Here is a 115343-nt window from a genome sequence, read left to right as displayed (position 1 = left end):
GCTGGCGAGCGCCCTCTGCACGACCACCCGCCCACCCCTGACGGGCCCGCCCCGAACCCACGCGGCGGCCTGCCACCACCCGGCGGTCCCCCTGCGGGCGCCGGAACAACGGGGCGGGGAACGGGTCCGGTGAGGTGCCCCACGACCACCCCTGGGGGCTCCGCCCCCGGCCCCCGGCTCCTCAATCGCCGGAGCGGCTCCCCGGGGGCACCGTCTTCGGCTTACCCACCGTCGTGGTCGCTCGCGCAGTTCCCCGCGCCCCTCACAGGGGCTCCGCCCCCACAGCCCGCAGGTGGAACGTGCCCCGACAGGGGCGCGGGGAACTGCGCGACCGGCCACCGCGGCGCCGCAGACGAAAGACGACCGGAGGCGGGGGTCGGGGGCGGCAGCCCCGGGGCCGTCCGCCGAGGCTTCGGGAAGGGGCGGGGTCGGGGAAGAAGACGGACGACCACGGAGGCCCGCACGTGAACGACCACCCACTCGTACAGCTGAAGAACACCCACGTACACCACCGATCCCGCACCGGAGGACTCCTCTCGCGCGACCGCGTCCACGCCCTCACCGCCGCCGACCTGGCCATCGCCCCCGGCGAGACCCTCGGCGTCGTCGGCGAGTCCGGCTGCGGCAAGAGCACCCTCGCGAAGGTCCTGGTCGGCGTGCAGCAGCCCACCACCGGCACCGTCGAGTTCGGCGGCAGGAACCTCTGGACGATGCCCCCGGCCGAGCGCCGCGCAGCGGTCGGCACCGGCGCCGGAATGATCTTCCAGGACCCGTCGACCGCCCTGAACCGCCGCCTCACCGTACGCCGCATCCTGCGCGATCCCCTGGACGTCCACCGCCGCGGCACCCCCGCCGAACGGGAGGAGCGCGTACGGGAGTTGATGTCCCTGGTCGGCCTGCCCGAGGTGCTCGCGGACGGGCTGCCCGGCCAGCTCTCCGGCGGCCAGCGGCAACGCGTCGCGATCGCCCGCGCCCTCGCCCTGAACCCCCGCCTCGTCGTCGCCGACGAACCCACCAGCGCCCTGGACGTCTCCGTACGCGCCCAGATCCTCAACCTCCTCCTCGACCTGAAGGAACGCCTCGGCCTGGCCCTGGTCTTCGTGTCGCACGACATCCAGACGGTGCGGCGGATGAGCGACCGCGTGATCACCATGTACCTGGGCCGGATCGTCGAGGAGTCCCCCGCCGCCGAGGTCCTCACCCGCTCCCGGCACCCGTACACCCGCGCCCTGTTCTCCGCGACGCCCGGCCTGCTCGACCCGATCGACCCGATTCCGCTGGTCGGCCCGGTGCCGTCGGCGACGCGCCCGCCGAGCGGCTGTCCGTTCCGCACCCGCTGCTGGAAGGCGGACGCGGTGTGCGCGGAGCGCATGCCGGAGTTCGAGGAGTCCGGCGCGGCCGGGGGCGGCCACCGCTTCCGCTGCCACCACCCCGTGGACGACGGCCAGTCGACCCACGAACTCGTCGCCCAGGCCGCCGCCACGGCCGCACCCCTGGAGGGTTCATGACCGCAGCCCCACTGACCGGTGTCGTCCCTCCCGTCTGCACCCCGCTGACCCCGGACCGCGAGGTCGACACCGGCTCCCTGGTCCGGCTCGTGGACCACCTGGTGGGCGCCGGGGTCGACGGCCTGTTCGTCCTCGGCTCGACGTCCGAGGCCGCGTACCTGCCGGACCGGCAGCGGCGCACGGTCGTCGACACGGTGGTCGCCCATGTGGCCGGGCAACTCCCCGTCCTCGCCGGGGCGATCGACATGACGACGCCGCGGGTACGCGACCACGTGGCGGCCGTGACGGCGGCGGGCGCGGACGCCGTGGTCGTGACGGCGCCCTTCTACACCCGCACCCACCCGGCCGAGATCGCCACCCACTTCCGCACCCTGGCCGCGGCCTCCCCGGCCCCGGTGTTCGCGTACGACCTGCCGGTCTCGGTGCACACGAAACTCCCCGGCGAGCTGCTGCTCGACCTGGCGGCCGACGGCGTGCTCGCGGGCGTGAAGGACTCCAGCGGCGACGAGGCCGCCTTCCGCGCACTGCTCCTGGCCGCCCGGGCGCGCACCGACGTGACCGGGTTCAGCGTGCTCACCGGCGCGGAACTCACCGTCGACGCGGCGCTCGCGGCGGGCGCGGACGGCGTAGTCCCCGGCCTCGGCAACGTCGACCCGCACGGGTACGTCCGCCTCCACCGGGCCTGCCGCGCGGGCGACTTCGAGCGGGCGCGGGTCGAGCAGGAGCGGCTGTGCGCGCTGTTCCGGATGACGGGCGTCGGCGACCCGGCCCGCATGGGCGGCTCGTCGTCGGCGCTCGGCGCGTTCAAGGCGGCGCTGCATCTGCGGGGCGTGATCGACTGCCCGGCCACGGCGGTCCCGCAGGTGCCGCTGTCCCCGGCGGAGATCGCCGAGGTCGGCAAGCACCTGGCGACGGCGGGACTGCTGTAGCGCCTCACCCGAAGCAGGGGTTACGGCGCCCCCAGCTCCCCCACCCCGTACCGCCGGAACTCGATCCGCTCGTACGTCCCCGTGTCCCCCGTCTCGTACAGCAGCCCCATCGTCCGGCCGTCGACCTGGACCAGGTCCGAGTAGGCGGCGCGGAGTTCGGAGACGGTCAGGACCTTCCGGAAGGTCCGCCCGGCGTCGTCGCTGCGCCACACGGCCATCGCCTGCCGGGCGGTCGGCACGGACGGCCCGGAGAACAGCAACCCGTCGTCGGCGCCGCGGAGTTGCAGCACGCTCGCCTGCACGATCGGCACGTCGTTCAGGGTGGGCTGGACCTGGTACGGCCGGTCCAGGGACTCCCCGCCGTCCGAGGAGTACGAGTCGAGGCGGTTGCCCGCGCTCGGCCCGTGCTGGTCCCGTGCGCTGAAGTACAGCCGCCCGTCCGGGAGTTCGGCGGCGAGGGACTCGTTCGCGTTGTCCACGCCCTCGTACGCGTCCTCGACGAAGCCGAGCTGCCAGCTGCGCCCGCCGTCGTCGCTGTAGATCGCGTGCGCGCCGTAGTACTTGGGCTCCTGCCCGGTGTCCGCGGAGCCGGCGGGCGGCGCCGACGAGTGGTTGGACGGCACGACGAGTCGCCCCGCGTGCGGCCCGCGCGTCAGGGCGACGGCGTGCCCGGGCCCGGTCGCGTACCAGCGCCAGTGGTCCGGCTTCACCGACTCCGTGATGTCCCGGGGCCGCGAGAACGTCCGCCCGTCGTCCCGGCTGGTCTGCACGAACACCCGCCGGCTCTGCTCCGCCGTGGCCTCCCCGCGCATGATCTGCGCCTCGGTGACCTGCCCGCTGTTGTACGAGGTGACGAGCACGATCCGGCCCGTGCGCGGGTCGACGACGGGCGCCGGGTTGCCGCGCGTGTCCCCGTCCCCCGCCGCGACCACCCGCAGCGGGCCCCACGTGCAGCCCCCGTCCGTGGACCGCTTCACGACGACGTCGATGTTGCCGGTGTCCCCGGCGCCCCCGACCCGCCCCTCGGCGAACGCGAGCACGGCCCCACCCGGCGTCCGCAGCGCGGCCGGAATCCGGAACGTGTCGTACCCGTCCTCACCCGCCCGGTACGGCACGGAACCCGCACAGGCACGGGAGGGCGCGGCGGCCGCGGGTGCGCCGGTCGAGGCGGCCGCGGCGAGGGCGAGAGCGAGCACGAGCAATCGACTGGCACGCAATCCGGCCATGAGCACTCCCGGCACTGAAGGCCCCGCGAGGGACATAGGACGTAGGACGTCTCACGCCCGGTGAAGCTACAGCGCAGCCGGAGGGAGGGCAATACCCAAGTACGGGGAGGGAGTTGGGGGCGGCCGCCGTTCGCTACGACGGCGTACGAGCCGACTCGAGGACCCGGGCCACCTCGTCCGGGCAGATCGTCAGGGCGTTGCCGACCGCCACCAGGACCTCCCGCTCCGCGGGGGTGTACGGGCCGTCGGCGAGGGCGATGCGGGCCGCCTGGAGGAGGATGGACTCGCGGCCGGCGGGGGCGAGGTGCGGGGCGAGCGGGTCGAGGGACTCGTGGAGCTCTATGGCGAGTGTGACGCCCGCGTCGTCCACGGGACTGTCGCCGGTCGTGACGCGTCCGGTGTCCGCGGCGAGAGCGTCGACCAGGGTGCTCAACTGGTCGCCGGTGCAGTCGACGTACCCGGCGGAGCGGACCGCGCCGACAGCGATGTCGAGCGCCGTGCGGGAGGCCGTGCCGCCCGCGGTGAGGACGGCGAGGGCGACGGTGTGCACGGCGTCGCGAAGCATGGCCGAGAAGCGCACGGTCGTCGGATGGTCGAGGCAGTCCGTGCCGAAGTGCCGGGCGCAGGCGGCGCATTCGACGACGGGCCCGGCGACGCCGCGGGCGAGCAGCGGGAGGCCGAGGACGGTGAAGCGCCGACGGCCGGTGCGGCGCCGGTAGTTGCGGTCGCCGCCGCAGCCGGGGCAGAAGAACTCCCCGTCGCCGACGGTCGTCCACGCGGTGCGGATCCCCCAGACACGCGGTTCTCCGCGACCTCGACCCAGGCCTGGCAGCACGCCGCACCTCCGTAACACCTCGGCAACGTTGCCGTATCGACGTGATGTTAGCCACACCGGCGAAGCGCCGTCAGCACCTTGTGCAGCACATGGCCAAGACCAGTCGGAGGCGAACACGCACGGAACGGAAAAGACCCCGCTCATCGGACAGATGAGCGGGGTCCGAGCGGCCGAACCCCGTCAGGGGGCGGCGCTCAACTCCTTCAGCGGGCCGCGCGGTTGACCGCGGAGACGACCGCCTTCAGCGAGGCACGCGTGGTGTTGGCGTCGATGCCGATGCCCCACATGACCTTGTCGTCGATGGCGCACTCGATGTACGAGGCGGCCTGCGCGGAGGCGCCCTCGCTCATCGTGTGCTCCTGGTAGTCGAGCAGGCGTACGTCGATGCCGATGCCCTGCAGGGCGTCGAAGAACGCGGAGATCGGACCGTTGCCGCTGCCCTTCAGGGAGGTCTCCTGGCCGTCCACGACCGCGTCGACGGCCAGGGTGTCCACGCCGTCCGTGTCGGTGGTGGTCTGGCCGGAGCGCAGCTGGATGCGGCCCCACGGGTTGGCCTCGGTGGGCAGGTACTCGTCCTGGAAGACGGCCCAGATCGCGCTCGGCGTGACCTCGCCGCCCTCGGCGTCGGTCTTGGCCTGGATGACCTTGGAGAACTCGACCTGCATGCGGCGCGGCAGGTCCAGCTTGTGGTCGTTCTTCAGGACGTACGCGATTCCGCCCTTGCCGGACTGGGAGTTGACGCGGATGACCGCCTCGTAGGACCGGCCGACGTCCTTCGGGTCGATCGGCAGGTACGGCACGGCCCACTCGATGTCGTCGACGGTGACGCCCTTGGTCCTGGCGTCGGCGTCCATGGCGTCGAAGCCCTTCTTGATGGCGTCCTGGTGGGAGCCGGAGAAGGACGTGTAGACCAGGTCGCCCACGTACGGGTGGCGCGGGTGGACCTCCATCTGGTTGCAGTACTCCCACGTGCGACGGATCTCGTCGATGTCGGAGAAGTCGATCTGCGGGTCGACGCCCTGCGAGAACAGGTTCATGCCCAGGGTGACCAGGTCGACGTTGCCGGTGCGCTCGCCCTGGCCGAACAGGCAGCCCTCGACGCGGTCGGCGCCGGCCATCACGGCCAGCTCGGCGGCGGCGACGGCGGTGCCGCGGTCGTTGTGCGGGTGGACCGACAGGACGACGTGCTCGCGGCGGGACAGGTTGCGGTGCATCCACTCGAAGCGGTCGGCGTGCGTCGAGGGGGTCGAACGCTCCACCGTGGCGGGCAGGTTGAGGATGATCTCGCGGCCCGGGCCCGGCTGGTAGACGTCCATGACGGCCTCGCAGACCTCCAGGGCGAAGTCCAGCTCGGTGTCGGTGAAGATCTCGGGACTGTACTGGTACCCGAACTCGGTCTCCGGGCCCAGCAGCTTCTCCGCGTACTCCATGACCAGCCGCGTGCCGTCGACGGCGATCTGCTTGATCTGCTCCTTGGAGCCGCGGAAGACGACGCGGCGGAAGACCGGCGCGGTCGCGTTGTACAGGTGGACCGTGGCGCGCTTGGCGCCCTTCAGGGACTCCACGGTCCGCTCGATCAGGTCCTCGCGGGCCTGGGTCAGCACGGAGATGGTGACGTCGTCCGGGATGGCGCCCGGCTCCTCGATGATCGACCGTACGAAGTCGAAGTCGGTCTGGCCCGACGCGGGGAAGCCGACCTCGATCTCCTTGTAGCCCATCTTGACCAGCTGGTCGAACATCCGGCGCTTGCGCTCGGGCGACATCGGGTCGATCAGGGCCTGGTTGCCGTCGCGCAGGTCGGTGGAGAGCCAGCGGGGGGCCTTGGTGATCCGCTTCTCCGGCCAGGTGCGGTCCGGGATGTCCACGGCGTCGTACCCGCGGTACTTGTGGATCGGCATGGCGGAGGGCTGCTGGAAGTTCGGCATTGCGTAGGGCTCCTCGAGGGGTCCGCGGGGGACGGCCGACGGTCGTTCGTGCACCACTCGACTCCGCGGGGAGGGGGTCGGCCTACGACTACAGGCCCTCGCCGCGGCAGCTAAGAAGAAGCAGCCCGAAACGCATGATGAGAGGGAGCGTAGCCGAGACCGTCCGGTGTGCGTCGACCCGTATCAGTATGCGGGACCGCCCTGAGGTAACGGCTCGAACGTGACAATTACCTCGAATTCGCCAATCCTGCTAGCGGGTAGTGACACCACGATCACGCAATGCCACGGTGTTGGGTATGGACATCACGCGATCGGGCTACGAGCCCGTCTACTGCACCATCGTCCCGCCCCACCTCCTCGACCGGCTCTCGCAGGCCGAGAACCCGGCGATCGCCGGGGCCGCACGCCGCACCCTCGTCCAGGACGAGGCGAACCGCTCCCGGCGCCTGACCACGGCCGCCGCCACCGCCCGCCCCACCATCACCGGGGCGGCCGAAGCGACCCCCAACCGCACGATCCACGACGCGCAGAACGGCACGGAACTGCCCGGCACGAAGGTCCGCTCGGAGGGCGAGGAGCCCGGCCAGGACGCCACCGTGAACCGCGCCTACGCGGGCCTCGGCGCCACCTTCGACCTGTTCCTGAAGGGCTTCGAGCGCAACTCCATCGACGGCAACGGCCTCCCGCTGATCGCGACCGTGCACTACGACGAGAAGTACGGAAACGCCTTCTGGGACGGCAAGCAGATGGTGTTCGGGGACGGCGACGGCGAGATCTTCCTCGACTTCACGATCCCGGTCGACGTCATGGCGCACGAGCTGACCCACGGCGTCACGCAGTACACCGCGAACCTCGCGTACCAGGGCCAGTCCGGCGCCCTGAACGAGTCGGTCTCCGACGTCTTCGGCGCGCTGGTCAAGCAGTACACCCTCGGCCAGACCGCCGACCAGGCCGACTGGCTGATCGGCGAGGGCCTGCTCGCCCCGGACGTCCAGGGCACGGCCCTGCGCTCCATGAAGGAACCCGGCACGGCGTACGACGACGACGTCCTCGGCAAGGACCCGCAGCCCGGTCACATGGACGACTACGTCGACACCGACCAGGACAACGGCGGCGTGCACATCAACTCCGGCATCCCCAACCGCGCCTTCTACCTCCTCGCCACCCGCCTCGGCGGCAAGGCCTGGGAGCGCGCCGGGCAGATCTGGTACGACGTGCTGACCGGCGGCGAGATCACGACGGACTGCACCTTCACCGACTTCGCCAAGGCCACGGTCGGCAAGGCGGCCGAGCGGTACGGCGAGGGCGACGAGCACGAGGCGGTCCTCAAGGCCTGGTCCCAGGTCGGCGTGCCCACCGCGTAGGACTCCGGTTTCCGGACCGGGGGTGAGGGAGTAGACAGGAAGCATGCGTATCCACGTCAAACGCACGGGCGGATTCGGCGGCTTCGAGCGGAACGCCGCGATCGACACGGCCGGCCTCTCCGACGCCGAGGAGTGGCGGAGCCTGGCCGAGCAGGCGCTGGCCGAGGGCAGAGGCGAGCCTCCGGTCGGCGTGCCGGACGGCTTCTGCTACCAGCTGACCGTCGACGACCGCACCGTGTACTGCTCCGACCCCCGGCTCACGGACCCCCAGCGGAAGCTGATCTCCAGGGTCCTGAAGGAAGGCGCGTAAGGCGCGCGAGGCCGGTTCCGGGCCCCTCACGGGAGGCGGCCGGGAGACTACCGGAAGGCCGCCGGGATACTGCCGGAAGGCGGGCGGGAAGTCCAACAACCCGCCCGCCTCTACCCGTTGACACCGTACTCGCGGGTACGCATGATCCCGCGCATGGCAGTCAGCGCGAGCACCGGCACGAGCAGCACCGCCCTCCCCCGCTTCCCCGGGGACTTCCTCTGGGGCGTCTCCACCTCGGCCCACCAGATCGAGGGCGCCGCCGAGCTGCGCGGCCGCTCCGTGTGGGACGCCTTCGCGACCATGCCGGGACGCGTCAAGGACGGGTCGACGGCCGACGTGGCCTGCGACCACTACCACCGGTACCGCGAGGACGTCGCCCTGATCCGCGACCTCGGCGTCGGCGCGTACCGCTTCTCCGTGTCCTGGCCGCGGGTGCAGCCCACCGGCGCGGGCCAGGTCAGCGAACGGGGCCTGGACTTCTACGACCGGCTCGTCGACGAGCTGTGCGCCGCGGGCGTACGCCCCGTGCCGACGCTGTTCCACTGGGACACCCCGCTCGTCCTCGAGGAGACGGGCGGCTGGCGGCGCCGGGACACCGCCGAACGGTTCGCGCAGTACGCGGCCGTCGTCGCGGAGCGGATCGGGGACCGCGTGCCCACCTGGATCACCCTCAACGAACCCGCCGAGCACACCCTGCTCGGACACGCACTCGGCGAGCACGCGCCCGGACACCGACTGCTCTTCGACGCGCTGCCCGTCGCCCACCACCAGCTGCTCGGCCACGGCCTCGCCGTGCAGGCGCTGCGCGCCGCGGGCGCCGGCCACATCGGCATCGCCAACTCGCACGGACCGACCTGGGCCGCCTCCGACGAGCCCGCCGACCGCGAGGCCGCCGACTTCTACGACCTGCTCCTCAACCGGCTCTTCGCCGACCCGCTGCTCCTCGGCCGCTACCCCGACGGCATCGCCGAGATCCTCGACACCCCGGGCCTCGACGCCGACCTGAAGCTGATCTCCGCGCCCCTCGACTGGTACGGGATCAACTACTACCAGCCGACCCTGGTGGGCGCCCCCGGCGCGGGACCCGAGGAGTTCTCCGGCGTGCACATCCCGCCCGAACTCCCCTTCGCGCCGAGGGAGATCGAGGGCCGGCCGCGCACCGACTTCGGCTGGCCCGTGGTCCCCGAGGCCTTCACCGAACTCCTCCTGGACTTCCGCGACCGCTACGCCGACCGCCTCCCGCCCCTGATCGTCACCGAGAACGGCTGCTCGTACGAGGGCATCGACGACCAGCGGCGGATCGCCTTCCTCGACGGCCATCTGCGGTCCCTGCACCGGGCGTTGGCGGCGGGCGTCGACGTACGCGGCTACTTCGTCTGGTCGCTGCTCGACAACTTCGAGTGGGCGGAGGGCTACCGGCAGCGCTTCGGCCTCGTGCACGTCGACTACGCCACTCTGGAGCGCACCCCGAAGGCCTCGTACGCGTGGCTGCGCGAGGCGCTGCGGGCGCAGAGGTGACGGACCTCGCCGAACCCGTCGTCCGGGTCCGGCCCGCCTGGACGTCGGCGCTCTGCCTCGCCAACGGGGCGATCTGGGCGGGCTGGTACGGGCCGCTGCAGATCCTGCTCGCGCTGCAGGCCGCCGAGCTCGCCCCGGCCGGCACGTCCAAGGAGACGGTCCTCGCCTGGGTCACCGGCGCCGGGGCGGTCGTCTCGCTCGCCGCGAACCCGCTCTTCGGCGCGGCCTCGGACCGTACGACGGGACGCTTCGGGCGGCGGGCGCCGTGGATCGTGGCCGGTGCGGCGGGCGGGGCGGCCTCTTTGCTGCTGACCGCCGCCGCGGGGTCGGTGCTGTCCCTGGCCCTCGGCTGGTGCCTGGTCCAGCTCACCCTGAACGCCGCGTTCGCCGCGGTCACGGCGGCCGTCCCGGACCGGGTGCCGCGGCTCCAACGCGGCTCCGTGGGCGGCTGGTTGGGCGCCACGCAACTCCTCGGCGTGGTCCTCGGCACGGCCCTCGCGACGGCACTCGGCGGCATCGGCCCCGGCTACGCGGCCTGCGCCCTCTTCACCCTCCTCGGGGTCCTGCCGTACGTCCTGCTGCAGCGCGAGCCGCGCTTCGTGCCGGAGCGGCGGGCGGCGTTCGCGTGGGGGCCGTTCCTGCGCGGCTTCTGGATCAGCCCGCGCCGCCACCCCGATGTGGCCTGGGCGTGGCTGACCCGGTTCCTGATCAACCTCGGCAACACGCTCGTGCTGCTCTATCTCCTGTACTACCTGCGGGACCGGCTGCGGCACCCGGAGCCGGAGGAGGGCGTGCTGCTGCTGACGGCGGTCAACGGGGCGACGATGCTCGCCACGGTCGTGGCCGGCGGCGCCTGGTCGGACCGGATCGGCCGCCGCAAGCCGTTCGTGGTCTGGTCGGGCCTGCTGATGGCCGCCGCCACGGCGCTGCTCGCGGTCTGGCAGACCTGGCCGGGCGCGATCGTCGCGGCGGTACTGCTCGGCCTGGCCTTCGGGGTGTTCACGTCGGTCGACTTCGCCCTGATGACGGACGTGCTGCCGCGCGCCGCCGACCGCGGCAAGGACCTCGGCGTCATCAACGTCGCCAACTCCCTGCCCCAGGTCGCCGCCCCGGCCCTCGCCGCGACCCTGGTCGCCCTCGGCGGCTACCGGGTGCTGTACCTGGCCGCCGCGGCCATCGGGCTGGCGGGGGCGGTGCTGGTGGGGCGGATACGGGGTGTTGACTGAGGCCGGCTCGGGGGCATATCCAGCCCGTCCGGCGTTTGAGGACGAGCCCGGAGGGCGATCGAGCGCGCCCCGGCGCCGGGTGCCGGTGCCGGGTGCGGTGCCGGTGCCGGTGCCGGTGCCGGGTGCCGGGTCGGCCGACCTGAGCCTAGAACCCCAGCTTCCGCAGCTGCTTCGGGTCGCGCTGCCAGTCCTTCGCGACCTTGACGTGCAGGTCGAGGAAGACCGGCGTGCCGAGGAGCGCCTCGATGTGCTTGCGGGACTTCATCCCGACCTCCTTCAGGCGCTTGCCCTTGGGGCCGATGATGATGCCCTTCTGGCTGGGCCGCTCGATGTAGACGAACGCGTGGATGTCGAGCAGCGGCTTGTCCGCCGGACGGTCCTCGCGCGGCAGCATCTCCTCGACGACCACGGCGATGGAGTGCGGCAGCTCGTCCCGTACGCCCTCCAGCGCGGCCTCGCGGATCAGCTCGGCGACCATGACCTGCTCCGGCTCGTCCGTGAGGTCGCCCTCCGGGTAGAGCGGCGGGCTCTTCGGCAGCAGCGGCGTGATCAGCTCGGCGAGCAGGTCCACCTGCTGGTCGCCGACGGCGGAGACCGGCACGATCTCCTGCCACTCGAAGCCGAGCTCCTTGCCGAGCTGGTCGATCGCGATGAGCTGCTCGGCGAGCTGCTTGGAGTCGACCAGGTCGGTCTTGGTGACGATGGCGATCTTCGGCGTCTTCTTGATGGACGCGAGTTCCTTGGCGATGAACCGGTCGCCCGGGCCCAGCTTCTCGTTGGCCGGCAGGCAGAAGCCGATCACGTCGACCTCGGCCCAGGTCGTGCGTACGACGTCGTTGAGCCGCTCGCCGAGGAGCGTGCGCGGCTTGTGCAGGCCCGGGGTGTCGACCAGGACCAGCTGGGCGTTCGGGCGGTGCACGATGCCGCGGACCGTGTGCCGGGTGGTCTGCGGGCGGTTGGAGGTGATGGCGACCTTCGTACCGACGAGGGCGTTGGTCAGGGTCGACTTGCCCGCGTTCGGCCGTCCGACGAAGCAGGCGAAGCCTGCGCGGTGGTCGGTGGCCTGGGGCTCGGACTCGGCCGGGGAAGGTGCGCTCATGGCGACCATTGTCCCCGATGCCGCGGCGGGCGCCGACCGGGCCCGGCGGCTGCGCCGCGACCCGGCCGGCCGGCCTGCTCGTGCCCGGCGTCGGTCAGTCGAAGACGAACGGCCCGGGGGCCAGGGACTGGGTGGAGTTGCAGGTCACGGTGATGCCCGAGACGACCAGCTTGAGGGAGCCCGGGTGGTCGAGGGAGTCACCGGAGGCGACGGTGCCGGTGAGCGGGCCGGAGTTCACGCCTCCGCCGGCCTCCATCGCCGGGTTGCTCTTGCCGGTGAAGGTGGCGGTCGAGCCGTCGGCCTTCGTCATGGTGAGGGTCGACTGGACGGTGTTCGCCTCGACGGCCACCGGCGTGGTGATCTCCGACGAGGTGACGGTGATGGTGCCGGTGGTGCCGCTCTGGGTCGCGGTGAGGGTGACCCCGCCGCTGCCGTAGATGCCGCAGTTGGCCTGGGTCGTGGCCTCGCCCGGGGCGACCGCGGCGGCGCCGGGCGCCAGGACGACCCCGGCGAGGGCGAGGGAGCCCGTGGCGAGTGCGGCGCCGAGGGCGACCCTTCTGGTGCTGACCGTGTTGCTGCGCTTCATCGGTTCACCTTCCCGTTCGTGGGGAGAGCTCGGAGTCTCGTGGAGGCTCGTGGGGGTGAGCTGGTCAGGTGCGGTGCGCGCGCATAGGCCATTGAGACGTGGGTGGCGTGTGATGGCAAGGCCAAGTCCCGTGATTCTTAAGCGACTTGGGAAGACTGTTCAGCTTTGGCGAAAACGCGGCGGAGGGCGGCCGGAAACCGGCCGCCCTCCGAGTCGGTGGGTGTTCAGCCCGCGCTGACGGTGGCGACGACCTCGCCGTCGAGCCCCGCGAGCAGGACCGGGGTTCCGGCGCCGCCCAGGTCGCGCACGGCCGCGCGGTCCTCGTCGGAGACCGCCTGTGCCTCGCTGACGACGGCGGCGGCTTCGAGCGACTTGGCGCCGCTGGCGACGGCCATCGCCACGGCGGTGCGGAGGGCGCTGAGCTTCAGCGAGTCCAGGTCGACGCTGCCGGCGACGTAGGTACGCCCCGTCTCGTCCCGTACGGCCGCCCCTTCCGGGACGCCGTTGCGGGCCCGCGCGGAGCGGGCGAGAGTCACGATCTTGCGGTCCTCGGGGTCAAGGGCGTTTTCGCTCATGCCCCGAGCATACGAACCCCGACGTTTTTCCCCCTCCCCGCCCCGTCCCGAAGGCCTCCGGCGGTGTTCGACCGGCTGCGGCTCTCGTCGTGGCTGATCGCGCAGTTCCCCGCGCCCCTATCGGGGCACGTCCCCACCTGTCCGCTGTGGGTGGGTGGGGGTCGGGGTGGGGTCCCACCGGCGGGACAGCCGAAGGCGGGGGGCAGGGGCGGAGCCCCTGATAAGGGGCGCGGGGAACTGCGCGAGCAACCACGACGGCGGGAAAGCCGAACGACGACCCCCGATAAGCCCCTCCGGCGATTGAGGAGCGGGGGGGGCCGGGGGCGGAGCCCCGGAACTGGGAGGGGCAGAGCCCCTAGTCCCGGTCCAGGCGGAGGCGTTGGGCCCGCGGGAGACCCGCGACGACCAGGTCGTACGAGTCCTCCACCAGCTCCCGTACCTGCCGGGCCGGCAACTCGCCGACGGTCACCGTGTTCCAGTGACGCTTGTTCAGGTGGTAGCCGGGCACGATCACCCCGGGATGCTCCTCACGCTGCCGCAGCGCGATCTCCGGTTCCGCCTTGAGGGCGACCTTCAGCGGGCTCTCCTCCAGCGCGCTGATCGCGAAGATCTTGCCGAGCACCTTGAACGTGGACAGCCCGGGCGCGCTCGGGAACGGGAACTCCTCCACCGCCGCGTTGAACGACAGGCAGAACTCCCGGAGTTGAGCGGGGTTCACTCCTGCTCCCCCACCGGCTCCACGGGCTCCGGCGGAGCCACCGGCTCCACGAGGACCGTCGCGATGCGGTTGCGCCGCCCCGCGGCCGCCTCCGCGGTGAGCCGCAGCCGACGCCCGTCGGGCAGCTCCACGACCGTCGAGGCCCCGGCGATCGGCACTCGGCCGAGCGCCTTCGCGAGCAGCCCGCCGACCGTCTCCACGTCCTCGTCGTCGAACTCCTCCAGGCCGTACAGCTCGCCGAGGTCGCCGATGTCGAGCCGGGCCGTGACCCGGTACGTGTCCTCGCCGAGGTCCTCGACGGGCGGGAGCTCCCGGTCGTACTCGTCGGTGATCTCGCCGACGATCTCCTCCAGGATGTCCTCGATGGTGACGATGCCGGCCGTGCCGCCGTACTCGTCGATGACGACGGCGACGTGGTTGCGCTCCTGCTGCATCTCGCGCAGCAGATCACCGGCGTTCTTCGTGTCCGGCACGAACGACGCGGGCCGCATCGCCGTCGACACCAGCTCCGACTCGGCGTCCCGGCTGATGTGCGTCTTGCGGGCCAGGTCCTTGAGGTAGACCATCCCCACCACGTCGTCCTCGCTCTCCCCGGTGACGGGGATGCGGGAGAAGCCGGAGCGCAGGGCGAGCGTGAGGGCCTGCCGGATCGTCTTGTACCGCTCGATCACGATCAGGTCGGTGCGCGGCACCATCACCTCGCGTACGAGGGTGTCGCCGAGCTCGAAGACGGAGTGCACCATGCGGCGCTCCTCGTCCTCGATGAGGGACTCCTTCTCGGCCAGGTCGACCATCGCGCGCAGCTCCGCCTCGGAGGCGAACGGCCCGCGCCGGAAGCCCTTGCCGGGCGTGAGGGCGTTGCCGAGGAGGATGAGGAGCGGCGGGATCGGGCCCATGATGCGGGCGAGCGGCAGCAGCACGTACGCCGCGGCCGTCGCCGTGTTCAGCGGGTGCTGGCGGCCGATCGTGCGCGGCGAGACGCCCACCGCCACGTACGACACGAGGACCATCACGCCGATCGCGACGGCCAGCGCCTCCCACGTCTTCGGGAACTCCTGCAGGCACGCGTACGTGACGAGGGCGGCGGCGGCCATCTCGCAGCCGACGCGGACCAGCAGCGCCAGGTTCAGATACCGCGTCGGGTCCGCCGCGACCTGGGCGAGCTTCGCGCTGCCGCGGCGCCCCGAGCGCACCGCCTCCTCCGCGCGGAAGCTGGACACACGAGCGAGGCCCGCCTCCGCACAGGAGGCGAGCCACGCGACGACGACCAGCAGGACCGCGCCGACGACCAGGGAGGCGCTCACGACACGGTGGGCGCCGGGGAGGGACCGGTGAGGCCCTTCTCCGCCCGCCAGCCGTCGACGATCGCGGACTGCAGGCCGAACATCTCGGCCTTCTCGTCCGGCTCCTCGTGGTCGTACCCGAGGAGGTGGAGCACGCCGTGGACGGTGAGGAGCTGCAGTTCCTCGTCCATGGAGTGCCCCGTCTCGGCCTCCTCGCCCTGCTTCTTGGCGACCTCGGGGCAGAGCACGATGTCACCGAGGAGGCCCTGCGGGGGCTCGGCGTCGTCGTCCCGGCCCGGCGGGCGCAGCTCGTCCATCGGGAAGGACATGACGTCCGTCGGCCCCGGCAGGTCCATCCACTGGATGTGCAACTGCTCCATCGCCTCGGTGTCCACGACGATCACCGAGAGCTCGGAGAGCGGGTGGATGCGCATCCGCGCGAGCGCGTAGCGGGCGATGTCGAGGATCGCCTGCTCGTCGACCTCGGTACCGGACTCGTTGTTGACGTCGATCGACATGTGCGCTTTCTCGCTACTTCCCGTGACGGTGACGGGCCGGCTTGTTCGTCCCGTTCTCCGTGCCGTTCTCGCTGTCGTACTTCTCGTACGCGTCGACGATACGGCCCACGAGCTTGTGCCGGACGACGTCGTGCGACGTGAGGCGGGAGAAGTGGACGTCCTCGACGCCGTCCAGGATGTCCTGGACCTGGCGCAGACCGGACTTGGTGCCGCCGGGGAGGTCGACCTGCGTGATGTCACCGGTGATGACGATCTTCGAGTCGAAGCCGAGGCGCGTCAGGAACATCTTCATCTGCTCGGGGCTGGTGTTCTGCGCCTCGTCGAGAATGATGAACGCGTCGTTGAGCGTGCGTCCGCGCATGTACGCGAGCGGGGCGACCTCGATCGTCCCGGCCGCCATGAGCCGCGGGATCGAGTCCGGGTCCAGCATGTCGTGCAGCGCGTCGTAGAGCGGGCGCAGATACGGGTCGATCTTCTCGTAGAGCGTGCCGGGCAGGAAGCCGAGGCGCTCGCCCGCCTCGACCGCGGGGCGGGTCAGGATGATGCGGTTGACCTGCTTCGACTGCAGCGCCTGCACGGCCTTGGCCATCGCGAGGTACGTCTTGCCGGTGCCGGCGGGGCCGATGCCGAACACGATCGTGTGCTTGTCGATCGCGTCGACGTACCGCTTCTGGTTGAGGGTCTTGGGGCGGATCGTGCGGCCGCGGGACGAGAGGATGTTCTGCGTGAGCACCTCGGCCGGGGTCTCCTCCGGGCCCTCGCCGTTCTCGCCCGCCCTGAGCATGGCGATCGAGCGTTCCACTGCGTCCTCCGTCATCGGCTGTCCGGTGCGGAGCACCAGCATCATCTCGTCGAACAGGCGCTGGATCAGGGCGACTTCGGCGCTGTCGCCCACGGCGCTGATCTCGTTGCCCCGGACATGGATGTCGGCCGCCGGGAAGGCCTTCTCGATCACACGCAGGAGGGCGTCTCCCGAGCCCAGAACGGTCACCATCGGGTGCTTCGCCGGTACGGAGAAGTGGGCTCGTGCCTGCCCCTGCGCAGGGGTCTGAGCTGTCGGTGTGTGAGTCATGGGCCGGCTCTGTGGCCTGCTCGTCCTCCTCGATGCGGGGCTGACGCCGCGCGACTGCTTCTGGTGGTACCAGGGTACGTCGGTGCACCGACAACACCGAGAAGTTTTTCGACCGCCCGCTCCCTGGGGAAGGGCCGCGAACGCCCGCTAGCGCGCCCCGAACCCGATCGTCGGGACCGCCCGCCGCAGCGGCCACGGCCGGACCACCTCGGGCAGCATCGCGTCGAGGAACGCGTACCGCCGCAGGGCCGCCGGATCCTGGTCGTCGTACGACTGCACGTGCCGCCACCAGGCGGAGACCTCGACCCAGCCGGGCGCCGACAGGGAGCCGCCGAACTCCTGGACCGACAGGGCCGCCGTGAGGCCGGCGAAGGCGAGCCGGTCGGCGAGCGGCCAGCCGGCCAGGGTGCCGGTGACGAAACCGGCCACGAACACGTCGCCCGCGCCGGTCGGGTCGAGCGCCTCCACCTCGATCGCGGGCACCTCGGCGGTCTCGCCGGTGCGCCCGTCCACCGCGTACGCGCCCTCCGCGCCGAGCGTGACGACGGCGAGCGGAACGTGGTCGGTGAGGGCGTGGGCGGCGGCGCGCGGGCAGCTGGTGCCGGTGTAGCGCATGGCCTCCTCGGCGTTCGGCAGGAACGCCTCGCAGTGCCGCAGGTCGGGCAGGGCGGCGAGGTCCCAGCGGCCGGAGTCGTCCCAGCCGACGTCCGCGAAGACCCGGGTGCCGCGCGCCGCAGCGGCCGCGACCCAGTCCTCGCCGGCGCCGGGCGTGAGGGAGGCGACGGCGGCACGCGCGCGTGGTGGCGTTTCCGGCGCGGGCTCCTCCGGGGGCGGGGCCTCGTGGCCGTGCGAGATCATCGTCCGCTCGCCCTCGTACGCGAGGGAGACGGTGACCGGGGAGTGCCAGCCGCGCACGGTGCGCGACGGGCCGAGGTCGATGCCCTCGCCCTTCTCCAGGGCGTCCCAGCAGTACTCGCCGTAGTGGTCGTCGCCGAAGGCCGCGGCGAGCGAGGTGTGCAGGCCGAGGCGGGACAGGGCGGTGGCCATGTTGGCGACGCCGCCGGGGCTGGAGCCCATGCCCCGGGCCCAGGACTCGGTGCCGCGCACGGGGGCAGAGTCGAGGCCGGTGAAGATGATGTCGAGGAAGACGGTGCCGGTGAGGAACACGTCGCACGCCGGGTCGTCCGGGGCGCGCACGTCCGCGAGCGGGTCCAGGCAGGTCGTGTGGTCGAAGCGGGCCTGTGGGGGGCAGCCGCCGATCGCCCTCTGTTCGTCGAAACTCACCGTGCGCTCCCCGTACATGGTGCGTGCAGGCCAGATCCATGGTGCGTGCAGGTCAGGTCAGTGTGCCTCATGGCCGGTGGGCGCCGACGGAACGCGGACGGAACGCGGACGGGCTCACCGGGACTCCGTGAGGTCGCCCGGGTGCATGGGGTAGCTTCCGCGGCATGAGGCTGACGATTCTCGGCGGTGGCGGTTTCCGGGTGCCGCTCGTGTACGGCGCCCTGGCGGGCAGCGAGATCACGGAACTCACCCTGTACGACACGGATCCGGTGCGGCTCGGCGTGATCCGCTCGGTCCTCGCGGGCCTGCCGCCCGGCCCTCGGGTCCGGGTCGCGGACGGCCTCGACGACGCGCTGCGCGGCGCGGACTTCGTGTTCTCCGCGATCCGCGTCGGCGGCACCGCGGGCCGCGTACGGGACGAGCGGGTGCCGCTCGCGGAGGGCGTGCTCGGGCAGGAGACGGTCGGCGCGGGCGGTGTCCTGTACGGGCTGCGCACGGTGCCCGTCGCCCTGCACATCGCGGAGCGGGTGGCGGCGGTGGCGCCGGACGCGTGGGTCATCAACTTCACGAACCCGGCGGGCACGGTGACGGAGGCGATGGCGTCGGTGCTCGGCGACCGGGTCATCGGCATCTGCGACTCCCCGGTCGGCCTGGTGCGCCGCGCGGCGCGGGCGGCCGGCGCGGACCCGGACACGGTCGGTTACGACTACGTGGGCCTCAACCACCTCGGCTGGCTGCGGTCGTTGACGACGCCGGACGGCCGCGACCTGCTGCCCGGCCTGCTCGCGGACTCCGCCGCGCTCGGCTCGTTCGAGGAGGGCAAGCTGTTCGGCACGGAGTGGCTGCGCGCGCTCGGCTCGCTGCCCAACGAGTACCTGCACTACTACTACTTCCGCCGCGAGACCCTCGCCGCGGTGCGCTCCGCCGGGGAGACGCGCGGGGAGTTCCTCGACCACCAGCAGGGCGAGTTCTTCGCCCGCGCGGCCGAACACCCGGACCGCGCCCAGGAGTTGTGGGAGGCGACACGGCTGGAGCGCGAGGAGACGTACATGGCGGACAGCCGCGCCGCGACGGGCGGCTGGCAGCGGGACTCCTGCGACCTGGACGGCGGAGGGTACGACCGGGTCGCCCTCGCCCTGATGCGTGCGATCGCCTCCGGCGGTTTTGGGGGTACGCGGCTGATCCTGAACGTCCGCAACGCCGGTACGGTGCCTGCGCTGCCGGACGACGCGATCGTCGAGACCGTCTGCGAGGTGGACTCGCGCGGCGCCCGCCCCCTGCGGGGCGCTCCGTTGGGGGAGGCCGAGCTGGGGCTGATGCTTCAGCTGAAGGCGGTGGAGCGGGCGACGATCGAGGCGGCGGTGTTCAAGGACCGCGAGGCCGCACTCAGGGCCCTGGCCCTGCACCCCCTGGTGGACTCACCTGCGGTGGCGGCCCGGATCCTGGACGCGGCGTCGGCCGAGGCTTGATTTTCCCCTCCCCGCCCCTTCCCGAACTGGGGCTCCGCCCCAGACCCCGTGCCCCTTCAGGGGCGCGGGGAACTGCGCGAGCGGCCACGACGGCGCGGCAGCCGAACGAACAGCGCCGCAGGCTTTCGGGAAGGGGCGGGGTGGGGGAAGAATCAGTCGAACTCGTACGCCGCGACTTCCGCCAAGTACCGCTCCCGCTGGGCCTCGTCGTCCTCCAGGAAGGAGGCGAGGAAGGAGTTCCTCGCGAGCTCCCGCAGCCGGTCGTGGTCGAGGCCGAGCGCCTCGTGGACGGCGTGGAACGTGTCCCCCACGTACCCCCCGAAGTACGACGGGTCGTCGGAGTTGACCGTGCACAGCAGGCCCGCGGCCATCATCTGCGGGAGCGGGTGGTCCTCCAGGACGTCGACCGCCCGCAGCCGCACATTGGACAGCGGGCACAGGGTCAGCGGGATCCGGTCCCGCACCAGCCGCTCGACGAGCGCCGCGTCCTCCATGCACCGCAGCCCGTGGTCGATCCGCTCGACGCCGAGGACGTCCAGGGCCTCCGTGATGTACGCCGCCGGCCCTTCCTCGCCCGCGTGCGCGACCCGGCGCAGGCCGAGCGCGGCAGCCGCCTCGTACACCTCGCGGAACTTCGCGGGCGGGTGGCCGACCTCCGCCGAGTCGAGGCCGACGCCGGTGATCCGGTGCAGATACGGCTTGGCCGACTCCAGCGTGGCGAGGGCCGACTCGGCGGACTCGTCGCGCAGGAAGCACATGATGAGGCGGGTGGAGATGCCGTACCGCTCCTCGCTGCGGTCCAACGCGCGGCCGAGGCCCTCGATCACCGTGCCGATGGCGACGCCGCGCGCGGTGTGCGCCTGCGGGTCGAAGAAGATCTCCGCGTGCCGTACGCCCTGTTCGGCGGCGCGCGCCAGGTAGGCGTCGGCGAGCTGCTCGAAGTCGGCCTCGGTGTGCAGCACCGCCATCAGGCCGTAGTACAGGTCGAGGAACGACTGCAGGTCCTCGAAGAGGTATGCGCGGCGCAGCTCCTCGGTGTCGGCGTAGGGCAGTTCGACGTTGTTGCGGGCGGCGAGCTCGAAGGCCAGCTCGGGTTCGAGGGTGCCTTCGATGTGCAGGTGGAGTTCGGCCTTGGGAAGGGGCATGTCCGTACTTTCGACAGGTGGTTCAGGTGTGGCGCTTGGGCACGGGGACGGTCGACAGGTCGGCCGCCACGGTCAGTTCCCCCGTGAACCCGGCGGCGCGCGCCTGCCGGGCGAACTCCCGCGGGTCGGCGTACCGCTGGGAGAAGTGCGTGAGGACGAGGTGCCGCACTCCGGCGTCGCGGGCGACCGCCCCCGCCTGGCCGGACGTCAAGTGGCCGTGGTCGCGGGCGAGTTGCTCGTCCTCGTCGAGGAAGGTCGACTCGATGACGAGCAGGTCGCAGCCCTCGGCGAGGGCGTGCACTCCGGCGCAGAGCCGGGTGTCCATGACGAACGCGAACCGCTGCCCGCGCCGCACCGCGCTGACGTCCTCGAGGCGTACGCCGCGCAGCTCCCCCTCGCGCTGCAGCCGCCCCACGTCCGGCCCCTTGATGCCGTGCTCGGCGAGGAGTTCGGGGACCATGCGGCGCCCGTCGGGCTCGACGAGCCGGTAGCCGAACGACTCGACGGGATGCGAGAGGCGGCGGGCCTCGAGCGTGTACGCGGGCGTGGCGGCGAGCACGCCGTCGGCGGCGACCGGGGCCTCGGTGAGCTTGACGGTCTCGCGGTAGGCGGTGGCGTACCGCAGCCGGTCGAAGAAGTGCTGCCCGGAGCGCGGGTAGTGGGCGGTGACCTCGTGCGGGACGCGGTCGAGGTTGATGCGCTGGATCACGCCGGCGAGGCCGAGGGAGTGGTCGCCGTGGAAGTGCGTGACGCAGATCCGGTCGATGTCGTGCGCGGCGACCCCGGCGCGCAGCATCTGCCGCTGGGTGCCCTCGCCGGGGTCGAAGAGGATGCCCTGGCCGTCCCAGCGCAGCAGGTAGCCGTTGTGGTTGCGGTGTCGCGTCGGCACCTGGCTGGCGGTGCCGAGGACGACGAATTCACGTACGGACAAGGTGAGTTACCGGATTTTCGCTAGCTGTGGCTGGTCCGGGGGCTATCCGGGGGGCCACTGCATGCCGCGGCCGCCGAGGATGTGGGCGTGCGCGTGGAACACGGTCTGGCCGGCGCCGCTGCCGGTGTTGAACACCAGCCGGTAGCTCTCCAGCTTCTCCTCGGCGGCGACCTCGCCGGCCTCGCGCAGCACGTCGGCGGTGATCTGCGGTTCGGCGGCGGCGAGGGTCGCGGCGTCCGGGTAGTGGACCTTGGGGATCACCAGGATGTGCGTCGGCGCCTGGGGGTTGATGTCGCGGAAGGCGTACGTGGTGTCCGTCTCGCGTACGACGGTCGCGGGCACCTCACCCGCGATGATCTTGCAGAACAGGCAGTCCGCTTGCGCCTCACCGGCCATGGGGGTGGGCCTCCTCGGTCCTCAGCGATCGTGTGCGTACGGCCGATGGTATCGGTCGGGCCGGCCCCGGAAGGGGCGCGGGGAACTGCGCGACCAGCCACGACGGTGGGACAGGTACGCACGGACGGGAAGGGGCAGGGAAGGGAAGCCCCTCCGGCGTTTGAGGAGCCGGGGGGCCGGGGGCGGAGCCCCCTGGGGGTCACAACTCGGGCAGTTCCGGGGGCCGCTTCGCCGGGTTCTCGGCAAGCGCCGCCAACGCCATCCGGACCGCCTCGTCCAGCTGGGGGTCGCGTCCGGCCGCGTAGTCCTGCGGTGTCGTGACGACCTCGACGTCCGGGTCGACGCCGTGGTTCTCGACGTCCCACCCCTGTCCCTCCAGCCAGATCGCGTACTTGGGCTGGGTGACGAGGGTGCCGTCCACGAGGCGGTACCGGCTGTCGATGCCGACGACGCCGCCCCAGGTCCGCGTACCCACCACGGGCCCGATGCCGAGGGCCTTGATCGCCGCGTTGACGATGTCCCCGTCGGAGCCGGAGTACTCGTTGGCGACGGCGACGACCGGGCCGCGCGGCGCGTCCAGCGGGTAGCTCGTGGCGGCCTCCCCGCGCGGCAGGTCCCAGCCGACGACACGGCGGGCGAGCTTCTCCACGACGAGCTGCGAGGTGTGCCCGCCGCGGTTCTCCCGCACGTCGACGATCAGGCCCTCCTTGGCGACCTCCACCCGCAGGTCGCGGTGGATCTGGGCCCAGCCGGGCGCCTGCATGTCGGGTACGTGGAGGTAGCCGAGGCGGCCGTCGGAGAGGGCGTGGACGTGGGCCCGCCGGTCGGCGACCCACGCGTGGTAGCGCAGCGGCTCCTCGTCGTCGATCGGCACCACCACGGCGTACCGCGGATCGCCGCCGCCGGCCGGTGAGACCGTCAGCTCGACGGGCCGGCCCGCGGCGCCCACGAGCAGCGGCCCGGGGCCGGTCACCGGGTCGACGGGCCGCCCGTCGACGGCGAGCAGCGCGTCGCCCGCGCGCACCGCGACCCCGGGTGCGGCGAGCGGCGAGCGGGCGTGCGGGTCGGACGTCTCGGAGGGCAGGACCCGGTCGATGCGCCAACTGCCGTCCTCGTGGCGGGAGATGTCCGCGCCGAGGAGTCCCTGCCGGGTGTCGGAGCCGCCGTACCCGCCGGGTCCGCTGACGTAGGCGTGGGACGTGCCGAGCTCGCCGTGGAGTTCGTAGAGCAGGTCGACGAGGTCGTCGTGGGTGGCGAGGCGGTCGACGACGGGGCGGTACTTGGCCTGGACGGCGTCCCAGTCGACGCCGCCCAGGTCGGCGCGCCAGAAGTTGTCGCGCATGAGGCGGCCGGTCTCGTCGAACATCTGCCGCCACTCGGCGACGGGGTCGACGGTCTGCCGGATCCGGCCGAGGTCGACGGTGATGTGGCTGTCGCCGTCGTCGTCGGAGGGGGCGCGGCGGTCGCTGAGGACGAGCTTCAGCTGGTCGTTGCTGTGCAGCAGGACCCGCTTGCCGTCGCCGCTGACGGTGAAGTGGTCGGTGTCGGAGTGCAGTTCCTCGATCCGGCGCTGGGCGAGGTCGTACCGCTCCAGGGTCGTGCTCGGCCCCGAGTCGTCGGGGTGGGCGCGGTTGGCGCCGAGGACGCCGCGCAGCGGGTGGCGCAGCCAGAGCAGGCCGTCCTTGGCGGCGCGCAGCGTGGAGTAGCGGGCGGCCTCGACGGGGAAGGGCACGATCCGGTCGGCGAGCCCGTCGAGGTCGATGCGGGTGGTCGGGGCGTCGTCGCCGCCCTGGACCTCGCCGGACTTCTCGGCGCTCTCGAAGGGCCGGCCGTGCCGCTGCGGCCCGAACGGCGAGGGTGTCGTCGCGGACAGGGTGATCAGGTGCGGGCGGCAGGCGCCGACGAAGGCGAGGTCGAAGACGTGCGCGTCGTAGACCGGGTCGAAGGAGCGCTCGGAGAGGAACGCGAGGTGCCGGCCGTCGAGGGTGAACGCGGGCGCGGTGTCGCGGAACCGCAGCGGGGTCGCCTCGGACACGGTGAGGTCGGCGGTGCTGGCGAGCTTGAGCTGACGCAGCGGGGAGGGGCCGGGGTGGGACCAGGCGAGCCAGCCGGAGTCGGGCGAGAAGACAAGCCCGGACGCTTCGCCGTGCTCGCTGCGGTCGACCTCCCTGACCTCGCCCGAGGCCCGTTCGACGAGCAGGATCCGGCCGTCGTGCGAGGCGACGGCGGCGCGGCTGCCGTCGGGCGCCATGGCGAGCGACAGCACCCGCCCCAACTGCCCCGCGCCGACGCGTCGTACGGACGCCCCGGGCGCGACTCCGGTGGCCGGGGAGAACTCCAGCGCGTCGTCGCCTTCCGCGTCCGTCACCCACACCACGTGTTCCTCGCCCTCCACACGGAAGGTGCGGGGCAGCCGGGCGCGCACGCCGGGCTCGGCGGTGAGGGTGCGGGCGGGGCCGTCGCGGTGCGTGACCCAGTGCACGGCGCCGCGCACGGAGACCGCGCTGCCCCGTCCGGTGTGGTCGGGCGCGGCGGCGCCGAGGTGCCGCTCGGGCCGTACGGGGTGCGGCTGCAGGTCGGTGCGCTGCCCGCCGAGGCTGATGTCGAGACGGCGGGGCTCGGCGTCCACCAGGTCGTCGAGGAGGTGGAGTTCACCGGCGGAGGTGTAGACGACGCGCTGCCCGTCGGTGGCGGCGTGCCGCGCGTAGAAGCCGCCGAGCGGGGTGTGCCGCCGCAGGTCGGTCCCGTCGACGAGGGAGGAGTAGACGGCTCCGGTCCCCTCGTGGTCGGACAGGAAGGCGACCCGCTCTCCCACCCACATCGGATACTCGATGTTCCCGTCGAGCTCCTCGTGCAGCCGGACGAACTCCCCGTCCCCGGTCCGGTCGATCCACAGCTTCCCGGCCGCGCCGCCCCGGTACCGCTTCCAGTACGCGGCCTCCCGGCCCATCGTCACGCTCTGCAGCAGCACTTCGCCATCGGGCCCGAACGCGAGGCCGCGGGCCGGGCCGTACGGCAGCACGGGCGCGGGTCCGCCGTCGAGCGGGACGGCACGCGCCCAGCTGCGGCGCATCGAGGCCTGGCCCTCGGTGGTGACGGCGAGGACCTGCCCGTCCCGGGTCCAGCCGCGCACGGAGGTCTGCCAACTCCCCCAGTGCGTCAGCCGCTTGGCGGGCCCGCCCGCGACCGGGGCGAGGTGCACCTCGGGGGCGCCGTCCCGGGTGGAGGTCCAGGCGACCCAGGTGCCGGCGGGCGAGATCCGCGGGTGGTCGACCGGCATGTTGTCGGCACTGACCCGCCACGCGCGCCCGCCGTCGAGCGGCGCGACCCAGACGTCGTCCTCAGCGGTGAAGGCGACCAAGTCGCCCTGAACATGCGGAAACCGAAGATAGGAAGGCTGCGTCACCCCTGCAGCCTATGCAGGCCAGGAGGGACAGGTGGCCGCTTTGGATCACTTGGCCGGACGGTGCCGCTCCGTCCGAATTCCCGCTGCGCGCCGCCCCCTTGCCCGCCTACGGTGAACCGATGCGCCCCAACCACCACCTGCGCCGCCTGGTCACCGAGGACTCGGTCCACCTGTGGACGGTCCGCCACCGCCACTCCCGCACGGGCCCGTGCGCGGAGGTCCTCAGCCTGTACGAGGAGGGCTCGAAGGTCCCGCTGCGCCTGGTGTTCCGGGCGGGCGAGGGCCGCTACGTGGCCGACGGCTGGTGGTACGCGGGCTGCGTGACGACGGGCGACGGCAGACTCCTGAACCTGCGGGAGCCGGGCACGGTACGGAAGTTGATCGAAGCGGCCCAGGCAACCGGCCTGCTCCCGGGCACGGGAGAGACGGACGGCTGGCCACTCTTCGACACTGTCACGGCGGCGCCCCGCTAGGGGCGCGGGGAACTGCGCGACCAGCCACGACGTCGCCGCAGACGAACGCACAGCGCCGCAGGCTTACGGGAAGGGGCGGGGAGGGGCAAGGGAAGGAGCCTGTCCGGCGCTTGAGGACGCGAAGCCCGCAGGGCGATGCAGGGGCCGGGCCCAAGACACCCTCAGCCCCACCGCCCGCTGCGCCCCAGCAGCAACGCCGCAGCCGCCGTACCCGCAGTGGACGTACGAAGCACCGAGGGCCCCAGCCGGTACGGCGCAGCCCCGGACGCCGCGAACACGTCCAACTCCTCCGGGGACACGCCCCCTTCGGGCCCGACGACCAGCACCACGTCACCCGTGCCCGGCAACTCCGCCGAGGCCAGCGCCGTACTGCCCTCCTCGTGCAGGACCGCCGCGAACGCCGCACCGGAGAGCAGCGCGGCGACGTCCTTCGTCGAGGCGAGCTCGGCCACCTCGGGGAACCGCAGCCGACGCGCCTGCTTGCCCGCCTCCCGCGCCGTCGCCCGCCACTTGGCGAGGGACTTGAGCCCCCGCTCGCCGCGCCACTGCGTGATGCACCGGGACGCCGCCCACGGCACGATCGCGTCGACACCGGTCTCCGTCATCGTCTCGACGGCCAGCTCGCCCCGGTCGCCCTTGGGCAGCGCCTGCACGACGGTGATCCGCGGGGCCGGCTCGGGGTCCGTGAGCGACCCGGTCAGCTCGACCGTCAGCCGGTCCTTGCCCTCCGCCGCGAGCACCACACCACAAGCTCCGCGTCCGAGCCCGTCCGTGAGGACGATCTGCTCGCCCGCGCGCAGCCGCCGTACCGACACGGCGTGCCGCCCCTCGGGCCCGTCGAGCACGAACTCGCCGCCGCCGGAAGGGACTTCGTCCACCACGAAGACCGGCGCCGTCATCGCGCGCCGCCCCGCTGCGCGAGCGCACGCTTCGCCGCGTCCAGCTCGGCCGCGAGCACCTCGACCAGCTGACCGGCCGGCAGCTCCCGGCTGAGCCGGTGCCCCTGGCCCGCCCACAGGCTCATCGCCTGCGGGTCCCCGGCCTGCGCCGCGGCCTTGCGGATGCCGCCGGTGAGGTAGTGGACCTGCGGGTACGCGGCGGGCGCGTACGGCCCGTGCTCCCGCATGAAGCGGTTGACGAGCCCACGCGCCGGGCGCCCGGAGAACGCGCGGGTGAGTTCCGTGCGTACGAACAGGGGGTTGGTCATGGCCTGCTTGTGCAGGGGGTTCGCGCCGGACTCGGGGCAGACCAGGAAGGCCGTGCCGAGCTGCGCCGCGTCCGCACCCGCCGCCAGCACCGCCGCGATCTGGCTGCCGCGCATCAGTCCGCCGGCCGCGACGATCGGCAGCTGCACGGTCTCCCGCACCTGTGCGATCAGCGCGAGCAGTCCGACGCCGCTGCCGTCCCGCTCGGGGTCGTCGCGGTGCGTGCCCTGGTGTCCGCCGGCCTCGACGCCCTGCACGCACACCGCGTCCGCGCCCGCCCACTGCGCGGTCTGCGCCTCCTCGGCGCTGGTGACGGTGACGACGGTGGTGGTTCCGGCCCGCGAGAACGCTTCGAGCACGTCCCGCGAGGGGCAGCCGAAGGTGAAGGAGACCAGCGGCACGGGGTCGTCGAAGAGGACCGCGAGCTTCGCCTCGTAGCCGTCGTCCCGCCCGGAGTCCGGGTCGCCGAGCGGGGCGTCGTACCAGGTGGACTCGCCGGTGAGCTGGTGCGCGTACACGGCGACCGCGCTCGGGTCGGCGTAGTCCGGCTGCGGCATGAACAGGTTGACGCCGAAGGGCCGGTCGGTGAGCCCGCGCAGCTGCTTGATCTCCTGGTACATGCCGTCGGCGGTCTTGTACCCGGCGGCCAGGAAGCCGAGGCCGCCGGCTTCGGACACGGCCGCGGCGAGGGCGGGGCAGGAGGCGCCACCGGCCATCGGGGCCTGCACGATCGGGTACGGGCTGAGATCGGTCACTGCGGTGGACATGAGCGCATGCTTTCACGTCCACCGCAGACCGCTAAATCCAGCCTCACCCGGGGCGCTCACCGCTCTCCCCGGGCCCCCGGCCAAGGCGGCTACCGCCCGTTGAACGCGTCCTTCAACCGGTGGAACAGCCCCTGCTGCCCGGGCTGGAACTGGCCCGTGGGCCGTTCCTCGCCGCGCGCCTTGGCCAGCTCGCGCAGCAGCCGCTCCTGCTCCGGGTCCAGCTTGGTCGGCGTGGTGACCTCGACGTGCACGATGAGGTCGCCGCGGCCGCCGCCGCGCAGGTGCGTGATGCCGCGCCCGTGCAGCGGGATCGACTGGCCGGACTGCGTGCCGGGCCGGATGTCGACCTCCTCCATGCCGTCGAGCGTCTCCAGCGGCACCTTCGTGCCGAGCGCCGCCGCCGTCATGGGGATGGTGACCGTGCAGTGCAGGTCGTCGCCGCGCCGCTGGAAGACGGGGTGCGGCAGTTCGTGGATCTCGACGTACAGGTCGCCGGCGGGGCCGCCGCCGGGGCCGACCTCGCCCTCGCCCGCGAGCTGGATCCGGGTGCCGTTGTCGACACCGGCCGGGATCTTCACCGTGAGCGTGCGCCGGGAGCGGATCCGGCCGTCGCCCGCGCACTCGGGGCACGGCGTCGGGACGACGGTGCCGAAGCCCTGGCACTGCGGGCACGGCCGCGACGTCATGACCTGGCCGAGGAAGGACCGCGTGACCTGCGAGACCTCACCGCGGCCGCGGCACATGTCACAGGTCTGCGCCGAGGTGCCGGGGGCGGCGCCCTCGCCGGAGCAGGTCGTGCAGACGACGGCCGTGTCGACCTGGATGTCCTTCGTCGTGCCGAACGCGGCCTCGTCCAGCTCGACTTCGAGCCGGATCATCGCGTCCTGGCCGCGGCGGGTGCGCGAACGGGGTCCGCGCTGGGACGCCGTCCCGAAGAACGCGTCCATGATGTCCGAGAAGTTCCCGAACCCGCCCTGCCCGAAGCCGCCGGCGCCGCCGCCTCCGCCGCTCTGCGACAGGGGGTCGCCGCCGAGGTCGTAGACCTGCTTCTTCTGCGGGTCCGACAACACCTCGTACGCGGCGTTGATCTCCTTGAAGCGCTCCTGCGTCTTCGGATCGGGGTTCACATCCGGGTGGAGCTCACGCGCCAGCCTCCGGAAGGCCTTCTTGATCTCGTCCTGGGAAGCGTCGCGGCGCACGCCGAGTACGGCGTAGTAGTCCGTGGCCACTTACGACTCCGCCAGGATCTGTCCGACGTAACGTGCCACTGCGCGTACTGCTCCCATCGTTCCGGGGTAGTCCATGCGGGTCGGTCCGACCACGCCGAGTTTGGCGACTGCTTCGCCGCCCGAACCGTAGCCGACCGAGACGACGGACGTGGAGTTGAGTCCCTCGTGGGCGTTCTCGTGCCCGATGCGTACGGTCATGCCCGGATCCTTGGCCTCGCCGAGCAGCTTGAGAAGCACGACCTGCTCCTCCAGCGCTTCGAGCACCGGGCGGATCACGAGCGGGAAATCGTGCCCGAAACGGGTGAGATTGGCGGTGCCGCCGATCATCAGCCGCTCCTCGGTCTCCTCCACGAGGGTTTCCAGGAGGGTCGCGAGGACGGTCGAGACGGTGCCGCGGTCGTCCGTCTCGAAGGACTCGGGCAGGTCCTGCACCAGCTGCGGGACGTCCGAGAAACGGCGCCCCGCGACGCGGCTGTTGAGCCGGGCCCGCAGGTCGGCGAGCGCGGTCTCCCCGAACGGCGCCGGGCAGTCCACGTGCCGCTGCTCGACCCGGCCGGTGTCGGTGATGACGACGAGCATCAGCCGCGCGGGCGCGAGCGAGAGCAGCTCGACGTGCCGCACCGTGGACCGGGTCAGCGACGGGTACTGCACGACGGCGACCTGCCGGGTCAGCTGCGCGAGCAGCCGCACCGTACGCCCCACGACGTCGTCGAGGTCGACGGCGCCGTCGAGGAAGTTCTGGATGGCGCGGCGCTCGGCGCCGGAGAGCGGCTTGACGCCCGCGAGCTTGTCGACGAAGAGGCGGTACCCCTTGTCGGTGGGGATGCGCCCGGCGCTGGTGTGCGGCTGGGCGATGAAGCCCTCTTCCTCCAGGGCCGCCATGTCGTTGCGCACGGTGGCCGGGGAGACGCCGAGGCGGTGCCGCTCGGTGAGCGCCTTGGAGCCGACGGGCTCCTCGGTGCCGACATAGTCCTGGACGATGGCGCGCAGCACCTCAAGTCTGCGTTCGCTCAGCATGCGCGCACACCTCCCTGCCACGGCACGGCATTCGGCTTCGTCGGCTTCCTCGACTTCGTCTGGCACTCAACACAGCAGAGTGCCAGCATTTCACCGGCCCAGTGTACGGCCGGTGGGTACGCCCGCGGCAAGGGTGGGGGCGGCCGGGCCGCGCGGCCCCTCGCGGCCGGGGTTAGCGTCTCCCCATGCGGTTGACTTGGGAAGAGCCGTACGCGTCCGACTGGGAGCGGTTGTCGCCCTGCGCGGCGCGGCGCCGGCTGCCCGGCTGGGACTGCACGGTCGGCCTGGTCGCGGGCGAGCGGGGCGCGCTGCTCGTCGACGCCGGTTCCTCGCTGCGGGAGGGCGCCGAGCTGCGCCGGCAGGCGGAGGCGCTGCTCGGCGGCCGGCGTGTGACACATCTCGCGCTCACGCATCCGCACTTCGACCACGTCCTGGGCGCTGCCGCGTTCTCCGGGGTCGAGGTGTTCGGCGCGGTCGGCGTGGACGGAGTCCTGGAGCGCGGCCGCGACGAGCTGGCGGCGGACGCGGTACGGCACGGTCTCGACGCGCGGGCGGCGGGCGAGGCGGCGGAGCTCCTGGTCCGCCCGCACCACCTGGTGAGCGGCGAGTGGACCCTCGACCTGGGCGGGGTGCGGGCGCTGCTCGCGAACGTGGGGCCCGGCCACACGGGCCACGACCTGGTGGTTCTCGTGCCCGGCACGGACGGCGGCCCGGAGGTCGTGTTCTGCGGCGACCTGGTCGAGGAGTCCGGCGAACCGCAGGCGGGCCCGGACGCGATCCCCGCCCGCTGGCCGCACGCCCTGGACCGGCTGCTCGACCTGGGCGGCGCGGACGCGGTGTACGTACCGGGGCACGGTTCGGTGGTGAACGCGGCGTTTGTCCGTGAGCAACGCGCCACGCTGGCCGCGCAGTTCGGCGTGTCGTAGTCGTCCTCGCGCGGCTTCTCTTATCGTCTGCCGGATGCGCAGCTACAGCCCCGATCTCACCCCGCCGTGGAAGAAGCGGAAGCCGGTTCCCGAAGTGGCCGCGGAACGCGACCTGGTCGTGGAGGAGGTCACCACCGGGTTCTGCGGTGCGGTGATCCGCTGCGAGGCGGGCACGGTCACGCTGGAGGACCGCTTCGGCAAGCACCGCGTCTTCCCTCTCGAACCCCGCGGCTTCCTCCTGGAGGGCCGCGTCGTCACCCTGGTCCGCCCGTCGGCGGCGGCTCCGGCACGCCCCACGCGTACGGCGTCCGGTTCGGTGGCCGTGCCCGGGGCGCGGGCCCGGGTCGCGCGGGCGGGGCGGATCTATGTGGAGGGGCGGCACGACGCGGAGCTGGTCGAGAAGGTGTGGGGCGACGACCTGCGCATCGAGGGCGTCGTCGTGGAGTACCTGGAGGGCGTGGACGATCTGCCCGCGGTGGTCGCCGAGTTCGCCCCCGACGCGGACGCGCGGCTCGGGGTCCTGGTCGACCATCTGGTGCCCGGCTCGAAGGAGTCCCGGATCGCGGCGGAGGTGAGCAGCGCGCACGCGCTGGTGGTGGGCCACCCGTACATCGACATCTGGGAGGCGGTGAAGCCGTCCGCGCTCGGCATCGCGGCCTGGCCGCGCGTCCCCCGCGGCCAGGACTGGAAGACGGGCGTCTGCGAGGCCCTGGGCTGGCCGTCGGCCAACACGGGCGCGGTGTGGCAGGCGATCCTGGAACGGGTCACGTCGTACAAGGACCTGGAACCGGAACTCCTGGGCCGCGTCGAGGAGCTGATCGACTTCGTGACGGCGCCCCCCGAGTAGGGGCGGCGCCCCAAAGGGGCGCGGGGAACTGCGCGGGCAACCACGACGGCGGGTCAGCCAGACGACGGCGCCGCAGGCTTACGGGAAGGGGCGGGTAGGGGCGGGTAGGGGACTGATTCAGCCTCAGTCGACCAGATCCCGCACAACCCCATCCGCCAACAACCGCCCCCGCAGGGTCAGCACGGCCCGCCCCGCCTCGTACGGACCACGCTCCAGCAACCCGTCCCCCAACGCCCGGCGCGCAGCCGCCAGCCCGTCGCGGCGGAGCAGCGACAACGGCACCCCCTCCCGCAGCCGAAGCTCCAGCAGGATCCGCTCGACCCGCCGGTCCTCCTCGGACAGCAGCTCCCGCCCGGCCCCGGGCGAACCCCCCGCCAGCAGCGCCTGCGCGTACGCCCCCGGGTGCTTGACGTTCCACCACCGCACGCCGCCCACGTGGGAGTGCGCTCCGGGGCCCGCGCCCCACCAGTCGGCGCCGCGCCAGTACAGCTCGTTGTGCAGGCAGCGGCCGGCGTCGGTGGTGGCCCAGTTGGACACCTCGTACCAGGAGAAGCCCGCTGCGGCGAGGAGCTCGTCGGCGATCAGATAGCGGTCGGCGTGCACGTCGTCGTCGGTCATGGGGACCTCGCCGCGGCGGATGCGGCGGGCCAGCTGGGTGCCCTCCTCGACGATCAGGGCGTACGCCGAGACGTGGTCGGGGCCCGCGCCGATCGCCGCTTCGAGGGAGGCCCGCCAGTCGTCGTCGGACTCGCCGGGGGTGCCGTAGATCAGGTCGAGGTTGACGTGCTCGAAGCCGGCCGCGCGGGCCTCGGCGACGCAGGCCTCGGGGCGGCCGGGCGTATGCGTGCGGTCGAGGATCTTCAGGACGTGCTGCCGGGCGCTCTGCATGCCGAACGAGATCCGGTTGAACCCGCCCTCGCGCAGCTCCGTGAGGTACGCCGGACCGACGGACTCCGGGTTGGCCTCCGTCGTGACCTCCGCGTCCGGCGCGAGCCCGAACTCCGCGCGCAGCGCGCCGAGGACCCGGACCAGGTCGGCGGCGGGCAGCAGCGTGGGCGTGCCGCCGCCGACGAAGACGGTGCGCACGGGGCGCAGGTCGTCCCCGAGGACCTTGCGGGCGAGGCGGATCTCCTCGATCAGGTGGTCCGCGTAGTTGTCCCGCGAGGCCAGGGCGCCCTCGGGGCCGCGCAGCTCGCTCGCGGTGTACGTGTTGAAGTCGCAGTACCCGCAGCGGGTCGCGCAGTACGGGACGTGCAGATAGAACCCGAGGGGGCGGGCGGCCGCGTCGGCCAGGGCGTGCGCGGGCAGCGACCCGTCGGAGGGCACGGGCTCGCCATCGGGGAGTACGGAGGGCATGAGGTCCATTGTCCCGTACCGCCGCCGGAAGCCGGGCTGCCTGTGGATAACTCCCGACCGGGCCTCACGTACGGGTCCTCACTGCGCCTGGAGCACGAGCAGCGCCAGGTCGTCGTCCGGGGGCTCGGCGGAGAACTCGTGCACGAGGTGCCGGATCCGCTCGGCGACGTGCAGGGCGCTGAGCCCGGTGCAGCCGGCGAGGGCGGCCGCGAGTCCGTCGCCGTCGTCGAACTGCCGCGGCCCGTCCCGGCGTTCGGTCACCCCGTCGGTGACGAGCAGCAGCGTCTCGCCGCGCCGGAGCAGGAAGGTCTCGGCGGAGTACGTCGCGTCGTCCAGGACGCCGAGGATCACCTGCGGCTCGGCCGCGGCCCGTACGCCGCCCTCCGGGTCGAGGATCAGCGGCAGCGGGTGCCCGGCGCAGGCGACGGTGCAGCGTACGCCGTCGTCGGTGGGGACGAGCTCGCCGTACAGGACGGAGAGGAACCGGGAGGGCGAGGCCGTGTCGGGGCTTCCGGTGTGCGGCAGGGCGGTGTGCGGCGAGCCGTGCGCCGACGCGTGCGCCCCGGCGTACGGCCCGCCCGTGCGCGGCAGCGCGTCCGGTATGCCGGGCAGGCCCGCGGCGGCGACGGCGCGGGCGGCGGCCTCGGCGGCCTCCATCGCGTCGTCGAGCAGGGCCTGGTTGAGGCGGGTGAGGACGTCCCCGACGCTGTACCCCTCGCGGGCGAGGAGGCGCAGCCAGGGGCGGGCGAGGCCGGTGACGACGGCCGCCTCCGGGCCGTTGCCGCAGACGTCGCCGAGGGCGAAGCACCAGCGGCCGCCGCCCGCGGGGAACACGTCGTAGAAGTCGCCGCCCGCGAGGCCCTTGTCGCGGGGCTCGTAGACGAGGGCGGACTGCAGTCCGGGGACCTCGGCGACGGAGCTGGGCAGCAGCCCGCGCTGCAGGACGCGGCTGATGGTGGCCTGCCGCGTGTACTGCCGGGCGGCGCCGACGGCGAGGGCGACGCGGCGGCTGAAGTCCTGGAGCAGCCCGGTCACGTCGTCCGTGAACCGCTCAAGCCCGGCGCGGCCGACGAGCAGCGTGCCGAGCGAGCGGCCGCCGGCGACCAGGCGGTGCGCGAGGGCCGTGCCGCTGCTCTCGGCGAGCCCCTCGGCGGGCCAGGGCACGGTGACGGGTCCGGAGTGCAGGGCGCCGGGCAGGTTCGGCGGCTCCTTCTCCAGGACGCGCTGCAGCTCCTCGATCCGGTTCTCGCTGCGGTGCCAGACGCGGGCGAGCCGCGGTACGGACGCGGGGCCGGCGCTGCGCCGGTCGCCCTCGTCGTCCAGCCAGACCGCGCACCAGTCGGCGAGGTGCGGGACCAGCAACTGTCCGGCGAGGGCGGCGACCAGGTCCTCGTCGAGCTGCCCGGCGAGCAGGTCGGAGGCCTCCGCGAGGAAGGTGACGGCGTCCCGGTGCCCCCAGGAGCCGGGGTCCCGGATGTCGAGCGGGCCGCCGGACTCGTGCGCGCGGTCCCGCTCGTGCGCGTGGGCCTGCGCGGAGGCGTGGTCGGGGGCGGAGGCGTGGTCCCGGTCGGGGGCGAGGCGTTCGGCGGCGCGGAGCCCCCGCTCGGCGGCCTGCTCCCCCGCGTACACCTCCAACTCCCGTGCCACGTCCACCCCGTCCACCGGCAGCCGCGCCCAGACGGTCTTGCTGCCGGTGCGGTACGTGATGCCCCAGGACTCGGCGAGCGAGGCGACGAGGTGCAGGCCGCGGCCGTACTCCGCCCCGTCCGAGGTGCGGTCGGCGCTCGCCCCGTGCACGGGCCGGGCGGGGTGGTGGTCGGTGACCTCGACGAGGAGCGAGGCGCCCTCCCCGTCGTCGCTCTCCTCGGCCAGCTCCAGACGGCAGAGCAGCTCGACGTCCGTACCGGCGTGCACCACGGCGTTGGTGACGAGCTCGCTGACCAGGACGACGGCGTCGTCGGCGAGGCGTTCCGTGATGCCGTCGACGGCGGGCGGAGCCGGATGCTCGGCCGGGTCGGCCCGTACGGCGGGCTCCGCCCAGTCGGCGAGGGCGGAGCGGACGAAGCGGCGGGCGGCCGCGGGGGCGAGGGAGGTGCCGGGCAGGGTGGTGCGCGCGCAGGGGTGGGCGTCCCGCGGGACGTGCGGAAGCGACGGGCGGGACTCCGGCGCATGCGAGTCGGTCTCCCGCTGCATTGGAATGGACCCCACGTGCAGCTCCTGAGCGGTTCGGACGGTGTGCTGCCTCAGGCGGCCACGCCAGAGTGACAGACAGACCCCGCTCATAAGCACCGAGTTACCGAAGTGGGCCGCGAAGAGCGCAAACCGTGCTATGCCCGCGCTCGGTTCCGGTCAGTTCCGCACAAGAAATTTCGGTCGGTTCCGCTCCCGAGAACAGCGGTTCCACTCCCGAAATCCCGGTTCCGCTCCCGAGAACACGGAAGCGGCCCCCGGAACGTTCCCGTCCGGGGGCCGCCTCGACCGTTCGGCGCTCAGCGCCGCCGGCTCACTTCTCGACCGTGCCCGCGTACATCTCGTCGATCAGCGCCTTGTACTCGCGCTCCACGACCGGCCGCTTCAGCTTGAGGCTGGGCGTCAACTCGCCGTGCTCGACGTCGAGATCGCGCGGCAGCAGCCGGAACTTCTTGATGGTCTGCCACTTCTGCAGGCCCTGGTTGAGCTCCTGCACATAGCCGTCGATCAGCGCGACGGTCCGCTGGTCCGCGACCACGTCCTCGTACGGCTTGCCGCCGAGCCCCTGCTCCTCGGCCCAGCCCAGGATCGACGCCTCGTCGAGGGCGATCAGGGCGGTGCAGAAGTTCCGGTCGGCGCCGTGCACCAGGATGTTGGAGACGTACGGGCAGACCGCCTTGAACTGGCCCTCGACCTCGGCGGGCGCGATGTACTTGCCGCCGGACGTCTTGATCAGGTCCTTCTTGCGGTCGGTGATCCGCAGGTAGCCGTCGGCCGACAGCTCGCCGATGTCGCCGGTGTGGAACCAGCCGTCGGACTCCAGGACTTCGTCGGTCTTCTCGGGCAGCCCGTGGTAGCCCTGCATGATGCCGGGGCCGCGAAGGAGGATCTCGCCGTCGTCCGCGATCCGCACCTCGGTGCCGGGCAGCGGCTTGCCGACGGTGCCGGTGCGGTACGCCTCGCCGGGGTTCACGAAGGAGGCGGCGCTGGACTCGGTGAGCCCGTACCCCTCCAGGATGTGGATGCCGGCGCCGGAGAAGAAGTAGCCGATCTCCGGGGCGAGGGCCGCCGAGCCGGAGACACAGGCGCGCAGCCGGCCGCCGAAGGCCTCGCGCAGCTTGCCGTAGACCAGCTTGTCGGCGACGGCGTGCTTGGCCGAGAGCGGGAACGGCGCCGAGGCGTTGCCGGTCCTGCGGAAGTTGTCCTGCGTGACCTTGGCGTACTCGCGGGCCACACCGGCCGCCCACTGGAAGATCTTGTACTTGGCGCCGCCGCCCGCGCGGGCCTTCGCGGCGACCCCGTTGTAGACCTTCTCGAAGATCCGCGGCACGGCGGCCATGTAGGTCGGCTGCACGACCGGCAGATTCTCGATGATCTTGTCGACGCGGCCGTCGACCGCGGTGACGTGCCCGACCTCGATCTGACCGCTGGTCAGCACCTTGCCGAAGACGTGCGCGAGCGGCAGCCACAGGTACTGCACGTCGTCCGGCCCGACCAGGCCCGTCGCCGCGATGGCCTTCGCCATGTACGACCAGTTGTCGTGCGGCAGGCGCACACCCTTGGGCCGTCCGGTGGTGCCGGAGGTGTAGATCAGCGTGGCCAGCTGGTCCTTGGTGATGTTCCCGATCCGCTCCTTGACGGCCTCGGGGTGCTTCTCCAGGTACGCGGCGCCGCGCGCCTCCAGGTCGGCGAGCGAGAGCACCCAGCCGTCCTCGGCGTCGTCGGTCGCGAGGCCGTGGTCGCCGTCGATGAGCACGACGTGCTTGAGGTCCGGCAGCTCGGAGCGCCGCGCCTGCGCCTTCGCCAGCTGCTCCTCGTTCTCGGCGATCAGCACCTTGCTGCCCGAGTCGGACAGGATGTACGCCGATTCGTCGGCGTTCGTCGAGGAGTAGACCGTGGTCGTGGCCGCGCCCGCGCACAGGATGGCGAGGTCGGCGAGGATCCACTCGACGCGGGTGTCGGAGGCCAGCGCCACGCGCTCCTCGGGCTCGACGCCGAGGTCGATCAGACCGGCCGCGATCGCGAACACCCGCTCGGCGGCCTGGCCCCAGCTGAGGGACTTCCAGTCGTCGGGCCCGCTGCCGGCGGCCGGCGGCACCGGATAGCGGTAGGCCTCGGCGTCCGGCGTGGCCGCAACGCGCTCCAGGAAGAGGCTCGCCACGGAGGGCGGACGGTTCTCGATCAGTGTCTGTGTGTCGCTCACGACATCCTCCGGGCCCGCGACAGGACGTACGTCTGCTGGGGGGCGGTTGTTTAACTAGCGAGTAACCTTCGAGCGAGATCAGAGTAGAGCGCCCGCGCCCGCCACGTAAGGGGCTGCGACCTGTCACTTTCAACAGAACGCGGAAGGGCTCACGGAAGTGACGGTCTCGGCGCTCACCGGCATGACAAAGGCCCGCCGCGCGTGCCGCACGACGGGCCTCCGACGGAATCCGCAGGGATTCGGATACTTCTTGCGACAGCTTGCCGCTGCTTCTTGCTGCTGCTTCTTGCCGCTACTTCCTGCTGCGTCTTCTCGCTACTTCTTCTTCGACTGTCCCTCGTCGCTGGACAGCACCGCGATGAAGGCCTCCTGCGGCACCTCGACGGAGCCGACCATCTTCATCCGCTTCTTGCCTTCCTTCTGCTTCTCAAGCAGCTTCCGCTTACGGGAGATGTCACCGCCGTAGCACTTGGCGAGGACGTCCTTGCGGATGGCGCGGATGGTCTCGCGGGCGATGACCCGCGAGCCGATGGCGGCCTGCACGGGCACCTCGAACGCCTGCCGCGGGATCAGCTCCCGCAGCTTGGCGACGAGCCGCACGCCGTACGCATAGGCCTGGTCCTTGTGCGTCACGGCGGAGAAGGCGTCGACCTTGTCGCCGTGCAGCAGGATGTCGACCTTGACGAGCTGCGCGGACTGCTCGCCGGTGGGCTCGTAGTCCAGGGACGCGTAGCCGCGGGTCTTGGACTTCAGCTGGTCGAAGAAGTCGAAGACGATCTCCGCGAGCGGCAGCGTGTACCGGATCTCGACGCGGTCCTCGGAGAGGTAGTCCATGCCGAGCAGCACACCGCGCCGGTTCTGGCACAGCTCCATGATCGAGCCGATGAACTCGGACGGCGCCAGGATCGTGGCGCGTACGACCGGCTCGAAGACCTCGCCGATCTTGCCCTCGGGGAACTCGCTCGGGTTGGTGACCTGGTGCTCGGTGCCGTCCTCCATGATCACGCGGTAGACCACGTTGGGGGCGGTGGCGATCAGGTCGAGCCCGAACTCGCGCTCCAGGCGCTCCCGGATCACGTCCAGGTGCAGCAGGCCGAGGAAGCCGACGCGGAAACCGAAGCCGAGCGCCGCCGACGTCTCCGGCTCGTAGACAAGCGCGGCGTCGTTGAGCTGCAGCTTGTCCAGGGCCTCGCGCAGGTCCGGGTACTCCGAGCCGTCCAGCGGGTAGAGCCCGGAGAACACCATCGGCTTCGGGTCCTTGTAACCGCCGAGCGGCTCTTCGGCGCCCTTGTTCTGCTGGGTGATCGTGTCACCCACCTTGGACTGGCGGACGTCCTTCACACCCGTGATCAGGTAACCGACCTCGCCGACGCCGAGCCCGTCCGCGGACAGCATCTCCGGCGAGTTGGTGCCGATCTCCAGCAGCTCGTGCGTCGCGCCCGTGGACATCATCCGGATCCGCTCACGCTTGTTCAGCTGCCCGTCGACGACCCTGACGTACGTGACCACGCCGCGGTACGAGTCGTAGACCGAGTCGAAGATCATCGCGCGGGCGGGGGCGTCCGCGACGCCGACGGGTGCCGGGATGTCCCTGACGACTCGGTCGAGCAGCGCCTCCACGCCCATGCCGGTCTTGGCGGAGACCTTGAGGACGTCCTCGGGCTCACAGCCGACGAGGTTGGCGAGCTCCTCGGAGAACTTCTCCGGCTGGGCGGCCGGCAGATCGATCTTGTTGAGCACGGGGATGATCTTGAGGTCGTTCTCCATCGCCAGGTAGAGGTTGGCGAGCGTCTGCGCCTCGATGCCCTGGGCGGCGTCGACGAGCAGGATCGTCCCCTCACAGGCGGCGAGCGAACGCGAGACCTCGTACGTGAAGTCCACGTGGCCCGGGGTGTCGATCATGTTGAGGATGTGGGTCTTGTCCTGACCCTCGCCCTCGGTGGGCGCCCAGGGCAGGCGGACCGCCTGGGACTTGATGGTGATGCCGCGCTCGCGCTCGATGTCCATCCGGTCGAGGTACTGAGCGCGCATCTGCCGCTGCTCGACCACACCGGTCAGCTGGAGCATCCGGTCGGCGAGCGTGGACTTGCCGTGGTCGATGTGCGCGATGATGCAGAAATTGCGGATCAGCGCCGGGTCGGTACGGCTCGGCTGAGGCACATTCGTAGGGGTCGCGGGCACGCAGGGTCCTGATTCTTGAGACGTCTGCAGCTCTCTGCAGCCACGGGTCGGATCGTTACGTAGCCTCCATCGTCCCATGAGCGGCGACCAAGGCTCGGTTTGGGCCGCCAGGAGGGGCGCTGGTAGCCTGGACAGCTGTGTCTCGCGTGCCCTCTCAGCGTACGAGGCACTGTCGAAAAAGATCATCGAACCTGAAAAGGCTCTTTCGTGGCGAACATCAAGTCCCAGATCAAGCGGAACAAGACCAACGAGAAGGCGCGCCTGCGCAACAAGGCCGTCAAGTCGTCGCTCAAGACCGCGATCCGCAAGACCCGTGAGGCTGCCGCCGCGGGTGACGTCGAGAAGGCCACCGCGGCCCTGCGCGACGCCAACCGCAAGCTGGACAAGGCCGTCTCGAAGGGCGTCCTCCACAAGAACAACGCCGCCAACAAGAAGTCGGCGCTTGCTTCCCAGGTGGCCGCCCTCAAGGGCTGACACTTGATTTGATCGCCGGGACGGACCCCGAGCGGGCCCTCTCATCCGCTCCCGCCCGGCACCCCGGATCCGCACGCGGCCTGCGTTCGCCACGCGGGTGTGGATCCAAGGCTTGAACGGTGGGTAGCCAGCTCTGGCTGCTCGCCAAACCGAAGACCCCGTTGGCCGCCCTTCCCCAGGGCGGGTGGCGGGGTTTTTGGGTTGGTGGGTTCGGCACCGCAGCCCGTCCGGCGTTTGGGGACGAGCCCGGAGGACGATCCGGCGGGGGTCTGGGGGCGGAGCCCTCAGTTTCGGGAAGGGGCGGGGCTGGGGAAAACGGCGGGTGCGAGGGGCCGCACTGCGGGGGCGAGGGCCGCATGGGGGCGAGGAGCGTTACGCGGCGTCGAGGTGCGGGGAGCTGCACGCCGCGTCGAGGTGGGGAACTGCACGCCGCTTCAAGGTGCGGGGAGCGGACGCTGCGGCGAGGAGCGCGAGGAGCGTTACGCCGGGCGGGCGCGGACCCGCATACGCGCCGGCTCAGCGCATGGCCCCCCGAGACCGAGCCGCCCGAGCGATCGCGACGACCGCCTTCTCCAACGCGTACTCCGGATCGTCCCCACCGCCCTTCACCCCCGCGTCCGCCTCCGCGACGGCCTGCAGCGCGACCGCCACTCCGTCCGGCGTCCAGCCGCGCATCTGCTGCCGCACCCGGTCGATCTTCCACGGCGGCATGCCCAGCTCCCGGGCCAGGTCGGCGGGCCGGCCCCCACGAGCGGACGACAACTTGCCGATGGCGCGCACCCCTTGGGCCAGCGCGCTGGTGATCATCACGGGCGCGACCCCGGTGGCGAGGGACCAGCGCAACGCTTCGAGCGCCTCGGCCGCCCGCCCTTCCACGGCCCGGTCGGCGACGGTGAAGCTGGAGGCCTCGGCCCGGCCCGTGTAGTACCGGCCGACCACCGCTTCGTCGATCGTCCCCTCGACGTCCGCCGTCAGCTGCGTCACCGCCGAGGCCAGCTCACGCAGATCGCTGCCGATCGCGTCGACCAGGGCCTGGCACGCCTCCGGGGTCGCCGACCGCCCCAGCGTGCGGAACTCGGCCCGTACGAACGCCAGTCGGTCCGCCGGCTTCGTCATCTTCGGGCAGGCCACCTCGCGCGCGCCCGCCTTCCGCGCGGCGTCGAGCAGGCCCTTGCCCTTCGCCCCGCCCGCGTGCAGCAGGACGAGGGTGATCTCCTCGACCGGCGCCCCGAAGTACGCCTTCACGTCCTTGATCGTGTCCGCCGACAGATCCTGCGCATTGCGTACGACCACGACCTTGCGCTCGGCGAACAGCGACGGGCTCGTCAACTCGGCGAGCGTGCCCGGCTGCAACTGGTCCGGCGTGAGGTCGCGCACGTCCGTGTCGGCGTCGGCGGCACGTGCCGCCGCCACCACCTGCTGCACAGCGCGGTCGAGCAGCAGATCCTCCTGGCCCACGGCGAGCGTCACGGGGGCGAGCGGATTGTCGTTTGCGGGTTTCCTGGCCATCGCGGTCAAGGATCCCACGCTCCACTGACAATCCGGCTCGGGGCGGGGAAGGGGAACGGGCGGGCCGGAGGGGGCAGAGGTCAGGACTGGCAGGTGCGGGCCGGGCGGTCCGGCCGCCGGGCTGTCGATCGTTCGGGCGGGCGGTCGGGCGGTCGGGCAGCGGAGGGGGCGTTTTTACGGCTCCTCCCGCCAGCCCTCCCACTCCGCCGCGAACTCGTCCAACTCCGCCGGGTCCAGGCGGTCCTGCGCGTCCTCGAGGACCAGCAGCCACTGCGCGTCCTCGGCGTCGTCCTCACCGGCCAGCGCGTCCCGTACGAGCTGGGGCTCCTCGGTCACCGCGAAGCGCTCGGCCAGCGCCTCGGCCGCTTCCTCGGCGGCGTCTCGGTCGGGCAGGACCAGCACATGTCTCACATCGCTCACGAGAACATTGTCCCGGCCCCGCCTCCGGCCCTGTTCCCCGGCTCAGCCCTTGGGGACGATCTGAACGTCGAGCTCGATCTTGATGCTCGGGCCCACGACCGCGATGCCCTTGGCGAGCATGGTCTGCCAGCTCACCGTGAAGTCGTCGCGGTGCAGCTCGGTCGTCGCCCGGCAGGCGGCGCGCGTCTCGCCCTCCATGCCGGTGCCGGTGCCCAGATACTCCGTGTCGAGCGTCACCGTACGGGTCACACCGTGCAGGGACAGCGCGCCCGTCACCGCCCAACGGCTGCCGCCGCGGTGCACGAAACGGTCGCTGTAGAACTCCAGCGTCGGGAACTGCGCCACGTCGAGGAAGTCCGCCGACCGCAGGTGGTCGTCGCGCATCCTCACGTTGGTGTCGATCGAGGCCGCGTCGATCACGACGTGCATGGCCGACTGCTCCATGCGCTCGGCTATCCGTATCGCGCCCGCGAAGTTGTTGAACCGGCCGTGAATACGCGCCAGCCCGATGTGCCGCGCCGTGAACGCGATGGAGGAGTGCATGGGCTCCATCTCCCAGTCCCCCGGCTCCGGCAGCGTCGGCGGCGCCGCCACCTGCAGCGTCAGGTCACCGAGTGCGGCGTGCCCGCCCTCGTCGACCGTCGCACCACCGTGGTACGGCGTGTATCCCTCCGCCATCACCGCCATGCGGTACTCCCCCGCCGGCACGCTCGCCACGAACGAACCGAACGGGTCCGCCCCGCCCGACATCACTTTCCGGCCACGCGAATCCGTGAGCGTGAACTCCGCGTGCCGCAACGGCTCGCCGATCGGGTCGCTCACCCGGCAGCTGACCATTCCCCCGCTCTGTGGCACCGGGGGCAGCGGGGCGGAGGATCCACCGCCGCCTGCCCGATTCCTACGGTTTCCCAGCAAGCGGCCGAACATGAGAAGCACCCCTGATTGCGCTATGAAACTGCGGTGCGGAGCGGACGCACCCGTTTCCGTGTGACGTGGAACGTGTGATCGGTGAGACGCCCGGTGGGTCCGCAGACCCGTGGTGTCCGGTGATCGGTGATCGCGTGTGACCGTGTGGGGCGGACGAGCCCGCGATCCTTCCGTATGGCTGAAAATCTCCCTCGATCGAGGGGCCATTCGACCATCACTGCGGCAATAAGGGCAACACGGTCTCACTCCTCAAACACGCCCCCACCTCTCCCCTGAGGCGGCACCTCCCCTCTCTCCGTCACGACCCGCAGGCCGGGACCGGGTCCGGGGCCGACGCCACGGGCGGGGGCGGGGCCGGGTTCGGTCCAGTGCGGCTCGGTGGCGGGCCCCTTTTCGGGGCCCGTGCCCGTGATCGCCACCGAGCCGTGCTGGTCCGTGCGCACGACCAGCGCGCCCCGCGATCTCAGCGCGGCGAGCGTGGCGGGCGCCGGGTGCCCGTACTCGTTGTCCTCGCCCGCCGAGATCAGGGCAAGGCGGGGGCTGAGCCGCTGGAGCATCTCGGGGTCCTGGTAGGCCGAGCCGTGATGGGCGACCTTGAGCACGTCCACCTGCGGCAGCCCCGGCTCCCTCCTCAACAGGGCCTGCTGCGCGGGCGGTTCGAGGTCCCCGGGCAACAGCACTCTCAGGCCTGCCACCTCCGCGAGCAGCGTCACGCTCGCGTCGTTGGGCCCCTCCGGCTCGACCTCGGGGTACCCGCCCGGCCCCGGCCCGGCGGGCGGCCACACCACCCGCCAGCTCAGCGGCCCCGCCCGCCGCCGCTCCCCTGCCGCCGCCCGCACCACCGGCACGTCGTACGCCGCGGCCTGCTCCCGCACGAACTCCGCCCGCTCCTGCGGCACTTCCAGCCCGGTCGTCTGGATCTGCCCCACCTCGCGCCCTCGCAGCACCCCCGGCAGGCCGGTCACATGGTCGGCGTGGAAGTGGGTCAGGAGCACCAACGGGATGCGTGCGACGCCGAGTTCGCTCAGGCACCGGTCGACGAGCACCGGGTCCGGGCCGACATCGACCACCACCGCCTCTCCTTCCCCCGTCGCCAACACCGTCGCGTCGCCCTGCCCCACATCGCACATCACCAGCCGCCAACCAGACGGCGGCCAGCCGGAGATCACCCGCGTGAGCGGCACCGGACGGATCACCGCGAGCACGAACAGCAGACCGCACGCCCCGACCGTGACCGGATGCCCGAGCAGCCTCGCCCCCTTCCCCCGCGCCAGCCTGCCGACCAGCACCAGCACGCACACCGTCACCGCCGCCAGCAGCACCCCACCCCGCCACCCGCCCGGCCAGTCCACCCCCGCCCCCGGCAGCGCAGCGCCCGCCCTCGCCACCTCCGCGATCCACTCCACAGGCCAACTCGCCGCCCAGCACAGCCCCTTCGCCAACGGCAGCGACACCGGCGCCAGGGCGAGCGCGGCGAACCCGAGCACCGTCGCCGGCGCCACCGCGAACTCGGCGAGCAGATTGCACGGCACCCCCACCAAGCTCACGCGAGCCGACAGCACCGCCACCACCGGCGCGCACACCGCCTGCGCCGCCAGCGCCGCGGCGAGCGCGTCCGCGAGGCGGGCCGGAACCCGTCTGCGCCGCAGCGCCGCGCTCCACCTCGGCGCCAACGTCAGCAGCGCCCCGGTGGCGAGCACCGACAACGCGAAGCCGTAACTCCGCGCCAGCCACGGGTCGTACAGCACCAGCAGCAGTACCGCCGCGGCCAGCGCCGGGATCAGCGAGCGCCGCCGTCCCGTGCCGATGGCCACCAGCACGATCAGCCCGCAGGCCGCCGCGCGCAGCACGCTCGGATCGGGCCTGCACACCACGACGAACGCCAAGGTCAGCGCACCTCCCAGCAGGGCCGTCCCTCTGAGGGAGATGCCGAGGCGCGGCGCCAGTCCCCCGCGCTCCGCCCGCATCGCCCGCCCCGGAGGGCCGGTGAGCAGGATCAGGACGATCGTCAGGTTGCTCCCGGACACCGCCAGGAGATGCGTCAGGTCCGTGGCCCGGAACGCCTCCTCCAACTCCTCCCCGACCCGTCCGGTGTCGCCGACGACGAGCCCCGGCAGCAGCGCCCGCGCGTCCGGTGTGAGCCCTTCGCTGGCCTCGCGCAGCCCGGCTCGTAGCTTCCCTGCGGTGCGCTGCAGCGCGGTGGGTGCCTCGACCATCTGCGGTTTCTCCCCGCCCGGCATCCGCACGACGGCTGCGATCCGGTCGTCGTCCCGCAGCGGTGGGGCCAGGCGAGCGTGCGCGCGCAGCCGGGTCGAGGGTTGGAGCGTGCGCCACGGTGACGCTGCCGCCTTGCTGCCTTCCTCCCCTGCTTCGTCCAGCTCCGACTCTCGTTCACCCGGTTCATCCGGCTCTGCCTCGCGCGCGAGGATCAGGACCGGCGTGCGCGTTTCGGTGATCTCCCCGTTCGTGGTCGTGACCTTGACGATGTCCGCCTCTACGGCGGTACCAGGCGGCAACGTCCTGGCGCCGGCCGCGCGTGCCCGCACGGGTCTCGGGTCCGCCGTGATCTCCAACTCGACTGTCGCTCGGGCGTATTCGCGGGCCAGCCCGGGCACGGGGCCCCGGTACAGGTCCGCCGTGTGCAGCGCGGTCGAGGCCAGGGCGGCGGTGGCGCAGAGGAGGGTCATCGCCACGGCGACCCGCCCCGCACGCAGCTCTTCGGCTCGCCCCGACCGCCTCGACCTGTACGCCTCCACACCCAGCACACCCACCGCGGCCACTGCGCACAGCGTGAGCGCCACGACCGTCCAGCCGCCGGAGTCGCCGAGCGCCAGGCCCGCCGACGCCCACGCCGCCAGCGCGGGCGGGACGAGACGGAGGTCGGCCGGGCCTTCCTCTCGCCGCTGAGCGGAGCCCTCCCACCCGGCCGCCCTGGTCTCGGGCGTGGCCTCAACTGCCGTGCGGGTCACGGCCGTACGGCGTTCTTCAGGTCCGCGAAGCGTCGGTCGCCGATGCCGTTCACCTCGCGCAGCTCGTCGATCGAGCGGAAGCCGCCGTGCTGGGTGCGGTAGTCGACGATGTGCTGGGCGAGGACGGGACCGACACCCGGCAGGGTGTCCAACTGCTCGACCGTCGCCGTGTTCAGGCTGATCGGACTGCTCGGCGCCCCCACTCCAGCCCCGCCGGCACCGCTCCCCGATCCGGACCCCGCAGAACCGCCGGACGCGGCACCCGCCGACGCCGCCCCTGTGGCCGCCGAGCCGCCACCCCCGCCGACCAGGCCGGGAACCGCCGGCACGCCGACGACGACCTGCTCGCCGTCGATCAGGAGCCGCGCCCGGTTCAGCCCCGTCAGGTCGGTTCCCCGGCGGGCGCCACCGGCCGCCTCCAACGCATCCGCGACCCTGGCCCCTGCGGGCAGGCGGTGGATGCCGGGCTTGCGGACCTTGCCGCTGACGTCCACCACGATCCGGCCGCCTGCGGCTCCGGGCGGCCCGCCGGTGGCCCCGGACACCGACGCCTCCCCACCCGCGCCGACCGTCTCCGCACCGGAACCCGCCGCGTGCGAACCCGTCGACGGTTCGAGGCCCGTAGGCTCGCCCACCGCCTCCGGTGCCCGTACCGAGCGCGGCTCTCCGTACCAGAAGTGATGGACCGCGAAACTGACAGCGATCACCAAGACCACGACCAGCGCGATCAGACTCCTGCGCTCGACGCCGCACCTCAAGTGCAGCCACAGCGGCAGCCGTTCACGTACGACTGCGCGAAGCCGTCGCCGCCGAGGTTCCTTGCCGACCTCCTGGTCCTGCCCGCCCCGCTCGAACTGCTCGGACCGCTCGTCCCGCTCGTCCCGCACGGCCTGCACGGCCTGCTCGGACGGCTGGTCCCGCTGGTCCCGCTCGTCCCGCTCGTCCCGCTCCCCACGCTCACCCTCCGGACGCTCCGTCTCCTCGGGCCCGCCCCCGCCCAAGCCGGACGCGTGCCCCGTGCTCGTGGCCGTGGAGCCCCTCGGCGCTCGCGCCCGCTCGGCCTCGACTGCCGCGCGCAAGCCCTGCGGTGGGACGGGGGTGAGGTCCGGCGGCAGCACCGACCCACGGGCCGCGGCTCCGCCCGGGTCGAACAGGGCTTGCGCGCGCATACGGATGTGTTCGGCGTCGACGTCGGCCCGCCGGGGCCGAACGCCCCCGCGCGCACCGGCCGTTCGGAACGAGGACCGGCCGCGAGGCACGGCGTGACGGTGTCGCACACGACCGTCGGACGACGGACCGCGCCCCGGACCGCTGGTCGCAGCGGCGGCGAACGAACGGCGCGGGGAACCGGAGGGACGAGAAGCACGAGGCGATCGAAGAGTCATGTCGGCGACGCTAGGCCGGTCCGAACGAACTTGCTGATCTTGGTCAATTCCTGGGGATAACCCGGGAGTTGTGGATAACTCCGTCACCCACACGAGTCACAGCCGTCTGTCCCGGCCCCTATCGCGGCGGCGAGACGACTATCGCGGCGAGACGACCGCCCCCAGCAGCCCCGGCCCCGTGTGCGCCCCGATCACCGCGCCGACCTCGCTCACGTGCAGCTCGGCAAGGCCCGGCACCCGCTCCTTGAGGCGGTCGGCGAGCGCGGTCGCGCGTTCCGGCGCCGCCAAGTGGTGCACGGCGATGTCCACGGCGCTCGCCCCCGCGCTCTCCGCGACGATCTCCTCGAGCCGTGCGATGGCCTTGGAAGCCGTGCGCACCTTCTCGAGCAACTCGATGCGCCCGTTGACGAGTTGGAGCAGCGGCTTGACCGCGAGCGCCGAGCCGAGCAGCGCCTGTGCGGCCCCGATGCGGCCGCCGCGGCGCAGATAGTCCAGCGTGTCGACGTAGAAGTACGCCGAAGTGGAAGCCGCGCGTTTCTCCGCGGCGGCCACCGCTTCGTCCACGGTGCCGCCGGCCTCGGCCGTCTCGGCGGCGGAGAGCGCGCAGAAGCCGAGGGCCATCGCGACCATGCCGGTGTCCACCACGCGTACGGGAACCGGAGCCTCCGCCGCAGCGAGCACGGCCGCGTCGTACGTACCGGAGAACTCGGACGACAGGTGCAGCGAGACGATGGCCGTGGCGCCCGACTCCGCGACCTTGCGGTAGGTCTCGGCGAACAGTTCGGGGCTCGGCCGCGAAGTGGTCACCGGCTGGCGCTTCTGCAGTGCGGTGGCGAGCGAGCGGGCCGAGATCTCGGTGCCCTCTTCCAGCGCCTGGTCGCCCAGAACCACGGTCAGCGGGACCGCGGTGATGTCGTGCCGCTCCATCGCCCGCTGCGGCAGGTAGGCCGTGGAATCCGTGACGATCGCGACATGGCGGGACATGAGCTGGAGATTACCTTCCACGGCCGGGCCACGGCAGCCCGGGGCCTGCGGGCGGATCAGCGGGCGCACCTGCGGTACGGCACGGTCGGCGAACCGTGCCCCGCCGCTGTGCGGGTTCGGGAAAACCCAGCTCAGCGCGCTCGCCGGGGAGCCTGCTCAAGTCCGCCTCGCATAAACCGACCAACTCCGCCGCGCGCACACCGACCAACTCCGCCGCGGGTGCACCGAGTCGCCCTCAGGTCGTGCTCTCCGGCTTCGCGTCCTTCTGCCACGAGTACGTCGGCGCCGGTCTGCTCGGCTCGATCGCCTCGGGGCCGTCCTCCGCCGCAGGCCGCCCTGCACCCGCCTCGGCTTCCGACCGGTCGGCCCGGCCGTCGGGCCAGGTCTGCTCGGTCGGAGCGGCGGGCCCGTCCACGAGCGTCGGCTCGGGCCACGACGGCGCGGCAGCCCATGAAGCCGCACCCGAACCCGAGGCACTCGAAGCACCGGAAACACCCGCCCCGGAAGCGCCCTCGTCCCCGGCCGAAGTCCAGTGCCGCAACGCCCCCGACTCGACGTCGATCTGCCGGCCGAGCTCGGCCAGGTCGTCGTCGGCGAAGTTGCGGGCGCGGTCGTGGGCGGCCCAGCGGAGCGAGTTGGCGGCCTCGGTGATGTGGTCCGTGCGCTCCTTGAGGTCGGGCAGCCGCTGCGCGAGGCGGGACTTGTCCGGGTCGCGCTCCAGACGCTTCAGCTCGCGGTCGAGGTCGTGGCCGTGGGCGCTGAGGCGGTCGAAGAGGCGCAGCGACTCCTGCAGCGAGGCGTCCTGCTGTGCTCCGGCGCCGAGCGCCTCCTGGGTGGCGCGCATCGTGGAGCGGAGCTGCACGCGCAGGCGGGCCAGCTCTCCCGCGGCGCCGGGCTGCGCGTACGTCTTCGCCTTGAGGGTGGTGTCCTCGACCGTGCGGCGAGCCTGCTCGAGGGTGCGGTCCACGCCGCGCGCCGCTGCCTTGGCGACCTTGATCGTGACGAACACCCCCAGCACCATGAAGAGCGCGAAAAGCACCGCCACTACGGCGACGACTTCACCCATGGCGGGCCTCCGGCGGGTTTTGAGGACGGTCTCTTCCACGGTAAACGCAGACGGGCAGGCCGAGGGTTCCTGAGAACCCCCAACCTGCCCGTAGGGGACATCCCTGCCCGCCCGTCGGTCACCCCGGCGGGCGGATCACCGGTGTCAGGCCGGGACGATGTTCACCAGCTTCGGCGCCCGCACGATGACCTTGCGGATGCCGGCGCCGTCCAGCGCGGCCACGACCTTCTCGTCGGCCAGGGCGACCTTCTCCAGCTCCTCGTCGGAGATCGACGGGGACACCTCCAGGCGCGCCTTGACCTTGCCCTTGATCTGCACGACGCAGGTCACGCTCTCGTCCACGACGTACGCCGGGTCGGCGACCGGGAAGTCCTCGTGCACGACGGAGGACTCGTGGCCCAGCTTCCGCCACAGCTCCTCGCCGATGTGCGGGGCCAGCGGAGCGATCAGCAGCACCAGGCGCTCGGCGACCGAACGCGACACCGCGCCACCGGACTTGGTCAGGTGGTTGTTCAGCTCGGTGATCTTGGCGATGGCGGTGTTGAACCGCATGCCCTCCAGGTCCTGGCGGACGCCGTCGATCGCCTTGTGCAGCGCCCGCAGCGTGTCCTCGTCCGGCTCGGCGTCGGACACGGTGACCGCGCCGGTCGACTCGTCGACGACGTTGCGCCACAGCCGCTGCAGCAGCCGGAACTGGCCCACCACCGCGCGCGTGTCCCACGGCCGGGAGACGTCCAGGGGGCCCATCGCCATCTCGTAGAGGCGCAGGGTGTCCGCACCGTACTCGGCGCAGATCTCGTCCGGAGTGACCGCGTTCTTCAGGGACTTGCCCATCTTGCCCAGTTCGCGCTTGACCGGCTCGCCCTCGAAGAAGTACTTGCCGTCACGCTCCTCGACCTCGGCGGCCGGCACCGGGAAGCCACGGCTGTCGCGGTAGACGTAGGCCTGGATCATGCCCTGGTTGAACAGCTTGTGGAACGGCTCGGCCGACGAGATGTGACCCAGGTCGAACAGCACCTTGGACCAGAAACGGGCGTACAGCAGGTGCAGCACGGCGTGCTCCGCACCGCCGACGTACAGGTCGACGCCGCCAGTGGGCTGGCCCTCGCGGGGACCCATCCAGTACTGCTCGATCTCGGGGTCGACCAGCTTCTCGCTGTTGTGCGGGTCCAGGTAGCGCAGCTCGTACCAGCAGGAACCCGCCCAGTTGGGCATGGTGTTGGTCTCGCGGCGGTACGTCTTCACGCCGTCGCCCAGGTCCAGCTGGACGTTGACCCAGTCCTCGTTGCGCGACAGCGGCGTCTCCGGGGAGGTGTCCGCGTCGTCCGGGTCGAAGGTGCGCGGCGAGTAGTCCTCGACCTCGGGCAGCTCCAGGGGCAGCATCGACTCGGGCAGCGCGTGCGCGACGCCGTCCTCGTCGTAGACGATCGGGAAGGGCTCGCCCCAGTAGCGCTGGCGGCTGAACAGCCAGTCGCGCAGGCGGAAGTTGACGGTGCCCTCGCCGACGCCGCTCTCCTCCATCCACGCGGTGATGCGGGCCTTGGCCTCGGCGACGCCCAGGCCGTCCAGGGAGATGTCGTCGTTCGACGAGTTGATGATCTTCGCGTCGTGGGAGCCGAAGGCGTCCTCCCACGTCGAGGTGTCGGTGCCGCGGCCGTCGGTCGGCTCGACGATGCAGTGGATCGGCAGCTCGAAGGCGCGGGCGAACTCGAAGTCGCGCTGGTCGCCCGCGGGGACGGCCATGATCGCGCCGGTGCCGTAGCCCATCAGGACGTAGTCGGCGATGAAGACGGGGACCTGCTCGCCGTTGACCGGGTTGGTCGCGTAGGCGCCGATGAAGACGCCTGTCTTGTCCTTCGCCTCGGCCTGCCGCTCGACGTCGGACTTCGACGCGGCCTGCTTGCGGTACGCGGCGACGGCCTCGGCGGGCGTCGCGTGGCCGCCGGTCCAGACGTCGTGCGTGCCCTGCGGCCAGGCCTCCGGGGTCAGCTTCTCGACCAGCGGGTGCTCGGGGGCCAGCACCATGTAGGTGGCGCCGAACAGGGTGTCGGGGCGGGTCGTGAAGACCGTGATGCGCTCGCCGTCCACGGGGAAGTCGACACGGGCGCCCTCGGAGCGGCCGATCCAGTTGCGCTGCTGCAGCTTGATCGCCTCGGGCCAGTCCAGGCCGTCCAGGTCGTCGATCAGGCGGTCCGCGTACGCGGTGATGCGCATGTTCCACTGGCGCAGCTTGGCCTTGAAGACGGGGAAGTTGCCGCGCTCGGAACGGCCGTCGGCGGTGACCTCCTCGTTCGCCAGGACGGTGCCCAGGCCGGGGCACCAGTTGACGGGGGCGTCGGAGGCGTACGCCAGGCGGTAGCCGCCCAGGACCTCGGCGCGCTCGGCGGAGCTCAGCTCGGACCACGCGCGCGTGGTGCCGGTTTCGTCGGCGGGCACGGCGCGCTCGCCGCTCTCGAACTGGGCGATCAGGTCAGCGATCGGCCGGGCCTTCTTCGCGTCCGCGTCGTACCAGGAGTTGAAGATCTGCAGGAAGATCCACTGGGTCCACTTGTAGTAGTCCGGGTCGATCGTCGCGAAGGAGCGGCGCTTGTCGTGGCCCAGGCCCAGGCGGCGCAGCTGCGCCTTCATGTTGACGATGTTGGCCTCGGTAGAGACCCGCGGGTGCGTGCCCGTCTGCACGGCGTACTGCTCGGCGGGCAGGCCGAACGCGTCGAAGCCCAGGGTGTGCAGGACGTTGTGGCCGGTCATGCGCTGGAACCGCGCGAAGACGTCGGTCGCGATGTACCCCAGCGGGTGGCCGACGTGCAGGCCCGCACCGGAGGGGTACGGGAACATGTCCATGATGAACTTCTTCGGCTGCGCCGCGACGGCCGGATCGCCCGCCATGTCGCCGCTCGGGTTCGGCGCCTCATAGGTGCCGTTCTCGTCCCAGAAGTCCTGCCAGCGTGCCTCGATGTCCGCGGCCAGGGTGGCCGTGTAGCGGTGCGGCGCTGCCACTTCGGCAGCAGAATTCGTCTCGCTCATGATCCTTAAGGCTCCATCGATCGTCTCTGCCGGCGTTTTCGGCTGCGACGTACAGCCGAAATGAAAAATCCCCTCACACAGGAGGGGACGCCGCGCTGACTCCGACCGCCTTCCCTGGAAGGCCGTGGTCGGTACTGATCAGCGCGGCTCGCTAAGCAGAAGGCGTACGGCACGCATGGCGTCAGGGTACCGCAGCCCCAACGACGGTCGCACCGAGCTTTGCGGACCGCACGAGTTCCGCCTTTCCCCCGAGCTTCACCGCAGGGGTTACTCGGCGTACCGGCGTCTATCGGGGCAACACAACGGACCGATCGCCACTGGATAACAACGCAATAACTCAAACCCCTTACTGGCCGGTATGGGGCCACTTAGCATGCGGCCCGGGACGCGCTTTGCCGAACCATTCGGAGAGACCCCATGAACCCTCGACAAGCTTCTGCGCACGTTCGAGTTCCACGTCAACGCTCCGGCCCCGCACCGGAGTTGAGCCGCACCACGCGCGGCGTCCTGGTCGCCGCACTGCTCCTCCTGATCCCCTTCGTCGTCCTCTCCGGAGGCGACGGACTGCGCAACGCCCTCGACTTCACCACCGGGGTGCTGGCCCTCGTCGCCCTCACCGCCTCGATCGTCTGGGGCCTGGTCGCGACCGACCGCGTCTTCCTCAACGCCCGCCACAGACTGCTCGCCCAGGCGGTGCACCGGGCCACCGCGGTCGCCTCGATCGGCTTCCTGCTGCTGCACGGGACGGTGAAGGTGGCGCTCGACCACGTCTCGCTCGTCGGCGCCCTGGTGCCGTTCTCGCTCGGTTTGAGCGGTACGGGCGTGCTGATCGGCCTCGGCGCGCTGGCAGGGCTTCTCATGGTCGCCACCGGCGTCACGGGCGCGCTGCGCAGCGCCTTCGCCTCCCCGGCCAGATTCGCCGGGCGCTGGCGCGCGGTGCACACCCTCGCCTACCCGGCCTGGTGCGCGGCCCTCCTGCACGGCCTGTACGCGGGCCGCGAGCCCAGCGGCTGGGTGGTCGCCCTGTACTGCCTGTGCCTGGTGGCCGTCGGCGCCGCCCTCGCCCTGCGTTCGGCACCGCCACCGGTCAAGCGCCGGGTGGCCCGCCGCCTCCTGGAGATGCTGGATCAGGCACCGCGCGGGCGCCGATCCTCGCGCCAGGACCCGCCGCCCCGTCGGGCCCCGCTCCCCGGAATGGGCCCCACCGTGGCTCGTCGACCGGCGCCCGACGCCGTACGACCCGCGCAACCGCCCCGCACTCCACCGACCCGACAGGAGCACGATTTCGCTCCGCCCCGGCAGGAGTACGACTTCGGCCCGCGCGCCCCCGAACACCGCTACGCGCCTCCCGCTCCCCCACCCCGGCCTCCGGCCTCCCCAGCGCCCGCTCCCGCTCCCAGGGCCGACATGACGGCTGCCTACCGCGCCCTTTCCACGCCGGACGGCCACCGGCCCTCCCCGCTGCCACCGCCGCCGGGGTACGCCCCGCAGGCGGGCAAGGAACCGCCCGCGGCCGCCGAGACCGCCACGGACGACGGCTGCGGTGCCGCGTCCCGCCCGGATCCGAAGCGGAGCATGCCGTTCGGTGCGCCCAAGTCCGGTGAGCCCTGGAGCAAAACCGGCCCTCTAGGAGGCCGTCCTTGACCTCACGCTCTCCAGGGAGCCGTCCCCGACCAGGAGGCCGCCCTTGAACGCTCCGCTCCCCGACGTCCCCGAAGTGCGCGTCGTCGGCCTCCCCCAACTGACCACGGGCTTCGACCTCGTCGAGCGACTCGACCTGGGCATGCACCTCAAGGTGCACGGCCCGCTGGAGCCGATCCCCGGGGAACGGCTCGCCGCGCTCGCCGACGAGGTGCTGCTGCGCGGCCGCGGCGGCGCCGGTTTTCCCTTCGCCAGAAAGCTGCGGGCCGTCGCACGCGCGGCGATCGGTCGCGGCGTACGGCCCGTGGTCGTCGTCAACGGCAGCGAGGACGAGCCCGCCTGCCGCAAGGACACCGTGCTCCTCAACCGGGCGCCGCACCTCGTCCTCGACGGCGCCCTGCTCGCCGCCGAAGCCCTCGGCGCCCGCACACTGGTGATCGGCGTCACGCGCGACTCCACCGAGGCGTCGATGGCCGCAGCCCTCGCCGAAAGAGGGCTCGGCAACCGGCGAAATGCGGCCCTACGCGCGCGTGTCCAGCGAAATCCGCACCGCATGGTGACCGGCGAGGCGTCGGCCCTGGTGCGCTCCGCGGAAGGCGGCCCCGCACTGCCGCCCGGGCGCAGGGTGCGCGCCTCGGACGCAGGCGTCGGCGGTGCGCCCACGCTCCTGTCCAACGCGGAGACGTTCGCCCAACTCGCCGTCGCCGCACGGATCGGACCGGCCCGGTACGGCAACACCGGCCTCCGCGACGAACCCGGCACCGTCCTGCTGACGCTCTCCGGATCAGTGTCCCGCCCGATGGTCATCGAGGTCCCGACCGGAGTGCCGCTGCGCTACGTCCTGCAGCTCGCCGGCGCCCCGCCGCTCCCCCAGGGCGTGCTCACGGGCGGGTATCACGGCAGCTGGCTGGGCGCGTCCGCCGCGCAGCAGGCGATCGTGTCCCGGGCTGCCCTGGAGGCGCTCGGCGGCGCTCTCGGGGCGGGCGCGATCCTGCCGCTCGGGCCGGAGACCTGCCCGCTCGCCGAGGCCCTGCGGGTGGCGAACTGGCTGGCCGCGGAGAGCTCGGGCCAGTGCGGCCCCTGCCGCCTCGGCCTGCCCGCCGCGGCCGGCGGGCTCGCCGATCTGCTGACGGGCGGCGGTCCGACGGCCCTCGAAGCGCTGCGCGAGGTCGTCTCGGCCGTACGCGGCCGGGGCGCCTGCAAGCATCCGGACGGCACGGCGAACTTCGTGGAGTCCACGCTGGCGGCGTTCGCCGACGACGTCGCCGCGCACGCGCTGAGCGGTGGCTGCGGCCGTCGTACCAGAGGAGTACTCCCGCTGCCGGACTCCGGAGCACCCGATCCGGGCGCGGGCGGCGACGCGGAACGGCTCGCCGTCGACTGGACGCTCTGCGAGGGGCACGGGCTGTGCGCGGACGTCGTGCCCGAACTGATCAGGCTCGGCCCTGACGGCTTCCCGGCGGTCGCGGACGCCTCGGTGCCGCTGCAGCTGCGCGGACGCGCACAGCGGGCCGTACGCCGCTGTCCCGCCCTCGCCCTGCGCCTGGAACGCACCGACCCCGAAGTGCGTCAGGCACTGCCCAAGTCGCTCGGCCGCAAGGCCCTGGACAGCGGACGGAGTTGAACAGGTCACAGGCGCACACGAGAAGAGCGGGCCGTCCTTTTCGGACGACCCGCTCTCCAACTTCTGTGGAGCTAAGGAGAATTGAACTCCTGACCTCTTGCATGCCATGCAAGCGCTCTACCAACTGAGCTATAGCCCCTTGCGGTGTTCCCCGGGGTTTCCCTCGGCGACGTCGACAACAGTACCGGTCACCCCACCGGAGCACCAAATCGTTTGTCCGCCCCACCGGCGAAGACGTCCCACCCGGTACTCTCGGCACGCGTGACCACACAGGGACGAGCGGCCGCGAACACCGACGAACGGCCCGAGCAGGACCGGGCCGGACACGACGCGGAGGCCCGTCCGGACAGTGCCGCGGCAGGCCCCGGCCGACGCCGGCTGCTGGTCGCCCTGCTGATCTGTCTGGCGTCGTTCACCGCCTTCTGGGTCGCACAGCGCCTCGCCGGAGTCACGCTCCTGGACGTGATGGTCTACCGCGCGGAGGGCTGGACCGTCCGCAACGGCGGCGATCTCTACGCGCTGGAAGCCACCGTCCACAAGCTGCCGACGACGTACCCGCCGTTCGCCGCCCTGCTGTTCACGCCGCTGACGCTGCTCGCCGTCCCGGAGATGCGCACCTTCGCGACCGGCTTCAACCTCCTTCTCGTTCTCGGCGTCGTGCACCTGTCGCTGCGCCTCGTCGGTGTCGAGCGCCGCTCGCAGCGGTTCGTGACCGCCCTGTGGGTTGCCGCTCTCCTGGTGTGGTGCGAGCCGGTGTGGACGACGCTGCGGTACGGGCAGATCAATCTCCTGCTCGCGCTCCTGGTGCTGTGGGACCTGACCCGCCGCCCCGGCAACCGCTGGGCCGGCGTCGGCATCGGCATCGCGGCCGCGATCAAGCTCACGCCCGCGCTGTTCGCCGTCATGCTGGCCCTCGCCGGTGTCGTCCAGGCGGTGCGACTGGCTCGGGCGGGGCAGCGGTGGTGGAACGTGTGGCTGCGCCGCGCGGTGCTCGCGACGGTCACGTTCCTTACGGTCACTGCGGCGTCCTGGCTGGTCCTTCCGTACGACTCGAAGCGGTTCTGGACGGAGATGGTGTTCGCGGCCGGTCGGCCCGGCCAGGCCGAGGACACCGCGAACCAGTCGCTGCGCGGTGTCCTCGCGCGGCTGCTGCACACCGCCGACCCGGGCGCCGCGTACACCGTGGCGGCCGCTGTCGTCGCTGTGGCCGGGCTCGCTGTGGCGGTGGTCTCGCTGCTGCGCGCGCGTACCGCCTGGGCGGTCATGTCCTGTGCCGTGACCGCGTTGCTGATCAGCCCGATCTCCTGGTCGCACCACTGGGTGTGGATCGTCACCGTGCTGATCCTGCTCGCCGCGGAAACGCGTCGTACGGGCAGTGCGTGGCTCCGGGCCGGGAGCGTCGGGATGGCCGTGCTGTTCTTCTCGTTCGCGCTGTGGTGGGTTCCGCACGCCGGCGGCAGCGAGACCTCACGCCCCGAACTCGACCAGAACGCCTGGCAGTTCACGCTCTCGGCGGGCTACACACTGGCCGGGCTCGCGTTCCTCGCGTGGGTCGCCCTGCGCCTGCGGAAAAACCGGCACCACGCGCGCGTGCAGATGCCCGAACAGCAGCGTGTCACCGGGCGGACCGAACCCCGGACTCAGGCTCTGGCGAACGAATAGAAACGCTTCAACGTGCAGTGCTCGTCCAGGAGCCTGCCGTAAATGGGTTCGCCCTCGAGTTCGCGGTACGTCTCGATGGGGTCGCCTTTTATGATCAGCGCCCGCGCGCATTCCTCGCACCAGTACTGGTACGAGGAGTTGACCGGCTCCATGTCGCGGACGATCGGCGTACCACTGCCGCACCAGTCGCACTTCCGCCTGTGTGCACCCATCGATCAGCTCCAGCTGTGGCCGCAGGCCGTGCACACGTAGGAGATCCCGCCGTTGTCGCCGAGAACCTGGGCGACGTGGGCGGAACCGCAGGACGGGCAGTTGAGGGAAGTGGGGAGAGCGGGGCACTCGCACGGGGGGCAGGTGAAGCGGAGCGCGTACTCCGGCAACCAGTCGTAGCCCTGCGCCTCGGCCACGTCGAGAAGGTCGTTGACCTCCTCGAGGATGCTCGCAGGCATCGCGCTTCTCCCTCCCGTCGGGCGCCCTTCGCCGGTCGTGCAGCCCCCTTCCGGCCCGCCCGATTCTGCCACGGACCGCCAGATGGGTCAGCGGCGCGCGCGTACCGGTCCGGACACGGCGCCCAGGAGCGCGGTCACCGCAAGTGCCAGGCAGGCGACCAGAAGGGCGTCGGCGGAACCCTGCCGGGCGGAGGCCGCGCCCGCGACCGCGAGGCGGTCCAGGAAGAGGCTGCCGAAGGCGGCGACGCCGACGAGCTGGCCGAGCTGTGTGACGGTCGCGAGCAGCCCGCTGGCGTCCGCCGCGTCCTCCTTCCGCACGCGCCCCAGAGCCCCGGTCAGGGACGGGCTGTAGCCCAGCGCGAGGCCCATGCCGACGGCCGCGAACGCCACGTACAGCCACGGCCCGCCGAACGAGCCGTCGCGCAGCAGCAGGCCGACGGCCGCACCGGACACCGCGGCGATCGTGAACCCGGCCGGAACCAGGGCCCGTTGGAGTCGCTGCGGCCAGCGCGTCCAGGTCAGACCGACCGCGCCGAACACCAGGGCCGTCGGCGCGAACGTGAGCCCCGTCCGCAGCGCGCTGTGCCCGAGGCCGGCCTGGAAGTGCAGGGTCACCACGAACAGGAAGCCCGCGTTGACCGCCATCACGAGCAGGATCCGCACAACCGCCGGGCCGATTCCGGAAATCCGCAACACGCGCGGTGCGATCAACGGCGCGCCCCCGCGCGCCGCGAGCCGACTCTCGTACGCGGCGAACGCCGTCAGGAACAAGGCACTTGAGGCAAGGGACAACCAGGACCAGAGCGGCCAGTCCTGCTCCTGGCCGAGCACGAGCGGAACCGTGAACAGCGATACGGCGGCGGCGAGCAGCAACAGCCCCGGCAGGTCGAAGCCCCGGTCCGCCTCCGCGCGGGAGTCGCGGGGCAGCACCCGGGCGCCGACCGCGAGCAGGACGAGCCCGATCGGCACGTTGACGAGGAAGACGGGCCGCCAGCCGGTGCCGAACAGATCGGCCGCGACGAGGACACCGCCGACGACCTGCCCCGCGGCGGCGCCGACCGCGAGCACCGCCGAGTACGCGCCGAGCGCCCGCACGCGCGCGTGGCCCATGAAGTTGCGCTGGATCAGGCTGAGAACCTGCGGAATCATCACCGCGGCCCCGGCGCCCTGGGCGAGCCGGAAGCCGATCAACTGCCCGGTGTTCTGGGCGAGTCCGCACGCCAGTGAGGCGGCCGTGAAGAACGCGAGCCCCGCGAGCATCGTCCGGCGGTGCCCGAACCGGTCCCCGAGCCGCGCCCCGGTGATCAGGAGCACCGCGTACGCGACGGTGTAACCGGCCACCACGAGCTGCAGGCCCGCCCCGGAGGCGGCGAGGTCGGCGCGGATCGTGGGGGCCGCGACGTTCACGATGAAGACGTCGAGCAGTGCCATGAACTGGGCGGCGAGCACCACCGCGAGGAGTCTGCGCGGACCGGCCGGGGCAGCGTTGTCAGTGCCAAGGTCTTTACTGGGCACAGCAGTTGTCGTCATGGCAGCGAGCGTGCCCGCCCGCGCCCGCGCCTCACGAGAGCCCGCTGATACGGGTACTGACGGCACCTGGCAACAGCATCAGCCGCGTTCGATCCTGGGGGATGTGACGACCGTGACGGAGACAGTGGGCGCGCAGCGCCGCAGGCCCGAGCTGGCCGCGTTCCTGCGCAGCCGCCGTGCCCGGGTGACGCCGGCGGACGTGGGGATGCCGCCGGGTCTGCGCCGCCGCACTCCCGGCCTGCGCCGCGAGGAGGTCGCGCAGCTCTCCGGCGTGGGCGTGACCTGGTACACGTGGCTGGAGCAGGGCCGCCCCATCAACGCCTCGCCCCAGGTCCTGGACGCCGTGGCGCGCACGCTCCGCCTGGACGAGACGGAGCGCGAGCACCTCTACCAGCTGGCCCAGGTGGCGTACGTACCGCCGCGGGGCCCCGCCACGGACCGGGTGGGCCCGGAGATCCAGGGCATCCTCGACGCCCTGGACCCGCACCCGGCGGTGGTCTACAACGCGCGGTACGACGTCCTGGCCACCAACCCGGCCTATCTGGACCTGTTCGACACTCCTGCGGTCCGTTCCCTCGGTGTGCACAACACGCTGTGGGCGCTGTTCACGCTCGACGAGTCGGAGTGCCCGGTGATGTTCCGGGACACGGAGCTGCCGATGATGGTGGCGCAGCTGCGCCAGGCGTACGGCTCGCACGTGGGCGAGCCGCTCTGGGAGGACTTCGTGCGCGACCTGTCCGCCGCGAGCCCGCACTTCGCGGAGCTGTGGCGCAGCGGGAATGTGGTGACGCCTGGTCCGCGTGTGAAGACCTTCCGGCACAAGCGGGCCGGCGAGATACGGATGACGTCGGTGTCCTTGTCGATCAACGGCATGCCGGAGTGCCGGATCGTGGCGTACACCCCGGCCGACGAGGAGAGCCGGTCCCGTACGGCGGCACTGCGCGCGAACCGGCGCCGTTGACCCGCCGCCCCGCGCGGCGCCCCACAGAACACTCCGCACAACGCCCCGTACAAGAACCCGCACAACGCGAAATCCCGCCCCCTGGTGGGGACGGGATTTCGGTGACTGTGGAGCTAAGGAGAATTGAACTCCTGACCTCTTGCATGCCATGCAAGCGCTCTACCAACTGAGCTATAGCCCCTGGTGTTCTTCCCGCTCGGCGGGCGAACAAGAAGAACTTTAGCCTGCGACCTGCCGGAAAGTGAAATCCGGGTCCGTGGCCGCCTGCGGCGGGACCGAGCCGGGGCTCAGGTGTCGTCGCCGAGGACCGGCTCCGGCAGCGTGCCCGCGTTGTGCTCGAGGAGCCGCCAGCCGCGGGCGCCCTCGCCGAGGACCGACCAGCAGCAGTTGGAGAGGCCGCCGAGGCTCTCCCAGTGGTGCGGTTCGAGGCCGAGCAGCCGGCCGATCGTGGTGCGGATCGTGCCGCCGTGGCTGACGACGACGAGGGTGCCGCCGTCGGGCAGCTTGTCCGCGTGCCCGAGGACGACGGGCGCGGCCCGGTCGGCGACCTCGGTCTCCAGCTCGCCGCCGCCCCTGCGCACCGGCTCGCCGCGCTTCCACGCCGCGTACTGCTCGCCGTACTGGGCCATGATTTCGTCGTGCGTGAGGCCCTGCCAGTGCCCGGCGTAGGTCTCGCGCAGGCCCGCGTCGTGGGAGACGTCGAGGCCCGTCAGGGTGGACAGCTCGGCCGCCGTGGTGGCGGCGCGCTTGAGGTCGGACGCGACGATGGCGTCCGGCTTCAGGGAGGCGAGCAGCCGGGCGGCGCGGCGGGCCTGGGCGACGCCCTCGTCGGTCAGCTCGATGTCCGTGCTGCCCTGGAAGCGGCGCTCCAGGTTCCAGGACGTCTGGCCGTGCCGCCACAGGATGAGGCGGCGGCCACGGCCGCCGGATGCGTTCAGGAACGAGCGCTGGGAGGTCACCGGAAGTCCCCGGCGGCGTCCGCGTCGGCGGCCTGCTGCTCGGCGTGCTCGGCGCCCTTGCCGCGGGTGGCCTTGGCGTCCTCGGGCAGGTCGAGCTCGGGGCAGTCCTTCCACAGGCGCTCGAGGGCGTAGAAGACGCGCTCCTCGCTGTGCTGGACGTGCACCACGATGTCCACGTAGTCGAGGAGGATCCAGCGGGCCTCGCGGTCGCCCTCGCGGCGCACCGGCTTGGCGCCGAGCTCCTTGTTGAGGCGCTCCTCGATCTCGTCGACGATCGACTTGACCTGGCGGTCGTTGGGCGCGGAGGCCAGCAGGAAGGCGTCCGTGATGGCAAGGACGTCGCTGACGTCGTAGGCGATGATGTCGTGCGCGAGCTTGTCGGCGGCCGCCTGCGCGGCAACGTTGATGAGCTCGGTGGAGCGGTCCGTCGCGGTCACTACGAGGCTTTCTTTAGGCGGTCAGTTCCCGTCAAGGGTCTCACGGACCGCGGACAGCCCTTCAAACGATTACTCGGGGCCCGGCTGCACGCGCGTGTGCAGCCGGGCCCCGAGGCGGTACGGGGGCGGTGCGGGCGGGGTCAGCCCGCGCTGTAGTCGGCGCCCAGGACGACGCCGACGTCGGCGTTCGCGGCGACCTTGCCCTTCTTCACGGCGCTGCTCGGCAGGTCGAGGGTCTTGGCGACCTCGACGGCCTGCGCCTTCTGCGCGGCGTCGGCGTACGTGACCTGCGAGACCGTGCCGGCGGGCGCGTTGCCCTGGACGACGGCCCAGCCGCCGTTGACGAGGTCGACACGGGCGCTCGCCACGGACTGCTTGGTGCCGGAGACGCTGATGCGGACGGTGTCGCCCTGGTCGGGGTTCTTGACCTTGCCGCCGAGCACGTCCTTCACCACGGCCTCCGTGGCCTGGTCGGTGAGGGTGCCGTCGGGCTGCACCGGCAGAACCGACGTCTTGTAGGCGCCGGTTTTCGCGTGCTCGGCGAGCTTCGCGAGCGAGGCGCCCAGATCGTTCTCCTTGAGGGACGGATCGAGGATCTGAGTGAGGGTTTTCACGGTCGTCGTGGCGGCGTCGGGGTCGCTGGAGATCTTCCGCAGCACGCCGTGCATGACCGCGCCGAACCGCTTCAGCTGCGCCGTCTCGGTCTCGCCGGGCGCCCGGTAGGTGGCGTAGGCGACGGCCATCGGGCCGCTGAGGGTCTGCTTCTCGCCCTTCTTGACGAGCGGCGCCTCGCCCTTCTTCTTCGCTTCCGGGTCGGGCACGTTCGCGTCGGTGTCGATCTCGATGTTGCCGACGATCTCGACGAGGTTGTTCAGGTACGGGGTGTCGAGCCGCCAGGTGCCCTCGATGCTGGTGCCGAGGAGCGAGTCGATGGCTTCACGGGTGCCGCCCGCGCCGTCCTCGTCGACGGACTTGCCGAGCGTCGTGGCGGCGCCGTCGTCGTCGGTCACCGACAGGGAGTTGGGCAGCAGCACGGTGGAGCCCTGCTGCGTGGTGGTGTTGTCGACGAGCAGGGCGGTGGAGGTGCCGCCCTGCTTCGTGTTGTGCAGGTGGAGCACGATCACGTCGCGCTTCTGCGGCCCGTCCGCGACGGGGCCCGAGCCCTCCGAGCCGGAGAGTCCGGGCAGCTTGCCCGCGTACCAGAGGTAGCCGACGCCGCCCGTCAGCGCGAGGGCGAGGACGACGACCAGGGCGATCACGCGGTTGCGGCCGCGGCGCTTGGCCTCCTCGCGGCGCTCGGTGCGTGACTCGGTGAACTTCAGCCAGTCGATGACGTCCTCGGACTCGTCGTCCGGGTCCTCCACGAACTGGAACTGTTCGGTGCGGTAGGCGTTTTCGGCGCCGCGCGGCTCCTCGGCGACCGGTTCGGGGCGCTGCTGCGGCACCCACGCGGTCTGCTCCTCGACGCGCTGCTGCCCAACCCCGGCGGCGACCTGCCCGGCACCTGCGGCGGCCTGCCCGTACGGGTCGTACCCGGCGCCCGGCCCCTGCTCGTACGCCTGGCCGCCCTGCTCGTAAGCCGGGCCGCCCTGCTCGTGCCCCTGACCGCGCTGCTCGTAGCCCTGACCGCTCTGCCCGCCGCCGTAGCCGCCGCCCTGGCCGTAACCACCTTGCCCGTAGGGGCTGTTGTCGTAGGCGGGCTGTTCGGCGTACGGGTCGTAGCCGTAGCCCTGGGGCTGCTGCTGGGCGGCGTACGGGTCGTACTGGTGCTGCTGCGGGGGTTGTCGGGGCTGTGGGGCCTGCTGGGGGGCGACCTGCTGGTACACCGGCTGCCCGTACTCGTCGTAGCCGACGACCTCGTACTGGCCGGCGTACGGGTCGTAAGGGTCGTGCTGTCGGTCGTTCACCGGTGCCCCTCTCGGCTCACTCGCCGCGGTACAGCTCGCGCTTGTCGATGTAGCGCACCACGCCGTCCGGCACCAGATACCAGACGGGATCGCCCTTGGCGACCCTCGCGCGGCAGTCCGTCGAGGAGATCGCGAGGGCGGGCACCTCGACCAGGGAGACGCCGCCTTCGGGAAGGCCGTCGTCGGACAGGTGGTGGCCCGGTCGGGTGCAGCCGATGAAGTGCGCGAGGGAGAACAGCTCCTCCGCGTCCCGCCACGTGAGGATCTGCCCGAGTGCGTCGGCACCGGTGATGAAGAACAGATCCGTGTCGGGGTTGAGGGCGCGCAGATCGCGCAGAGTGTCGATCGTGTACGTCGGACCGCCGCGGTCGATGTCGATGCGGCTGACCGAGAACTGCGGGTTCTCCGCGGTCGCGATGACCGTCATGAGGTAGCGGTCCTCGGCCGGGGAGACGGCCTTGTGGCTCTTCTGCCACGGCTGCCCGGTGGGCACGAAGACGACCTCGTCCAGGTGGAACTGGGCGGCCACCTCGCTGGCGGCCACCAGGTGTCCGTGGTGGATCGGGTCAAACGTTCCGCCCATGACGCCGAGACGGCGCTTGCCCGAGATCGACGGGCCGGTAGGCATGTCCTGCTCTCCCATGCGTGCAGACCCTACCGGCCCAGGACAAGTGCCCGGTCGGCGGCAGGGGTCAGCGGTCGCGGTTGAAGCGGGTGGTGATCCAGAGGAGGAGGAGCAGCGCGACGAGGGCGCCGCCACCGGTCAGGTAGGGGCTGATGCTCGCGTGCTCGTCGACGTGCTCACCGCCGCCGGAGGCGAGGGTGACCAGCTGGGCAGTGGTGGTGTGGAGGCTCATCGTCGGCAGGACCTATCCGGGTGGCGGGCTCGAGACTTCCCGCACATCGTATGCGGGCCCCTACAGGACGCTCACGCCGACTCCGCCCCTGAGGGCGTTCCGGAACGGAAAGGCGTCGTCTCAAGCGTCGTCACCGGCTTCGTCTCAAGCGTCGTCACAGGCCTCGTCACAGGCCCCGTCTCAGGCGTCGTCGCGCTCGTCCCCGTGGTCGTCCGCGCCCCTGCCGTAGCCGCGCAGCAGCAGCCAGGCGAGCAGGGCGGCGCCGATCAGGGAGGCGACGAGGACGATGCGCAGGGTGTTGCCCGGCCCCTGGTCCTTCGCGGCGAGCTCGACGGCGGTGACCAGGGCGGTGGGGGCGTGCTCCATGGCGCGTACTCCTTCGGTGTGCTGCCCGGCCACGGTAGCCCGTGCCGGAAAGTGCGCCGATGTGCCCCCGTCACGGCGGAACCGAAACGCATAGGCTGGACGTTCCTCGGGGGCGGGACCAGCCGCAGAAAATTGGGGGCCACATGACCGAGAACAACGGACAGCACGAGAACCTCCCCGGCAGGCAGCGCCGCCGCTTCCCCGGGATCTCCTCACGGGCGTACGAACACCCGGCGGACCGCTCGGCGCTCGTGGCCCTGCGCCGGCTCAGCGGGTTCGACACCGTCTTCAAGGCGCTCAGCGGACTGCTTCCGGAGCGGAGCCTGCGGCTGCTGTTCCTGTCGGACTCGGTGCGGGTGAGCGACGCCCAGTTCGCGCACCTCAACACCATGCTGCGCGACGCCTGTTACATCCTGGACCTGGAGAAGGTCCCGCCGATGTACGTCACGCAGGACCCGAAGCCGAACGCGATGTGCATCGGCCTGGACGAGCCGATCATCGTCGTCACGACGGGCCTGGTGGAGCTGCTCGACGAGGAGGAGATGCGCGCCGTCGTCGGCCACGAGGTGGGGCACGCCCTGTCGGGCCATTCGGTGTACCGCACGATCCTGCTGTTCCTGACCAACCTGGCGCTGAAGGTGGCGTGGATCCCGCTGGGGAACGTCGCGATCATGGCGATCGTGACGGCGCTGCGCGAGTGGTTCCGCAAGTCGGAGCTGTCGGCGGACCGCGCGGGTCTGCTCGTCGGACAGGACCTGCAGGCGTCGATGCGCGGCCTGATGAAGATCGCGGGCGGCAACCATCTGCACGAGATGAACGTGGACGCGTTCCTGGAGCAGGCCGAGGAGTACGAGGCGGGCGGCGACCTGCGCGACTCCGTCCTGAAGATCATGAACGTGCTGCCCCGCTCGCACCCCTTCACGACGGTGCGCGCGGCCGAGCTGAAGCGCTGGTCCGAGTCCCGCGACTTCCAGCGGATCATGGACGGCCACTACCCGAAGCGGAACGAGGACAAGGACACGTCGGTCTCCGACTCCTTCCGCCAGTCCGCGTCGAGCTACGCGAGCGATGTCCGTACGTCGAAGGACCCGCTGATGAAGCTGGTCTCCGACATCGCGGGCGGTGCGGGCGACCTGGGCGGGAAGCTGCGGGACAGGTTCACGGGCGCCGGCGGCCAGAACGGCCCGGGCGGAGCGGCGAGCAGCCGCGACCACGACGGTGACGGTGACACCCACGGCGACGGCGACGGGACCGGAGGCGACCGGAACGGCCGCTAGGCCCGAGGCGAAGGCCGCGCCGACGGCGCCAGGGTCCCGCACAGGGCCGTGCTGCGCGGGCCGCTCGCGTACGGGTCGGTGCCCGCGGGTCCGCCCGGCTTCGCCGTCTGCCCGGCGTGCAGCGGCCGCAGCCGGTCCGCGGAAGGCGTGGCGCAGGCGAGCGGCCCGGCCTGGAGGTGCGAGGTGAGCAGTTCGGCGCGCTGGCGTTGCAGATCCTCGCGGTCGAAGCGGAAGTGCAGCTCACGGCGGACGGTGAACAGGCTGGCCCGCTCGTCCGCGCCGCCCGCGGGGCGTACGGCGTAGACGAAGGTGTGCTCGGAGGTCACGTCGATGAGCTCGGCGTTGATCTCGGCCGCGCGCAGGCTGCCCTGGACGCGGATGCGCGGGTCAGCGAGCTCGGTCCGCTCCGGGTCGAGGCGGACGACCCAGCCGGTCGCGGCGTGCCTGCCGTCGGCGGCGGGCCGGGACATGCTGCGGTCGAACTGGTCCAGCTGGTCCGGGTCGAGCAGGATCCGCGCGGAACGCACGTCGCCGCCGGTGAGCGCGTCGGGGTCGAGGGAGGACGCCACCAGGTAGTCCTTGGCGGTGGTCAGGGCCGTCAGCACCTGACTGTCGGAGAAGTGCTCGGTGCGGCGCGCGGCGGGCAGCGCGATCCCGGCGGCCCCGGACTTGAACTGCGCGGCGGGACTGCGCGCGAACAGCTCGGCGACGTCCTGCGTGCCGGGGACGGCCCCGGGCGGGGCGAGCGGCACGACGGTCGTCCGCAGCGGGTCGGCGGGCCGGTGCCGCGGCGGCGGGGCCGGGTTGCGTACGCCCATGAAGACCGCCGTGCCGAAGGCGATCGCGATGAGCAAGACCAGCAGCAGGGCCTGCCGGGGCAGCGAGCGGGTGCCGGTGGCCGCGGCAGCGGCGGGGCGGCGGCGCACGGCCGGGGCGTGCTCCCCTACCCGCTCACGCGCGGAGAACTCCTGGAGGCGGGCAGCGCGTACGAACGACTCGTCGAAGACGACGGATCGGTACTCTTCCTCGCCTCCACCGGGGACGCCTTCTGGTGTGCCTTCGGGTGTGCCCTCAGGTGGGTCTCCAGGCCCGGCCATACTTTCAGGGTAGGTCTCCGGCGGCCCGGGTAAACGCACCGCTGCGCGTCAACTTCCCCCAGGCACAAAGAACTTATGGCGCGGGCGCGGGGCGTTCGGCGGGGAGGGACGGGACGGCCGGGCCCGGCTGTGTGGCGGGGCCGCCGTCGACGCCGGTCGTGGCGGGCGGGGGCGCCGGATCCTGGCGGCTGGAGGAGTTGCCGCGGTAGACGGCGGTGAAGGCCAGGGCGACCATGCCGATGCCCATGACCAGGGCGAGCACCCAGGCGACGGGCCGGTGCCAGCGCCCCGGCGCGCGCCGTCCCGCGCCGGTCTCCCCGCACTCGGCGCAGGGCCCGGCGGAGCCGTGCACGACACAGCCGCCTTGGCCGGGGCCCTGCCCGTACTCGTGCCCGTACGCGGCGTACGGATCGTCGCGGTCCGGTTCGTGTCCGTAGTCGTCCCCGTACCGGCCGTCGGGTCCGTCGAAGGCGTCGCGGCGGTGTTCGGCCTCGGCTCGGGCCTGGGCGGCGGCGAGGAGGCGCTCGACGGCGCTGGGCTCGTGGAAGGCGGCGGAGCGGACGAAGTCCTCGTCGAAGACCACGGCGGCGAACTCCTCGTCCGCACGTCCGTGGTCGCGGTCGTCGTCGGGCTCCCGGCCGTCCCCTGACGGCGTGCCCCCCACGTCCTCCGGCACGGGTCCAGAGTAGACCTGGGGGGTCAATTTGGGCAGGGCGTAAGGAAATACGGCTCAGCGGGTGTGGCCGTCGCCGGTGACGATGTACTTCGTCGACGTCAGCTCGGGCAGGCCCATCGGGCCGCGGGCGTGCAGCTTCTGCGTGGAGATGCCGATCTCGGCGCCGAAGCCGAACTGGCCGCCGTCGGTGAACCGCGTGGAGGCGTTCACGGCGACGGTCGTGGAGTCGACCAGCTGGGTGAAGCGGCGGGCGGCCTGCTGCGAGGTGGTGACGATGGCCTCGGTGTGCCCGGAGGTCCACAGCCGGATGTGCTCGACGGCCTTGTCGAGGGAGTCGACGACGGCGGCGGCGATGTCGTACGAGAGGTACTCGGTCTCCCAGTCCTCGGGGGTGGCCGGGAGGACGGTGGCGTCGGACTTCTCGCCGTACGCCTGGACGCGCTCGTCGCCGTGGACGGTCACGCCGGCCTGGGCGAGGGCGTCGAGGGCGCGGGGCAGGAAGGCCTCGGCGATGTCGGCGTGCACCAGGAGGGTCTCGGCGGCGTTGCAGACGCTGGGGCGCTGGGCCTTGGAGTTGATCAGGATGTCGACGGCCATGTCGAGGTCGGCGGCGGCGTCCACGTAGACGTGGCAGTTGCCGGTGCCGGTCTCGATGACGGGGACCGTGGACTCCTCGACGACGGTCTTGATGAGGGAGGCGCCGCCGCGCGGGATCAGCACGTCGACGAGGCCGCGGGCGCGCATCAACTCCCGCACGGAGTCCCGGGATTCGCCGGGGACTAGCTGCACGGCGTCGGCGGGCAGCCCGGCCCCGCCGACGGCGTCGCGCAGGACGCGGACGAGGGCGGTGTTGGAGTGGTACGCGGAGGACGAGCCGCGCAGCAGCACCGCGTTGCCGGACTTGAGGCAGAGGGCGGCGGCGTCGACGGTGACGTTGGGGCGGGCCTCGTAGATGATCCCGACGACGCCGAGCGGGACGCGGACCTGGCGCAGGTCGATGCCGTTGGGCAGGGTCGAGCCGCGCACGACCTCGCCGACCGGGTCGGGCAGGGCCACGACGTCCCGTACGTCGGAGGCGATGGCGCGGACGCGCTCCGGGGTGAGGGTGAGGCGGTCGATGATCGACTCGCTGGTGCCGGCGGCGCGGGCCTTGGCGATGTCCTCGGCGTTGGCCTCGACGATTTCCTTCGTCCGCACTTCCAGGGCGTCCGCGATGGCGAGCAGCGCGTCGTCCTTGGCGGCCCGCGGCAGTGGCGCGATGTCCGCGGCGGCGGCGCGGGCGCGGTAGGCGGCCTGGGCGACCGGGGACATGTCGGCGTACGGGGAGAGCGAGGTCATGTCCGAAAGGGTATCCGGGCGGGTTCCGCGCTTCGGCGGGTGTTTCGTACTGCGAGACGGCCCTTGAGACCGGTCACGGGGGCCCGGACTCACCGTTCGGGGAGTCCTCCTCCCGATCTCGGCCGGATTCGATCGGCGCCGGGTCGTTCGGGAGGGGGACGCGGGTCAGAAAGGGTGGACGCCCACGGGTGCCGCAGGGGGTGGGCCGTAGCCCTCGGCGATGCGCTGGTGGTACGTGTCCCGGTCGATCACCTCGAGGCCGACGATCTCCCACGGCGGCAGCTGCGCGGTCTGCCGGTGCTCGCCCCAGAGCCGGAGGGCGACGGCGGCGGCGTCGTGGAGGTCACGGGCCTCCTCCCAGTACCGGATCTCCGCGTGGTCGTTCGCGTACCTGCTGGTCAGCAGGAACGGGTGGTCGTGGGCGAGCTGTTCGAGGCCTCGCCTGATGTCCGGGAGCGGGGTCGCCGGGCCGGACACGCTCAGCGTGACGTGCCACAGGCGCGGCTCGTCGGCCGGCGCCGGCCGCTCCTGCTCGGACCGCTGCGCTGTCGACTCGGTCCGCTCGTCCGGGTCCGCGGGGCCGTCGCCCGTCCTGACGCTGGTCAGGGCCCGCTCCCCGCCTCGGGACGCCGCCCCAGGGCGCGCTCGTCTCACCGGCGGCCTCCTGCTCTGCCTTCGTCGTGCGGACCTGCCCCGTCCGCAACACTGCCCCGCAAACAATTGCCCCGCATCAAAGTTGACCAGGCCGGGGCGCTTTCCGTGGGCTTTTTACGGAAGGTCCCCCTCCCAAGGCGGCCCATTTCGGCCGGATCAGGCTTCGAGCTGCACAGACACCTCGTACGCCGTCAACCGCCTCAGTCGTGCAACAGCACCAGGTCGTCGCGGTGCACGACCTCCCGGTCGTACGCCGGGCCCAGCTCCTTGGCCAGCTCGTACGTGGAGCGGCCGATGAGCTGCGGGATCTCCTTGGCGTCGAAGTTGACGAGGCCGCGGGCGACAGCGCGCCCCTCCGCGTCCCGCAGCTCGACGGGATCGCCCGCGCTGAACTCGCCCTCGACGGCCTGGATGCCGGCGGGCAGCAGGGACGTGCGCCGCTCGCAGACGGCCCGTACCGCGCCGTCGTCGAGGGTGAGCGCGCCCTGCGGGGTGGAGGCGTGCTGCAGCCAGAGCAGGCGGTCGGCGGAGCGGCGGCCGGTGCTGTGGAAGTGCGTGCCGGTGTCGCGGCCGGCGAGCGCGTCCGCGGCGTGCACGGCGGAGGTGAGGACGACGGGGATGCCGGCCGCGGCGGCGATCCGCGCGGCCTCGACCTTGGTGACCATGCCGCCGGTGCCGACCCCGGCCTTGCCCGCGCTGCCGATCTGCACGTGTGCGATGTCGTCGGGCCCGCGCACCTCCTCTATCCGCGAGGTGCCGGGCTTGGCCGGGTCCCCGTCGTAGAGCCCGTCCACGTCGGAGAGGAGCACGAGGAGGTCGGCGCGGACGAGGTGGGCGACAAGGGCGGCCAGGCGGTCGTTGTCGCCGAAGCGGATCTCGTCGGTGGCCACCGTGTCGTTCTCGTTGACGACCGGCAGGGCGCCCATGGCGAGCAGCTGGTCGAGGGTCCGCGAGGCGTTCCGGTGGTGGGCGCGGCGGGCCATGTCGTCGCTGGTCAGCAGGACCTGGCCGACGCGTACGCCGTACCGCGCGAAGGACGCGGTGTAGCGGGCGACGAGCAGGCCCTGGCCGACGCTGGCCGCGGCCTGCTGGCGGGCCAGGTCGCGCGGGCGGCGGCGCAGGCCGAGCGGGGCGAGACCGGCGGCGATGGCGCCGGACGAGACCAGGACGATCTCCTTCTCGCCGCCGCTGCGGGACTTCGCGAGGACGTCGACGAGGGCGTCCACCCGGTCCGCGTCCAGGCCGCCGGAGGCCGTGGTGAGCGAGGAGGACCCCACCTTCACGACGATGCGGCGGGCCTCGGCCACGCTCTTCCTTGCTACGCCTGACGCTGCGCCTGACACCTGTGATCCCCTGTGCTGCTTGGTACGCCACTCGCTCCGCAATCTACGTGAGAGATACAGGCGTCCGCCTTCGCATTCCGACCCGTGGGCAGCGCGGGGGCAGCGCGGCGCCGCGCGCAGGGGCGGAAGAGGGCGTGGGGCGGACGGCCGGGGCGGGCTCGGGGTTGGGTCGCTTTGCCCCGGTATCCGGTGATAGTTGTCACGGAAGATTGCCCAGGCAGCGCCGATGGTCATACGGTCAGGGGTCAGCCTTCCCCGGACGGTCCTCCCCCACGGGCCGCTGCGGGGTCATTTTTCACCGCATTCCCCCCATCCGAACTTTGCCAGGAGCCCAGCCCGTGCCCTCCGCCGGACTCGCCCCCCGCCGCGTCGTGCAGCTGCTCTCGCTGTTCACGATGTTCGCGCTCTTCACGGCGCAACTCGCCGGCGCTCTGCTGCCGAATCTGCCCGTCTTCATCGTCGCGAGCGCCGGCGGTCTGGCCCTCGACACCTATCTGCAGTACAAGCGCCCGGGCCTCCTCGCCCTGCTCGCCAAGATCCGTTTCGACGTGACGGTACGCCAGCTGCTCCGCGACATGCTGATCGTCGTCGGCCTGCTCCGGCTGCCCGGCATCAACCCGCTCGCCGAGCAGGCGCCGCTCACCATCGCGCTGCTCGCCTTCTACCTGGCGCACTTCGTCTGCCAGGCCCTGGCCGTACTGGTCCGGCGCAGCCGCCAGCTCCCCATCGTCACGCGCAACATCGACGCGTCGGCGCTGCACCTGAGCGCCGCCCCGCCGCGCATCCTGGCCCGCCGCCAGGCCCACCGCCTGCTTGTCTTCTCGGCCCCCGCGACGGTCGGCCTGATGGTCTCCGCGCTCACCAAGACGGTGTACGCGGGCGCGGTCGGCGTCGGCGTCTCGCTCGCCCTGATGGCGGGCGGCACGGCGTACCTGGCCACGTGGATGCTGCCGAAGAAGCGCCGCGTCAACGACGAGAAGGTCATGGAGTGGCTGTCGTCCTGGCTGGACGAGTACAAGCCGACCGTCGCCATGTACTTCTCCGGCGGCACGACCTCCGCGTACCAGGCGAACATGTGGCTGTCGACGCTCGCCAAGGTCGACGGCAAGCCGCTGATCGTGCTGCGTGAGCGCTTCATGGTGCAGAAGATCGACGCCACCGACGTGCCGATCCTGTGCGTCCCCAAGGTCGCGAACATGTTCGCCCTGGAGGACTCGACGCTGAAGATGATGCTGCACCCGGCGAACGCCGCGAAGACCTCGCAGGTCCTGCGCATCCCCACGCTGAAGCACGCCTTCATCAACCACGGCGAGAGCGACAAGCTGTCCTCCTGCAACCCGTACGCGAAGGCCTACGACGAGGTCTGGGTCGCCGGCCCCGCCGCCCGCGACCGCTACCAGCTCGCGGACATCGGCGTCGACGACAAGGACGTCGTGGAGGTCGGCCGCCCGCAGCTCTCCCCGATCCGCCCGTACACGGGCGCCCCGACCGGCGAGTACACGACGGTCCTCTACGCCCCCACCTGGGAGGGCTGGGACGGCAACCCGGGCAACACCTCGGTCGTCCTCGCCGGCGAGAACATCGTCCGCGAGCTGCTCGCCGACCCGAAGGTCCGGCTGCTCTACAAGCCGCACCCGATGACGGGCTCGCAGGACCCGCGCGCGGGCGCCGCCAACGACCGCATCAAGGCGATGATCCGCGAGGCCAACACGCAGCGCACCGGCCCGCGCCCCGGCCCCGAGGCCGAGCGTGAGCTGGCCCTGCGCGCCGCCGAGCTGGACGCGCTCACCGCGTCGTCGTTCCGCACCGGGACCGACGAGCAGGAGCGGATGATGCTGCAGACCGCGCCCTCCGGCGACCGCGAGGCGGCCGTGGCCGCGGCGACGGCGGCCTGGGAGGCGGCGTACTGGAGCTCGTTCCCGGAGTGGGAGCACCAGATCATCACCAGCGCCCGGCCGCCGATCTTCTCCTGCTTCAACCAGGCCGACCTGCTGATCAGCGACGTCTCCTCGGTGGTCTCGGACTGGCTGAGCAGCGAGAAGCCGTACGCGGTCGCCAACACGTCCGGCATGACCGAGGCCGAGTTCCGCTCCGGCTTCCCGACGGTCCGCGCGGCGACGATCCTCACGCCCGAGGCGGACGGTGTGCCCGCGCTCCTGGACGCGGTCCGCAACCCGGAGCTCGACACGTACGCCGACGCCCGCGCCGAGCTGAAGGAGCACCTGCTCGGCCCGTCGGACCCGCCGTCCCTGGACCGCTTCAACGCCGCGATCCGCGCCCTGTGCGCCGAGTCCGACGCCCGCCGCGCCCGCGCGGAGTCCCGCGTGGTCTCGGAGATCCCGGCCCAGCGCACGACGGAGACGGACACGGCGGAGACGGACACGGCGGCCGACGAGGACGCCGAAGAGGTCAGCGCCTGATCGGGTGACCTACCCCCGCTGTGGGCAATCGTTCCGCAGGGCGATGGGGGCGCCCCCTGCTCGAGCGAAGCCGAGAGCTCGGGGGAGGGTGGGCACAACGCCCACGCGCCGAGTGCGCTGAACGCCGACCTACGGCAACACAAGAGGGCGGCACCCGGAAATCTCCGGGTGCCGCCCTCTTACGTATCCGAGAAGCAGAAGCCTCAGAACGGCTTGAACTCGTCGAACTCCTGCTCCGCCTCGTCCCGCTCCGCCTGCTTGTCCCGGCGTCGCTGTGCCGCAGGCCGCGGGGCCTCGAAGCGGTGGTCCTCGCCGCGCCGGCCGAGCATCTCCGCACCGGACGCCACCGTCGGCTCCCAGTCGAAGACGACCGCGTTCTCCTCCGGGCCGATCGCCACGCCGTCGCCCGCCCGGGCGCCGGCCTTCGTCAACTCGGCCTCGACACCGAGGCGTTCGAGCCGGTCGGCCAGGTAGCCCACGGCCTCGTCGTTGTTGAAGTCCGTCTGCCGCACCCAGCGCTCCGGCTTCTCGCCGCGCACCCGGTACAGCCCGTCCTCCTCGCGTACGACGGTGAAGCCGGTGTCGTCCACGGCCTTCGGGCGGATGACGATCCGGGTCGCCTCCTCCTTCGGCTTCGCGGCCCGGGCACCGGCGACCAGCTCGGCCAGCGCGTACGACAGCTCCTTGAGGCCGGTGTGGGCGACCGCGGACACCTCGAAGACGCGGTAGCCGCGCTCCTCCAGGTCGGGCCGGACCATCTCGGCGAGGTCCTTGCCGTCGGGGATGTCGATCTTGTTGAGGACGACGAGCCGCGGCCGGTTCTCCAGACCCGCGCCGTACTCCCGCAGCTCGGCCTCGATCACGTCCAGGTCGGACAGCGGGTCGCGCTCGGACTCCAGGGTGGCCGTGTCCAGGACGTGCACGAGCACCGAGCAGCGCTCGACGTGCCGCAGAAACTCCAGGCCGAGGCCCTTGCCCTGGCTGGCGCCGGGGATGAGGCCCGGCACGTCCGCGATCGTGTAGACCGTCGCACCGGCGGTGACCACGCCGAGGTTCGGCACGAGCGTCGTGAACGGGTAGTCCGCGATCTTCGGCTTGGCCGCGGACAGCACCGAGATCAGCGAGGACTTGCCCGCGCTCGGGTAGCCGACGAGCGCCACGTCCGCGACGGTCTTCAGCTCCAGGACGATGTCGCCGGTCTGGCCGGGCTCGCCGAGCAGCGCGAAGCCGGGCGCCTTGCGCCGCGCGGACGCGAGCGCCGCGTTGCCGAGCCCGCCCCGGCCGCCCTGCGCCGCCACGTACGAGGTGCCCTGGCCGACGAGGTCGGCGAGGACGTTGCCCTCCTTGTCGAGGACGACGGTGCCGTCCGGCACGGGCAGGACCAGGTCCTGACCGTCCTTGCCGGAACGGTGGCCGCCCTCGCCGGGCTTGCCGTTGGTGGCCTTGCGGTGCGGGCTGTGGTGGTAGTCGAGCAGGGTGGTCACGGACTGGTCGACGACGAGCGTGATGTCGCCGCCCCGCCCGCCGTTGCCGCCGTCGGGGCCGCCGAGCGGCTTGAACTTCTCCCGGTGGACGGAGGCACAGCCGTGACCTCCGTTACCCGCGGCGATGTGCAGCTCGACGCGGTCCACGAAGGTGGTCATGGTGGTGTGCCTCCAGGGGTGCTCCCAGTACGTCCAGCGGTACTGGCGATTGCTGTCTATCTAGTAACACGCCGAGGGCGGACCCGCTTCCCGTACGAAAGCCGTACGGGAAGTGAGGTCCGCCCTCGGAAAGCCGCGGGAATCCGCGATCGAACTCGCTCTACGGTGCCTGGGTTCAGGCGACCGGAACGATGTTCACGACCTTGCGGCCGCGGTGGGTACCGAACTCCACCGAACCGGCGTCGAGCGCGAACAGGGTGTCGTCCTTGCCGCGACCCACGCCGTTGCCCGGGTGGAAGTGGGTGCCGCGCTGGCGGACCAGGATCTCACCGGCGTTGACGACCTGACCGCCGAAGCGCTTCACGCCGAGCCGCTGAGCGTTGGAATCGCGACCGTTCCGGGTGGACGATGCGCCCTTCTTGTGTGCCATCTCTCCTCAGTCCCTTACTTCGCAGCCGTGGGGATCTCAGTGACCTTGATCGCCGTGTACTGCTGGCGGTGGCCCTGACGACGGCGGTAACCGGTCTTGTTCTTGTAGCGAAGGATGTCGATCTTCGCGCCCTTGTGGTGGTCCACGACCTCGGCCTGGACCTTGATGCCGGCCAGCACCCACGGGTCGCTGGTCACGGACTCGCCGTCGACGAGCAGCAGGGTCGAGAGCTCGACCGTGTCGCCAACCTGGGCAGTGGAAATCTTGTCAACCTCGACGATGTCACCGACAGCAACCTTGTGCTGGCGGCCACCGCTGCGCACGATTGCGTACACGCGGATCTCACTCTCTACGACTCGAAACGGGACCCCCGCAGTCCAGCCGCCCGTCGCTCCAGAGCTGGAGGGCGATCGGCCTCTCCCGGGCACGAGGCGCGGGAGGCTCCCGGACAGAGACCCGGGAGGAGAAAGGTTTACAGGGGTGCGGCACGTCTATCGACACGCCGACGGTCAAGATTACGGTGACCGCCCGGAAGGGTCAAACCGGCCCCTGCCCGGCGCCGAGCGGGCGCGCTACGCGAAGCGCCGCTCACCGTCCTGCGGCAGCGGCTTCACGCCCTTGCACAGGTCCGTCGAGTCCGCGCTGCCCGGCCAGGCGACCGCCCGCACCCGGTCGAAGTGCGCCCGGTACGCGTCGTGCACCGAGTCGTCGTCGACCTTCACCAGCGCCTCGTCGTTCTCCCGCAGCGCCGGCCCGGTGTGGTTGCCGGACCCGGTGAACGTGAGCTTGTTCCGCTCGCCGACGTACATCCCGTCGATCAGCAGGTACTTGTTGTGCACGATGTACGGCGTGACCAGCTTCCCGCCCGGGTTCTGCGGGTCCCGGTCGTCGTTGTAGCAGCGCAGGGACGGGCCGCCGGAGGTGTGCAGCGCCTCCCAGGTGCCCGGCGTGCCGCCCTGGCTCGCGGCGCTGTCGGTCTCCGCGTACGTCACGTACACGTAGCAGCCCGCCTTCCGCAGGGCGACCAGCTTGTCCGCGATGGCCTGCCGGGTCAGCTTGAAGACGCCGACGCGGACCCTGGTGTGCTGGGTGACGCCCGCGGAGTCCTTGTACGTGCAGGTGATGTTGTTCAGCACCGAGTGCACGGTGTCGGTCTCGACGGTCGTCCCGGCCCGCGGGAAGTAGTACGCCTTGTAGCGGCCGTCGGTCACCGTGCGGTAGCGCCAGGACGCCCAGTCCTTGCGGGTCATCTCGGCGAAGTAGGCGGAGTACGCGGCGAACAGCCCCGAGTTGTCCGGCAGTTGCAGCGCGTCGTTGAAGAACTTGGTGTTCGCGGACGGCGTCGAGTTGGTCGTCGTCTGCACGACCACGTCCCGGCCGCCCTCGACCGCCGAGAACAGCCAGAACTTGTTGTGCATGATCGACTTCCCGAACTGCGGGTCGCCGAGGCACGACTTGCCCGTAGGACAGAGCAGCACGAACGACGACTTCGTCCGGTCGGACCCGAGCGCGGCCTTCAAGGTGGCGTACGAGGGGTTGGTGGGGTTGTCGCTGACGCTGGTCTCGTCGAGCAGGACCTGGATGTGGACGCCGCGGGACTGGGCGCGCAGCAGGGCGTCGACGACCGTCTTCTCCCAGACGTGGTAGACGGCCACCTTGATCGTGGAGCCGGGGAGCGCGGAGTCGGTGAGGCGCAGCAGCCGCTCGCGTATCGCGTACTGCTCGGTCGTGCCGCCCAGCGGGTCGTTGAACACCGGGCCCTCGGACAGGGCCTGCGGTGGGGCCGGGGTCTGCGGTCGGGCCTGGGCCTGCGGTTCGGCCGGGGCCTGCGGTTCCGTCGTCGTGGCGGCCTGAGCGACGGCTGTCTGGGCCGCCGCCGCAGACAGTGCGGTCATGAAAACGGCGAGGCCCCGCGCACCGCTGCGCAGCCTCGCCGTGGAGCCCCGTCCCTCGTATCTCGGGCGCACGGGCACAGAAATCCCCTCCCCTGCCCCGGCCACGCGTCCCACCCGGACACCGCTCCGAACACCTGACCGTGGGCTCATGTGTGTGACTCACGAGTCTTACACAGAGTGTCCGTGCGGTTGTAGAGGGTGGCGGCGGATTGATCGTGCGCAGCAACGACGGCGCCCCCGCACCGGGTTCTCCGGGTGCGGGGGCGCCGTCTTCAGCGGGTGCCGGGCGGTACGCCGTCCGGTCAGCCTTCGTCGGTCGATGCGGAGGCCGAGACGGAGGGCAGCGCCTGCTGCTCCGCCGCGGCGGTCTTCTTCGCCGTCTTCTTGGCGGCCGTCTTCTTGGCCGTCGTCTTCTTGGCCGCGGTCTTCTTCGCGGTCGTCGTCTTCTTCGCCGCCGCCTTCTTCGCGGGGGCCTTCTTCGCGGCGGCCTTCTTCGTGGTCTTCTTCGCCGCCTTCTTGGCCGGCGCGACCTCGGCCTCGGGCTCGGCCTCCGCCTTCTCGACGGGCGCCTCGACCTCGGGCTCGGCCTTCGCCGGCGCAGCGGGCTGCTCCGACGGGACCACCACGACGGCCGCCTCGGCGGAAGCGGTCGGCGCCGACGCCTTGCGCACCGCACGACGACGGGGCCGCGCGGGCGCCGCCTCGACGGGAGCGGCCTCCGGCTCCGGCTGCGCCTCGGCCACCGGAGCCTCGGCCACGACCGGCTCGGTCACGACCGGCTCGGTCACGGCAGGCTGCGCCGCAACGGGCTCGACCACGGCCACGTCCTCGGCCGGCTTCGGCGAACCGGCGGGCGCCGTCGCCTTCCGCGTGGCCCGACGACGCGTACGGCCCTTCGGAGCGGCCTCCTCGACGACGGCCGGGGCGGCCTCGGCGGCGGGCTCGGCGACCGGAGCCGCCTCCTCCACCGGAGCGGCCTGCTCGGCCTCCGCCACCGGAACCTCGGCCTCGGCCGGAGCCTCCGCCTCGGCGGCCTTGCGTCCGCCCCGCTTCGCCTTCTTCGCGCCCTTGGCCGCCTTCTCGACAGGCTCGGACGGCTCGGACGGCTCCGCGCGCTCGGTCACCTCGGCCTGCTCGGGCAGCTGCTCGGCCGGCTTCGGCGCACCCGCGGGGGCCGACACCTTGCGCGCGCCCCGGCGCCGACGGCCACGGGACGCGGCCGCCTCCGCCTCGGCGGCGCTGGAGTACAGCTCCTCGTCCGGGCGGAACTCGGGCTCGGCGAGCTTCTCCGGGGCCGCGACCTCGGCGGCGACCTCCGCCTCCGTCTCGGCCTCGACGACCTCCGCCTTCTCGGCGGCCGGCGCCTCGTGGACGTGCTCCTGACCGTCCTTGCGGCCGCGCTTCTTGGAGCGCTTGCCGCCGCCACCGGCGGAGGTCGGCTGCTCCATGTGCACGATCACGCCACGGCCGTTGCAGTGCACGCAGGTCTCGGAGAAGGACTCCAGGAGCCCCTGCCCGACCCGCTTGCGGGTCATCTGCACGAGGCCGAGCGAGGTCACCTCGGCGACCTGGTGCTTCGTACGGTCCCGGCCCAGGCACTCCAGCAGGCGTCGCATGACCAGGTCCCGGTTGGACTCCAGGACCATGTCGATGAAGTCGACGACGACGATGCCGCCCAGGTCGCGCAGCCGCAGCTGGCGCACGATCTCCTCGGCCGCCTCCAGGTTGTTCCTGGTGACGGTCTCCTCGAGGTTGCCGCCCTGACCGGTGAACTTGCCGGTGTTGACGTCGATGACGACCATCGCCTCGGTCTTGTCGATCACGAGGGAGCCGCCGGAGGGCAGCCACACCTTGCGGTCGAGCGCCTTGGCGAGCTGCTCGTCGATCCGGTACGTCGCGAAGACGTCGACCTCGGACGTCCACTTCTGCAGCCGGTCCGCGAGGTCGGGCGCGACGTGGTTCACGTACCCGTGGATCGTCTCCCAGGCCTCGTCACCGCTGACGACGACCTTGGAGAAGTCCTCGTTGAAGATGTCGCGGACGACGCGGACGGTCATGTCCGGCTCGCCGTACAGGAGGCTCGGCGAGCTCGTCGAGGCCTGCTTCGACTTCTTCTTGATCTCTTCCCACTGCGCCTGCAGCCGCTCGACGTCACGGCGCAGCTCGTCCTCGCTCGCACCCTCGGCGGCGGTGCGCACGATGACGCCCGCGTCCTCGGGGACGATCTTCTTGAGGATGGTCTTCAGACGCGCGCGCTCGGTGTCGGGCAGCTTGCGGCTGATGCCGGTCATCGAGCCCTCGGGCACGTACACCAGGTAGCGGCCGGGCAGCGAGACCTGGCTGGTCAGGCGGGCGCCCTTGTGGCCGATCGGGTCCTTGGTGACCTGCACCAGGACGGACTGGCCGGACTTGAGCGCGGTCTCGATGCGGCGCGGCCCGTTGGCCAGGCCGAGCGCCTCGAAGTTGACCTCGCCCGCGTACAGCACGGCGTTGCGGCCCTTGCCGATGTCGATGAAGGCGGCCTCCATCGACGGCAGGACGTTCTGCACCTTGCCCAGGTAGACGTTGCCGACGTACGAGGTCGACTGCTCCTTGTTGACGTAGTGCTCGACGAGGATGTTGTCCTCGAGCACGCCGATCTGGGTGCGATCGCCGTTCTGCCGGACGATCATCTCCCGGTTGACCGCCTCGCGGCGGGCCAGGAACTCGGCCTCGGTGATGATCGGCACGCGCCGGCGGCCCTGCTCGCGGCCCTCGCGGCGGCGCTGCTTCTTGGCCTCCAGACGGGTCGAGCCCTTGATGGACTGCACCTCGTCGGACGGCTCGGTCTCCTTCTTCGGCCGCGGCTCGCGGACCTTGACGACCGTGCGCTCCGGGTCGCCCTCGCCCGGCTCGGTGTCGGCGGCCGAGTCACCGGCGCGACGACGGCGGCGACGACGGCGACGGCTGCTGGAGGAGCCGCCCGCACCCGGGTGCTCGCGCTCCTCGGCCGCCTCCTCGGCGTCCTCCTCGGCCTGCTCGGCGGTGTCCTCGGCGTCCTGCGCGGCCTGCTCGGCGGCGATGTCCGCGGAGCTCTCCTCGCCGTTGTCCTCGTGCTCCTGCTCGGCGGACTCCCCACGGCGACGGCGACGGCCACCGCGGCGGCGACGACGGCCCTGGCGGCCGCCCTGCTCGTCGGTCTCGTCCCCTTCGGCGGACTCGCCCTCGACGGACTCCTCGGCGGCCTCGGCCTCCGCGGGCTCCTCCTCGACGGCCTCCTCGGCCGGCTCGGCGGCGGGCGCCTGCTCGACGGGCTCGCCGCGGCGACGGCGCCGACGACGGCCGCCGACGGCGGGCTCCTCCTCGACGGCGGCCGGGGCTGCCGGGGCGGACGACTCGGCGGCCTCCTCGGCCGCTTCCGCGGCGGCCGCTGCGGCGGCGCGCTCCGGCGTCTGGAACATCGGCTCGGTGAACACCGGCGCCTGGAACACGGCGACGGCGGGCCGCTTCGGCTTGCGCGAGGCGGGCTCCTCGGCCTCCTGCTCGGCACGGGCGGCGCCGCGCGGCTCGGAGAAGATCGACGTCGCCTTGCGGGCGGCGCGGCGACGGCCGCGCTTCGGCGCCTCGGCGGGCGCCTCGGCCACGCTCTCGGCGGACGCGGCCTCGACCGGCACGTCGGCGGCGGCCGCGCTCTCGACGGCGGGGGTCTCGGCGGCGGGGGTCTCGGCGGCGGGGGTCTCGACGGCCTGCGTCTCCTCGGCGGCGGGCGCGCTCACCTTGCGGGTGGCGCGACGCCGCGTACGACGCGGAGCAGCATCCTCCGCCGGAGCCTCCGCGGCGGGAACCTCAGCCGGAGCCTCGGCCTCGACGGCGGGGGCAGGCGCGGCCTCGGCGGCGACGGGCGCGCTCTCCTCGGCACTCTTCGGCGCACCGGCGGGCGCGCTCGCCTTCCGCGTGGCACGACGCCGCGTACGACGCGGAGCGGCATCCTCCGCCGGAGCCTCCGCGGCGGGAACCTCAGCCGGAGCCTCGGCCTCGACGGCGGGGGCAGGGGCGGCCTCGACGGCAGCGGCCTCGGTGACAGCGGGCTCGGTGACGGCGGCGGCAGCCGCAGCGGCGCTCTCGTCGGCGGCCTTCGGCGAACCGGCGGGCGCGGAGGCGCGGCGCGTGGCACGGCGGCGGGCGCGCGGCGGGGCGGCGCTCTCGGAAGTCTCGGGGGCCTCAGTGGCCTCGGGGGCGGACGCGGCAGCGGCGGTCTCGACCTCTTCGGTCTCCTCCTCCGCCACGTCCTCGGGGTCGGCGGCGGACACGGTCACGGTCGCCGCCGGAGTGGTCTCGGCCGCCGCGGTGGGCGGCCCGGCCGGGCGGGAAGCGGCGCGGCGCCGACGGCGCGGCGGCAGCTTGTCGCCAGGGGCGTTGTTGTGTTCCTCGGCTTCGCCGGTCACACCGGACTCGTTGGGCTCGAGCATGCGGGCGGTTCTCCCGTCAGGCTCCCGGGCGCCGCGCCTTGCACCGGTGACGTCCGCGGCCGGCGCGCGATGCGCGGGGCCGCCGTCCGGTAGGCGCGGGCGCCGCACGGGAGCTCTCTTTGTCTGTCTCGCCGGTTCCGTACGCGATGTACGCACGGCCTGGCGAAAGTCTTGGTGGTCAGCGCGCGGCCCGACCCGGTTGGCTCCCGAGTACGAGGGCTGCGCTACGACGGACGTCCCTACGCGGAGCCTTCCGGCACCTGCGCTGCCGCGGCGGGCGATCCGGCGGCCCCTGAGCGATCGGCCGGGGCGGCCGTGACTGCCTCGCGGTCGGGCGCGAGCGGGTCGGTCACCGTGCCGGTCTCTTCATCGAATGGCCCCTGCGCCAGCCTGGTCACCGCGACGGGGACCGGCGGCGCCAGGTCGGCCACAGCTCGGAGACCGGACAGGACGTCGTCGGGTCGAACGGCAGGCGTCACGTGCCGAACAACCAGCCGCAGTATCGCACAGGGGTTGTCCACCGGCCTATCAGCAGTTGGACGGGACGCCTCGAGAGCTGCTACGGCGGCACGCGCGTCGAAGCTGCGCATGCCGTTCTTCGTGCGCCGCTGCACCTCGACCGACTCGGCCGCGAGGAACGCCTCGGCGGCGCGCTCGGCATCCTCGACGGTCACGCCGTCGAGCTTCAGCTCCCAGACGGAGGCCTGCAGCCGGTCGGCGAGGCCGGAGGTGCGGGCCTCGACGATGTCGGTGATGTCGAGCCCGGCGGGCAGCGACTCGTCGAGCAGGTCCTTGAGCTTCGCGGGGTCGCGGCGCTCGGTGAGGGCGATCTCCAGGTACTCGGCCTCGCTGCCCGTGCCCGTGGGCGCGGCGTTCGCGTACGACACCTTGGGGTGCGGGGTGAAGCCCGCCGAGTACGCCATGGGGACCTCGGCGCGACGCAGGGCGCGCTCGAACGCGCGCTGGAAGTCGCGGTGGCTGGTGAACCGGAGGCGGCCGCGCTTGGTGTAGCGCAGTCGGATGCGCTGCACCGCCGGTGCGGGCGGCGGGCCTTCGGGCTGTCGCTTGCCCAGTGTCGTTCAGTCCTTCGTGAGCTTCGTGTATGCGGTCGTACTGCTACCTAGAGTACGTGTCTTGGGCGCGGTCGGTTCCCCGTGGGCCACCGGGACGGCCTGCTCGGGGGCGGGACGCGGCGCGCCGAACAGGGCTCGGCGCAGATCGGCGCGCACCTGGCGGGCGGTGCTGCGGGCCGCGTGCAGGGCCTGCCGGGCGGTACGGGCGACCGGGCGCCACAGGCCGTCGCGGAGCAGTCGGCCGACGGGCGTGAGGACGTTCCGGTACGTCCACCGCACCGGTTCCACGAACACCCACCGCAGCAGCGTGCCCAGGACACGGCTGACGGCGCGCGACACGTGCCCGGCGATCCGCCAGGCGTGCCCGAGCGCGTCGCCGATCTCCCGCGCGACGACGGCGAGCCCCCGCCCGACCGGCACGAGCACCCACCGCCACACGAACGCCGCGGGCGCGACGACGCCCCACGTCCACAGGAAGACGACAGGCACGACGACCAGCCACCGCCACACGAACACCGCCGGAGCGACGATCAGCCACCGCCACACGAACACGGCCGGGACGACGACGAGATGGCGCCACAGGAACGCGAGCCCGCGCCCGATCGCCCGTACCGCCCACGCGATGCCGTGCCCGACGGGGGTGAGCAGGTTCCGGTACAGCCACACCGCCGGCACCACGAGCAGCACGCGCCCGAGCCAGGCGAGGCCCCGCCCGACCGGCAGGAGCACGTACCGCCACAGCCCGACCCACGGCCACACGAACACCGCGACAAGCGTCCAGCCGATCACGTCACCGACGAACTTCGTGACCACGGCGAGGAGATGACCGAGCGGCGTCAGCACGCGCGCGTAGAGCCACTTCGCGGGCGCCACGACAAGATTCCGGTACGCCCACAGCAGCCCGTGCCCGAGCGGCGTCAGCAGATTCCGGTACGCCCACACCCACGGCCACACGAACAGCGCCCGCCCGAGGGGCCGCAGCAGCCGCCCGAGAAACCGCCCGCAGACCCGCAGCGCGTCCCACACCATCCGCACCGGCACGACGACCACGAGCACCACGATCCGCACCGGCAACCGGACCGCCGCCACCAGACACCCCTCGGACGAGCCCCCGCCCGCCCCCGGCGTCATCACATCCTGCTCCCGCTCCATGCCAACGACGACGCTTCAACTCCCACTTTGGATCCACCGGGCGCCCACCAAGTCAGACGGGTGGGCCGGCGTCACTCGATGCCGCTCACGTCGTGGCTACTGCACTTGGATGCCGTAGTCCTGGAGCAGCTGCTCCAGGCCCCCGGAATAGCCCTTGCCGCCCGGGACGAAGTCCCAGTCGCCGCTCGACCTGCGCCGGAAGGAACCGAGAACCAAGGCCGTCTCGCCGGAACGGCCGTCGGAAACCCCGAGGCGGTCGAGCTCTCGCAAATCCGGATCGAGCAGCCGAATGGAGGCGTCGGTGAAGCCCGAGAGGTCTGCTTGCGGGTTGACCTCGGGGTCCACTGCGGCCACGAGGACGAGCCTGTCCGCTGACCGAGGGAGCGCGTCGAAGCAAACCTTGATCGACGCCCTGTCCGGTGCGGTCGGCTGCTCTGCGCGCACGGAACCGTCCGGCGTCCGCAAGTTGTTGAAGAACACGAAGTAGTCCTCGGCCAGGACTTGGTCGCCACGACAGACCAGAGCGCAGACGTCCAGCGCCACGCTCCCGGCCCACATCATCCCCAGGACGTTGTGGTCGTCGGGCTCCGGCACAGCGTCAGGTACACCGGTCTGCTCAGGCCTCGTTGCAGGCTGCCCCAGTTGTCCGCGCAGCCCGTGCCGATGCAGGAGGTCGACGAGCTCGGGGCCGGAGATCAGCTCCAGCGGCTTCCCACGGGCGAAGGTGTGTGATCCTGGGCCGAACGTCGATGTGGTCACGAGGACGCCTTTGTTGGCGCCTGCGTCCTGAACGGTGCCGTACAGATCGCGCACGGCCGTGGGCGGCACGGTGCTGCGGTAACGCTTCACCTGGACGACGATCTTTCCTCCTCGGATGGGGGTCGGATCGTGTGCCTGGACATCCACTCCCCCGTCGTTCGAGCGCTGCGTCGTCACGGCCTCCATGCCCATGGCCCGGAAAAGGTCAGCGACAAGCGTCTCGAAGGCGATGGGGTCCATGTCGTACAGGTTCGGCTCTTCGCCACCGCCCTGAGTGACGACCTGATTGCCCACCTCCTGGGGCCGGCGCCCGGGCCGGACGGGGGTGAGCTGATCAGGCTTGGTGGTCACCTGTCCGCGCAGTGCTTCCGTCAGACAACTGGCCGCGTCCACCTGATCGAGGTGCAGGTCGGTGAAGGCGTCCCGCTGGGTCATCACAGTCGCCAGGAAAATGTGAGCTGGCCTGCCTGTTGCCGGATCGCGGGCATCCACGAAGCCGTTCAACGCCACCGAATGGAGAGCCCCGAACTCATCAGCAGCGAAGAGCTGATGCAGGACGAGCAGCATGCTCTGTGCCACGACCTCTCGGTACAGCGCACGCCGCTGGGTCGCAGGACGAGAGGCCTCCTTGTGCTCATCCGTGGACGACACATACCTCACCGACTTCGCAGCCGGAACGACTTCGTACGCCGGCAGTTCCCAGTCCAGCACGAGCTGGCGCGCTGCCGGGTCGAAGGCCGCGGCGAGCTGCCGCGGAAAGCCTTCCGGCCAGGCGGTCGATGAGTAGAGAGCAGCAGAGAAATACCGGACGACCGACTCGGGATCGGCCTGCCGTACGCCGTTGGTCACCTCGGTGACTGCGGCGTTGTGCTGACGAATCTCAGCCCTCAGGGCATCGGCTTGCAGCTCGTATTCCCGCTGGGCTGCGGCCAGTTGCTGCTGCCGCTGCGCCTCGGCGGCTTGCGCAGAGTGCCAGGCGTGCTCAAATCGGGATCGAGCCTCGGCCTGAGCCTGTGCGCGCCTGTGTGCCGTCCATCCACCCTGAGCCTGGAACTGGCTCGGGTCCGGCATCCTCACCGGCCACGCCAACTGACCTGGCTCGAAAGGCGGAACGTCTTCCGCGTTCAACAACGACGACGCACGGAAGGCCGGAGCTCGAAAACCGTCGACCAGCAGAGCCTGCAAATTCGCAACTCGTTCGTCCAGCTCCGCGGTACGCCTGCGAGCCTCCGACTGCTGGAACTCCCGGTGCCCCTGAGCGACACGGCGCTCGTGGGCGCGCGCTTGTCGCTCCTGGTCGCGGAGCATCCTCCGCTCGGCTTCGATCTGGCGCTGGTACTGGCGCTGGGCCTCGGCCCACGTGTTGACGAATCCAGCAGAGCGACGACTCATCCGCTCAGGCCCTCCCCAGGACATCGGCAGCGTAGACGTGCCGACGAAAACTTCGGTTGCCCCCGCAACCTGTCGCAATAAAACGACTTTATCGAGCAATCGCCCCTGGGGACATGCGCTTGCCACGGGCAACTGACGTCGCGGGGCCCCATACACAGCGCCGGGAACCCCTCCATTTCGAAGGGGCTCCCGGCGGCAGTCGTCAGGCGGCGTCGAGCGGCAGCCACTGCGCCGTCGCCCTCACCTCATCCCAACCAGCGGAAAGCCAGGCCTACTTGACGACCGTCAACGGCAGCAGCTTCTTGCCCGTCGGGCCGACCTGGATGTGGGTGTCCATCTGGGGGCAGACGCCGCAGTCGAAGCAGGGGGTCCAGCGGCAGTCCTCGACCTCGGTCTCGTCGAGGGCGTCCTGCCAGTCCTCCCAGAGCCAGTCCTTGTCGAGGCCCGAGTCCAGGTGGTCCCAGGGCAGGACCTCCTCGTAGGTGCGCTCACGCGTCGTGTACCAGTCCACGTCCACGCCGTACGACGGGAGCGTCTTCTCGGCGCACTGCATCCAGCGGTCGTACGAGAAGTGCTCGCGCCAGCCGTCGAAGCGGCCGCCGTCCTCGTAGACCGCGCGGATGACGGCGCCGACGCGGCGGTCGCCCCGCGAGAGGAGGCCCTCGACGATGCCGGGCTTGCCGTCGTGGTAGCGGAAGCCGATGGAGCGGCCGTACTTCTTGTCGCCGCGGATCTTGTCGCGGAGCTTCTCCAGGCGCGCGTCGGTGTCCTCGGCGGAGAGCTGCGGGGCCCACTGGAACGGGGTGTGCGGCTTGGGGACGAAGCCGCCGATGGAGACCGTCGCGCGGATGTCGTTCTTGCCGGAGACCTCACGGCCCTTCTGGATCACGGCAGTTGCCATGTCGGCGATCTGCAGGACGTCCTCGTCGGTCTCCGTCGGCAGGCCGCACATGAAGTACAGCTTCACCTGGCGCCAGCCGTTGCCGTAGGCGGTGGCGACCGTACGGATCAGGTCCTCTTCGCTGACCATCTTGTTGATGACCTTGCGCATCCGCTCGGAGCCGCCCTCGGGGGCGAACGTCAGACCGGAGCGGCGGCCGTTGCGGGTCAGCTCGTTGGCGAGGTCGACGTTGAAGGCGTCCACGCGGGTCGACGGGAGGGACAGGCCGATCTTGTCCTCCTCGTACCGGTCGGCGAGGCCCTTCGCGATGTCGCCGATCTCCGAGTGGTCCGCGGAGGAGAGCGAGAGGAGGCCGACCTCCTCGAAGCCGGTCGCCTTCAGGCCCTTGTCGACCATCTCGCCGATGCCGGTGATCGACCGCTCGCGCACCGGGCGCGTGATCATGCCGGCCTGGCAGAAGCGGCAGCCGCGGGTGCAGCCGCGGAAGATCTCGACGGACATCCGCTCGTGCACGGTCTCCGCGAGCGGGACCAGCGGCTGCTTCGGGTACGGCCATTCGTCGAGGTCCATGACCGTGTGCTTGGACACCCGCCACGGCACGCCCGACTTGTTCGGCACGACGCGGCCGATGCGGCCGTCCGGCAGGTACTCCACGTCGTAGAACGCCGGGATGTAGACGTTGCCGGTCTTCGCCAGGCGGAACAGGACCTCCTCGCGGCCGCCCGGCCGGCCCTCGGCCTTCCAGGCGCGGATGATCTCGGTCATGTCGAGCACGGCCTGCTCGCCGTCACCGATGATCGCGGCGTCGATGAAGTCGGCGATCGGCTCCGGGTTGAACGCCGCGTGGCCGCCGGCGAGCACGATCGGGTCGTCGATCGTGCGGTCCTTGGACTCCAGCGGAATGTCCGCGAGCTCCAGGGCCGCGAGCATGTTGGTGTACCCGAGCTCGGTGGAGAAGGACAGGCCGAAGACGTCGAAGGCCTTCACCGGGCGGTGGCTGTCGACCGTGAACTGCGGCACCTTGTGCTCGCGCATCAGCGCTTCCAGGTCCGGCCACACGCTGTACGTACGCTCCGCGAGGACGCCCTCGCGCTCGTTCAGTACCTCGTACAGGATCATGACGCCCTGGTTGGGCAGACCCACCTCGTACGCGTCCGGGTACATCAGCGCCCAGCGGACGTCGCACTCGTCCCACGGCTTGACGGTGGAGTTCAGCTCGCCACCGACGTACTGGATGGGCTTCTGCACGTGCGGGAGCAGCGCCTCGAGCTGAGGGAAGACGGACTCGGCAGGCATCACTACGACCTTCGTGAGCTGGCTTGCGGGCACCCCCGGCCGAAGGCGCGGAGGGAAGGGTGACCCTCAAGACTAACGCGTCCGGCCGAGCGCCTCCGCCGCCGATACCGCCGCCGCCCACCAGCCGGCGAGCTCCGCCTCGGCCTGCGCGGCCGCCCGCTCCTGCCTTCCGTACAGCACTCCGTACGTGAACGCGCTCTCCCCCGCGGCGTGCGCCTGGGCCGCCAGGTCGCGCAGCGCGAGGCGGGTCATCACGCTGTCCTGGTGCTCGCCGAGCCCGCCCTGGAGGTCCTTCATCCGCGCGGCCAGGCGCCGGGCGGGCTTGCCGAGCGCGGGCCGGGCCAGCTCCGCCGCGTACCGGGTGCGCTTGGCCTTCTTGCGGGCCTCGTGCATGGCGAGGTCGCGCTCCGGTCCCGGCGGTGCGGCGAGCGCCTCCTCGACGTGGGCTGCGAGCCGCCGCTGCTCGCGCAGGACCGCGTCCGGCAGCACGTCCGCGGCGGGCTTCGCGGCGGCCGGGCGCAGCGGCGGGTCGGCGAGCAGCGCGTCGACGGCGTCGAGCAGCGCGAGGTAGCGCCCGCCGTCGAGCACCGCGGTGAGCCGCCGCTTCGAGCCGCTGCGCCTCGCCGCCGACCAGGTGCGCAGCCGGCCGCGCACGGGCCCGGTCACAAGGGCGCGGGGCAGCGCCGCGACGGCGTCCTGCAGCCGCTCGGTGAGCACCTCCCGGTCCCGGTCGACGCCCAGCTCCCCCGCGAGCCACTTCAGCTCCTCGCCGACCGGACCGGTGACGGCCCGGTCGAGGACCTTCCCGTACGAGCGCAGGGCGCTGCGGATGCGGCGGGTGGTGACGCGCATCTGGTGCACGGCGTCCGGCAGGTCCCGCCGCACGTCCGGGTCGAGCTCGACGAGCGCGTCCCGCTGCGCCCGCAGGTACGCGAGGACGTGCTCCCCCGCGGTCACGGGCTCGGGCGGCCGCCGCGGACGTTCTGGTGCGGCCCCGGTCTCGGCGAGCGCGCGGGCCAGCTTGGACGCCGAGCCCGCGGGGACGACCCCGGCCTTGCGGAGGCGTTTCTCCACCTTGTCGAGCAGCTTGGGGTCCCCGCCGTCGGCGAGCTCCACCTCGATCTCGGTCCACGCTGCGCTCTCGGCGCCCGCGCCGGGCCCGTCGGCCGCGGTGAGCCGGTCGGCGCGTACGGAGTCCACGCTCAGCTCGGCGAGCAGCGCCCCGTCGGCGTCCACGAGGTGGTGCACGTCGCGGGCGGAGCGGAGCCGGATCACCGGGACGAGCTCGGCGTCGCGCACGCGGGAGCGGACGAGGCCGGCGAGGGCGCGCGGGACCCGGTCGGAGAGCGGCGCCTGCACCTCGTCGCGCACGCCCGCGGCGACCGGGAGTTTCAGGTGCCAGCCCGCGTCGTCCCCGCCGGTGCGGCGGCGCAGGGTGCGGGAGGAGGCGGCGAGGCGGAGGTCGGCGGTGTCGTAGTAGGTGGCGTCCAGGTCGACGGTGCCGCGGTCCAGGACGGCGGCGACCCCGGGCACCCGTGTCAGGTCGGGCAGCCCGGGGCCGTCGGAGTCTCCGGTTGCGGTGGCTTCGTACTTCCGCTCGATCTCGCGCTTCGTCTCCGCCATGAATCGAATTTAGTCGCGCGGCCCGCCCGTTGGCAGCCCCCGCGGCGGCGGATCCGGAGGTCAGGCGGACATGGGGCGCTGCACCCGGATCGACTGCAGCAGTCCGATGGCGATCCAGACCGCGAACATCGACGTACCGCCGTAGCTCACGAACGGCAGCGGCAGACCGGCGACTGGCATGATGCCGAGGGTCATGCCGACGTTCTCGAAGGACTGGAAGGCGAACCAGGCGATGATGCCGGCGGCGACGATCGTGCCGTACAGCTCGGTCGTCTCGCGGGCGATGCGGCAGGCGCGCCAGAGCACGACGCCGAGCAGCACCAGGATCAGCCCGGCCCCGATGAAGCCGAGCTCCTCACCGGCGACGGTGAAGATGAAGTCGGTCTGCTGCTCGGGCACGAACTGGCCGGTGGTCTGCGAGCCGTTGCCGAGTCCGGCGCCGGTGAGCCCGCCGGAGCCGATGGCGATACGGGCCTGGTTGGTGTTGTAGCCGACGCCCGCCGGGTCGAGGGCCGGGTTGGCGAAGGCCGCGAACCGGGCGATCTGGTAGTCGTCGAGCAGTCCGAGCTGCCAGACGGCGACCGCGCCGGCGGCGCCGGCGCCGAGGAGCCCGAAGACCCAGCGGTTGGAGGCGCCGGAGGCGAGCAGCACGCCGAGGACGATCATCGCCATCACCATGACCGAGCCGAGGTCCGGCATCAGCATCGTGATCAGTATCGGGACGGCGGCGAGGCCGAGGGCCTGGACGACGGTGCGGTGGTCGGGGTGCTCCCGGTCGCCCGCGTCGACCCGTGCTGCGAGCAGCATCGCCATGCCGAGGATGATCGTGATCTTCACGAACTCGGAGGGCTGCAGGGAGAGTCCGGCGACGTTGATCCACGCGTGCGCGCCGTTGATGGTCGCGCCGAGCGGGGTCAGCACGAGCAGCACGAGGAACACCGAGACGCCGTACAGGATCGGCACGGCCGTGCGCAGCGTCCGGTGCCCGAGCCAGACCGTGCCGACCATCAGGGCGAGCCCGATGCCCACGTTCAGGACGTGCTTGAAGAGGTACGAGTACGGGTCGTCGCCGACGAGTTCGGTGCGGTTGCGCGTCGCCGACCAGACGAGCGCCGAGCCGATCAGGGAGAGCGCGACGGCCGCGAGCAGCAGCGGCCAGTCGAGCCGACGGGCGACCGAGTCACGGGCGAACAGCTTGGCCCAGGAGCCGCGTTCGGGTCCGTACCCGGGGACGGAGAATCCGCCTGCCATCAGTCACGCCTCCAAGGTGCCGGGGCGGAGAGTCCGGCCGCGAGCTCCTGCTCGGTGGGCGGCTCCTCCTGCGACGGCTGGTAGGGCTTGACCTCCGGGGCGTCGATCGAGCCGTCCTGCTGGATCTTCGGCAGCTTCGCCTGGGGCTTGGGCAGCAGGGCCTTCTTGAGGTTCTGGTTGCCCTTGGCGTCGAGGCCGTAGATCGCGTCGTAGATCTTGCGTACGGCGGGGCCCGCGGAGCCGGAGCCGGTGCCGCCCTGGGAGATGGTCATCACGATCGTGTAGTCGTCGGTGTAGGTCGCCAGCCAGCCGGTGGTCTGCTTGCCGTAGACCTGGGCGGTGCCGGTCTTGGCGTGCATCGGGATCTTGTCGTGCGGCCAGCCGCCGAACCGCCAGGCGGCGGTGCCGTTGGTGGCGACGCCGGCCAGGGCCTTGTTCAGGTCGGCGATGGTCTTGTCGTCGACGGGCAGCTTGCCGTGCGACTTGGGCTTGATCTCCTCGACCTGCTTGCCGTCGGGGCTGACGACCGCCTTGCCGACGGTGGGGTCGTAGAGGGTGCCGCCGTTGGAGATGGCGGAGTAGACGGCGGCCATCTGGATCGGTGTGACGAGGATGTCGCCCTGTCCGATGGCGTAGTTGACGCTGTCACCGGCCTTGAGGCGGTTGCCCTCCAGGCAGTTCTCGAAGGCGATCTTCTCGGCGTAGTCGCCGTTCTTCTTGCCCTGCTTGCACCAGGCGTCCTTGTTGGCCTTCCAGAAGTCCTTCTTCCACTGGCGGTCGGGGATGCGCCCGGAGACCTCGTTGGGGAGGTCGATGCCGGTCTCCTTGCCGAGGCCGAAGTCGCGGGCGGTCTTGTAGAACCAGTCGTTGGGGTTCTTCTTCGGGTTGTTGCCGCCGTCCTTCTTCCACTCGCTGTGGCCGAGGGCGTAGAAGACGGTGTTGCAGGAGACTTCGAGGGCGCGGCCGAGGCTGATGGGGCCGTACCCCTTCGACTCGAAGTTCGCGAAGCTGCGGTTGCCGAGGCTGTAGGAGCTGGAGCAGTTGTACCGGCCGTCGAAGGGGTGCCCGCCCCGGACGGCGGCGCTCGCGGAGACCACCTTGAAGATGGAGCCGGGCGGGGCCTGGCCCTGGATGGCCCGGTTGAGCAGCGGGTAGTTGGACTTCTTGCTGGTGAGCTTGGCGTAGTCCTTGCCGGAGATGCCGCCGACCCAGGCGTTCGGGTCGTAGTCCGGGTTGGAGGCCATCGAGACGATGCGGCCGGTCTTGGACTCCATGACGACGACGGCGCCCGAGTCGGCCTCGTACTTCCGGCCGGTGATCTTGTCGGTCTCCAGGCGGGCGGCCTTCATCGCCTCGTTCAGCTCGTACTCGGCGACGCGCTGCACGCGGGCGTCGATGCTGGTGACCACGTTCGAGCCGGGCGTCCCGGGGTCGGCCTGCGTCTTGCCCATGACCCGGCCGAGCTTGTCGACCTCGTACGAGGTGACGCCGGCCTTGCCGCGCAGGTATTTGTCGTACGTCCGCTCCAGGCCGGAGCGGCCCACCTGGTCGGAGCGGAGGAACGGCGACGAGGTGTTCTCGGCGGCCTTGATCTCCTCGTCCGTGACCGGCGACAGATAGCCGAGGACCTGCGAGGTCTGGGCGCCGCCGGGCGCCGCGTACCGGCGGACGGCGGTGGGTTCGGCGGTGATGCCGGGGAACTCCTCGGCCCGCTCGCGGATCTGCAGCGCCTGCCGCGGCGTGGCCTCGTCGGTGATCGGGATGGGCTGGTACGGGGAGCCGTTCCAACAGGGCTGCGGCGTCTCGTCGTTGCAGAGCCGGACCTTGTTGCCGACCTCCTTCGGCGTCATGCCGAGGACTCCGGCGAGGCGGGTGAGGACGGCGTCCCCGTCGTCGTCCATCTTCATCAGCTCGGTGCGGGACGCGGAGACCACGAGCCGGGTCTGGTTGTCGGCGAGCGGCACGCCCCGGGCGTCGAGGATCGATCCGCGTACGGCGGGGTCGACGACGCGCTGCACATGGTTGCCGTTGGCCTCGTCGGCGTATTCGTCGCCGTTGCGCACCTGGAGGTACCAGAGGCGGCCGCCGAGGGTGAGGAGGAGGGAGAAGACGAGGACCTGGATGATGACGAGCCGAATCCGGACCCGCGGCGTCCGTCCGGTTTCCGGGATATTGCTCACAGCCGCTTGACCCCCTTGATGCGTCCCGTACGGACCAGACGTGCCTTGGCCGACTTCATCCGCATGCCGTTGCCGTTGCGCAGGCCGCCGCCGCGCTGGCTGCCGATGCGCAGGCCGCCGCGCATGCCGGTGCCCGCGGAGAGCCAGCCGGTGGAGACCTCGCTGCTCTTGCCGGAGCCGCTGCTCTCGGCGAGCGGGTCGTGCTCGGCGCGTCTGGCGAGGGCCATGATCCCGGGCACGACGAACGGGGCGAGCAGCAGGTCGTACAGCGTGGCGGTGAACAGCAGGCTGCCGAGGCCGACTTGGGCTCCGGCGGTGTCGCCGACGAGGGCGCCGACGCCCGCGTACAGCAGCGTGGAGCCGATGGCGGAGGCGACGACGACGGCCATCGGGCCGGTGGCGGAGCGCAGCTGGCCGGACTCGGGCTTCACGAGGCCGGCGAGATAGCCGATGACGCAGAGGACCAGGGCGTACCGCCCGGCCGCATGGTCGGCGGGCGGCGCGAGGTCGGCGAGCAGTCCGGCGCCGAAGCCGATGAGGGCGCCGCCGACGTGCCCGTAGACGAGGGCGAGGCCGAGGACGGTGAGCAGCATCAAGTCCGGTACGGCGCCGGGCAGATGGAGCCGGGCGAGCACGCTGACCTGGACGACGAGGGCTACGACCACCAGCGTGGTGGACAGGAGCATCCGGTTGAAACGCATGAGGCCTTACTCCTGGTCGTCCTGAGGCTGTTGGGCGTCACCGGCGCCTGGGTCCGCGCCGTCCTGCGCTGCTCCGTCCTGCGCCGCTCCGTCCTGAGCTCCGTCCTGGGCGGCGCCGTCGCCGGACGGCACCTGGCCGTCCGCGCCCTGGCCCTGCTCGCCCTCCTCGCCGGGGCCTGGCGGGGTGACCGTGACGGTGACGGTCGGCGTGGGCTTGGGCTGCACGGGCTCGGGCAGCACCTTGTCGCGCGGGTCGGTGCGCGGGGCCTCGACGACGACGCCGACGATGTCGAGCTTGGTGAAGCTGACGTACGGCTTCACGTGGACCGTGCGGGTCAGGTCGCCGCCCGTCGGGTCGACCTTCACGACCTCGCCGAGCGGGACGCCGGGCACGAACGGCTTGTCGGCCTGCGAGCCGAAGGTGACCATCCGGTCGCCCTTCTTGACCTTGGCCTTGCCGTTGAGCATCTGCACGGCGAGGTTCCGGTCGCCGCGGCCGGAGGCGAAGCCCAGCTCGTCGGTCTTCTCCATCCGGGTGCCGACGGTGAAGTCCGGGTCGGTGGCGAGCAGTACGGTCGCGGTGCTCGGGCCGACCGTCGTGACGCGGCCGACGAGTCCGTCGCCGTTGAGTACGGTCATGTCCCGGCGAAGGCCGTCGTTGGCGCCCGCGTCGATCGTCACGGTCCAGGAGAAGCCCTGCGCGGCTCCTATGGCGATGACCTCGGCGCCCTTGATGCCGTACTGCCCGGCGCCGGCCTTCTTCAGCATCTGGTCGAGCTGCCGCACCCGGCTGCGGTTGCGGTCGTCGCTGCCGAGCTTCGCCTTGAGCGCGGCGTTCTCCCGCTCCAGTTCGGCGATGCGGCTGTGCCTGCCGTCGGAGTCGCGGACCGCTTCGATGGCGTTGCCGAGCGGACTCACCGCGGCCGATACGCCGTTCTCCACCGGGCCGAAGACCGTCGCGGCGGCCTGCCGGGCACCGTCGACCGGGGAGTCCTCCCCGCCGCGGATGTCCACCGTGATCAAAGCGAACGCGATGGCGATCAGCAGCACCAGGAGCAGCCGGCTCTCTCGTGTGTCCCTCACGTGCGGCGGCCGTGCCTTCCTCGTCGGAATGGTTGTGCCTCTTGCTTATGTGGCGGCCGCGGGAAGCGGTCACCTTGTCGGGCTTGTGCCTCTATATCAACGATCCGCCGTACGAAGTGTCAGCACGTACGGCGGATGTCGTTGTTCTTGCCTCGTCTCACCTGCGCGGGGCGGAGTCGAGGACCTGCTGCAGGGCCTCGAACTCCTCCACGCACTTGCCGGATCCGAGGGCGACCGAGTCCAGCGGGTCCTCGGCGATGTGGATCGGCATGCCGGTCTCGCGGCGCAGTCGCTCGTCGAGGCCGCGGAGCAGGGCGCCGCCGCCGGTGAGGACGATGCCGCGGTCCATGACGTCGCCGGAGAGCTCCGGCGGGCACTTGTCGAGGGTCGTCTTGACCGCGTCCACGATCGCGTTGACCGGCTCCTCGATGGCCTTGCGGACCTCGGCCGCCGAGATCACCACGGTCTTGGGCAGGCCGCTGACCAGGTCACGGCCGCGGATCTCGGTGTGCTCGTCGGCGTCCATGTCGTACGCCGAACCGATGGTGATCTTGATCTGCTCGGCGGTGCGCTCGCCGAGGAGGAGGCTGTACTCCTTCTTGATGTGCTGGATGATCGCGTTGTCCAGCTCGTCGCCCGCGACGCGGATCGACTGTGCTGTGACGATTCCTCCGAGGGAGATCACGGCGACCTCGGTGGTGCCGCCGCCGATGTCCACCACCATGTTGCCGGTGGCCTCGTGGACCGGGAGGCCCGAGCCGATCGCCGCGGCCATGGGCTCCTCGATGATGTGCACCTGGCGGGCGCCGGCCTGCGTGGAGGCCTCGATGACCGCGCGGCGCTCGACGCCCGTGATGCCGGAGGGGACACAGACCACGACGCGCGGCCGGGCCAGATAACGGCGCTTGTGGATCTTGAGGATGAAGTAGCGGAGCATCCGCTCGGTGATCTCGAAGTCGGCGATCACGCCGTCCTTCAGCGGGCGGACCGCGACGATGTTGCCAGGGGTGCGGCCGATCATCTTCTTCGCCTCAGCGCCGACCGCCAGGATGCCGCCCGTGTTGGTGTTGATGGCGACGACGGAAGGTTCGTTGAGCACGATGCCGCGGCCCCTGACGTACACCAGCGTGTTGGCGGTCCCGAGGTCGACAGCCATGTCACGGCCGATGAACGACATGTTGGTTCCCATCAGGAGCGTCTGGCCTTCCCAAAGTCGAGCGTCAATGGCTTTGTCAGGTCGGCGAGGTGGGTGGCGTGGCGTGGAGGCCTACATCGTAGTCTCGCCTGCACGAACACGGCGCGAGGGTCTCCGCCATTGTCAGCAGATGACTCGCCGCCCCGCTAATGGGGACGAGCCGACGGAAGGATGCGTTCCCCCGATTGGCTTGCATATGCCGAAGGGCGGCCGTGTTTCACGGCCGCCCCACGACATGGACACACGTGTGCTGACGGTTCATCAGCACATGATGAGTCAGAAGTGGCAGGTCAAACCTACGGGTTCAACCTACGGGTTCAGACCAGCGAGGGGAAGAAGATCTTCAGCTCGCGCTCCGCGGACTCCTCCGAGTCCGAGGCGTGGATCAGGTTCTCGCGCACGATCGTGCCGAAGTCGCCGCGGATCGAGCCCGGGGCGGCGGCGATCGGGTCGGTCGGGCCGGCGAGCGCGCGCAGGCCCTCGATGACCCGCTCGCCCTCGACAACCAGGGCGACGACCGGGCCGGAGGACATGAACTCGACCAGCGGCTCGTAGAACGGCTTGCCCTTGTGCTCGCCGTAGTGCTGCTCCAGGACGTCCTGGCCGAGGGTGCGCAGCTCCAGCGCACTGATGGTCCAGTTCGCCTTGCGCTCGATGCGGCCGATGATCTCGCCGATCAGACCACGGCGTACGGCGTCGGGCTTGAGCAGGACGAGGGTGCGCTGGCTCACGGTGTCGGCTCCTTCAAGTACAGATGTGAGAGGGGTACGCAGAGGCTACAGGGCCACGAACAGCGACGGTTACACAGCGTCAAGCCCGCGGCAGGGCCCTTCCCCGAGTGGGTCACGCGGGGTCCGCGCCCGCTTCCTCCTGGGCGGCGAAGCGGGCCTTCGCCTCGTCGACCTTGCGGCCGAAGTGCACCGAGCACCACCACAGGCCCGCGAAGCAGGCGCCGAGGAAGAACATCGTGGGCACGACGAAGCCGGAGAGGATCAGGCCGATCTGCAGGGCCCAACCGAGCTGCACGCCGCCGGGCCGCGTGACCATGCCGCAGAGCAGCACGGACAGGGCCATGGCGATGCCGCAGACCGTCCAGACCGTGCCCATCGTCAGGTCCGGGTCCTTCATGGCGACGAGACCGGCGAAGCCGATGATGAAGAACTCGCCGATCAGCGTGGACGAACAGAGCGTGCGCATGGAGTCAGCCCCTCCCCAGGAGCAGTCGGGCCTCGCCGACGGTGATGACGGAACCGGTGACGAGGACACCGCCGCCCGCGTACTCCCCCTCTTCCTCGGCGAGGGTGATCGCGGCCTCGATGGCGTCGTCCAGGCGCGGCTCGACCTGCACCCGCTCGTCCCCGAACACCTCGACGGCGACCGCGGCCAGCTCGTCCGCGTCCATCGAGCGCGGTGTGGAGTTCTGCGTGACGACGATCTCCGCGAAGATCGGCTCGAAGGCCTCCAGGAGTCCGCGTACGTCCTTGTCGCCGCTCGCGCCGACCACACCGATGAGGCGGCTGAAGCCGAACACCTCGCTGATCGCCTCGGCCGTGACGCGGGCGCCGGCCGGGTTGTGCGCGGCGTCCAGGAGGACCGTCGGCGACTTGCGGACGACCTCCAGGCGGCCCGGCGAGACCACGGAGGCGAACGCCTTGCGCACCGTGTCCGCGTCGAGCGGCTCCACGCGCGCGCCGCCGACGCCGAAGAACGCCTCGACCGCGGCGAGCGCCACCGCCGCGTTGTGCGCCTGGTGGGCGCCGTGCAGCGGGAGGAAGATCTGGTCGTACTCCCCGCCGAGGCCGCGGAGGGTGACGAGCTGGCCGCCGACCGCGAGCTGGCGCTCGACCACGCCGAACTCCATGCCCTCGCGGGCGACCGTGGCGTTGACCTCGACGGCCTTCTTCAGGAGCACCTGCGCGGCGTCCACCGGCTGCTGGGCCAGGATCACCGTGGCGTCCTGCTTGATGACGCCGGACTTCTCCCCCGCGATCTCGCCCGGGGTCCCGCCCAGGCGGTCCGTGTGGTCCAGGTCGATCGGGGTGATCACGGCGACGTCCGCGTCGATCACGTTCGTCGCGTCCCAGGTGCCGCCCATGCCGACCTCGACGACCGCGACGTCCACCGGGGCGTCCGCGAACGCGGCGTACGCCATGCCCGTGAGCACCTCGAAGAAGGAGAGCCGGAAGTCTCCTTGCGCGTCCACCATCTCCACGTACGGCTTGATGTCCTGGTACGTCTCGATGAAGCGCTCGGCCGTCATCGGGGCGCCGTCCAGGCTGATGCGCTCGGTGATCGACTGGACGTGCGGCGACGTGTACCGCCCCGTGCGGAGCTCGAAGGCGCCGAGCAGGGCCTCGATCATGCGGGCCGTGGACGTCTTGCCGTTGGTGCCGGTCAGGTGGATCGACGGGTACGACCGCTGGGGGTCGCCGAGGATGTCCATCAGCGCCTGGATGCGGCTCACCGACGGGTCCAGCTTGGTCTCGCCCCAGCGGGTGGCCAGCTCGGCCTCCACCTCGCGCAGCGCCCGGTCCACCTCCGGGTCCTCGGGGCGCGCCGGGACCTCGGCCTGCGGCGGGGCCGACTGGGCGCGCAGGGTGCGGCTGCCGGCCTCGATCACGGCGAGGTCGGGGTCTCTGTTGGTCTCTTCCTCGACGATGCCGTCGAAGGCGTCGGGCTCGCGCTCCTGGTCGTCGAAGGAGTCGGGTTCGCTGTCGTCGCTCGGGCCGCCGGCCGGGGGGAGGTCACTCACGCCGTCCAGTCTACGGAGCGGGTGTGACAGGACGTTCGACCCGCCCGGTTCGGGACCTTGGGCCCGCCGTCCCCCGGCTTCGCCGGGCAAACTTGGCGATCATGGACATAGGCATCGACCTCGGCACCGCCAACACCCTGCTCTACGCCCGCGGCCAGGGCATCGTGCTCAACGAACCCTCCGTCGTAGCCGTGCGCGAGGGGTCCCGTACCGCCCTCGCCGTCGGCGCGGAGGCCAAGGAGACCATCGGGCGCACGCCGGGTTCGATCACCGCGATCCGGCCGCTGCAGGACGGCGTGATCGGGGACTTCGAGGCCGCCGAGGAGATGATCCGGCACTTCGTCCGCAAGGCCGTGCCGGGCCGACGCCCCCGTACCCGCATGGTCGTCTGCGTGCCGAGCGGGGTGACGCCGGTCGAGCGGCGGGCGATCGTGCAGGCCGCGCAGCGGGCCGGGGCGCGGGCCGTGCACCTGGTCGAGGAGCCGATGGCCGCGGCGATCGGCGCGGGCCTGCCGGTGTCCGAGCCGCGCGGCTCGATGGTCGTGGATATCGGCGGCGGCACCACGGAGGTCGCCGTGATCTCCCTCGGCGGGATCGTCACCGCCCGCTCGCTGCGCGTCGGCGGCCACCGTCTGGACGCCGCGATCACCGACTTCGTACGCAAGGAGCACGGGCTGCTCATCGGTGAGCGGACCGCCGAGGACATCAAGGTCGCGATCGGGTCGGCCTGGCCGGTGCCGGAATCTGAGGGGGCGGGGCAAAGCCCCTCGGACAAGGGCGGTGGCGGGCGACGGGCGGGCGCCTTCGAGATGCGGTCGTTCGCGGTGCGGGGCCGGGAGAAGGTGCGCGGGCTGCCGAAGACGGTCGACCTGACCGTGAAGGAGGTGCGGGCCGCCCTCGACGAGCCGGTCGAGGCGATCGTCGCGGCCGTACGGGCGACCCTGGAGGACTGCCCGCCCGAGCTGTCCGGCGACGTGATGGAGCGCGGCATCGTCCTGACCGGCGGCGGCGCCCTCCTGCCCGGCCTCGACCTGCGCCTCACCTCGGCCACCGGCATCCCGGTCACGGTCGCCGACGATCCGCTGGACTCGGTGGCCCTGGGCTGCGGGCGCTGCGTGGAGGACTTCGACGCCTTGCAGCGGGTGATGACGGCCGCGTAGGGCCGTGCGGCGCGGGAAGCCGCCCTGCTCGACGAGCCGCAGGCCGGAAGGAAGCCGGGGACCTGCGGCGGCGTGCTGAGCGCCGGGCCCCGACCAGGCCCGGGCGCCCGGGCCCCGACCGTTCCGGGCCGCCACCGCCGGCCCCGGGCCGCCCCGCGCCCTGCCGCGCACCCCGCCCCCGTCAGACCCCGCTGCCCGCGTCCAGTTCCGCGGACACCACGTACGTCCCGTTCCTGCGGCCCGCCTCGAAGGTGCCGCCCACGCTGCGTACCCGCTCCGCCATGCCCGCCGTGCCCGTGCCCGCGGAGACCGGGGTGCGGGCGGGGGCCGAGGCGGGCAGGGCGTTGGTGACCGTGAGGCGGGCGAGGCCGTCGGCGACGGCGATGCGGACGGCGACCGGCCGGCCGGGCGCGTGCTTCGCGGCGTTGGTCAGGCACTCCTGGACCACCCGGTACACGGCGGCCTGGCGCAGCGGCGAGAGCCTGAGCGCCGCGTCGTCCACGTCGAGGCCGACCTCGCTGCCCGCCCGCGCGCTCTCCTCGGCGAGCGCGGCCAGGCCGTCGAGCCCCGGCGTGGGGGCGCCGTCGGACCCGCGCTGCACGATGATCTCGTTGAGCACCCGGTGCGCCCGGCGCGCGGTCTCCGACAGCTCCTCGAAGTCCTTCTCGTACGGTTCGCCCCGCGCCCGCCGGGCCAGGACCTCCGCGCGCACCGTGAGCAGCGTCAACTCCCGCCCCACGAAGTCGTGCACGTCCCCCGAGACCCGGGCCCGCTCGGCCTGCACCGCCTCCAGGACGGCCGTCGTGGCGCGCTGCCGCTCCAGGGCCCGCACCAGGTCCTGCCGGTTCGCGGCGATGCCCACGCCGACGGCGAGCGCCCCGATCGGCACGACGAGGGACAGGAACTCGGCGGGCGTCCCGGCCCTGCTCACCGGCCACCCCGGCAGGTTGAACAGCGCGTACGCGACCAGGACGTACGCCACTCCGGCCACCACCCCGGCCCGCCGCCCCCGGAACCGGGCGAGCGAGTAGAGCGCGAACTGCACGAGGGTCAGCTCGTGCAGCCACCCGAGGAGCACGAGCCCCACCCCGTACGCCAGCAAGGGCGCCCGGCGCCGCACCAGCAGCGTCGCCGAGCTCACGGTGAGGACGAGCCCGGCCTCAAGGCGCGAGTCGAGCGAGTTGTCCGCGTCGGCGAGGCCCGGCACGTCCAGGGCCATCACGGCCAGACAGCTCAGCGCGGTCAGCACGTCGAGCGCACGCGGTCGGCCCAGCCGGCGGCGGACGAGGCGGCGGCCCGAGTCCGCCCATCCGCTGAACGCCGCGAGGGCGGACCGTATGTGCATGTCTTCCATCATCCGGGGTCGTTTGGCCCGATCCACTGGACTTCCGTCCTGAATCACGTGATTTACGGCACCTCACGCGCCCCGCGCGCACCCCGGACACCGGCCGAAACCCCGTACGCACGAGGCCTGTTCACCGCCCACACGCTCCCCGCACCGGCACCCCGCACACCCTCCGCGCCCGCACTGGCCCGTTCCGGGGACCGGGGCCGGGGCCGGGGCGAGGGCGCGGTTCGGCGGGGCGGGCGGGCGGCGGAGGTGCAATCGGTCCGTGGTCCATGTGGTACGCCCGAGGTCCCGGCCGCAGAGCGCGGCAGCTGCTCGGCGACACGGTGGTCCTGCTGTGGATCGCGGCCAAGTCCCGCTCGTCGGCGAGCAGTTGGACGCGGCGCTGCGCGGCGCCGCGGGCGCGGGCACCGGCGCGGGCGCCGACGGCGAGTGCGCTGGAGCGGGCGGCGTCGGTCGGGGCGAGCTGAGCCCCGACACCCCGCACCCTCAGGGGGCTCCGCCCCCGCCCCCCCCGGCTCCTCAATCGCCGGAGGGGCTGTCCGGGGGTCGTCTTTCGGCTTTCCCACCGTCGTGGCTGGTCGCGCAGTTCCCCGCGCCCCTTATCAGGGGCTACGCCCCTCGCCCCGCCGTCGGCTCCCCCGCCGCCCTGCGGGAAAGGCCCCGGAACCGTTCGCACGGTTCCGGGGCCTTCGTACAGCCGGGCGCTACGGCGTCACGCTGCGGGCAGGGCGTTCAGCTGGCCCTGGATGCGCTCGATGTCGGCCTCGGCCTTGCTGAGCCGGCCGCGGATCTTGTCCACGACGTGGTCGGGTGCCTTGGCCAGGAACGCCTCGTTGGTGAGCTTGGCGTTGGCAGCCGTGATCTCCTTCTCGGCCGCGGCCAGGTCCTTCGCGAGGCGCTTGCGCTCGGCGGCCACGTCGATCGTGCCGGACAGGTCCAGGGCGACCGTGGCGCCGGAGACCGGAAGCGTCGCCGTGGCGGCGAAGCCCTCCCCCTCGGGCTGCAGGCGCAGCATCTGGCGGATGGCCGCCTCGTGCGGCGCAAGCGCCGTGCCGTCGAGGGTCAGCCGGGCCGGGACCTTCTGGCCGGGCTGCAGGCCCTGGTCGGAACGGAACCGGCGGACCTCGGTGATCACCTGCTGGAGGGTCTCGATCTCCCGCTCGGCGGCCTCGTCCCGGAAGCCCGAGTCGAGCGGCCAGTCGGCGATGACGAGGGACTCCTTGCCGGTGAGCGTGGTCCACAGGGTCTCCGTGACGAACGGGACGACCGGGTGGAGCAGCTTCAGCGTGACGTCGAGGACCTCACCGAGGACGCGCTTGGTGTCCTCGGCGGCCTGACCGCCCTCCTGGAACGTGGTCTTCGTCAACTCGACGTACCAGTCGAAGACTTCGTCCCAGGCGAAGTGGAACAGCGCGTCCGAGAGTTTCGCGAACTGGTAGTCCTCGTAGTACGCGTCGACCTCGGCGACGATCGAGTTGAGCCGCGACAGGATCCAGCGGTCGGTCGACGACAGCCGCTCGGCGGGCGGGAGTTCACCCTCGACCGTCGCGCCGTTCATCAGCGCGAAGCGCGTGGCGTTCCAGATCTTGTTGGCGAAGTTCCGCGAGCCCTGGACCCAGTCCTCGCCGATCGGCACGTCCGTGCCCGGGTTGGCGCCGCGGGCGAGCGTGAAGCGGAGGGCGTCCGAGCCGTACTTGTCCATCCAGTCCAGCGGGTTGACCGCGTTGCCGAAGGACTTCGACATCTTCTTGCCGAACTGGTCGCGGACCATGCCGTGCAGCACGATCGTGTGGAACGGCGGGGTGCCGTCCATCGCGTACAGGCCGAACATCATCATCCGGGCGACCCAGAAGAACAGGATGTCGTACCCGGTGACCAGGACGGAGTTCGGATAGAACTTCTCGAGGCTCTCGGTCTGCTCGGGCCAGCCCAGGGTGGAGAACGGCCACAGGCCGGAGGAAAACCAGGTGTCCAGGACGTCGGAGTCCTGCGTCCAGCCCTCGCCCGTCGGCTCTTCGTCGTCCGGTCCGACGCAGACGACCTCGCCGTTCGGCCCGTACCAGACGGGGATGCGGTGGCCCCACCACAGCTGGCGCGAGATGCACCAGTCGTGCAGGTTGTCGACCCAGTCGAAGTACCGCTTCTCCATCTCCTGCGGGTGGATCTTGACCTTGCCGTCGCGGACCGCGTCACCGGCGGCCTTCGCGAGCGGGCCGACCTTGACCCACCACTGCATGGACAGGCGCGGCTCGATCGTCGTCTTGCAGCGCGAGCAGTGGCCCACGGAGTGGGTGTACGGCCGCTTCTCGGCGACGATCCGACCCTCGGCGCGCAGCGCGGCGACGATGGCGGAGCGGGCCTCCAGGCGGTCGAGCCCCTGGAACGGGCCGTGCACCGTGATGACGGCGTGCTCGTCCATGACCGCGATGCTCGGCAGGTCGTGGCGCTGGCCGATCTCGAAGTCGTTCGGGTCGTGGGCCGGCGTGACCTTGACGCAGCCGGTGCCGAACTCGGGGTCGACGTGCTCGTCCGCCACGACCGGGATGGAGCGGTCGGTCAGCGGCAGCTTGATGAGCTTGCCGACGAGGTGCTTGTACCGCTCGTCCTCCGGGTGGACGGCGATGGCGGTGTCGCCGAGCATCGTCTCGGCGCGGGTCGTGGCGACGACGACGGTGTCCTCGCCCTCGCCGTACTTCAGGGAGACGAGCTCGCCGTCGTCGTCCTGGTACTCCACCTCGATGTCCGAGATGGCCGTCAGACAGCGCGGGCACCAGTTGATGATGCGCTCGGCGCGGTAGATCAGCTCCTCGTCGAACAGCTTCTTGAAGAGGGTCTTGACCGCCTGCGACAGGCCCTCGTCCATGGTGAAGCGCTCACGGTCCCAGTCGACGCCGTCGCCGAGGCGCCGCATCTGGCCGGAGATCTGGCCGCCGGACTCGCCCTTCCACTGCCAGACACGCTCGACGAAGGCCTCCCGGCCCAGGTCGTGGCGGGACTTGCCCTCCTTGGCGAGCTCGCGCTCCACGACGTTCTGCGTGGCGATGCCGGCGTGGTCCATGCCGGGCTGCCACAGCGTCTCGAAGCCCTGCATGCGCTTGCGGCGCGTCAACGCGTCGATCAGCGTGTGCTCGAAGGCGTGGCCCAGGTGCAGGCTGCCCGTGACGTTCGGCGGCGGGATGACGACGGTGTACGGGGACTTCTCGCTCTTGGCGTCGGCGGTGAAGTAACCGCGGTCTACCCAGCGCTCGTACAACGGCCCCTCTACCTCGGCCGGAGCGTAGGTCTTCGGCAGTTCGGGCTCGGGGACGCTGCTGTTCTGATGCTGAGTGTTCTCGGTCACGACGCACAGTTTAGAGCCGTCACGGTCCCGTACCGAAACCAGATTCGTTGGTAACGGTGTGACCCCCGGCGCCCCGCTCCGCGGCCCCTTCGGTCAGGATGTTCGGAACGCATAAGTTCTGGAGGGGACAGAGGAATGAGCTACAACCAGCCGGGCCCGTACGGCGGCCAGCCCCAGCAGCCCGGACCGTACGGTCAGGGCCAGCCGCAGCAGCCGGGCCCCTACGGCCAGCAGCCGCAGGCGCCCCAGCCCGGCTACGGCTACCCGCAGCAGGCCCCCCAGGGCGTCCCGCCCCAGCAGGGCTACGGCTACCCGCAGCAGCAGGCCCCGGGCCCGTACGGCCAGCAGCCGCAGGCGCCCTACGGCCAGGTCCCGCCCCCGCCGCCGGGCGGAGGCGGCGGCAAGAAGGCGGGCATCATCATCGCCGCGGTCGTCGCGGTCGCGCTGATCGCGGGCGGCGTCTGGTTCTTCACGTCGGACAGCAGCGGCGGAGGCGGCAGCGACGTGGCGGACGACGGCAAGACGTACGAGCTGACGGCCCCCCAGACGGTGCTCACCGAGTACAAGAAGGACAACTCCCAGGCCGGCGGCCCCATGAGCGAGAGCGACCTCCGTGAAGCCGAGAGCTGGGGCGTCACCAACCCCAAGAGCCTCAGCGCCAACTACAAGGCCGGCACCGGCATGACCGCGAAGGGCCTGTTCTTCGGCGGCGTCTACGGCGAGATCGAGGACCCGGAGAAGGTCGTCGACGCCATGTTCACCGAGATGAAGACGAAGCAGGAAAGCAGCAGCAACGACGAGAGCGTCAAGTTCGTCGGCGAGCCCGAGGCGGTTGAGCCGGCCGGCCTCGACGACGGTGTCATGAAGTGCCAGCAGGCCGAGTACTCGATGGGGGCCGGCGCCGGAGCCGGGGCCGGCAGCGGAGCGCCCAGCAGCTTCAAGATGCCGGTGTGCGCCTGGGGCGACCACAGCACGGTGGCCTTCGTGATCACCTCGGACGCGGGCGCGATCCTCAAGGGCGAGGAGACGCCGCTGGACAAGGCCGCCGAGCAGGCGGCGAAGCTGCGCGGCGAGGTGCGGGTCGAGGCCAAGTAAGCGATTCCCGCGCGATGCGGAAGGCCCCCCAGCTCGGCTGGGGGGCCTTCCGCGTCAGGTCTACCTCCTGGCCCACTCGCACGCGTCGGACAGGTGCTTTCCGGAGACGCCCAGGGCTCCGAGAATCGTGGGACAGAGCTTCTGCAGGGTTCAGTCCTTCGAAGCGCCGTTCTGGCATGCCGCCCTGGCCTTGGGGCCGATCGTGTAGTTCCGGACCTTCAGATAGCTCACGCACTGCGCGGGAGTCGCCTCCGCCGGTGCCGCCGTCGCCGGCGGGATCACACTCGCCGCAGCTGCCACGGACAGCGCGGTCAAGATGCAGGGTCGGACAATCGGCTCGATCTGATCGAAGTGTGCCCGAACGAAAGGGGCCCGGCCGGAGTGATCCGGTCGGGCCCCTTCTCGTACGAGCGGCAGGCGCTACGCGCTCTTCTCGTGGCGGCCGTCGTTCTTGCCGACGATGCGGGGGACCAGCGTCGGGTTGACGTTGGAGTGGACGACGTCCGGGGTGATGACGACGCGGGCCACGTCCTTGCGGGACGGGACTTCGTACATCACCGACTGGAGGACCTCCTCCATGATCGCGCGCAGGCCGCGGGCGCCGGTCTGGCGGAGGATCGCCTGGTCGGCGATGGCCTCCAGGGCCTCGCGCTCGAAGTCCAGCTCCACGCCGTCGAGTTCGAACAGCCGCTGGTACTGCTTCACCAGGGCGTTCCGCGGCTCGACCAGGATCTGCAGCAGGGCCTCGCGGTCCAGGTTGTGCACGGACGTGATGACCGGGAGGCGGCCGATGAACTCGGGGATCATCCCGAACTTCACCAGGTCCTCGGGCATGACGTCCTCGAACTGGTCCTTCTCCTCCAGCTCCCGCTTGGAGTGGATCGTCGCCCCGAAGCCGATGCCCTTGGCGCCGGCCCGGCCCTCGATGATCTTCTCCAGACCGGCGAAGGCGCCGCCCACGATGAACAGCACGTTCGTCGTGTCGATCTGGATGAACTCCTGGTGCGGGTGCTTGCGTCCGCCCTGCGGCGGGACGGAGGCCGTCGTGCCCTCCAGGATCTTCAGCAGCGCCTGCTGCACGCCCTCACCGGAGACGTCACGCGTGATCGACGGGTTCTCGCTCTTACGGGCGACCTTGTCGATCTCGTCGATGTAGATGATCCCGGTCTCGGCCTTCTTGACGTCGTAGTCCGCGGCCTGGATCAGCTTCAGGAGGATGTTCTCGACGTCCTCGCCGACATAGCCCGCCTCCGTCAGCGCCGTGGCGTCCGCGATGGCGAACGGGACGTTCAGCATCCGCGCCAGCGTCTGGGCGAGCAGGGTCTTGCCCGAGCCCGTGGGGCCGAGCAGCAGGATGTTGGACTTCGCCAACTCGATGGCGTCGTCGCGCCCTTGAGCCCCGCCGTTCTCACCGGCCTGGACTCGCTTGTAGTGGTTGTACACCGCGACTGAGAGGGCCTTCTTGGCCGCTTCCTGACCTACGACGTAACCCTCGAGGAACTCGTAGATCTCGCGCGGCTTGGGGAGTTCCTCCCACCGGACCTCACTGGTCTCCGCGAGCTCTTCCTCGATGATCTCGTTGCAGAGGTCGATGCACTCGTCGCAGATGTACACACCGGGGCCTGCGATGAGCTTCTTGACCTGCTTCTGACTCTTTCCGCAGAACGAGCACTTGAGCAGATCGCCGCCGTCACCGATGCGTGCCACGAGGTGCTTCCCCTTCGCCTGGGAGACGCCCGTGACGGACGGCTCCTGGTGCCTCATATCCGACGGTACCTTGCCGGGCCCCCCGTTCGGGCCCCCCTTGGCGCGGTTCGCTTCTTACGCGGACCGCGCCAAGGGGCTGAAGATACTGCTGCGCTCGGGTCAGGCGACCGACGAGTTGTTCATCTTGCGCGTCGAGATGATCTGGTCGATCAGGCCGTACGCGAGCGCGTCCTCGGCCGTGAGGATCTTGTCGCGCTCGATGTCGTCGCGGATCTTGTCGATCGGCGTCGTCGAGTGCTTGGCCAGCATCTCCTCCAGCTGCGAACGCATCCGGAGGATTTCGTTGGCGGCGATCTCCAGGTCGGAGACCTGACCGCGGCCGGTCTCGCTGTACGGCTGGTGGATCAGCACGCGCGCGTTCGGCAGGGCCATGCGCTTGCCCGGCGTACCGGCCGCGAGCAGGACCGCGGCGGCCGAGGCGGCCTGGCCCATGCAGACGGTCTGGATGTCCGGCTTCACGAACTGCATCGTGTCGTAGATCGCCGTGAGCGCGGTGAAGGAGCCGCCGGGGCTGTTGATGTAGACCGAGATGTCCCGGTCCGGGTCCATCGACTCCAGGCAGAGGAGCTGCGCCATGACGTCGTTGGCCGAGGCGTCGTCGATCTGCACGCCGAGGAAGATCACGCGCTCCTCGAAGAGCTTCGCGTACGGGTCGTACTCACGGACGCCCTGCGAGGTGCGCTCGACGAAGCGCGGGATGACGTAGCGGGACTCGGCGCTGGGGCCGGTGTACTGACCGGCGGGCTGCTCGGCGCGCATGCGGTCGTAGAGGCCGCTGCCGGGGAAGTCGTTCACTGGGATTCTCCTGAAGTGAGCTGGGTCGGCTGGGGGCTGGTCGGGGCGCTCAGGCCCCGGTGCCGCCGCCGCCCGGCATTCCGGCGGCCGTGGGCATGATGTCGTCGATGAGGCCGTACTCCTTGGCCTCCTGCGGGTCGAACCAGCGGTCGCGGTCCGAGTCGCGGGTGACCTGCTCGACGGTCTGGCCGGTGTGGAAGGCCGTCAGCTCGGCCATCTTCTTCTTGGTGAGCAGCAGCCGCTCGGCGTGGATCTTGATGTCCGACGCGGAGCCCGCCAGGCCCGCGGAGGGCTGGTGGATCAGGATCTCGGCGTTCGGCAGGGCGAAGCGCTTGCCGGGGGTGCCCGCGCTGAGCAGGAACTGACCCATGGAAGCGGCCATGCCCATGGCGATCGTCACCACGTCGTTCTTGATGTACTGCATGGTGTCGTAGATGGCCATGCCGGCCGTGATCGATCCGCCGGGGCTGTTGATGTAAAGGAAGATGTCCTTGTCCGGGTCGGCGGCAAGGAGCAGCAGCTGCGCGGTGATCTTGTTGGCAATGTCGTCGTCGACCGGCTGACCGAGGAAGATGATCCGCTCGTTGAGCAGCCGGTTGTAGACCTGGTCGCCGAGGCCACCACCGATGGAAGGCTCGCCGGCGGCGGAGGGCATCAGATTCGTCACGTATCCACCTGCTCGTCTTGCGACGGCGCCGGGCCGTCTCACGTCTTCTGTGGGCCAGGAGCCTCTTTCGGGGACTCCCCTGCCCTCGTAGTTATGGACCCTAACGCGCGGGTCCCTCCGGGGAATCCCGGTAAGGGAACTGTTCGCTGTCAGCGCAGGTGCCCCGCAGGGGCGGCCAGGGGGTATGCGCCGGGCGCCCCGTCAGGGGCGCGGGGAACTGCGCGATCGGCCACCGCGAAGCCCGCAGGCGCGTCTGCCACGGTCGGTCCTACGGCGGCTGCGGCCTCGTCGTAGTTGCTCGCGCAGTTCCCCGCGCCCCTGACGGGGACGCCTGAGCCCCCGGAACCCGACAGGTTCCGGGGGCTCAGTACCGCTCTAAGCCGAGCGCAGCGTCACGCCTCGGACTTCTCGTCCGTGCCCTCGGCGGCCTCGACGACCTCCGTGGCCGTCTCGGTCTCGTCCTCGTCGGAGAGGTCGACGACCTCGCCGTTGGTGTCCTTGACCGTGGCGGCCTCGACGACGACCGCGAGGGCCTTGCCGCGGGCGACCTCGCCGACCAGCATCGGGACCTGGCCGCCCTCGACGACGGCCTGGGCGAACTGGTCGGGGGACATGCCGGAGGAGGCAGCGCGCCGCATGAGGTGCTCGGTGAGCTCCTCCTGGTTGACGTTCAGCTTCTCCTTGTTGACGAGCTCGTCGAGGACGAACTGCGTCTTGATGCCCTTGACGGCCTGCTCGCGGGTCTCGGCGTCGAACTCCTCGGCCGACTTGCCCTGGATCTCCAGGTACTTGGCGAGGTCGAGGCCCATCTGGCCGAGCTGGTGGTGCTCGAGGTTGTGCTTACGGGTGTTGACCTCGTCCTCGAGCAGCTTCTCGGGGACGGGGACCTCGACCAGCTCGAGCAGCTTCTCCAGGACGCGCTCCTGGGCCTGCGTGGCCTGGTCGTACTGCTTCATGTTCTCGAGGCGCTTGCGGCTGTCGGCCTTGAGCTCGTCGAGGGTGTCGAACTCGGAGGCCAGCTGCGCGAACTCGTCGTCCAGCTCGGGCAGTTCGCGCGCGGCGACCTGCGTGACCTTGACGGTGACCTCGGCGTCCTTGCCCTCGGCGGAGCCGCCCTTGAGCTGCGAGGTGAAGGTGGCCTCGCCGCCCGCCTCGAGACCGGTCACGGCCTCGTCGATGCCGTCGAGCAGCTCGCCCGAGCCGATGGTGTACGAGACGCCGCTGGCGACGCCGTCCTCGAGGACCTCGCCGTCGACCTTGGCCTCCAGGTCGATCGTCAGGACGTCGCCCTCGGCGGCGGCGCGCTCGACCGGGGTGGTGGAGGCGAAGCGCTCGCGGAGCTGCTCCACGGACTTCTCGACGTCCTCGTCGGTGACCTCGACCGCGTCGACCTCGACCTCGATGCCGGAGTAGTCCGGGATCTCGATCGCGGGGCGGACGTCGACCTCGGCGGTGAAGTTCAGCGTCTCGCCGTCCTTCAGCTCCGTGATGTCGACCTCGGGCTGGCCGAGGACGTTGAGCTCGGCCTCGTTGACCGCCTCGGTGTAGAACTTCGGCAGCGCGTCGTTGACCGCCTCTTCGAGGACCGCACCGCGGCCGAAGCGCTGGTCGATGACGCGCGCGGGGATCTTGCCCTTGCGGAAGCCCTTGACCGTGACCTGCTGGTTGATCTTCTTGTACGCCGCGTCGAGGCTGTCCTTGAGCTCCTCGAAGGGCACCTCGACAGTGAGCCGAACCCGGGTCGGGTTCAGGGTCTCCACGGCGCTCTTCACGGTTCGGTCTCCTTGGTGGCTGACTTCTTGGGTTCTGCTTGGGCCGGATCCCCGCCACACAGGGGCGATGGGGAGGGCTTCAGCGGATTGGGTCGCCCGGGAGAACTTCATCAGACGTGAGACACACGGGCGCGCAGCTTGCATAGTAACCGCAGCAGGTACGCGCCCCAAAAGGCGATCTTGGCGGACCGCCCGGAGCGGCCCCCGTACCCCTGTACCGGCGGCGGACCGGCGGGGACGCGCGGCGGGGCCGGGGAGGTCGCGAGGGGAATCAGTGCTGGTCGGGGTGGCGGGATTTGAACCCACGGCCTTCCGCTCCCAAAGCGGACGCGCTACCAAGCTGCGCCACACCCCGTCGGTGCGACACGTAGGGTACATGCCCGCCGACCATGCGGCTCCCGCATTGTTCATGGGGGTACGGCGAGGGTTTCGCAGGGGAATCGCGGGCGCCGGGGCGGGTCTCGCGGGGGCCTCGTGCGGACGGGGTGTGCGCCGCGGGGGGCCGACCCGCTACGATGCTCTTCGTGCCGCGGTCGGCGTGACCTGCGGTGCGGTGTTTGCGGGCGTAGCTCAATGGTAGAGCCCTAGTCTTCCAAACTAGCTACGCGGGTTCGATTCCCGTCGCCCGCTCTGTGGCCTCCGGCCCGGTTCTGTCGCGGAACCGGGCCGGAGGCTTTTTTGCGTGGGCGGGCGGCGGAGCCCTGTCGTCAGAACTGGATGGAGTTGATGGTCTCCGCTATCGAGTTCAGGAAGCGCTGTATGTCGTCGGCCATGCCTGTCGAGGCCAGGAAGAAGCCGAAGAGTGCGGCGACGGCCGCCGGACCCGCCTTGAGTGAGCCCCCACGGATCATCACGACAAGAATGATCGCCAACAGCAGCACCACAGACAGCGAAATCGCCACACTGATCACACCCTAGGTCGGTCCGCACTCCCGCTCGGAGGCACGCACCCCGCACGCCCCCGCCAGAACCATCGTGCCACCAACGGGCCCTGGCTATGCGGCGGGTGACACATCGTTGGCCAATGACACGCACGTCGGCGGTGCCGCGCGCGGCACCGGCGCACCACCGGGGCGTGCGCGCGCAGCCGTGACACCTGGGGCTGCGACGCCCGCGGGCCTGCGGCGTGGCCGGAATTCAACCCGCGTACGGGCTCTGGATTTCGGCTTGATCGTTTCCCTGCGCGAGGCGTTCGCGCGCATGCTGTGACGGTACGCACATAGCGCGCTCCCGGCTCCCCGGTGCGGCGTTCGCAGGGAATTCGAATTGTCGGCGCGGCCACATCGGCCGGAATGATCTCCGGTGCACCGGTGGTGTGCGCAACTTCTCGGCGTCGTACGCGGGTTGAGGAATCGCGTAAAAGAAGCAGGACATTTCACCGGAGTCGCCTGCGGACGATATGCCCCGAAGAATCCGGATGAGTGGGGGCACAACGGGCGCTTATTCAGGCCGCATTGGTGACATGGATCGCGCAGTCGACTTCGTCACTCCGAGCGTATCGGGGGCGTGCGATGACGCATGTGCGGGTACTCGGACAGGCATAAGGGGATATCGCGCCGGGAGTCCCGAGAGGGTTTTACGAAAACACTCATCCGCCGCTAGGGTGCCTCAGATGTTCCACGCTGCCTCCTCCACTTCCGAAGGCGCAGTGCGGTCACGGATCGTCTCCCCGAGTACGTGGTGGGAGGGCCTGTGACGAACTCGCTGCGCCCGAGTGGCCACCAGAGAAACCCGCTGCCCCCGGCCCAGGAACCGGCACCCGGTGTGCCCGGACCGCGGCCGACGCAGGGCGGCACGGACGCTCCCGCCGCGCACGACCAGAGCGCGCACGGGAACACGAACTCCCACGGAACCGGGAACGCACCCGGCGCGAAGCCCGCGAAACAGCGGGACGCCTTCTTCGACAACGCGAAGTACCTGGCCATCGTGCTGGTCGCGATGGGGCACTCGTGGGAACCGCTGACGGACGGAAGCCGCGCCGCCGAGGCGCTGTACATGACCGTCTACACGTTCCACATGCCGGCCTTCATCCTGATCTCCGGCTATTTCTCGCGCAGTTTCGACATGCGCGCGGACCGGCTGAAGCGCCTGGTCACGGGCGTGCTCGTGCCGTTCGTGATCTTCGAGGTCGCGTACACCTTCTTCAAGCGGTGGGCCGACGACGATCCGACGCAGCCGATCAGCCTGCTCGACCCCTGGTATCTCACCTGGTTCCTGGCCGCGCTGTTCGTCTGGCGGATGACCACCCCGCTGTGGAAGCTGGTGCGCTGGCCCATTCCGCTGTCGATCGCCATCGCGGTGCTCGCCTCGATCTCGCCCGACATCGGCGACGACCTGGATCTGCAGCGCGTACTGCAGTTCCTGCCGTTCTTTGTGATCGGCCTGTTCATGAAGCCGGAGCACTTCCAGCTGTGCCGGCGGCGTGAGGTGAAGCTCCTTTCGATCCCGGCGTTCGCGTGTGCGCTGCTGCTCGCGTACTGGGCGGGGCCGCGGATGACGTCGGCGTGGTTCTACCACCGGGACAGTGCGCAGGAGTTGGGCGCTCCGTGGTGGAGCGGTGTCGTGATGACGCTGGCGCTCCTTGGTTGTTCGCTGGTCCTGGTGGCCTGCTTCTTCGCCTGGGTGCCCAAGCGGAAGATGTGGTTCACGGTGCTGGGCGCGGGCACGCTGTACGGCTATCTGCTGCACGGCTTCCTCGCCAAGGGCTCCCGTTTCTGGGGCTGGTTCGACGACTACGCGTGGCTGCACAAGCCGCTCGGCGAGATCTTCGTGACGGTGGTCGCGGCGGCGGTCGTCACCGCCCTGTGCACGCCGCCGGTGCAGCGGGTCTTCCGCTTCGCGATGGAGCCGAAGATGGAGTGGGCGTTCAAGCGGGACGCGGCGGCGCTGGCGCGCGAACGCCGCTGACCCCGGCTCCGCCGACGGAAGCGCCCGTCCCACCTGTGCGGTGGGGCGGGCGCTTTCCTGTGCCGTCGGCGGCTGTTCAGGGTCTGCGCTGCGCGAGGGCCAGGGCCTCGGCCGCTATGTGCGTGGCCGCCTCGCGGGTGGAGTGGGCGAGGAGTTCCGGGTTGATCTCGCCGCCGGCCGCGAGGTGCCGGTCGTACGGGAGCAGGTGTACGGCGGCGCCGGTCGCGCGGAGTTTGCCGACGGCCTTGTCGATGTCGAGGCCGCCGTGCGGGACCGCCTCCGTGAGGACGACGACGGTGCCCGCGACGACCTGGCGCGGCAGGCCCGACATCCACTTCAGCACGGAGTGCGTGCTGGCCACGCCCTCGAACGTGGCCGGGGCGACCAGGACCCGGGAATGCGAGGCGGTCAGCGCGGTGCGGGCCACTTCGGCGGGCAGGGTCTCGCAGTCGACGACGGTCACGCCGAAGTAGCGGCGCAGCGCCACCATGGCCTTCTCGTACGCCTTCGTGTCGATCATCGCGCCGACCTCGCCCTTGCTGCCGGGCAACAGCCAGGCGTTGTCGGGGAGTTGGACGAGGTAGCCGGTCACGTCGAGCAGGGACATGGACGGTTCGAGCATTCCGGCGAGGTCGCGCACGGTCCAGCGCAGCGATTCCGCGCCGAGCCGGAACGGCAGCGTGCCGAGCGCCGGGTCGGCCTCGACGAGGAGCACGGGGTCGTGCCGGTAGTGCGCGTACGTACGGCCGAGGAGCGCTGCGACCGTCGACTTGCCGGCGCCGCCGCGGATCGACGTGACGGCGATCTGCCGCCCGGTCGCCACGGGCTGCTGCAGCGTCTCGGCGGTACGGGACGCCTCGGCGACCTCGCGCGCGGCGGAGGAGGAGACGGTACGGCGGACGGCCCGCAGGGCGCGGCCGACCAGCGGTTCACCGTGCCGCGGCTTGCGCCGGGTCCCGGCGAGCGAGTCGTCCACGACGGGCAGCGAACTGAAACTCCCACCACCGGGAACGGTGCCCTGCGGGGCGTACGGGGAGGGGGC

At 71.6% G+C, this 115343-nt stretch carries 93 protein-coding genes and 4 tRNA genes (1 of these 97 running past the window's edge); 23 read left to right on the top strand and 74 right to left on the bottom strand.

Annotation, left to right across the window (positions count from 1 at the left end):
* From ACIDOF_RS16010 to ACIDOF_RS16000, 3 genes are all read left to right on the top strand, one after another.
* Positions 1-133, top strand: the 3' portion of a protein-coding gene (locus ACIDOF_RS16010; protein ID WP_409006532.1) for a dipeptide/oligopeptide/nickel ABC transporter permease/ATP-binding protein. It extends 1859 nt beyond the left edge of the window; the window shows 133 of its 1992 coding nt (coding positions 1860-1992); its start codon lies beyond the left edge, outside the window; its stop codon occupies positions 131-133.
* A 331-nt stretch (positions 134-464) separates the two neighbouring features.
* Positions 465-1508, top strand: coding sequence for an oligopeptide/dipeptide ABC transporter ATP-binding protein (locus ACIDOF_RS16005; RefSeq protein ID WP_409006531.1), 1044 nt, complete (start codon positions 465-467; stop codon positions 1506-1508).
* Entirely contained in the window at positions 1505-2437 is a 933-nt protein-coding gene (locus ACIDOF_RS16000; protein ID WP_409006530.1) for a dihydrodipicolinate synthase family protein, read from the top strand. The genes ACIDOF_RS16005 and ACIDOF_RS16000 overlap by 4 nt, the downstream gene beginning before the upstream one ends.
* Before the next feature lie 20 nt (positions 2438-2457).
* Here ACIDOF_RS16000 and ACIDOF_RS15995 read toward each other — a convergent pair whose 3' ends face one another.
* From ACIDOF_RS15995 to leuA, 3 genes are all read right to left on the bottom strand, one after another.
* A complete protein-coding gene (locus ACIDOF_RS15995; protein ID WP_409006529.1) occupies positions 2458-3663 on the bottom strand; it encodes an exo-alpha-sialidase in 1206 nt (401 codons plus the stop codon).
* Positions 3664-3796: 133 nt separating this feature from the next.
* Positions 3797-4498, bottom strand: a complete 702-nt coding sequence (locus ACIDOF_RS15990) for a TerB family tellurite resistance protein (protein ID WP_409006528.1) — start codon at positions 4496-4498, stop codon at positions 3797-3799.
* Positions 4499-4701: 203 nt separating this feature from the next.
* Positions 4702-6423, bottom strand: a complete 1722-nt coding sequence (gene leuA, locus ACIDOF_RS15985; protein WP_409006527.1) for a 2-isopropylmalate synthase — start codon at positions 6421-6423, stop codon at positions 4702-4704.
* A 296-nt stretch (positions 6424-6719) separates the two neighbouring features.
* Here leuA and ACIDOF_RS15980 point away from each other — a divergent pair, with 296 nt between their 5' ends.
* The 4 genes from ACIDOF_RS15980 to ACIDOF_RS15965 all read left to right on the top strand — a co-directional run bounded on the left by ACIDOF_RS15980 (position 6720) and on the right by ACIDOF_RS15965 (position 10841).
* Positions 6720-7787: a M4 family metallopeptidase gene (locus ACIDOF_RS15980; protein WP_409006526.1), complete on the top strand. Its 1068-nt coding sequence runs from the start codon at positions 6720-6722 to the stop codon at positions 7785-7787.
* 43 nt (positions 7788-7830) lie between these two features.
* Positions 7831-8097 carry a protealysin inhibitor emfourin gene (locus ACIDOF_RS15975; protein WP_409006525.1) on the top strand — a complete coding sequence of 89 codons (267 nt, stop codon included), beginning with the start codon at positions 7831-7833 and terminating at the stop codon, positions 8095-8097.
* 141 nt (positions 8098-8238) lie between these two features.
* Positions 8239-9615, top strand: a complete 1377-nt coding sequence (locus ACIDOF_RS15970; RefSeq protein WP_409006524.1) for a GH1 family beta-glucosidase — start codon at positions 8239-8241, stop codon at positions 9613-9615.
* The gene (locus ACIDOF_RS15965; RefSeq protein ID WP_409006523.1) at positions 9582-10841 is read left to right on the top strand and encodes an MFS transporter; all 1260 of its coding nucleotides are present in this window, start codon (positions 9582-9584) and stop codon (positions 10839-10841) included. The genes ACIDOF_RS15970 and ACIDOF_RS15965 overlap by 34 nt, the downstream gene beginning before the upstream one ends.
* Before the next feature lie 145 nt (positions 10842-10986).
* On the opposite strand, the gene era is transcribed toward ACIDOF_RS15965, so the two are convergent.
* The 8 genes from era to ACIDOF_RS15925 form a co-directional block, all read right to left on the bottom strand.
* Entirely contained in the window at positions 10987-11949 is a 963-nt protein-coding gene (gene era / locus ACIDOF_RS15960; protein WP_409006522.1) for a GTPase Era, read from the bottom strand.
* A gap of 85 nt (positions 11950-12034) precedes the next feature.
* Positions 12035-12526, bottom strand: coding sequence for a hypothetical protein (locus ACIDOF_RS15955; RefSeq protein WP_409006521.1), 492 nt, complete (start codon positions 12524-12526; stop codon positions 12035-12037).
* Positions 12527-12750: 224 nt separating this feature from the next.
* Positions 12751-13101, bottom strand: a complete 351-nt coding sequence (locus ACIDOF_RS15950; protein ID WP_409006520.1) for a cytidine deaminase — start codon at positions 13099-13101, stop codon at positions 12751-12753.
* 355 nt (positions 13102-13456) lie between these two features.
* Complete coding sequence (locus ACIDOF_RS15945; protein WP_409006519.1) at positions 13457-13819, bottom strand: MmcQ/YjbR family DNA-binding protein; 363 nt, start codon at positions 13817-13819, stop codon at positions 13457-13459.
* Positions 13816-15123: a hemolysin family protein gene (locus tag ACIDOF_RS15940; RefSeq protein WP_409006518.1), complete on the bottom strand. Its 1308-nt coding sequence runs from the start codon at positions 15121-15123 to the stop codon at positions 13816-13818. The genes ACIDOF_RS15945 and ACIDOF_RS15940 overlap by 4 nt, the downstream gene beginning before the upstream one ends.
* Positions 15120-15620: an rRNA maturation RNase YbeY gene (gene ybeY / locus ACIDOF_RS15935; protein WP_409006517.1), complete on the bottom strand. Its 501-nt coding sequence runs from the start codon at positions 15618-15620 to the stop codon at positions 15120-15122. The genes ACIDOF_RS15940 and ybeY overlap by 4 nt, the downstream gene beginning before the upstream one ends.
* A gap of 13 nt (positions 15621-15633) precedes the next feature.
* Entirely contained in the window at positions 15634-16692 is a 1059-nt protein-coding gene (locus tag ACIDOF_RS15930; RefSeq protein WP_409006516.1) for a PhoH family protein, read from the bottom strand.
* A gap of 147 nt (positions 16693-16839) precedes the next feature.
* Positions 16840-17976, bottom strand: a complete 1137-nt coding sequence (locus tag ACIDOF_RS15925) for a carbohydrate kinase family protein (protein WP_409006515.1) — start codon at positions 17974-17976, stop codon at positions 16840-16842.
* Between the two features lie 164 nt (positions 17977-18140).
* On the opposite strand from ACIDOF_RS15925, the gene ACIDOF_RS15920 reads away from it, so the two are divergent.
* On the top strand, positions 18141-19445 hold the full coding sequence (locus ACIDOF_RS15920; protein WP_409006514.1) for a 6-phospho-beta-glucosidase: 1305 nt from the start codon (positions 18141-18143) through the stop codon (positions 19443-19445).
* Positions 19446-19597: 152 nt separating this feature from the next.
* Here the strand turns inward: ACIDOF_RS15920 and ACIDOF_RS15915 are convergent, their stop codons facing one another.
* From ACIDOF_RS15915 to ACIDOF_RS15900, 4 genes are all read right to left on the bottom strand, one after another.
* Positions 19598-20590, bottom strand: a complete 993-nt coding sequence (locus ACIDOF_RS15915; protein WP_409006513.1) for an adenosine deaminase — start codon at positions 20588-20590, stop codon at positions 19598-19600.
* A 22-nt stretch (positions 20591-20612) separates the two neighbouring features.
* Positions 20613-21521: a ribonuclease Z gene (locus ACIDOF_RS15910; protein WP_409006512.1), complete on the bottom strand. Its 909-nt coding sequence runs from the start codon at positions 21519-21521 to the stop codon at positions 20613-20615.
* A 42-nt stretch (positions 21522-21563) separates the two neighbouring features.
* Positions 21564-21917: a histidine triad nucleotide-binding protein gene (locus ACIDOF_RS15905; RefSeq protein WP_409006511.1), complete on the bottom strand. Its 354-nt coding sequence runs from the start codon at positions 21915-21917 to the stop codon at positions 21564-21566.
* Between the two features lie 199 nt (positions 21918-22116).
* The gene (locus ACIDOF_RS15900; RefSeq protein WP_409006510.1) at positions 22117-25323 is read right to left on the bottom strand and encodes a S41 family peptidase; all 3207 of its coding nucleotides are present in this window, start codon (positions 25321-25323) and stop codon (positions 22117-22119) included.
* Between the two features lie 119 nt (positions 25324-25442).
* Here ACIDOF_RS15900 and ACIDOF_RS15895 point away from each other — a divergent pair, with 119 nt between their 5' ends.
* Positions 25443-25796, top strand: coding sequence for a hypothetical protein (locus ACIDOF_RS15895; protein WP_409006509.1), 354 nt, complete (start codon positions 25443-25445; stop codon positions 25794-25796).
* Positions 25797-25957: 161 nt separating this feature from the next.
* Here ACIDOF_RS15895 and ACIDOF_RS15890 read toward each other — a convergent pair whose 3' ends face one another.
* From ACIDOF_RS15890 to hrcA, 4 genes are all read right to left on the bottom strand, one after another.
* The gene (locus ACIDOF_RS15890; RefSeq protein ID WP_409006508.1) at positions 25958-26695 is read right to left on the bottom strand and encodes a 16S rRNA (uracil(1498)-N(3))-methyltransferase; all 738 of its coding nucleotides are present in this window, start codon (positions 26693-26695) and stop codon (positions 25958-25960) included.
* Positions 26692-27768: a nitronate monooxygenase gene (locus ACIDOF_RS15885; protein ID WP_409006507.1), complete on the bottom strand. Its 1077-nt coding sequence runs from the start codon at positions 27766-27768 to the stop codon at positions 26692-26694. The genes ACIDOF_RS15890 and ACIDOF_RS15885 overlap by 4 nt, the downstream gene beginning before the upstream one ends.
* Before the next feature lie 89 nt (positions 27769-27857).
* Positions 27858-28997, bottom strand: a complete 1140-nt coding sequence (gene dnaJ, locus ACIDOF_RS15880; RefSeq protein ID WP_409006506.1) for a molecular chaperone DnaJ — start codon at positions 28995-28997, stop codon at positions 27858-27860.
* Positions 28998-30014, bottom strand: coding sequence for a heat-inducible transcriptional repressor HrcA (gene hrcA, locus ACIDOF_RS15875; protein ID WP_409006505.1), 1017 nt, complete (start codon positions 30012-30014; stop codon positions 28998-29000).
* 185 nt (positions 30015-30199) lie between these two features.
* Between hrcA and ACIDOF_RS15870 the strand changes: the two genes are divergently transcribed.
* Together ACIDOF_RS15870 and ACIDOF_RS15865 are read left to right on the top strand one after the other, a co-directional pair.
* Positions 30200-30940, top strand: a complete 741-nt coding sequence (locus tag ACIDOF_RS15870; protein ID WP_409006504.1) for an MBL fold metallo-hydrolase — start codon at positions 30200-30202, stop codon at positions 30938-30940.
* 34 nt (positions 30941-30974) lie between these two features.
* Positions 30975-31787: a DUF3097 domain-containing protein gene (locus ACIDOF_RS15865; RefSeq protein ID WP_409006503.1), complete on the top strand. Its 813-nt coding sequence runs from the start codon at positions 30975-30977 to the stop codon at positions 31785-31787.
* Positions 31788-31910: 123 nt separating this feature from the next.
* Here the strand turns inward: ACIDOF_RS15865 and hemW are convergent, their stop codons facing one another.
* The 4 genes from hemW to lepA form a co-directional block, all read right to left on the bottom strand.
* Entirely contained in the window at positions 31911-33143 is a 1233-nt protein-coding gene (hemW, locus tag ACIDOF_RS15860; protein WP_409006502.1) for a radical SAM family heme chaperone HemW, read from the bottom strand.
* A 78-nt stretch (positions 33144-33221) separates the two neighbouring features.
* Positions 33222-35351, bottom strand: coding sequence for a SpoIIE family protein phosphatase (locus tag ACIDOF_RS15855; RefSeq protein WP_409006501.1), 2130 nt, complete (start codon positions 35349-35351; stop codon positions 33222-33224).
* A gap of 295 nt (positions 35352-35646) precedes the next feature.
* A complete protein-coding gene (locus ACIDOF_RS15850; RefSeq protein WP_409006500.1) occupies positions 35647-37536 on the bottom strand; it encodes an AMP-dependent synthetase/ligase in 1890 nt (629 codons plus the stop codon).
* A 315-nt stretch (positions 37537-37851) separates the two neighbouring features.
* Positions 37852-39717 (bottom strand): translation elongation factor 4, encoded by a 1866-nt coding sequence (lepA, locus tag ACIDOF_RS15845; RefSeq protein ID WP_409006499.1) that lies wholly within the window; start codon positions 39715-39717, stop codon positions 37852-37854.
* Positions 39718-39924: 207 nt separating this feature from the next.
* On the opposite strand from lepA, the gene rpsT reads away from it, so the two are divergent.
* Positions 39925-40191 carry a 30S ribosomal protein S20 gene (rpsT, locus tag ACIDOF_RS15840; protein WP_409006498.1) on the top strand — a complete coding sequence of 89 codons (267 nt, stop codon included), beginning with the start codon at positions 39925-39927 and terminating at the stop codon, positions 40189-40191.
* 516 nt (positions 40192-40707) lie between these two features.
* On the opposite strand, the gene holA is transcribed toward rpsT, so the two are convergent.
* The 8 genes from holA to leuS all read right to left on the bottom strand — a co-directional run bounded on the left by holA (position 40708) and on the right by leuS (position 52475).
* Positions 40708-41700: a DNA polymerase III subunit delta gene (holA, locus tag ACIDOF_RS15835; RefSeq protein ID WP_409006497.1), complete on the bottom strand. Its 993-nt coding sequence runs from the start codon at positions 41698-41700 to the stop codon at positions 40708-40710.
* Positions 41701-41874: 174 nt separating this feature from the next.
* A complete protein-coding gene (locus ACIDOF_RS15830) occupies positions 41875-42120 on the bottom strand; it encodes a hypothetical protein (RefSeq protein ID WP_409006496.1) in 246 nt (81 codons plus the stop codon).
* 42 nt (positions 42121-42162) lie between these two features.
* Positions 42163-43047 (bottom strand): YceI family protein, encoded by an 885-nt coding sequence (locus tag ACIDOF_RS15825; protein ID WP_409006495.1) that lies wholly within the window; start codon positions 43045-43047, stop codon positions 42163-42165.
* A gap of 242 nt (positions 43048-43289) precedes the next feature.
* Complete coding sequence (locus tag ACIDOF_RS15820) at positions 43290-46016, bottom strand: ComEC/Rec2 family competence protein (protein WP_409006494.1); 2727 nt, start codon at positions 46014-46016, stop codon at positions 43290-43292.
* Complete coding sequence (locus tag ACIDOF_RS15815) at positions 46013-47185, bottom strand: helix-hairpin-helix domain-containing protein (RefSeq protein ID WP_409006493.1); 1173 nt, start codon at positions 47183-47185, stop codon at positions 46013-46015. The genes ACIDOF_RS15820 and ACIDOF_RS15815 overlap by 4 nt, the downstream gene beginning before the upstream one ends.
* 354 nt (positions 47186-47539) lie before the next feature.
* The gene (locus ACIDOF_RS15810) at positions 47540-48385 is read right to left on the bottom strand and encodes a DegV family protein (protein ID WP_409006492.1); all 846 of its coding nucleotides are present in this window, start codon (positions 48383-48385) and stop codon (positions 47540-47542) included.
* 235 nt (positions 48386-48620) lie between these two features.
* The gene (locus ACIDOF_RS15805; protein WP_409006491.1) at positions 48621-49451 is read right to left on the bottom strand and encodes a hypothetical protein; all 831 of its coding nucleotides are present in this window, start codon (positions 49449-49451) and stop codon (positions 48621-48623) included.
* Positions 49452-49595: 144 nt separating this feature from the next.
* The gene (gene leuS, locus ACIDOF_RS15800; RefSeq protein WP_409006490.1) at positions 49596-52475 is read right to left on the bottom strand and encodes a leucine--tRNA ligase; all 2880 of its coding nucleotides are present in this window, start codon (positions 52473-52475) and stop codon (positions 49596-49598) included.
* Positions 52476-52958: 483 nt separating this feature from the next.
* Between leuS and ACIDOF_RS15795 the strand changes: the two genes are divergently transcribed.
* Positions 52959-54119, top strand: a complete 1161-nt coding sequence (locus ACIDOF_RS15795; protein WP_409006489.1) for a hypothetical protein — start codon at positions 52959-52961, stop codon at positions 54117-54119.
* 43 nt (positions 54120-54162) lie between these two features.
* On the top strand, positions 54163-55740 hold the full coding sequence (locus ACIDOF_RS15790) for an NADH-ubiquinone oxidoreductase-F iron-sulfur binding region domain-containing protein (RefSeq protein WP_409006488.1): 1578 nt from the start codon (positions 54163-54165) through the stop codon (positions 55738-55740).
* A gap of 66 nt (positions 55741-55806) precedes the next feature.
* Here ACIDOF_RS15790 and ACIDOF_RS15785 read toward each other — a convergent pair.
* Positions 55807-55879, bottom strand: a tRNA-Ala gene (locus ACIDOF_RS15785).
* 239 nt (positions 55880-56118) lie between these two features.
* Here ACIDOF_RS15785 and ACIDOF_RS15780 point away from each other — a divergent pair.
* The gene (locus ACIDOF_RS15780; RefSeq protein ID WP_409006745.1) at positions 56119-57402 is read left to right on the top strand and encodes a glycosyltransferase 87 family protein; all 1284 of its coding nucleotides are present in this window, start codon (positions 56119-56121) and stop codon (positions 57400-57402) included.
* Here ACIDOF_RS15780 and ACIDOF_RS15775 read toward each other — a convergent pair.
* The 3 genes from ACIDOF_RS15775 to ACIDOF_RS15765 form a co-directional block, all read right to left on the bottom strand.
* Positions 57381-57614 (bottom strand): hypothetical protein, encoded by a 234-nt coding sequence (locus ACIDOF_RS15775; protein WP_409006487.1) that lies wholly within the window; start codon positions 57612-57614, stop codon positions 57381-57383. The genes ACIDOF_RS15780 and ACIDOF_RS15775 overlap by 22 nt on opposite strands.
* A gap of 3 nt (positions 57615-57617) precedes the next feature.
* The gene (locus tag ACIDOF_RS15770; protein WP_409006486.1) at positions 57618-57851 is read right to left on the bottom strand and encodes a hypothetical protein; all 234 of its coding nucleotides are present in this window, start codon (positions 57849-57851) and stop codon (positions 57618-57620) included.
* An 87-nt stretch (positions 57852-57938) separates the two neighbouring features.
* A complete protein-coding gene (locus tag ACIDOF_RS15765) occupies positions 57939-59381 on the bottom strand; it encodes an MFS transporter (RefSeq protein WP_409006485.1) in 1443 nt (480 codons plus the stop codon).
* 103 nt (positions 59382-59484) lie between these two features.
* Here ACIDOF_RS15765 and ACIDOF_RS15760 point away from each other — a divergent pair, with 103 nt between their 5' ends.
* Positions 59485-60342 carry a helix-turn-helix transcriptional regulator gene (locus tag ACIDOF_RS15760; RefSeq protein WP_409006484.1) on the top strand — a complete coding sequence of 286 codons (858 nt, stop codon included), beginning with the start codon at positions 59485-59487 and terminating at the stop codon, positions 60340-60342.
* 108 nt (positions 60343-60450) lie between these two features.
* Here ACIDOF_RS15760 and ACIDOF_RS15755 read toward each other — a convergent pair.
* From ACIDOF_RS15755 to ACIDOF_RS15725, 7 genes are all read right to left on the bottom strand, one after another.
* Positions 60451-60523, bottom strand: a tRNA-Ala gene (locus ACIDOF_RS15755).
* 106 nt (positions 60524-60629) lie between these two features.
* Complete coding sequence (locus tag ACIDOF_RS15750) at positions 60630-61301, bottom strand: histidine phosphatase family protein (protein WP_409006483.1); 672 nt, start codon at positions 61299-61301, stop codon at positions 60630-60632.
* A complete protein-coding gene (gene rsfS / locus ACIDOF_RS15745) occupies positions 61298-61738 on the bottom strand; it encodes a ribosome silencing factor (protein WP_409006482.1) in 441 nt (146 codons plus the stop codon). Before rsfS ends, ACIDOF_RS15750 begins: the two co-directional genes overlap by 4 nt.
* Before the next feature lie 140 nt (positions 61739-61878).
* Positions 61879-63645: an LCP family protein gene (locus ACIDOF_RS15740; RefSeq protein ID WP_409006481.1), complete on the bottom strand. Its 1767-nt coding sequence runs from the start codon at positions 63643-63645 to the stop codon at positions 61879-61881.
* 16 nt (positions 63646-63661) lie between these two features.
* Positions 63662-64288 (bottom strand): nicotinate-nucleotide adenylyltransferase, encoded by a 627-nt coding sequence (gene nadD, locus ACIDOF_RS15735; protein WP_409006480.1) that lies wholly within the window; start codon positions 64286-64288, stop codon positions 63662-63664.
* A 49-nt stretch (positions 64289-64337) separates the two neighbouring features.
* Positions 64338-64502, bottom strand: coding sequence for a hypothetical protein (locus ACIDOF_RS15730; protein WP_409006479.1), 165 nt, complete (start codon positions 64500-64502; stop codon positions 64338-64340).
* A gap of 180 nt (positions 64503-64682) precedes the next feature.
* Complete coding sequence (locus ACIDOF_RS15725; protein ID WP_409006478.1) at positions 64683-64868, bottom strand: hypothetical protein; 186 nt, start codon at positions 64866-64868, stop codon at positions 64683-64685.
* Positions 64869-65011: 143 nt separating this feature from the next.
* Here ACIDOF_RS15725 and ACIDOF_RS15720 point away from each other — a divergent pair, with 143 nt between their 5' ends.
* Entirely contained in the window at positions 65012-66145 is a 1134-nt protein-coding gene (locus ACIDOF_RS15720) for a M48 family metallopeptidase (RefSeq protein WP_409006477.1), read from the top strand.
* Here the strand turns inward: ACIDOF_RS15720 and ACIDOF_RS15715 are convergent.
* From ACIDOF_RS15715 to proB, 5 genes are all read right to left on the bottom strand, one after another.
* On the bottom strand, positions 66142-67242 hold the full coding sequence (locus ACIDOF_RS15715; protein ID WP_409006476.1) for a hypothetical protein: 1101 nt from the start codon (positions 67240-67242) through the stop codon (positions 66142-66144). The genes ACIDOF_RS15720 and ACIDOF_RS15715 overlap by 4 nt on opposite strands.
* 73 nt (positions 67243-67315) lie before the next feature.
* On the bottom strand, positions 67316-67918 hold the full coding sequence (locus tag ACIDOF_RS15710) for a hypothetical protein (protein ID WP_409006475.1): 603 nt from the start codon (positions 67916-67918) through the stop codon (positions 67316-67318).
* A gap of 54 nt (positions 67919-67972) precedes the next feature.
* Entirely contained in the window at positions 67973-69256 is a 1284-nt protein-coding gene (locus tag ACIDOF_RS15705; RefSeq protein ID WP_409006474.1) for a glutamate-5-semialdehyde dehydrogenase, read from the bottom strand.
* A 165-nt stretch (positions 69257-69421) separates the two neighbouring features.
* Positions 69422-69910, bottom strand: coding sequence for a hypothetical protein (locus tag ACIDOF_RS15700; RefSeq protein ID WP_409006473.1), 489 nt, complete (start codon positions 69908-69910; stop codon positions 69422-69424).
* 200 nt (positions 69911-70110) lie between these two features.
* Positions 70111-71217 carry a glutamate 5-kinase gene (proB, locus tag ACIDOF_RS15695; protein WP_409006472.1) on the bottom strand — a complete coding sequence of 369 codons (1107 nt, stop codon included), beginning with the start codon at positions 71215-71217 and terminating at the stop codon, positions 70111-70113.
* 374 nt (positions 71218-71591) lie between these two features.
* Here proB and ACIDOF_RS15690 point away from each other — a divergent pair, with 374 nt between their 5' ends.
* Positions 71592-73673, top strand: a complete 2082-nt coding sequence (locus ACIDOF_RS15690; protein ID WP_409006471.1) for a hypothetical protein — start codon at positions 71592-71594, stop codon at positions 73671-73673.
* A 203-nt stretch (positions 73674-73876) separates the two neighbouring features.
* Here the strand turns inward: ACIDOF_RS15690 and obgE are convergent, their stop codons facing one another.
* From obgE to folC, 18 genes are all read right to left on the bottom strand, one after another.
* A complete protein-coding gene (obgE, locus tag ACIDOF_RS15685) occupies positions 73877-75316 on the bottom strand; it encodes a GTPase ObgE (RefSeq protein WP_409006470.1) in 1440 nt (479 codons plus the stop codon).
* A gap of 175 nt (positions 75317-75491) precedes the next feature.
* Positions 75492-75746 (bottom strand): 50S ribosomal protein L27, encoded by a 255-nt coding sequence (gene rpmA / locus ACIDOF_RS15680; RefSeq protein WP_282515039.1) that lies wholly within the window; start codon positions 75744-75746, stop codon positions 75492-75494.
* A gap of 14 nt (positions 75747-75760) precedes the next feature.
* On the bottom strand, positions 75761-76081 hold the full coding sequence (gene rplU / locus ACIDOF_RS15675) for a 50S ribosomal protein L21 (protein ID WP_409006469.1): 321 nt from the start codon (positions 76079-76081) through the stop codon (positions 75761-75763).
* 237 nt (positions 76082-76318) lie between these two features.
* Positions 76319-77641 carry a phospholipase D-like domain-containing protein gene (locus ACIDOF_RS15670; RefSeq protein ID WP_409006468.1) on the bottom strand — a complete coding sequence of 441 codons (1323 nt, stop codon included), beginning with the start codon at positions 77639-77641 and terminating at the stop codon, positions 76319-76321.
* A 302-nt stretch (positions 77642-77943) separates the two neighbouring features.
* A complete protein-coding gene (locus ACIDOF_RS15665) occupies positions 77944-82089 on the bottom strand; it encodes a ribonuclease E/G (RefSeq protein ID WP_409006467.1) in 4146 nt (1381 codons plus the stop codon).
* A gap of 239 nt (positions 82090-82328) precedes the next feature.
* Complete coding sequence (locus ACIDOF_RS15660) at positions 82329-83120, bottom strand: TIGR03936 family radical SAM-associated protein (protein ID WP_409006466.1); 792 nt, start codon at positions 83118-83120, stop codon at positions 82329-82331.
* 48 nt (positions 83121-83168) lie between these two features.
* Positions 83169-84314, bottom strand: a complete 1146-nt coding sequence (locus tag ACIDOF_RS15655; protein WP_409006465.1) for a hypothetical protein — start codon at positions 84312-84314, stop codon at positions 83169-83171.
* 96 nt (positions 84315-84410) lie between these two features.
* Complete coding sequence (locus tag ACIDOF_RS15650; RefSeq protein ID WP_409006464.1) at positions 84411-86465, bottom strand: restriction endonuclease; 2055 nt, start codon at positions 86463-86465, stop codon at positions 84411-84413.
* Positions 86466-86736: 271 nt separating this feature from the next.
* Complete coding sequence (locus tag ACIDOF_RS15645) at positions 86737-88662, bottom strand: TIGR03960 family B12-binding radical SAM protein (RefSeq protein ID WP_409006463.1); 1926 nt, start codon at positions 88660-88662, stop codon at positions 86737-86739.
* A gap of 72 nt (positions 88663-88734) precedes the next feature.
* Entirely contained in the window at positions 88735-90285 is a 1551-nt protein-coding gene (locus tag ACIDOF_RS15640; RefSeq protein WP_409006462.1) for a CHAD domain-containing protein, read from the bottom strand.
* A gap of 60 nt (positions 90286-90345) precedes the next feature.
* Complete coding sequence (rodA, locus tag ACIDOF_RS15635) at positions 90346-91536, bottom strand: rod shape-determining protein RodA (RefSeq protein ID WP_409006461.1); 1191 nt, start codon at positions 91534-91536, stop codon at positions 90346-90348.
* Positions 91536-93716 (bottom strand): penicillin-binding protein 2, encoded by a 2181-nt coding sequence (gene mrdA / locus ACIDOF_RS15630; protein WP_409006460.1) that lies wholly within the window; start codon positions 93714-93716, stop codon positions 91536-91538. The genes rodA and mrdA overlap by 1 nt, the downstream gene beginning before the upstream one ends.
* Positions 93713-94417, bottom strand: a complete 705-nt coding sequence (mreD, locus tag ACIDOF_RS15625; RefSeq protein WP_409006459.1) for a rod shape-determining protein MreD — start codon at positions 94415-94417, stop codon at positions 93713-93715. The genes mrdA and mreD overlap by 4 nt, the downstream gene beginning before the upstream one ends.
* Positions 94418-94423: 6 nt before the next feature.
* Positions 94424-95500 (bottom strand): rod shape-determining protein MreC, encoded by a 1077-nt coding sequence (mreC, locus tag ACIDOF_RS15620; protein WP_409006458.1) that lies wholly within the window; start codon positions 95498-95500, stop codon positions 94424-94426.
* A gap of 157 nt (positions 95501-95657) precedes the next feature.
* The gene (locus ACIDOF_RS15615; RefSeq protein WP_409006744.1) at positions 95658-96677 is read right to left on the bottom strand and encodes a rod shape-determining protein; all 1020 of its coding nucleotides are present in this window, start codon (positions 96675-96677) and stop codon (positions 95658-95660) included.
* 335 nt (positions 96678-97012) lie between these two features.
* Positions 97013-97426, bottom strand: coding sequence for a nucleoside-diphosphate kinase (gene ndk, locus ACIDOF_RS15610; RefSeq protein ID WP_409006457.1), 414 nt, complete (start codon positions 97424-97426; stop codon positions 97013-97015).
* A 112-nt stretch (positions 97427-97538) separates the two neighbouring features.
* A complete protein-coding gene (locus ACIDOF_RS15605; RefSeq protein ID WP_409006456.1) occupies positions 97539-97892 on the bottom strand; it encodes a DUF4233 domain-containing protein in 354 nt (117 codons plus the stop codon).
* Between the two features lie 4 nt (positions 97893-97896).
* Positions 97897-99447, bottom strand: a complete 1551-nt coding sequence (gene folC, locus ACIDOF_RS15600) for a bifunctional tetrahydrofolate synthase/dihydrofolate synthase (RefSeq protein WP_409006455.1) — start codon at positions 99445-99447, stop codon at positions 97897-97899.
* A gap of 101 nt (positions 99448-99548) precedes the next feature.
* Between folC and ACIDOF_RS15595 the strand changes: the two genes are divergently transcribed.
* Positions 99549-100607: a rod shape-determining protein gene (locus ACIDOF_RS15595; protein ID WP_409006454.1), complete on the top strand. Its 1059-nt coding sequence runs from the start codon at positions 99549-99551 to the stop codon at positions 100605-100607.
* A 181-nt stretch (positions 100608-100788) separates the two neighbouring features.
* On the opposite strand, the gene ACIDOF_RS15590 is transcribed toward ACIDOF_RS15595, so the two are convergent.
* Positions 100789-101952, bottom strand: a complete 1164-nt coding sequence (locus ACIDOF_RS15590; protein ID WP_409006453.1) for a sensor histidine kinase — start codon at positions 101950-101952, stop codon at positions 100789-100791.
* A gap of 275 nt (positions 101953-102227) precedes the next feature.
* On the opposite strand from ACIDOF_RS15590, the gene ACIDOF_RS15585 reads away from it, so the two are divergent.
* Complete coding sequence (locus ACIDOF_RS15585; protein WP_409006452.1) at positions 102228-102425, top strand: hypothetical protein; 198 nt, start codon at positions 102228-102230, stop codon at positions 102423-102425.
* A gap of 245 nt (positions 102426-102670) precedes the next feature.
* On the opposite strand, the gene ACIDOF_RS15580 is transcribed toward ACIDOF_RS15585, so the two are convergent.
* Complete coding sequence (locus ACIDOF_RS15580) at positions 102671-105298, bottom strand: valine--tRNA ligase (RefSeq protein ID WP_409006451.1); 2628 nt, start codon at positions 105296-105298, stop codon at positions 102671-102673.
* Positions 105299-105433: 135 nt separating this feature from the next.
* Here ACIDOF_RS15580 and ACIDOF_RS15575 point away from each other — a divergent pair, with 135 nt between their 5' ends.
* Positions 105434-106393 (top strand): hypothetical protein, encoded by a 960-nt coding sequence (locus ACIDOF_RS15575; protein WP_409006450.1) that lies wholly within the window; start codon positions 105434-105436, stop codon positions 106391-106393.
* A 420-nt stretch (positions 106394-106813) separates the two neighbouring features.
* Here ACIDOF_RS15575 and clpX read toward each other — a convergent pair whose 3' ends face one another.
* The 5 genes from clpX to ACIDOF_RS15550 all read right to left on the bottom strand — a co-directional run bounded on the left by clpX (position 106814) and on the right by ACIDOF_RS15550 (position 111749).
* Positions 106814-108100, bottom strand: coding sequence for an ATP-dependent Clp protease ATP-binding subunit ClpX (gene clpX, locus ACIDOF_RS15570; RefSeq protein WP_282546480.1), 1287 nt, complete (start codon positions 108098-108100; stop codon positions 106814-106816).
* 159 nt (positions 108101-108259) lie between these two features.
* Complete coding sequence (locus tag ACIDOF_RS15565; protein WP_409006449.1) at positions 108260-108955, bottom strand: ATP-dependent Clp protease proteolytic subunit; 696 nt, start codon at positions 108953-108955, stop codon at positions 108260-108262.
* A gap of 49 nt (positions 108956-109004) precedes the next feature.
* Entirely contained in the window at positions 109005-109610 is a 606-nt protein-coding gene (locus tag ACIDOF_RS15560; protein WP_409006743.1) for an ATP-dependent Clp protease proteolytic subunit, read from the bottom strand.
* A 404-nt stretch (positions 109611-110014) separates the two neighbouring features.
* Positions 110015-111394, bottom strand: coding sequence for a trigger factor (tig, locus tag ACIDOF_RS15555; protein WP_409006448.1), 1380 nt, complete (start codon positions 111392-111394; stop codon positions 110015-110017).
* A gap of 278 nt (positions 111395-111672) precedes the next feature.
* Positions 111673-111749 (bottom strand) — tRNA-Pro (locus ACIDOF_RS15550).
* Between the two features lie 204 nt (positions 111750-111953).
* Here ACIDOF_RS15550 and ACIDOF_RS15545 point away from each other — a divergent pair.
* Positions 111954-112024, top strand: a tRNA-Gly gene (locus ACIDOF_RS15545).
* A 77-nt stretch (positions 112025-112101) separates the two neighbouring features.
* Here the strand turns inward: ACIDOF_RS15545 and ACIDOF_RS15540 are convergent.
* Complete coding sequence (locus ACIDOF_RS15540; RefSeq protein WP_409006447.1) at positions 112102-112296, bottom strand: hypothetical protein; 195 nt, start codon at positions 112294-112296, stop codon at positions 112102-112104.
* A 790-nt stretch (positions 112297-113086) separates the two neighbouring features.
* Between ACIDOF_RS15540 and ACIDOF_RS15535 the strand changes: the two genes are divergently transcribed.
* Positions 113087-114301: an acyltransferase family protein gene (locus ACIDOF_RS15535; RefSeq protein ID WP_409006446.1), complete on the top strand. Its 1215-nt coding sequence runs from the start codon at positions 113087-113089 to the stop codon at positions 114299-114301.
* A 76-nt stretch (positions 114302-114377) separates the two neighbouring features.
* Here the strand turns inward: ACIDOF_RS15535 and ACIDOF_RS15530 are convergent.
* The coding region (locus tag ACIDOF_RS15530; protein WP_409006445.1) for a MinD/ParA family protein at positions 114378-115343 on the bottom strand (966 nt) is incomplete at its 5' end.

This window comes from Streptomyces sp. Da 82-17, assembly GCF_046098215.1.
GTDB lineage: Bacteria > Actinomycetota > Actinomycetes > Streptomycetales > Streptomycetaceae > Streptomyces.
Note: the sequence above shows the minus strand (reverse complement) of the source record. Positions and strands in the feature narration are given on the sequence as shown.

Bases quoted from the DNA above. Each gene is read 5' to 3' on its own strand.
- ACIDOF_RS16000 (WP_409006530.1), top strand. From the start codon at position 1,505: ATGACCGCAGCCCCACTGACCGGTGTCGTCCCTCCCGTCTGCACCCCG.
- ACIDOF_RS15995 (WP_409006529.1), bottom strand. From the start codon at position 3,663: ATGGCCGGATTGCGTGCCAGTCGATTGCTCGTGCTCGCTCTCGCCCTC.
- leuA (WP_409006527.1), bottom strand. From the start codon at position 6,423: ATGCCGAACTTCCAGCAGCCCTCCGCCATGCCGATCCACAAGTACCGC.
- ACIDOF_RS15980 (WP_409006526.1), top strand. From the start codon at position 6,720: ATGGACATCACGCGATCGGGCTACGAGCCCGTCTACTGCACCATCGTC.
- ACIDOF_RS15975 (WP_409006525.1), top strand. From the start codon at position 7,831: ATGCGTATCCACGTCAAACGCACGGGCGGATTCGGCGGCTTCGAGCGG.
- ACIDOF_RS15970 (WP_409006524.1), top strand. From the start codon at position 8,239: ATGATCCCGCGCATGGCAGTCAGCGCGAGCACCGGCACGAGCAGCACC.
- era (WP_409006522.1), bottom strand. From the start codon at position 11,949: ATGGTCGCCATGAGCGCACCTTCCCCGGCCGAGTCCGAGCCCCAGGCC.
- ACIDOF_RS15955 (WP_409006521.1), bottom strand. From the start codon at position 12,526: ATGAAGCGCAGCAACACGGTCAGCACCAGAAGGGTCGCCCTCGGCGCC.
- ACIDOF_RS15950 (WP_409006520.1), bottom strand. From the start codon at position 13,101: ATGAGCGAAAACGCCCTTGACCCCGAGGACCGCAAGATCGTGACTCTC.
- ybeY (WP_409006517.1), bottom strand. From the start codon at position 15,620: ATGTCGATCGACGTCAACAACGAGTCCGGTACCGAGGTCGACGAGCAG.
- ACIDOF_RS15930 (WP_409006516.1), bottom strand. From the start codon at position 16,692: ATGACTCACACACCGACAGCTCAGACCCCTGCGCAGGGGCAGGCACGA.
- ACIDOF_RS15920 (WP_409006514.1), top strand. From the start codon at position 18,141: ATGAGGCTGACGATTCTCGGCGGTGGCGGTTTCCGGGTGCCGCTCGTG.
- ACIDOF_RS15915 (WP_409006513.1), bottom strand. From the start codon at position 20,590: ATGCCCCTTCCCAAGGCCGAACTCCACCTGCACATCGAAGGCACCCTC.
- ACIDOF_RS15905 (WP_409006511.1), bottom strand. From the start codon at position 21,917: ATGGCCGGTGAGGCGCAAGCGGACTGCCTGTTCTGCAAGATCATCGCG.
- ACIDOF_RS15895 (WP_409006509.1), top strand. From the start codon at position 25,443: ATGCGCCCCAACCACCACCTGCGCCGCCTGGTCACCGAGGACTCGGTC.
- ACIDOF_RS15890 (WP_409006508.1), bottom strand. From the start codon at position 26,695: ATGACGGCGCCGGTCTTCGTGGTGGACGAAGTCCCTTCCGGCGGCGGC.
- ACIDOF_RS15885 (WP_409006507.1), bottom strand. From the start codon at position 27,768: ATGTCCACCGCAGTGACCGATCTCAGCCCGTACCCGATCGTGCAGGCC.
- hrcA (WP_409006505.1), bottom strand. From the start codon at position 30,014: ATGCTGAGCGAACGCAGACTTGAGGTGCTGCGCGCCATCGTCCAGGAC.
- ACIDOF_RS15870 (WP_409006504.1), top strand. From the start codon at position 30,200: ATGCGGTTGACTTGGGAAGAGCCGTACGCGTCCGACTGGGAGCGGTTG.
- ACIDOF_RS15865 (WP_409006503.1), top strand. From the start codon at position 30,975: ATGCGCAGCTACAGCCCCGATCTCACCCCGCCGTGGAAGAAGCGGAAG.
- hemW (WP_409006502.1), bottom strand. From the start codon at position 33,143: ATGCCCTCCGTACTCCCCGATGGCGAGCCCGTGCCCTCCGACGGGTCG.
- holA (WP_409006497.1), bottom strand. From the start codon at position 41,700: ATGGCCAGGAAACCCGCAAACGACAATCCGCTCGCCCCCGTGACGCTC.
- ACIDOF_RS15825 (WP_409006495.1), bottom strand. From the start codon at position 43,047: ATGTTCGGCCGCTTGCTGGGAAACCGTAGGAATCGGGCAGGCGGCGGT.
- ACIDOF_RS15815 (WP_409006493.1), bottom strand. From the start codon at position 47,185: ATGCGCGCGCAAGCCCTGTTCGACCCGGGCGGAGCCGCGGCCCGTGGG.
- ACIDOF_RS15810 (WP_409006492.1), bottom strand. From the start codon at position 48,385: ATGTCCCGCCATGTCGCGATCGTCACGGATTCCACGGCCTACCTGCCG.
- ACIDOF_RS15805 (WP_409006491.1), bottom strand. From the start codon at position 49,451: ATGGGTGAAGTCGTCGCCGTAGTGGCGGTGCTTTTCGCGCTCTTCATG.
- leuS (WP_409006490.1), bottom strand. From the start codon at position 52,475: ATGAGCGAGACGAATTCTGCTGCCGAAGTGGCAGCGCCGCACCGCTAC.
- ACIDOF_RS15775 (WP_409006487.1), bottom strand. From the start codon at position 57,614: ATGGGTGCACACAGGCGGAAGTGCGACTGGTGCGGCAGTGGTACGCCG.
- ACIDOF_RS15770 (WP_409006486.1), bottom strand. From the start codon at position 57,851: ATGCCTGCGAGCATCCTCGAGGAGGTCAACGACCTTCTCGACGTGGCC.
- ACIDOF_RS15765 (WP_409006485.1), bottom strand. From the start codon at position 59,381: ATGACGACAACTGCTGTGCCCAGTAAAGACCTTGGCACTGACAACGCT.
- nadD (WP_409006480.1), bottom strand. From the start codon at position 64,288: ATGGGAGAGCAGGACATGCCTACCGGCCCGTCGATCTCGGGCAAGCGC.
- ACIDOF_RS15730 (WP_409006479.1), bottom strand. From the start codon at position 64,502: ATGAGCCTCCACACCACCACTGCCCAGCTGGTCACCCTCGCCTCCGGC.
- ACIDOF_RS15725 (WP_409006478.1), bottom strand. From the start codon at position 64,868: ATGGAGCACGCCCCCACCGCCCTGGTCACCGCCGTCGAGCTCGCCGCG.
- ACIDOF_RS15720 (WP_409006477.1), top strand. From the start codon at position 65,012: ATGACCGAGAACAACGGACAGCACGAGAACCTCCCCGGCAGGCAGCGC.
- ACIDOF_RS15715 (WP_409006476.1), bottom strand. From the start codon at position 67,242: ATGGCCGGGCCTGGAGACCCACCTGAGGGCACACCCGAAGGCACACCA.
- ACIDOF_RS15705 (WP_409006474.1), bottom strand. From the start codon at position 69,256: ATGACCTCGCTCTCCCCGTACGCCGACATGTCCCCGGTCGCCCAGGCC.
- obgE (WP_409006470.1), bottom strand. From the start codon at position 75,316: ATGACCACCTTCGTGGACCGCGTCGAGCTGCACATCGCCGCGGGTAAC.
- rpmA (WP_282515039.1), bottom strand. From the start codon at position 75,746: ATGGCACACAAGAAGGGCGCATCGTCCACCCGGAACGGTCGCGATTCC.
- ACIDOF_RS15670 (WP_409006468.1), bottom strand. From the start codon at position 77,641: ATGACCGCACTGTCTGCGGCGGCGGCCCAGACAGCCGTCGCTCAGGCC.
- ACIDOF_RS15665 (WP_409006467.1), bottom strand. From the start codon at position 82,089: ATGCTCGAGCCCAACGAGTCCGGTGTGACCGGCGAAGCCGAGGAACAC.
- ACIDOF_RS15655 (WP_409006465.1), bottom strand. From the start codon at position 84,314: ATGGAGCGGGAGCAGGATGTGATGACGCCGGGGGCGGGCGGGGGCTCG.
- ACIDOF_RS15650 (WP_409006464.1), bottom strand. From the start codon at position 86,465: ATGAGTCGTCGCTCTGCTGGATTCGTCAACACGTGGGCCGAGGCCCAG.
- ACIDOF_RS15645 (WP_409006463.1), bottom strand. From the start codon at position 88,662: ATGCCTGCCGAGTCCGTCTTCCCTCAGCTCGAGGCGCTGCTCCCGCAC.
- ACIDOF_RS15640 (WP_409006462.1), bottom strand. From the start codon at position 90,285: ATGGCGGAGACGAAGCGCGAGATCGAGCGGAAGTACGAAGCCACCGCA.
- rodA (WP_409006461.1), bottom strand. From the start codon at position 91,536: ATGGCAGGCGGATTCTCCGTCCCCGGGTACGGACCCGAACGCGGCTCC.
- mreD (WP_409006459.1), bottom strand. From the start codon at position 94,417: ATGCGTTTCAACCGGATGCTCCTGTCCACCACGCTGGTGGTCGTAGCC.
- ACIDOF_RS15615 (WP_409006744.1), bottom strand. From the start codon at position 96,677: ATGTCGTTCATCGGCCGTGACATGGCTGTCGACCTCGGGACCGCCAAC.
- ACIDOF_RS15605 (WP_409006456.1), bottom strand. From the start codon at position 97,892: ATGCGCACGCTCTGTTCGTCCACGCTGATCGGCGAGTTCTTCATCATC.
- ACIDOF_RS15595 (WP_409006454.1), top strand. From the start codon at position 99,549: ATGGACATAGGCATCGACCTCGGCACCGCCAACACCCTGCTCTACGCC.
- ACIDOF_RS15590 (WP_409006453.1), bottom strand. From the start codon at position 101,952: ATGCACATACGGTCCGCCCTCGCGGCGTTCAGCGGATGGGCGGACTCG.
- ACIDOF_RS15585 (WP_409006452.1), top strand. From the start codon at position 102,228: ATGTGGTACGCCCGAGGTCCCGGCCGCAGAGCGCGGCAGCTGCTCGGC.
- ACIDOF_RS15575 (WP_409006450.1), top strand. From the start codon at position 105,434: ATGAGCTACAACCAGCCGGGCCCGTACGGCGGCCAGCCCCAGCAGCCC.
- ACIDOF_RS15560 (WP_409006743.1), bottom strand. From the start codon at position 109,610: ATGCCCTCCGCCGCCGGCGAGCCTTCCATCGGTGGTGGCCTCGGCGAC.